The 112,788-nt window shown below is 67.0% G+C and carries 106 protein-coding genes, 1 tRNA gene, 3 pseudogenes and 1 CRISPR repeat array (2 of these 111 running past the window's edge); of the genes and pseudogenes, 48 read left to right on the top strand and 62 right to left on the bottom strand.

Annotated features, from left to right (window positions below; translation table 11 throughout):
• Together ACP2AD_RS15060 and glgX are read left to right on the top strand one after the other, a co-directional pair.
• On the top strand, positions 1–721 hold the 3' portion of the coding sequence (locus ACP2AD_RS15060; protein ID WP_425231186.1) for a glycogen/starch/alpha-glucan phosphorylase. 1,637 nt of this gene lie to the left of the window's left edge; 721 of the gene's 2,358 nt are visible here — the last part of the coding sequence; its start codon lies beyond the left edge, outside the window; its stop codon occupies positions 719–721.
• Positions 722–780: 59 nt separating this feature from the next.
• Complete coding sequence (glgX, locus tag ACP2AD_RS15055) at positions 781–2,586, top strand: glycogen debranching protein GlgX (RefSeq protein ID WP_425231185.1); 1,806 nt, start codon at positions 781–783, stop codon at positions 2,584–2,586.
• Here the strand turns inward: glgX and ACP2AD_RS15050 are convergent.
• From ACP2AD_RS15050 to ACP2AD_RS15015, 8 genes are read right to left on the bottom strand one after another with little or no spacing between them, the layout of a single operon-like run.
• On the bottom strand, positions 2,552–3,844 hold the full coding sequence (locus ACP2AD_RS15050) for an alpha-amylase family glycosyl hydrolase (RefSeq protein WP_425230855.1): 1,293 nt from the start codon (positions 3,842–3,844) through the stop codon (positions 2,552–2,554). The genes glgX and ACP2AD_RS15050 overlap by 35 nt on opposite strands.
• Complete coding sequence (locus tag ACP2AD_RS15045) at positions 3,841–5,331, bottom strand: MFS transporter (RefSeq protein ID WP_425230854.1); 1,491 nt, start codon at positions 5,329–5,331, stop codon at positions 3,841–3,843. The genes ACP2AD_RS15050 and ACP2AD_RS15045 overlap by 4 nt, the downstream gene beginning before the upstream one ends.
• A complete protein-coding gene (locus ACP2AD_RS15040) occupies positions 5,328–6,839 on the bottom strand; it encodes a tryptophan halogenase family protein (RefSeq protein WP_425230853.1) in 1,512 nt (503 codons plus the stop codon). The genes ACP2AD_RS15045 and ACP2AD_RS15040 overlap by 4 nt, the downstream gene beginning before the upstream one ends.
• Entirely contained in the window at positions 6,836–7,732 is an 897-nt protein-coding gene (locus tag ACP2AD_RS15035; protein WP_425230852.1) for an alpha/beta hydrolase, read from the bottom strand. The genes ACP2AD_RS15040 and ACP2AD_RS15035 overlap by 4 nt, the downstream gene beginning before the upstream one ends.
• Positions 7,729–9,771, bottom strand: coding sequence for a glycoside hydrolase family 97 protein (locus tag ACP2AD_RS15030; RefSeq protein WP_425230851.1), 2,043 nt, complete (start codon positions 9,769–9,771; stop codon positions 7,729–7,731). The genes ACP2AD_RS15035 and ACP2AD_RS15030 overlap by 4 nt, the downstream gene beginning before the upstream one ends.
• Positions 9,768–11,597, bottom strand: coding sequence for an alpha-amylase family glycosyl hydrolase (locus tag ACP2AD_RS15025; protein WP_425230850.1), 1,830 nt, complete (start codon positions 11,595–11,597; stop codon positions 9,768–9,770). Before ACP2AD_RS15025 ends, ACP2AD_RS15030 begins: the two co-directional genes overlap by 4 nt.
• Complete coding sequence (locus ACP2AD_RS15020; protein WP_425230849.1) at positions 11,594–13,114, bottom strand: tryptophan halogenase family protein; 1,521 nt, start codon at positions 13,112–13,114, stop codon at positions 11,594–11,596. The genes ACP2AD_RS15025 and ACP2AD_RS15020 overlap by 4 nt, the downstream gene beginning before the upstream one ends.
• Before the next feature lie 58 nt (positions 13,115–13,172).
• Positions 13,173–15,968 carry a TonB-dependent receptor gene (locus tag ACP2AD_RS15015; protein WP_425230848.1) on the bottom strand — a complete coding sequence of 932 codons (2,796 nt, stop codon included), beginning with the start codon at positions 15,966–15,968 and terminating at the stop codon, positions 13,173–13,175.
• A 181-nt stretch (positions 15,969–16,149) separates the two neighbouring features.
• Between ACP2AD_RS15015 and ACP2AD_RS15010 the strand changes: the two genes are divergently transcribed.
• From ACP2AD_RS15010 to ACP2AD_RS15000, 3 genes are all read left to right on the top strand, one after another.
• Positions 16,150–17,169, top strand: coding sequence for a substrate-binding domain-containing protein (locus tag ACP2AD_RS15010; RefSeq protein ID WP_425230847.1), 1,020 nt, complete (start codon positions 16,150–16,152; stop codon positions 17,167–17,169).
• A 30-nt stretch (positions 17,170–17,199) separates the two neighbouring features.
• Positions 17,200–18,195, top strand: a complete 996-nt coding sequence (locus ACP2AD_RS15005; protein ID WP_425230846.1) for a cupin-like domain-containing protein — start codon at positions 17,200–17,202, stop codon at positions 18,193–18,195.
• Positions 18,196–18,626: 431 nt separating this feature from the next.
• Positions 18,627–18,866: a hypothetical protein gene (locus ACP2AD_RS15000; RefSeq protein WP_425230845.1), complete on the top strand. Its 240-nt coding sequence runs from the start codon at positions 18,627–18,629 to the stop codon at positions 18,864–18,866.
• 294 nt (positions 18,867–19,160) lie between these two features.
• Here the strand turns inward: ACP2AD_RS15000 and ACP2AD_RS14995 are convergent, their stop codons facing one another.
• Together ACP2AD_RS14995 and ACP2AD_RS14990 are read right to left on the bottom strand one after the other, a co-directional pair.
• On the bottom strand, positions 19,161–19,493 hold the full coding sequence (locus ACP2AD_RS14995; protein ID WP_425230844.1) for a hypothetical protein: 333 nt from the start codon (positions 19,491–19,493) through the stop codon (positions 19,161–19,163).
• Between the two features lie 67 nt (positions 19,494–19,560).
• A protein-coding gene (locus ACP2AD_RS14990) for an IS3 family transposase (RefSeq protein ID WP_425230843.1) occupies positions 19,561–20,726 on the bottom strand; the annotation gives its coding sequence in 2 pieces (ribosomal slippage) (positions 19,561–20,474 and positions 20,474–20,726; 1,167 coding nt in all).
• Positions 20,727–20,808: 82 nt separating this feature from the next.
• Here ACP2AD_RS14990 and ACP2AD_RS14985 point away from each other — a divergent pair.
• The 9 genes and pseudogenes from ACP2AD_RS14985 to ACP2AD_RS14945 form a co-directional block, all read left to right on the top strand.
• Positions 20,809–20,988 (top strand): annotated as a pseudogene (locus tag ACP2AD_RS14985) (tyrosine-type recombinase/integrase); the annotation flags it as partial.
• Between the two features lie 363 nt (positions 20,989–21,351).
• Positions 21,352–22,857 carry an ATPase domain-containing protein gene (locus tag ACP2AD_RS14980; RefSeq protein ID WP_425230842.1) on the top strand — a complete coding sequence of 502 codons (1,506 nt, stop codon included), beginning with the start codon at positions 21,352–21,354 and terminating at the stop codon, positions 22,855–22,857.
• Complete coding sequence (locus ACP2AD_RS14975) at positions 22,844–24,907, top strand: ATP-binding protein (RefSeq protein ID WP_425230841.1); 2,064 nt, start codon at positions 22,844–22,846, stop codon at positions 24,905–24,907. The genes ACP2AD_RS14980 and ACP2AD_RS14975 overlap by 14 nt, the downstream gene beginning before the upstream one ends.
• A gap of 160 nt (positions 24,908–25,067) precedes the next feature.
• Positions 25,068–27,254 carry a catalase gene (locus ACP2AD_RS14970; RefSeq protein ID WP_425230840.1) on the top strand — a complete coding sequence of 729 codons (2,187 nt, stop codon included), beginning with the start codon at positions 25,068–25,070 and terminating at the stop codon, positions 27,252–27,254.
• Between the two features lie 12 nt (positions 27,255–27,266).
• A complete protein-coding gene (locus ACP2AD_RS14965; RefSeq protein WP_425230839.1) occupies positions 27,267–28,349 on the top strand; it encodes a glycosyltransferase in 1,083 nt (360 codons plus the stop codon).
• Positions 28,346–29,320: an acyl-CoA dehydrogenase gene (locus tag ACP2AD_RS14960; RefSeq protein WP_425230838.1), complete on the top strand. Its 975-nt coding sequence runs from the start codon at positions 28,346–28,348 to the stop codon at positions 29,318–29,320. Before ACP2AD_RS14965 ends, ACP2AD_RS14960 begins: the two co-directional genes overlap by 4 nt.
• A complete protein-coding gene (locus ACP2AD_RS14955; RefSeq protein WP_425230837.1) occupies positions 29,320–29,973 on the top strand; it encodes a PIG-L deacetylase family protein in 654 nt (217 codons plus the stop codon). The genes ACP2AD_RS14960 and ACP2AD_RS14955 overlap by 1 nt, the downstream gene beginning before the upstream one ends.
• A gap of 624 nt (positions 29,974–30,597) precedes the next feature.
• The gene (locus ACP2AD_RS14950) at positions 30,598–31,191 is read left to right on the top strand and encodes a Dps family protein (RefSeq protein ID WP_425230836.1); all 594 of its coding nucleotides are present in this window, start codon (positions 30,598–30,600) and stop codon (positions 31,189–31,191) included.
• Between the two features lie 320 nt (positions 31,192–31,511).
• Positions 31,512–32,263, top strand: a protein-coding gene (locus tag ACP2AD_RS14945) for an IS5 family transposase (protein ID WP_425230835.1) whose coding sequence is annotated in 2 segments (ribosomal slippage) — positions 31,512–31,829 and positions 31,832–32,263 — 750 coding nt in all. Because the reading frame shifts where the segments join, the coding sequence is not laid out codon by codon here.
• A 153-nt stretch (positions 32,264–32,416) separates the two neighbouring features.
• Here the strand turns inward: ACP2AD_RS14945 and ACP2AD_RS14940 are convergent.
• The 4 genes and pseudogenes from ACP2AD_RS14940 to ACP2AD_RS14925 form a co-directional block, all read right to left on the bottom strand.
• Positions 32,417–32,677, bottom strand: coding sequence for a hypothetical protein (locus ACP2AD_RS14940; protein WP_425230834.1), 261 nt, complete (start codon positions 32,675–32,677; stop codon positions 32,417–32,419).
• Positions 32,678–32,748: 71 nt separating this feature from the next.
• A complete protein-coding gene (locus ACP2AD_RS14935; protein WP_425230833.1) occupies positions 32,749–32,991 on the bottom strand; it encodes a DUF6582 domain-containing protein in 243 nt (80 codons plus the stop codon).
• A 289-nt stretch (positions 32,992–33,280) separates the two neighbouring features.
• A pseudogene (locus ACP2AD_RS14930) lies at positions 33,281–33,523 on the bottom strand (peptide chain release factor-like protein); the annotation flags it as partial.
• 308 nt (positions 33,524–33,831) lie between these two features.
• Positions 33,832–35,400 carry a hypothetical protein gene (locus tag ACP2AD_RS14925; RefSeq protein WP_425230832.1) on the bottom strand — a complete coding sequence of 523 codons (1,569 nt, stop codon included), beginning with the start codon at positions 35,398–35,400 and terminating at the stop codon, positions 33,832–33,834.
• A 487-nt stretch (positions 35,401–35,887) separates the two neighbouring features.
• On the opposite strand from ACP2AD_RS14925, the gene ACP2AD_RS14920 reads away from it, so the two are divergent.
• Positions 35,888–36,778, top strand: coding sequence for a helix-turn-helix domain-containing protein (locus ACP2AD_RS14920; RefSeq protein WP_425230831.1), 891 nt, complete (start codon positions 35,888–35,890; stop codon positions 36,776–36,778).
• A 3-nt stretch (positions 36,779–36,781) separates the two neighbouring features.
• Here ACP2AD_RS14920 and ACP2AD_RS14915 read toward each other — a convergent pair whose 3' ends face one another.
• Genes ACP2AD_RS14915 through ACP2AD_RS14895 form a run of 5 tightly spaced genes read right to left on the bottom strand, consistent with a single transcriptional unit; the run spans position 36,782 to position 41,830 of the window.
• On the bottom strand, positions 36,782–37,153 hold the full coding sequence (locus ACP2AD_RS14915) for a sensory rhodopsin transducer (RefSeq protein WP_425230830.1): 372 nt from the start codon (positions 37,151–37,153) through the stop codon (positions 36,782–36,784).
• Positions 37,150–38,937, bottom strand: a complete 1,788-nt coding sequence (locus ACP2AD_RS14910; protein ID WP_425230829.1) for a thiamine pyrophosphate-requiring protein — start codon at positions 38,935–38,937, stop codon at positions 37,150–37,152. Before ACP2AD_RS14910 ends, ACP2AD_RS14915 begins: the two co-directional genes overlap by 4 nt.
• Positions 38,934–40,160: an alpha-hydroxy acid oxidase gene (locus ACP2AD_RS14905; RefSeq protein ID WP_425230828.1), complete on the bottom strand. Its 1,227-nt coding sequence runs from the start codon at positions 40,158–40,160 to the stop codon at positions 38,934–38,936. Before ACP2AD_RS14905 ends, ACP2AD_RS14910 begins: the two co-directional genes overlap by 4 nt.
• Positions 40,160–41,053 (bottom strand): hypothetical protein, encoded by an 894-nt coding sequence (locus ACP2AD_RS14900; protein ID WP_425230827.1) that lies wholly within the window; start codon positions 41,051–41,053, stop codon positions 40,160–40,162. The genes ACP2AD_RS14905 and ACP2AD_RS14900 overlap by 1 nt, the downstream gene beginning before the upstream one ends.
• Before the next feature lie 3 nt (positions 41,054–41,056).
• Positions 41,057–41,830, bottom strand: a complete 774-nt coding sequence (locus tag ACP2AD_RS14895; RefSeq protein WP_425230826.1) for an SDR family NAD(P)-dependent oxidoreductase — start codon at positions 41,828–41,830, stop codon at positions 41,057–41,059.
• A 307-nt stretch (positions 41,831–42,137) separates the two neighbouring features.
• On the opposite strand from ACP2AD_RS14895, the gene ACP2AD_RS14890 reads away from it, so the two are divergent.
• The 3 genes from ACP2AD_RS14890 (at position 42,138) to egtD (ending at position 44,166) form a co-directional block, all read left to right on the top strand.
• Complete coding sequence (locus tag ACP2AD_RS14890) at positions 42,138–42,590, top strand: fasciclin domain-containing protein (RefSeq protein WP_425230825.1); 453 nt, start codon at positions 42,138–42,140, stop codon at positions 42,588–42,590.
• Positions 42,591–42,604: 14 nt separating this feature from the next.
• Positions 42,605–43,102, top strand: coding sequence for a YkgB family protein (locus ACP2AD_RS14885; RefSeq protein ID WP_425230824.1), 498 nt, complete (start codon positions 42,605–42,607; stop codon positions 43,100–43,102).
• 74 nt (positions 43,103–43,176) lie between these two features.
• Positions 43,177–44,166, top strand: a complete 990-nt coding sequence (gene egtD, locus ACP2AD_RS14880; protein ID WP_425230823.1) for an L-histidine N(alpha)-methyltransferase — start codon at positions 43,177–43,179, stop codon at positions 44,164–44,166.
• Between the two features lie 181 nt (positions 44,167–44,347).
• Here the strand turns inward: egtD and ACP2AD_RS14875 are convergent, their stop codons facing one another.
• From ACP2AD_RS14875 to ACP2AD_RS14865, 3 genes are read right to left on the bottom strand one after another with little or no spacing between them, the layout of a single operon-like run.
• Positions 44,348–45,007 (bottom strand): HAD-IA family hydrolase, encoded by a 660-nt coding sequence (locus tag ACP2AD_RS14875; protein WP_425230822.1) that lies wholly within the window; start codon positions 45,005–45,007, stop codon positions 44,348–44,350.
• Positions 45,001–45,642 (bottom strand): NrsF family protein, encoded by a 642-nt coding sequence (locus tag ACP2AD_RS14870; RefSeq protein ID WP_425230821.1) that lies wholly within the window; start codon positions 45,640–45,642, stop codon positions 45,001–45,003. Before ACP2AD_RS14870 ends, ACP2AD_RS14875 begins: the two co-directional genes overlap by 7 nt.
• A complete protein-coding gene (locus ACP2AD_RS14865) occupies positions 45,639–46,175 on the bottom strand; it encodes a sigma-70 family RNA polymerase sigma factor (protein ID WP_425230820.1) in 537 nt (178 codons plus the stop codon). Before ACP2AD_RS14865 ends, ACP2AD_RS14870 begins: the two co-directional genes overlap by 4 nt.
• Before the next feature lie 559 nt (positions 46,176–46,734).
• Here ACP2AD_RS14865 and ACP2AD_RS14860 point away from each other — a divergent pair.
• The 5 genes and pseudogenes from ACP2AD_RS14860 (at position 46,735) to ACP2AD_RS14840 (ending at position 50,340) form a co-directional block, all read left to right on the top strand.
• Positions 46,735–47,457, top strand: coding sequence for a DUF1223 domain-containing protein (locus ACP2AD_RS14860; protein WP_425231184.1), 723 nt, complete (start codon positions 46,735–46,737; stop codon positions 47,455–47,457).
• A 71-nt stretch (positions 47,458–47,528) separates the two neighbouring features.
• Positions 47,529–47,783, top strand: coding sequence for a hypothetical protein (locus ACP2AD_RS14855; protein WP_425230819.1), 255 nt, complete (start codon positions 47,529–47,531; stop codon positions 47,781–47,783).
• Between the two features lie 73 nt (positions 47,784–47,856).
• Positions 47,857–48,690: a cytochrome b/b6 domain-containing protein gene (locus tag ACP2AD_RS14850; protein WP_425230818.1), complete on the top strand. Its 834-nt coding sequence runs from the start codon at positions 47,857–47,859 to the stop codon at positions 48,688–48,690.
• Positions 48,687–49,448 (top strand): molybdopterin-binding protein, encoded by a 762-nt coding sequence (locus tag ACP2AD_RS14845; RefSeq protein ID WP_425230817.1) that lies wholly within the window; start codon positions 48,687–48,689, stop codon positions 49,446–49,448. The genes ACP2AD_RS14850 and ACP2AD_RS14845 overlap by 4 nt, the downstream gene beginning before the upstream one ends.
• Positions 49,449–49,717: 269 nt before the next feature.
• A pseudogene (locus ACP2AD_RS14840) lies at positions 49,718–50,340 on the top strand (tyrosine-type recombinase/integrase).
• Between the two features lie 268 nt (positions 50,341–50,608).
• Here the strand turns inward: ACP2AD_RS14840 and ACP2AD_RS14835 are convergent.
• From ACP2AD_RS14835 to ACP2AD_RS14815, 5 genes are all read right to left on the bottom strand, one after another.
• On the bottom strand, positions 50,609–51,841 hold the full coding sequence (locus tag ACP2AD_RS14835) for an NAD(P)/FAD-dependent oxidoreductase (RefSeq protein ID WP_425231183.1): 1,233 nt from the start codon (positions 51,839–51,841) through the stop codon (positions 50,609–50,611).
• Between the two features lie 83 nt (positions 51,842–51,924).
• The gene (locus ACP2AD_RS14830; RefSeq protein ID WP_425230816.1) at positions 51,925–52,368 is read right to left on the bottom strand and encodes a hotdog fold thioesterase; all 444 of its coding nucleotides are present in this window, start codon (positions 52,366–52,368) and stop codon (positions 51,925–51,927) included.
• Between the two features lie 21 nt (positions 52,369–52,389).
• A complete protein-coding gene (locus ACP2AD_RS14825) occupies positions 52,390–53,181 on the bottom strand; it encodes a 2-keto-4-pentenoate hydratase (protein WP_425230815.1) in 792 nt (263 codons plus the stop codon).
• Entirely contained in the window at positions 53,174–53,953 is a 780-nt protein-coding gene (locus ACP2AD_RS14820) for an HpcH/HpaI aldolase family protein (RefSeq protein ID WP_425230814.1), read from the bottom strand. Before ACP2AD_RS14820 ends, ACP2AD_RS14825 begins: the two co-directional genes overlap by 8 nt.
• A complete protein-coding gene (locus ACP2AD_RS14815; RefSeq protein ID WP_425230813.1) occupies positions 53,950–54,585 on the bottom strand; it encodes a TetR/AcrR family transcriptional regulator in 636 nt (211 codons plus the stop codon). Before ACP2AD_RS14815 ends, ACP2AD_RS14820 begins: the two co-directional genes overlap by 4 nt.
• A 143-nt stretch (positions 54,586–54,728) precedes the next feature.
• On the opposite strand from ACP2AD_RS14815, the gene ACP2AD_RS14810 reads away from it, so the two are divergent.
• The 5 genes from ACP2AD_RS14810 (at position 54,729) to ACP2AD_RS14790 (ending at position 59,660) form a co-directional block, all read left to right on the top strand.
• Positions 54,729–56,201: an aldehyde dehydrogenase gene (locus ACP2AD_RS14810; RefSeq protein WP_425230812.1), complete on the top strand. Its 1,473-nt coding sequence runs from the start codon at positions 54,729–54,731 to the stop codon at positions 56,199–56,201.
• A 2-nt stretch (positions 56,202–56,203) separates the two neighbouring features.
• Positions 56,204–57,106 (top strand): VOC family protein, encoded by a 903-nt coding sequence (locus ACP2AD_RS14805; RefSeq protein WP_425230811.1) that lies wholly within the window; start codon positions 56,204–56,206, stop codon positions 57,104–57,106.
• 34 nt (positions 57,107–57,140) lie between these two features.
• On the top strand, positions 57,141–57,995 hold the full coding sequence (locus ACP2AD_RS14800; RefSeq protein ID WP_425230810.1) for a fumarylacetoacetate hydrolase family protein: 855 nt from the start codon (positions 57,141–57,143) through the stop codon (positions 57,993–57,995).
• 26 nt (positions 57,996–58,021) lie between these two features.
• Positions 58,022–59,260, top strand: a complete 1,239-nt coding sequence (locus ACP2AD_RS14795) for a cytochrome P450 (RefSeq protein WP_425230809.1) — start codon at positions 58,022–58,024, stop codon at positions 59,258–59,260.
• Positions 59,261–59,342: 82 nt separating this feature from the next.
• Positions 59,343–59,660, top strand: a complete 318-nt coding sequence (locus ACP2AD_RS14790) for a 2Fe-2S iron-sulfur cluster-binding protein (RefSeq protein WP_425230808.1) — start codon at positions 59,343–59,345, stop codon at positions 59,658–59,660.
• Positions 59,661–59,923: 263 nt separating this feature from the next.
• Here ACP2AD_RS14790 and ACP2AD_RS14785 read toward each other — a convergent pair whose 3' ends face one another.
• Both ACP2AD_RS14785 and ACP2AD_RS14780 read right to left on the bottom strand, forming a co-directional pair.
• Positions 59,924–60,283 (bottom strand): DoxX family protein, encoded by a 360-nt coding sequence (locus ACP2AD_RS14785; RefSeq protein ID WP_425230807.1) that lies wholly within the window; start codon positions 60,281–60,283, stop codon positions 59,924–59,926.
• Positions 60,284–60,438: 155 nt separating this feature from the next.
• Positions 60,439–61,224 carry a DODA-type extradiol aromatic ring-opening family dioxygenase gene (locus ACP2AD_RS14780; RefSeq protein WP_425230806.1) on the bottom strand — a complete coding sequence of 262 codons (786 nt, stop codon included), beginning with the start codon at positions 61,222–61,224 and terminating at the stop codon, positions 60,439–60,441.
• An 89-nt stretch (positions 61,225–61,313) separates the two neighbouring features.
• Between ACP2AD_RS14780 and ACP2AD_RS14775 the strand changes: the two genes are divergently transcribed.
• Positions 61,314–62,222, top strand: a complete 909-nt coding sequence (locus tag ACP2AD_RS14775; RefSeq protein WP_425230805.1) for a LysR family transcriptional regulator — start codon at positions 61,314–61,316, stop codon at positions 62,220–62,222.
• 371 nt (positions 62,223–62,593) lie between these two features.
• On the opposite strand, the gene ACP2AD_RS14770 is transcribed toward ACP2AD_RS14775, so the two are convergent.
• On the bottom strand, positions 62,594–62,797 hold the full coding sequence (locus ACP2AD_RS14770) for a helix-turn-helix domain-containing protein (RefSeq protein ID WP_425230804.1): 204 nt from the start codon (positions 62,795–62,797) through the stop codon (positions 62,594–62,596).
• A 116-nt stretch (positions 62,798–62,913) separates the two neighbouring features.
• On the opposite strand from ACP2AD_RS14770, the gene ACP2AD_RS14765 reads away from it, so the two are divergent.
• Entirely contained in the window at positions 62,914–63,318 is a 405-nt protein-coding gene (locus ACP2AD_RS14765; RefSeq protein WP_425230803.1) for a hypothetical protein, read from the top strand.
• Here ACP2AD_RS14765 and terL read toward each other — a convergent pair.
• The 6 genes from terL to ACP2AD_RS14735 all read right to left on the bottom strand — a co-directional run bounded on the left by terL (position 63,315) and on the right by ACP2AD_RS14735 (position 67,450).
• Positions 63,315–64,757 carry a phage terminase large subunit gene (gene terL, locus ACP2AD_RS14760; protein WP_425230802.1) on the bottom strand — a complete coding sequence of 481 codons (1,443 nt, stop codon included), beginning with the start codon at positions 64,755–64,757 and terminating at the stop codon, positions 63,315–63,317. The genes ACP2AD_RS14765 and terL overlap by 4 nt on opposite strands.
• Positions 64,754–65,125, bottom strand: coding sequence for a DUF5681 domain-containing protein (locus ACP2AD_RS14755; protein WP_425230801.1), 372 nt, complete (start codon positions 65,123–65,125; stop codon positions 64,754–64,756). Before ACP2AD_RS14755 ends, terL begins: the two co-directional genes overlap by 4 nt.
• Positions 65,118–65,963 carry a DNA-methyltransferase gene (locus ACP2AD_RS14750; RefSeq protein WP_425230800.1) on the bottom strand — a complete coding sequence of 282 codons (846 nt, stop codon included), beginning with the start codon at positions 65,961–65,963 and terminating at the stop codon, positions 65,118–65,120. The genes ACP2AD_RS14755 and ACP2AD_RS14750 overlap by 8 nt, the downstream gene beginning before the upstream one ends.
• Positions 65,887–66,453, bottom strand: a complete 567-nt coding sequence (locus ACP2AD_RS14745; RefSeq protein WP_425230799.1) for a ParB/Srx family N-terminal domain-containing protein — start codon at positions 66,451–66,453, stop codon at positions 65,887–65,889. Before ACP2AD_RS14745 ends, ACP2AD_RS14750 begins: the two co-directional genes overlap by 77 nt.
• 270 nt (positions 66,454–66,723) lie before the next feature.
• Positions 66,724–66,927, bottom strand: a complete 204-nt coding sequence (locus ACP2AD_RS14740) for a hypothetical protein (RefSeq protein WP_425230798.1) — start codon at positions 66,925–66,927, stop codon at positions 66,724–66,726.
• Positions 66,928–67,359: 432 nt separating this feature from the next.
• Positions 67,360–67,450 (bottom strand) — tRNA-Ser (locus ACP2AD_RS14735).
• A gap of 87 nt (positions 67,451–67,537) precedes the next feature.
• On the opposite strand from ACP2AD_RS14735, the gene ACP2AD_RS14730 reads away from it, so the two are divergent.
• Positions 67,538–68,416 carry a peptidylprolyl isomerase gene (locus tag ACP2AD_RS14730; RefSeq protein WP_425230797.1) on the top strand — a complete coding sequence of 293 codons (879 nt, stop codon included), beginning with the start codon at positions 67,538–67,540 and terminating at the stop codon, positions 68,414–68,416.
• A 228-nt stretch (positions 68,417–68,644) separates the two neighbouring features.
• On the opposite strand, the gene ACP2AD_RS14725 is transcribed toward ACP2AD_RS14730, so the two are convergent.
• The 8 genes from ACP2AD_RS14725 to ACP2AD_RS14690 all read right to left on the bottom strand — a co-directional run bounded on the left by ACP2AD_RS14725 (position 68,645) and on the right by ACP2AD_RS14690 (position 78,451).
• On the bottom strand, positions 68,645–69,232 hold the full coding sequence (locus ACP2AD_RS14725) for an ABC-type transport auxiliary lipoprotein family protein (protein ID WP_425230796.1): 588 nt from the start codon (positions 69,230–69,232) through the stop codon (positions 68,645–68,647).
• 3 nt (positions 69,233–69,235) lie between these two features.
• Positions 69,236–70,198, bottom strand: coding sequence for an MlaD family protein (locus ACP2AD_RS14720; protein ID WP_425230795.1), 963 nt, complete (start codon positions 70,196–70,198; stop codon positions 69,236–69,238).
• The gene (locus tag ACP2AD_RS14715; RefSeq protein WP_425230794.1) at positions 70,199–71,104 is read right to left on the bottom strand and encodes an ABC transporter ATP-binding protein; all 906 of its coding nucleotides are present in this window, start codon (positions 71,102–71,104) and stop codon (positions 70,199–70,201) included. It lies immediately after the preceding gene.
• Complete coding sequence (locus ACP2AD_RS14710; RefSeq protein WP_425230793.1) at positions 71,104–72,201, bottom strand: ABC transporter permease; 1,098 nt, start codon at positions 72,199–72,201, stop codon at positions 71,104–71,106. Before ACP2AD_RS14710 ends, ACP2AD_RS14715 begins: the two co-directional genes overlap by 1 nt.
• A gap of 78 nt (positions 72,202–72,279) precedes the next feature.
• Complete coding sequence (locus ACP2AD_RS14705) at positions 72,280–72,684, bottom strand: glyoxalase (protein ID WP_425230792.1); 405 nt, start codon at positions 72,682–72,684, stop codon at positions 72,280–72,282.
• Positions 72,681–73,940, bottom strand: a complete 1,260-nt coding sequence (locus ACP2AD_RS14700) for a DUF445 domain-containing protein (RefSeq protein ID WP_425230791.1) — start codon at positions 73,938–73,940, stop codon at positions 72,681–72,683. The genes ACP2AD_RS14705 and ACP2AD_RS14700 overlap by 4 nt, the downstream gene beginning before the upstream one ends.
• Before the next feature lie 66 nt (positions 73,941–74,006).
• Complete coding sequence (locus ACP2AD_RS14695; protein WP_425230790.1) at positions 74,007–77,234, bottom strand: efflux RND transporter permease subunit; 3,228 nt, start codon at positions 77,232–77,234, stop codon at positions 74,007–74,009.
• A 23-nt stretch (positions 77,235–77,257) separates the two neighbouring features.
• Positions 77,258–78,451, bottom strand: coding sequence for an efflux RND transporter periplasmic adaptor subunit (locus ACP2AD_RS14690; protein WP_425230789.1), 1,194 nt, complete (start codon positions 78,449–78,451; stop codon positions 77,258–77,260).
• A 176-nt stretch (positions 78,452–78,627) separates the two neighbouring features.
• Between ACP2AD_RS14690 and ACP2AD_RS14685 the strand changes: the two genes are divergently transcribed.
• A complete protein-coding gene (locus ACP2AD_RS14685; RefSeq protein ID WP_425230788.1) occupies positions 78,628–79,338 on the top strand; it encodes an SIMPL domain-containing protein in 711 nt (236 codons plus the stop codon).
• An 85-nt stretch (positions 79,339–79,423) separates the two neighbouring features.
• Here the strand turns inward: ACP2AD_RS14685 and ACP2AD_RS14680 are convergent, their stop codons facing one another.
• The 3 genes from ACP2AD_RS14680 to ACP2AD_RS14670 form a co-directional block, all read right to left on the bottom strand.
• Positions 79,424–79,684 (bottom strand): GlsB/YeaQ/YmgE family stress response membrane protein, encoded by a 261-nt coding sequence (locus tag ACP2AD_RS14680; protein WP_425231182.1) that lies wholly within the window; start codon positions 79,682–79,684, stop codon positions 79,424–79,426.
• A gap of 108 nt (positions 79,685–79,792) precedes the next feature.
• Positions 79,793–80,092: a DUF1153 domain-containing protein gene (locus tag ACP2AD_RS14675; protein ID WP_425230787.1), complete on the bottom strand. Its 300-nt coding sequence runs from the start codon at positions 80,090–80,092 to the stop codon at positions 79,793–79,795.
• Between the two features lie 103 nt (positions 80,093–80,195).
• Positions 80,196–80,459 carry a hypothetical protein gene (locus tag ACP2AD_RS14670; protein ID WP_425230786.1) on the bottom strand — a complete coding sequence of 88 codons (264 nt, stop codon included), beginning with the start codon at positions 80,457–80,459 and terminating at the stop codon, positions 80,196–80,198.
• Between the two features lie 177 nt (positions 80,460–80,636).
• On the opposite strand from ACP2AD_RS14670, the gene mnmA reads away from it, so the two are divergent.
• Positions 80,637–81,740, top strand: coding sequence for a tRNA 2-thiouridine(34) synthase MnmA (gene mnmA / locus ACP2AD_RS14665; protein ID WP_425230785.1), 1,104 nt, complete (start codon positions 80,637–80,639; stop codon positions 81,738–81,740).
• Between the two features lie 29 nt (positions 81,741–81,769).
• Here the strand turns inward: mnmA and ACP2AD_RS14660 are convergent, their stop codons facing one another.
• Complete coding sequence (locus tag ACP2AD_RS14660; protein ID WP_425230784.1) at positions 81,770–81,994, bottom strand: pentapeptide repeat-containing protein; 225 nt, start codon at positions 81,992–81,994, stop codon at positions 81,770–81,772.
• Between the two features lie 11 nt (positions 81,995–82,005).
• Positions 82,006–82,317: a hypothetical protein gene (locus ACP2AD_RS14655; RefSeq protein ID WP_425230783.1), complete on the bottom strand. Its 312-nt coding sequence runs from the start codon at positions 82,315–82,317 to the stop codon at positions 82,006–82,008.
• Positions 82,318–82,369: 52 nt separating this feature from the next.
• Between ACP2AD_RS14655 and ACP2AD_RS14650 the strand changes: the two genes are divergently transcribed.
• Positions 82,370–83,407, top strand: a complete 1,038-nt coding sequence (locus tag ACP2AD_RS14650) for a serine hydrolase domain-containing protein (RefSeq protein ID WP_425230782.1) — start codon at positions 82,370–82,372, stop codon at positions 83,405–83,407.
• A gap of 7 nt (positions 83,408–83,414) precedes the next feature.
• Here ACP2AD_RS14650 and ACP2AD_RS14645 read toward each other — a convergent pair whose 3' ends face one another.
• The 5 genes from ACP2AD_RS14645 to pdxH all read right to left on the bottom strand — a co-directional run bounded on the left by ACP2AD_RS14645 (position 83,415) and on the right by pdxH (position 86,838).
• Positions 83,415–83,969, bottom strand: coding sequence for a hypothetical protein (locus ACP2AD_RS14645; RefSeq protein WP_425230781.1), 555 nt, complete (start codon positions 83,967–83,969; stop codon positions 83,415–83,417).
• A gap of 4 nt (positions 83,970–83,973) precedes the next feature.
• Positions 83,974–84,348, bottom strand: coding sequence for a DUF3592 domain-containing protein (locus ACP2AD_RS14640; RefSeq protein WP_425230780.1), 375 nt, complete (start codon positions 84,346–84,348; stop codon positions 83,974–83,976).
• Between the two features lie 97 nt (positions 84,349–84,445).
• Positions 84,446–85,279 carry a PhzF family phenazine biosynthesis protein gene (locus ACP2AD_RS14635; RefSeq protein WP_425230779.1) on the bottom strand — a complete coding sequence of 278 codons (834 nt, stop codon included), beginning with the start codon at positions 85,277–85,279 and terminating at the stop codon, positions 84,446–84,448.
• A 25-nt stretch (positions 85,280–85,304) separates the two neighbouring features.
• Positions 85,305–86,252, bottom strand: coding sequence for a cation diffusion facilitator family transporter (locus tag ACP2AD_RS14630; protein WP_425230778.1), 948 nt, complete (start codon positions 86,250–86,252; stop codon positions 85,305–85,307).
• A 10-nt stretch (positions 86,253–86,262) separates the two neighbouring features.
• Positions 86,263–86,838: a pyridoxamine 5'-phosphate oxidase gene (gene pdxH, locus ACP2AD_RS14625; RefSeq protein WP_425230777.1), complete on the bottom strand. Its 576-nt coding sequence runs from the start codon at positions 86,836–86,838 to the stop codon at positions 86,263–86,265.
• Positions 86,839–87,035: 197 nt separating this feature from the next.
• On the opposite strand from pdxH, the gene ACP2AD_RS14620 reads away from it, so the two are divergent.
• The 6 genes from ACP2AD_RS14620 (at position 87,036) to ACP2AD_RS14595 (ending at position 96,171) form a co-directional block, all read left to right on the top strand.
• The gene (locus ACP2AD_RS14620; protein ID WP_425230776.1) at positions 87,036–88,541 is read left to right on the top strand and encodes a prolyl oligopeptidase family serine peptidase; all 1,506 of its coding nucleotides are present in this window, start codon (positions 87,036–87,038) and stop codon (positions 88,539–88,541) included.
• Positions 88,505–88,858 carry an alpha/beta hydrolase family protein gene (locus ACP2AD_RS14615; protein ID WP_425231181.1) on the top strand — a complete coding sequence of 118 codons (354 nt, stop codon included), beginning with the start codon at positions 88,505–88,507 and terminating at the stop codon, positions 88,856–88,858. The genes ACP2AD_RS14620 and ACP2AD_RS14615 overlap by 37 nt, the downstream gene beginning before the upstream one ends.
• 65 nt (positions 88,859–88,923) lie before the next feature.
• Positions 88,924–89,847, top strand: coding sequence for a Ku protein (locus ACP2AD_RS14610; protein ID WP_425230775.1), 924 nt, complete (start codon positions 88,924–88,926; stop codon positions 89,845–89,847).
• Positions 89,848–89,852: 5 nt separating this feature from the next.
• Positions 89,853–92,402: a DNA ligase D gene (gene ligD, locus ACP2AD_RS14605; RefSeq protein WP_425230774.1), complete on the top strand. Its 2,550-nt coding sequence runs from the start codon at positions 89,853–89,855 to the stop codon at positions 92,400–92,402.
• A gap of 198 nt (positions 92,403–92,600) precedes the next feature.
• Positions 92,601–95,087 (top strand): circularly permuted type 2 ATP-grasp protein, encoded by a 2,487-nt coding sequence (locus ACP2AD_RS14600; RefSeq protein ID WP_425230773.1) that lies wholly within the window; start codon positions 92,601–92,603, stop codon positions 95,085–95,087.
• Positions 95,088–95,241: 154 nt separating this feature from the next.
• Positions 95,242–96,171, top strand: a complete 930-nt coding sequence (locus ACP2AD_RS14595) for a transglutaminase family protein (RefSeq protein ID WP_425230772.1) — start codon at positions 95,242–95,244, stop codon at positions 96,169–96,171.
• A gap of 89 nt (positions 96,172–96,260) precedes the next feature.
• Here the strand turns inward: ACP2AD_RS14595 and ACP2AD_RS14590 are convergent, their stop codons facing one another.
• Positions 96,261–96,473: a hypothetical protein gene (locus ACP2AD_RS14590; protein WP_425230771.1), complete on the bottom strand. Its 213-nt coding sequence runs from the start codon at positions 96,471–96,473 to the stop codon at positions 96,261–96,263.
• Between the two features lie 96 nt (positions 96,474–96,569).
• Here ACP2AD_RS14590 and ACP2AD_RS14585 point away from each other — a divergent pair, with 96 nt between their 5' ends.
• Genes ACP2AD_RS14585 through ACP2AD_RS14560 form a run of 6 tightly spaced genes read left to right on the top strand, consistent with a single transcriptional unit; the run spans position 96,570 to position 101,384 of the window.
• The gene (locus ACP2AD_RS14585) at positions 96,570–97,514 is read left to right on the top strand and encodes a DnaJ C-terminal domain-containing protein (RefSeq protein WP_425230770.1); all 945 of its coding nucleotides are present in this window, start codon (positions 96,570–96,572) and stop codon (positions 97,512–97,514) included.
• Between the two features lie 9 nt (positions 97,515–97,523).
• Positions 97,524–98,483, top strand: a complete 960-nt coding sequence (locus ACP2AD_RS14580; RefSeq protein ID WP_425230769.1) for a YihY/virulence factor BrkB family protein — start codon at positions 97,524–97,526, stop codon at positions 98,481–98,483.
• 1 nt (position 98,484) lies between these two features.
• Entirely contained in the window at positions 98,485–99,288 is an 804-nt protein-coding gene (gene fabI / locus ACP2AD_RS14575; RefSeq protein WP_425230768.1) for an enoyl-ACP reductase FabI, read from the top strand.
• A complete protein-coding gene (locus ACP2AD_RS14570; RefSeq protein WP_425230767.1) occupies positions 99,285–99,644 on the top strand; it encodes a hypothetical protein in 360 nt (119 codons plus the stop codon). Before fabI ends, ACP2AD_RS14570 begins: the two co-directional genes overlap by 4 nt.
• On the top strand, positions 99,641–100,741 hold the full coding sequence (gene aroC / locus ACP2AD_RS14565; protein WP_425230766.1) for a chorismate synthase: 1,101 nt from the start codon (positions 99,641–99,643) through the stop codon (positions 100,739–100,741). The genes ACP2AD_RS14570 and aroC overlap by 4 nt, the downstream gene beginning before the upstream one ends.
• A gap of 31 nt (positions 100,742–100,772) precedes the next feature.
• The gene (locus ACP2AD_RS14560; protein ID WP_425230765.1) at positions 100,773–101,384 is read left to right on the top strand and encodes a hypothetical protein; all 612 of its coding nucleotides are present in this window, start codon (positions 100,773–100,775) and stop codon (positions 101,382–101,384) included.
• A 53-nt stretch (positions 101,385–101,437) separates the two neighbouring features.
• On the opposite strand, the gene ACP2AD_RS14555 is transcribed toward ACP2AD_RS14560, so the two are convergent.
• The gene (locus tag ACP2AD_RS14555; RefSeq protein ID WP_425230764.1) at positions 101,438–102,727 is read right to left on the bottom strand and encodes an adenylosuccinate synthase; all 1,290 of its coding nucleotides are present in this window, start codon (positions 102,725–102,727) and stop codon (positions 101,438–101,440) included.
• 356 nt (positions 102,728–103,083) lie between these two features.
• Between ACP2AD_RS14555 and ACP2AD_RS14550 the strand changes: the two genes are divergently transcribed.
• On the top strand, positions 103,084–103,341 hold the full coding sequence (locus ACP2AD_RS14550) for a hypothetical protein (protein WP_425230763.1): 258 nt from the start codon (positions 103,084–103,086) through the stop codon (positions 103,339–103,341).
• Here ACP2AD_RS14550 and ACP2AD_RS14545 read toward each other — a convergent pair.
• From ACP2AD_RS14545 to ACP2AD_RS14535, 3 genes are all read right to left on the bottom strand, one after another.
• On the bottom strand, positions 103,320–104,435 hold the full coding sequence (locus ACP2AD_RS14545; RefSeq protein ID WP_425230762.1) for an ATP phosphoribosyltransferase regulatory subunit: 1,116 nt from the start codon (positions 104,433–104,435) through the stop codon (positions 103,320–103,322). The genes ACP2AD_RS14550 and ACP2AD_RS14545 overlap by 22 nt on opposite strands.
• Before the next feature lie 109 nt (positions 104,436–104,544).
• The gene (gene serA, locus ACP2AD_RS14540; RefSeq protein WP_425230761.1) at positions 104,545–106,122 is read right to left on the bottom strand and encodes a phosphoglycerate dehydrogenase; all 1,578 of its coding nucleotides are present in this window, start codon (positions 106,120–106,122) and stop codon (positions 104,545–104,547) included.
• 158 nt (positions 106,123–106,280) lie between these two features.
• Positions 106,281–107,432, bottom strand: a complete 1,152-nt coding sequence (locus ACP2AD_RS14535) for a phosphoserine transaminase (RefSeq protein WP_425230760.1) — start codon at positions 107,430–107,432, stop codon at positions 106,281–106,283.
• 135 nt (positions 107,433–107,567) lie between these two features.
• On the opposite strand from ACP2AD_RS14535, the gene ACP2AD_RS14530 reads away from it, so the two are divergent.
• Positions 107,568–108,455: a TIGR00730 family Rossman fold protein gene (locus ACP2AD_RS14530; RefSeq protein ID WP_425230759.1), complete on the top strand. Its 888-nt coding sequence runs from the start codon at positions 107,568–107,570 to the stop codon at positions 108,453–108,455.
• Positions 108,456–108,530: 75 nt separating this feature from the next.
• Here ACP2AD_RS14530 and ACP2AD_RS14525 read toward each other — a convergent pair whose 3' ends face one another.
• The 3 genes from ACP2AD_RS14525 to cas1 form a co-directional block, all read right to left on the bottom strand.
• Positions 108,531–109,049: a PEP-CTERM sorting domain-containing protein gene (locus ACP2AD_RS14525; RefSeq protein WP_425230758.1), complete on the bottom strand. Its 519-nt coding sequence runs from the start codon at positions 109,047–109,049 to the stop codon at positions 108,531–108,533.
• Between the two features lie 168 nt (positions 109,050–109,217).
• Positions 109,218–111,695: direct repeats of the CRISPR family, unit length 36 nt; unit sequence GTTGCTGTTGGACCGCGATCTCTGAGCGGTTATGAC.
• Positions 111,696–111,767: 72 nt separating this feature from the next.
• Complete coding sequence (gene cas2, locus ACP2AD_RS14520) at positions 111,768–112,106, bottom strand: CRISPR-associated endonuclease Cas2 (protein ID WP_425230757.1); 339 nt, start codon at positions 112,104–112,106, stop codon at positions 111,768–111,770.
• Positions 112,103–112,788: the 3' portion of a type II CRISPR-associated endonuclease Cas1 gene (cas1, locus tag ACP2AD_RS14515; RefSeq protein WP_425230756.1), read on the bottom strand. Its footprint extends 265 nt past the window's final position; the window shows 686 of its 951 coding nt (coding positions 266–951); its start codon lies beyond the right edge, outside the window; it ends in the stop codon at positions 112,103–112,105. The genes cas2 and cas1 overlap by 4 nt, the downstream gene beginning before the upstream one ends.

The raw sequence follows: 112,788 nt of genomic DNA, 5'->3' as shown, positions 1-112,788 counted from the left end.
CCGGATGCGCAGCCATCCCGAGCGCAACTGGACGCCGCGGGTCAAGCTTTTCGGCGGCAAGGCGGCGCCCAGCTATGTCGTCGCCAAGCAGGTGATCAAGCTCGCCAACGACGTCGCGCGCCGGATCAACGCCGATCCGGCGGTAAGCGGCCTGCTGCAGGTCGTGTTCGCGCCCAATTACAATGTCAGTCTGGCCGAGCGGATCATCCCCGCCGCCGACCTCAGCGAACAGATCAGCACCGCGGGGATGGAGGCATCGGGGACCGGCAACATGAAGTTCGCGCTGAACGGCGCGCTGACGATCGGGACGCTGGACGGCGCGAACGTCGAGATTCGCGATCGGGTGGGGGCGGACAACATCGTCATCTTCGGGCTGACCGCCGACGAGGTCGCTGCCCGCCGGGCGGACTATCGCCCGCGCGAGGAGATCGAGCGCTCGCCCGAACTGTCGCAGACGCTGATGGCGATCTGTTCCGGCGTGTTCTCGCCCGACGATCCGCACCGTTACCAGACGCTGATCGGCGAGCTGTACGAGGGCGACCGCTATATGCTCGCGGCCGATTTCGACGCCTATGTCGCGGCGCAGGCCGAGGTCGAGCGGCGCTGGGCGGACCAGGCGGCGTGGCGTGCGGCGGCGATCCGCAACGTCGCTCGCGTCGGCTGGTTCTCGTCCGACCGGACGATCCGCGATTATGCCCGCGACATCTGGCGGGTGATGTAGCCCTGCGGCTCGACGACCTGCGGCGCGAGGGGCTGGGCGGGGCGGCGGCGACGTTTCCGCTGGGCGCGACGCCGGCGCCGGGCGGGATGCGGTTCGCGGTGCGCGCGCCGGCGGCGGAGTCGGTCACGTTGTGCCTGTTCGACAGGGACGGCGGCGGCAGTGGCGGGGGCGGCGAACAGCGGCTGCGCTGCCGGCGCGAGGGCGACCTGCACGTCGTCGAAGCGCCCGGCGTCGGGCCCGGCCAGCGCTACGGCTTTCGCGCGGCGGGGCCGTGGGACCCGGCGGCGGGGCTGTGCTTCGATCCCGCCAAGCTGCTGATCGACCCGTATGCGGTCGAGATAGACCGGGCTTATGCCGCCGATCCGCGGCTCGGCGAGCGCGGCGTCGATACCGCGGCGCTGGTGCCGCGCGCGGTCGTGCCCGCTGCACTGCCGTCCGCCGCCGCGCCGCCGCTGTTCCGGCCGGGGGGGCTTATCTATGAGCTGAACGTCCGCGGCTTCACTATGCGTCACCCCGACGTTCCGCGGAACCAGCGCGGCACGCTGGCGGCGCTGACGCAGCCGACGGTGCTGGCGCACCTGCGGCGGCTGCACGTCGCGGCGGTCGAGCTGATGCCGGTCACCGCCTGGATCGATGAGCGCCATCTGCCGCCGCTCGGGCTGCGCAACGCCTGGGGGTACAATCCCGTGACGCCGATGGCGCTCGATCCGCGGCTGGCGCCGGGCGGCGTGGCGGAGTTGCGCGCGACGGTGGCGGCCCTGCAGGGGGCGGGAATCGGGGTGCTCCTGGACCTGGTTTTCAACCACACCGGCGAGAGCGACCGCGCCGGGCCGACGCTGAGCCTGCGCGGGCTCGATCCGGCGGCCTATGCGCATGCCCCCGATGGGACGCTGGTCAACCATACCGGCACGGGCAACATGCTCGACGCGGGGCAGCCGGCGGTGCGGGCGCTGATCTTAGATACGCTGCGGCACTTCGCGGCGTGCGGCGTGGACGGGTTCCGGTTCGACCTGGGAACGGTGATCGCGCGGGGGCCGGACTTCGACTCCCACGCACCGATCTTCGCGGCGATCGCCGCCGATCCGCTGCTCGCCGACCGGGTGCTGATCGCCGAACCCTGGGACACAGGCCCCGGCGGGTACCGCCTCGGCCAGTTTCCCGCGTCCTGGCTGGAATGGAACGACCGCTATCGCGACGACGTGCGCCGCTTCTGGCGCGGCGACGGCTCGGCGGGTGCGCTGGCGGAGCGGCTGACCGGCTCGCGCGACGTGTTCGGCGGCGGCCGCACGCGGTCGGTGAGCTATGTCGCGGCGCATGACGGGTTCACGCTCGCGGATGTGGTCGCCTACGACCAACGCCACAACGAGGCGAACGGCGAAGGCAATCGCGACGGCGACGCGCATGAGGTGAGCTGGAACGAGGGGGTCGAGGGTCCGAGCGACGATGCGGCGGTGATCGCGCGGCGGCAGGCGGACGTCCGCGCATTGCTGGCGACGCTGTTCGCGACTCGCGGCACGATCATGCTGACCGCGGGCGACGAGTTCGGGCGGACGCAGGGCGGCAACAACAACGCCTATGCGCAGGACAACGCGACGAGCTGGCTCGACTGGGAGGCGCGCGACGTCGCGCTCGAAGCGTTCGTCGCCGGACTCGCTGCGTTGCGCGCCGCGCATCCCGCGCTGGCCGACCCGGCCTATCTGTTGACCGCGGACTGGCGAGCGCTCGACGGCGCGGCGATGACGGCGGATCGATGGACGGGGGCGGACGGCTTCGAGGTGCGCTTCGCCGGCATCGCGATCCGTGTCGACCGGGCCGCGCGCGCGGTCACGCTCAGCGCTGTCGCAGCAGATAGCCCCACGGGCTGAGCGTCACCCGCCCGAGCCCGGGCAGCGTCAGCGTCCTTGCCGCATCCGACAGGTTCGCGACGACGATCACGCCATGGCCCTGCTTCACGCGCCGGAACGCGGCGACATGGTCGTCGCCCGTCTCGATCCACGCCACCGGCGCTCCTGCCGCGCCGTTTGCCAGCGCGGGCAGGCGCTTGAGCGCGAGCAGCCGGGTGTAGAATGGCTGCAGCGCATAGCCGCCCCAGCGGATCGGGTCGCGCTCGAAGAACTGCAGCCGGTTGTTCAGCCCCGCTTCCTGGCCGTCATAGACCAACGGCATCCCCGGCAACGTCGCCGCGAGCACCGCGAAGACGGGCAGGTGGTCCCGGTACAGCTCCGCATCCGATCCCTGCCAGCTGTTCTCGTCATGGTCGCTGGTGAACGCCATGCGATAGGCGTCGGCGGGATAGGCGGTCTGCTCCGCCGCCAGCCATTCGCGCAGGCCTTGCGCATCCGCACGGCCCGCCGCGATGTCGACCAGCCGGTGATAGAGCGACCAGTCATAGGTCATGTCGAACGCCCGGTGCAGGTCGGCGCGGTCCGCCTCCGCCAGCCAGAACTGGCCGGGCTTCACCCGCTCCAGCTCGGCGCGGGCGCGCAGCCAGAAGGCGAGCGGCACGCGCCCCGCCACGTCGCAGCGGAACCCGTCGATCCCCGTCTCGACCAACCAGAACCGCATCGCCGCGATTACCGCCGGCGCGACGCCGGGCGCACGGTAATCGAGCCCGATCACGTCCGACCAATGTTCGACATCATGGCCGTTGTCGTACTCGTAGCCATGGATGCTGCCGTCGGCGCCGCGCTGATACCAGTCGGGGTGCTGCGCCACCCAGGGATGATCCCACGCGGTGTGGTTGGCGACCCAGTCGAGGATCACCTTGAGCCCCAGCGCGTGCGCCTGAGCGACGAAGCCGCGGAAGTCGGCGACCGTGCCGAACGCCGGGTTGACTGCATCATAATCGCTGATGGAATAATAGCTGCCCAGCGTCCCCTTGCGCTCACGCACGCCGATCGGCTGGATCGGCATTACCCACACGATCGTCACGCCCATCCGCTTGAGCCGTGGCAACTGGCGCGCCGCGGCGGCGATCGTGCCCTGTGCGCTGAACTGACGGACATTGAGTTCATAGATCGTCGCGTCGCGCGTCCAGGGCTGGTGGACCACCTCCGCCACCGCCGGCACGGCGAGGAATGGGGCGAGCAGCAGGGCGATGAAGGCAAGGAAGCGCGCGATCACCGGCCCTCCTCCCGGACGCGGAGCATTGCCAGCGCGGCCAGGAGCATCACCCCGGCGGCGAACGCCATCGTCCAGATCGGTTCGTGCGGAAAGAAATGCCGGACGATCGTTCCCATCACTGTCGCCACCAGCAGCTGCGGCACGACGATGAAGATATTGAACAAGCCCATATAGATGCCGAGTTTCGCCTGCGGCAGCGCCGAAGCGAGGATCGCGTAGGGCATGGCCAGGATCGACGCCCAGGCGATGCCAATGCCGACCTCCGCCGCCAGCAGGGTCGTCGGCGTGCGCAGGAAGAAGAAGCTGAGATATCCCGCCGCGCCGAGCAGCAGCGCCAGCGTGTGCGTCCGCGCCTTGCCCAGCCGCGCTGACAGCGGGCGGAGCAGGAACGCGGCGGCGAGCGCGGCGACGGCATTGTACGCGGCGAACAGGATGCCGACCCAGTTGCCGCCCTGATTGTAGGCGTCGCTCGCGGGGTCGCTGGAGCCGTAGACGTACTGCGCGACGACCGGCGTCGTGTAGATCCACATGATGAACAGCGCCGACCAAGTAAAGAACTGGACCAGCGCCAGCCGCTTCATTACCGGCGGCATGCCCGAGAAATCGCCGACAATGTTGGTGAGAAGATTGTCCTTGTGGCCGCGGGCGTAGAGCGCGCCCGCGACCAGCCGTGCGATGCCGTAGGCGGCGACCAGCCCGGCGAGTAGGTACAGTTCCTTCTCACCGTCGAACCAGCTGACCAGCAGCGCGATCGCCAGCCCGCCGACGATCCAGGCGAGGCCGCCGATGGTGGAGGCGGGCGGGACCGGCGGCTCGTCATGCTCGCCGACTTCGCGGTCGTCGAACGCCGCAAGTTCCGCGGGCGAATATTCGCGCGTGGTCAGCACCGTCCACATCACCGCCGCGAACAAGACCGTGCCGCCGAGATAGAAGCTGTAGCGCACCGTATCGGGGATGCCGCCCCCCGGATGCGCGTTGGCGACGCCCCACCGATCGAGCAGGAACGGCGTCGCCGAGCCGACCACCGCGCCTGCGCCGATGAACGCGGTCTGGAGCGCATAGCCGGCGGTGTGCTGGTCCTTGCGCAGCATGTCGCCGACGAACGCGCGGAACGGCTCCATCGACACGTTGAGTGACGCGTCGAGCAGCCACAGCAGCATCGCCGCGGCGAGCCAGCCGGGCGCGTTGGGCATCGCCAGCAACGCCACCGTGGCGCACAGTGCGCCCGCGAAGAAATAGGGCCGCCGGCGCCCGAACCGGTTCCAGGTGCGGTCGGAATAATGGCCGATGATCGGCTGGATGACGAGGCCGGTGAGCGGCGCCGCGATCCACAGCACCGCCAGATCGTCCAGCGATTTGCCCAACGTCTGGAAGATCCGGCTCATGTTCGCGTTCTGCAGCGCGAAGCCGACCTGGATGCCGAAGAAGCCGAACGAGATGTTCCACAGCTGCGCGAAGCCCAGCGTCGGCCGGCGATTGCCCGTCATGCGTCCTCCAGCACCGCGGCGGCCCGCGGCTCCGCCATCGCGTCCAGCGCCGCGTCGTGCGCCGGGAAGTTGCTGCCGCACCGGCCAAGGAAGGCGGCGAGCCCGGTCATGTCCGCGGGCGTCGGTGCCAGCCGCTCCGGGAAGAGGCCATAGCCCGCGAACAGGCAGCCCCAAGACAGCGGCGCATAGATGTCGGCGATCCCCTGCTCATGCACCGCGGCGACCAGGTCGCCGCCGGTGAACCAGCAGGTCATCAGCGCCTTGAGCGAGTCCGACAGCTCGTCATGCCCGGCATTGTCGCGCCAATAGACGGTGTCGGTACGGCGGCTGAGCCGGTAGTGCGCGACGATATAATCGCGCACGCCTTCGTAACGGCGTGCGATGCCGGCGTTGAACGCATCGCGGTGCGTGGGGGCGAACCCCCCCGCTTCCCAGGCACGGATGAAGCCCTCCACCGTCGCCTGGACCAGGTGCAGCGCGGTCGCCTCCAGCGGCTCGATGAAGCCCTGGGCGAGCCCGACCGCGAGGCAGTTGCCGGTCCAGCTCGTCTCGACCCGGCCCACCCTCATGCTCAGGTGCCGCGCCGGGACATCGGCGTCGAGCAGCCCCAGCCGCGTGCGCAGCTCGGTCTCCGCCGCGTCGGGCGACAGATAGGCGGACGAAAAGACGTAGCCGTTGCCGGTGCGGTGGGTCAGCGGGATCGACCACGCCCAGCCGTTCGTCAGCGCGGTCGCGGTGGTGTGGACCGGCGTCGCGGCGGCGCGGGGCGTCGGGATCGTAACGGCACGGTCGTTGAACAGATTGGCGGCGAAGGGCAGAAAGCGGACGCCCAGCGCACCCTGCGCGATCGCGGCGCGGAAGCCGCTCGAGTCGACGAACAGGTCGCCCGCGATCCGCTCACCCGCCTCCGTGACGAGGTGCGCGACCTGACCGTCCGCTGCGACGGCGACCTCCTCGACGCGGCGCTGGAGGTGGGTGACGCCGTGGCTGACGGCGTGGTCGCGCAGGACCTGACCGACAAGGTGCGCGTCGAAGTGATAGCCATAGCCCTGTTCGAAGGGGAAGTTCTCGCCCGCCAGCGGCGCGCGGCCGTGGGTCGAGAGCCAGCTGTTGAGGAAGAACGCGTCGGGATGCGCGGGCACGTCGCGGCCCTGCCGCCGGGCGAGCGCATAGGCGTGGAAACCGGGCTCGGTATGGAGGTCGACCGGCCCGGCGAAGGGGTGGACGTAGCGATCGAAGCCCGGCCGGTCCGACCAGCCCTCGAACGCGATCCCCGCTTTGTAGGTCGCGTGCGCGGCGGGCATCCAGTCGGCGTCGGCGATCCCCAGCCGCGCGAAGAAGGCGCGGAGCTGCGGGGTCGAGCCCTCACCCACGCCGACGATGCCGATCTCCGGGCTCTCGACCAGGGTGATGCGGGCGGCGGGCCATGCCTGCGCCATCAGGCACGCCGTCATCCACCCGGCGGTGCCGCCGCCCAAGATGACCACGGCCGGGGCTGGTGTGCTCACCCGAACAGCCAGGCGAAGATGTCGTCCAGCCGCGCCGCCCAGGCGTTCTCCTCATGCGCCGCGCCCGGATAGACGCTGCTCTCGAAGTCGCGGCCCCGCCGCCAGCCGAGTGTGGTCAGGTCGGCGTCGATCGCCTCCTGCCACGGGCCATAATTGGCATCGAGCGTCAGCGTGCCGTGATCCATCCACAGCCGCCGCCCCGCGGGTGCGCCCAAGTGCGCCATCAGATACTGCCCCCATAATCCCAGCACATCGGCGTCGGCGGGCAGCTCGCTGGGCATCGCGAGCAGCCAGTGCGTCGACACGCAGGCGGCGCGGCCGAACACGCGCGGATATTCGACGAAGCCGTAGCAGGAGATCAGCCCGCCCATGCTCGATCCGACGATCGCGGTGTGCGCGGCGTCGGCGCGGGTGCGATAGCTGCGGTCGATCAGCGGCTTCAGGTCGTGGACCAAAAAGGCGAGGTAGGCGTCGCCGGTGATCGGCCCATGCACCTGCGCGTCGAACGCACGGCGCAGCGCGGGGCTGCCCATCTCGTACACCCGCTGCGGGAAATACTGGCGATAGCGCGCCGCGCCGGGATGGTCGATCGCGACGACGATGACCAGCGCGATGCGGTGCGCGGCGATGAGCCGAAGAACTGCCCTGTCCGCAGCCCAGACCTTGTTGAAGCCCGATCGCGCGGGGAAGAACACGTTCTGCCCGTCGTGCATGTACACGACGGGGTAGCGGCTGCGTCCCGCATCATAGCCGGGGGGCAGCCAGACGACGACATGCGGCGGCGCGATCCGCGTCGTCGGGACGGCGGCGATCTCGACGAAGCGGCCGGTGTCCTCGGCCCGCGCAGCGCCGCCCCACGCCAGCGCGAGCAGCAGGGCGAGGAGCCACCTCACCGCAGCCGGCCCGGCGCGACGAAGCGGATAGCTTCGCCACCGCCCGGCGCGAGGGGCAGGTCGAGCGTATCGCCGCGGCGGACGGTCCGCTCCTCGATCGTGATCGCGTGGCGCGCGTCGCTGCGATAGTCCGCGCCCGGTCCGTCGCGATAGATTTGCGCGCGGTACGTCCTGCCCGCATCGAGGAAGTCGAGCCTGACGGTCAGTGTCCGCGCATTCTCGTCGGTCACCGCGCCCAGGTACCAGTCGGCGCTGCGCCGGTCCTTGCGCACCACGGTGACGTAATCGCCCAGCTCACCGTTGAGCACGCGCGTGTCTGACCAGTCCGCCGGCACCGCGCGCAGGAACGGCATCAGCGCCGGATATTGGGCGTAGTGCTCGGGTGTGTCGGCCAGCATCTGCACCGGCGAATAGAGGACGACGTAGAGTGCCAGCTGCTTGGCGACGGTCGACAGAATGTTGCTGTCGTGGCTGCCTTTCAGGCTGACGACGCCGGGCGTGAAGTCCATCGGCCCTTCCAGCATGCGCGTGAAGAACAGGTTCGCCTCATGCTCTGGCGGGTTCTTCCCGTCCCAGCTGTTATATTCCATCCCGCGCGAGCCCTCGCGCGCCAGCCAGTTGGGCCAGGTGCGCCTCAGCCCGGTATCCTTGACCGGCTCGTGGCTGTCGATCCCGACGTGGTAGCGCGCCGCGGTCTGCACCACGCGGAGATAGTGGTTCACCATCCACTGGCCCTCGTGCCACTCGCGATGCTGCGCACCGTCGGGGTCGACGCGCTCGATCTGGCCGGCGTCGGTGACATAGCCGGTCTTCACCACCGGTTCGCCATGCGCGTGCGCAAAGGCAAAGGCGCGGTCGAGCCGGCTGTCGTAATGGCTCGCCGATCCGCCGGTTTCGTTGTGCCCGATCAGGTACACGCCCCGCGCACGGCCATAGGCGGCAAGCGCATCGGCGTCGAAGTCCGGCGTCGGCCGGTCGAACTCCATCGCGTTGCCGTTGCCGAACCAGTCGCCGTCCCACCCGACATTCCACCCCTCGACGAGGACGCCGGGGATGTGGTTGGCGGCGGCGAAGTCGATATAGCGTTCGACATTGGCGGTGGTCGCCCCATGGTTGGGCCCGGTAGCCCAGCTCCAGCGTCCGGTGATCATATTCCACCACACGCCCACGAACTTGCCGGGCTGAAGCCAGCTGGTGTCGGCGAGCCGCGACGGCTCGTTCAGGTTGAGCTCGATGTGCGACATGTACAGGCCGGGGGCGTCGTCGGCGATGATGATCGTTCGCCACGGCGTCGCGAACGGCGCGTCGCGCGTGACCGCCGGCGCGCCCGAGCCAGGGGTCAGCACCGCGCGCAGCCGGTTGCCGTCGGCGCGGCGCAGGTTCATCCCCGCATAGTCGACCAGCGCCGCCTCGTGGATCGCCAGATGCGTGCCGTCGGCGAGCCGCAGCGTGATCGGCGTCGCCGCCGTGCCGACCGCCGCGAACGGCGTCTTGTGGTAGAGATATTCCTCGCGATTCCATTCAAACGCGGGCTTCCACAGCGCCGTGGCATCCCCTTGAGCGGAAACCGGGATCGCGAACTCGGTCAGCTCGTCGGCGATGTGGACGGTGCCCATCGCCGCCTGACGCGGGAGGACATAACGGAAGCCGACGCCATCGTCGAACAGCCGGAACACCAAGTCGATCTCGCGCCGCGCATCGGTCTTCTCGCGCAACCGCACCGTCAGCTCGGTGTGCCGGTCGCGGATCGTCGTCCATTCGCCGAACGGCTGGGTCCAGCTGGCGTCGGCGCTGGCGTGCGCCGTGCCGATCGCCTCCAGCCCGCGGTCGAACTTGCGCGCGTCGGTGAACTGGAAGCCGAGCGCGCTGTCGGCGATCACCGGCGCGCCGCGGCGCGTGATAGCATAGCTCGGGCGGCCGTCATTGTTGAGCGACACGGTAACACGGATCGTGCCGTCGGGCGACGTCGCGGTGGCGACGGGTTCGGCCAGCGCCGGGGTCGCGACCAGCAGCATGAGGAAGGCGAGCAGCAGCCTCATCGCGCGGCGCACACGGCGTAACCGAGGGCGGGGAGCGAGACGGCCACGCTCCCCGGCGCCGCCGCATGGGGCGCGCAGCCGCCGACGAGCGCCTGCCAATCGGCCGAGCGGACCTCCACCGGCACCCGGCCGGTCACCGGCCCCGCCGCAGTGTTGTAGAGCACGAGCACCTCCTTGCCGCTGACGGGATCGAAGCGCGACAGCGCGATTAGCCCGGGCGCCTCGCCCTCCACCCGTATCACGGTGCGCCCGCGCGTCAGCGCCGGCGTGCTCCGGCGGATGCGGGCGAGTGCAGCGATCGCGCGGAACAGGGGATTGTCCTCGCCGAAATGCGCGGTGGCGGTGGTGGTGGCGGTGCCGAGCAGCGGCTGGTCGTTATAGGAAACGACCTGCGAGGCGAACATGTCCTGTCGCGCGTCCTGGTCGTTGCCATGGCCGACGAACCCCTGCTCGTCGCCCGAATAGATCGTCGGCACCCCGCGCAGCGTGAGCAGCATGGCATGGCCCAGCACCGTGCGCGCCAGCAGCTCGCGGTCGTCGATCGTCGGCCGCCGTCGGCGGATGAACAGCGCCAGCCGTCCGACATCGTGGTTGCTGACGAAGGTCGGCAGCCGCCGCGCCGCCGCGGCGCCGCCGTCGTAAAGGATATCGGCCGCGACCAGACGGGTCAGCGCCTCGCCGCCGCGGCCACTGACGGCACCGGTCACCGCGTTCTGGAGCGCATAGTCGAGTACCGCCGGCATCGCGTCGGTCCGCGTGTGTTCGGCGAGCAGCGCGGGATCGAAGTCTTCGGTATAGACCTCGCCGAAGACATGGAAGTTGGGAATGCCCCGCGCCCGCGCCCGCGCCTGCATGGCGGGGACGAACTCCTGCCAGAATTCGGGGTTGACGTGCTTGGCGGTGTCGATGCGGAAGCCGTCGACGCCGAACCGGTCGATCCACCCGCCGAACACCTCGATAAAGCCCGCCACCACGCGCGGGTTTTCGGTCGCGATGTCGTCCAGCCCGGCGAAGTCGCCATGGGTGATGCTCTCGCCATGCCAGTTCGAATCGCCGCGATTATGGTAGTAGCGGATGTCGTTGAGCCAATCGGGCGTCTTGGCGTGCTCCTGCCCGGCGGGGATGTAGGGCTGATAGGCGAAGTTCATGTCGGTTAGCCGTGCGAAGTTGGCGGCGGTGCGCACGCCTTCGCCCGCGAAGCCGGGGTTGATCGGCGCGCCGCCGACGCCGCCGCGCCGCTGGAACGGATAGTCCCCCGTACCGCGATAGGGGCAGTTGCCCGGGCAATCGCGATAGCGGATCACGTCCGCGGTGTGGTTCACGACGATGTCCATATAGACCTTCATGCCGCGCGCGTGCGCCGCATCGACCAGCGCCTTGAAATCGGCGTTGGTGCCCAGGTGCGGATCGATCTGCGTGAAGTCGGTGATCCAATAGCCGTGATAGCCCGCGCTCTCCTGCCCCGGCGGGCCCTGCACGGGATTGTTGCGAAAGATCGGCCCGACCCAGATCGCGGTCGCGCCCAAGTCCTGGATATAGGGCAGGCGGTTGAGCAGGCCCCGCAGGTCGCCGCCATGGTAGAAGCCCTTGGCGGTCGGGTCGAAGCCGGTCTGCAGCCGGTCGCCCGTGAGCCCGCCACGGTCGTTCGACGGGTCGCCATTCTCGAACCGGTCGGGGAGCAGGAAGTAGATGACCTCGTCTTCGGGCAGCCGCGCGCGATAGTCGGACGCCGCCGGGGGATTGGACACGGGCGTCGGCACGACGGGGGTCTGAGCGGGCAGGGCGGCGGCGAGCAGGACGGCGGCGAGCAGCGGCAGACGGATCATGCGGACTTCCTGACGGCGGGTGCGACCAGCGCGTCGACAAAGGCGCGGTGAGCGGGCAGCCCCTCTGCCTTGAGACGGCAGGCGCGCGCCAGCGTGGCGAGATAGGGACCGATCTCGGCGCCGGTGACGTCGTCGGCCAGCGGCGACCAGCCGCGAGGCGTAATGCCCTGGCCGAGCATCACCTGCGCCCAGCTGTCGTCGAGGAACAGCTCGTCGGCCTCGCGCATGAACGCGCCCGACTGGCGGAACAGTGCGATCTTTTCGGCCAGCACCGGAGGCAGGTCCATCGCCCGGCAATGGTCCCAGAACGGCTCACCGACGCGCTCGTTGGCGACGTAATGCAGCACCAGGAAGTCGCGCACCCGCGCCCACTCGATCGCGGACAGCCGGTTGAACGCATCGCGCGCGGTGCCGTTGTCGGCCAGGTCGCCGGACAGCACGTCGAGCAGCCGGCCGATACCCGACTGGACGAGGTGAATGCTGGTCGACTCCAGCGGCTCCATGAATCCCGCCGCGAGCCCGAGCGCGACGCAGTTGTGCGACCAGAACTGCGCGCGATGGCCGGTGGTGAAGCGGATCGGCCGCGGTTCGCCGAGCGCCGCGCCGTCCAGATTGGCAAGGAGCAGCGCCGCCGCCTCGTCGACGCTGGTGAAGGCCGAGCAGAAGACGTAACCGTTGCCCATGCGGTGTTGGAGCGGAATGCGCCACTGCCACCCCGCCGGCCGGGCGGTCGATCGCGTGTAGGGGGTCAGCTCCGGGACCGACGCGCACGGCACCGCCAGCGCGGCGTCGCACGGCAGGTAGCGAGTCCAGTCGGTGAAGGGCACGCCCAGCGCCTCGCCGAGCAGCAGGCTGCGGAAGCCGGTGCAGTCGATGAACAGCCCGCCCTCGACCCGCCGCTCGCCGTCGAGACGCAGCGCCGCGATATCGCCCGTCGCGCCGTTGCGCTCGACTGCGGCGATAATCCCCTCGACCCGTTTGACGCCGCGCGCCTCGGCATAGTCGCGGAGCAGGCCCGCGAACAGCAGCGCGTCAAAATGGTAGGCATAGGCAAGGTCGGGCAACGCGCCGCCCTTCTCGCCACCGCCGATCGCGAACCGCCGTCCCCGCGCCGCGGCGACGTTGACGCTATAGTCGCCGTAATCGCCCGCCACCCCCAGCGCGCGGCCGCGCAGCCAGAGCTGGCGGAAGGGAATTAGGCCGATGCCGCGGCCGACCTGGCCGAAGCTGTGGAGATAGGCGTGCCCCGCCTGCTGCCACCCGTCGAACTCTATTCCCAGCTTGAAGGTGGCGTTGGTGCGGCGGACGAACTCGGCCTGATCCAGTCCCAGACCGACCAGAAGATTGTGGATCTGCGGGATCGTCGCCTCGCCGACCCCGACTGTGCCGATCGCATCGGACTCGACCAGCGTGATCTGAGCATGGCGTCCAAGGAACCGGGCGAACACGGCCGCCGCCATCCACCCCGCGGTGCCGCCGCCGGCGATGACGATGGGGAGCGGGGCGCGATCGGTCATGGCAGTAGAATAGCACCTTGGGGCCCAGCCGGCGCAACCGACTGGGCCCCAAGAACCATCAGAATTTGAACGTGAAGCCGGCGACGACCCGGCGGCCGTAGGTCTGATATTTCAGGATCGCGAGCGGATCGACGTCGCGGTTGTTCGACTGCGCCACCGTCGCCGACCGCTCGTTGGTCAGGTTTTGGCCCTGCACATAGACCGACAGGCCGTGGAGCGCCGACCCGGTCTGGAAGTCGTAGCCGATCTGCGCGTCAAAAACCGTCTCGCCCAGTACCTTCTGCCGGTCGAGTCCGCCGCTGTAGAGCGAGAAGTCGCCCAGATAGTCCGAGCGGTAACGCATGCTGCCGCGCGCGTTAAAGCCGTCACGTTCGTAGAAGATCGTCGCGTTCGCCACCCATTTCGAATAGCCTGGGATCACGCTATTCTGACCATTGAAGTCGCGGACCTTGGTCTCGGTATAGCCGGCGCCGCCGGTGAAGCCAAAGCCGGTCAGTGCTGGGGTGAACACTTCAAACGGCAGCGTCCCGGCGACTTCCGCCCCCAGCAGATGTCCGCCATGCGTGTTGACGTTGCTGAACAGGATGCCGACCGGCGTCGCCGGCGTCTGCTGGTTCGGCGGCTTCGGGAAGCTGGAGTAGTCGAACGTCGTGGTGTAGCCGCTGGCGATGTAGTCGTTGATGTGCTTGTAGAAGAGCTGCAGCGCCAAATATCCACGCGTGCTGAAATACTGTTCGAAGTTGAGATCGACTGCATCGGCGCGGTACGGGCGCAGCGTCGGATTGCCGCCGCTGCCCGAGTAGACGATCGGGCTGCGCGTGGTGTCGACACCGAACGAGATCACGTTGTTGAGATCGGGCAGGCGCGGCCGCATGATCTCTTCCGACCCGGCGAGACGGATCACGAAGCCGCTGTCGAACCGCAGGTTGAGGTTCGCGCTGGGCAGTACCTGCCAATAGCGGTCGGTGACGGCGGGGAACGCCTGCCCGGTCGAGCGGACGCTGGTGTGAACGCCCTGGACGCCGATGTTCCCGGTCAGCGTCGCGCCGGCGAAGTGCCCGTCGAGCGTCGCCATCGCATAGGGCGTCCAGATATTCTCTTCGACGCCATAGCCCTTGGTCGCGCCATAGCTGTTGCCCACATAGGTCAGTACGCCGCTGCTCAGGATCGCGCGCGGATCGTAGGCCACGAGCAGCCCCAGCCCGCGATCGAGCGGCACGGGCGTCAGCCGCAGGTTGGCGGGGATCGCCGCGGTGGTGGCGCCATTGGGCGGGCTGAGGAAGCCCTCGACGGCGTTCAGCGTCTTGGTGTGGTTCACAAAGTCTGCGCCGACCTTCACCGAATGCAGAAAGCCGCCGATCTCGCGTTCCAGCTCTGCGCGTGCCTCGACCAGCTCGTCCTGCGTGTTGCGGACGTTGTCGTATCCGGCCTGGACTGGCGAGCCGCTCCAGCCCTCGACATCGGTCAGCACCAGGGCGGCGTTGTTGCCGTTGTAGTTGCTGGTGAACTGCGGCCCGTGCGAGGTCAGCGTGTACGACACCGTGCCCGTCGCGGTGGGCAGCGCGCGGCCGAGGCCGGCGGTGGTCTGCAGCGACGTGTCGGTGCGGTCGGTGCGCGAATAGCTGAGGTCGCCCAGCGCGCGCCAGCCGTCATGGTTGTTCCACGCCAGGTTGATGCCGCCCGAATACTGGTTCGCGGTGCGGTCGTTGGCGTAGTTCTCGATGATCGGCGTGCCGGTGATCGTTGCCGCCGTCACCAGCCCGTTCGAGTTGCGGGTGATGTTCGAGATCGAGTCGTGGCCGCAGCCGCCGCCGCAATTGAACGGCATCTCGAACCCGCGCTGGTCGATGCGGTCGATGAAATGCGAGTAGAAGCCGTCGAACGTGGCCACCGTGTTGTCGTCGAGCTGTGCCTGCAGCGTGGCGTTGCCGCCGAAGCGGCGCAGCTTGTCGGTCTCCGACCAGGTTTTGATGCCGCCCATGCCCTGGCCGCCGCCAGGATAGCCGCCAAAGCCCCAGGCGTTGAAGTCGCGGGTCTGGTAGGGCTCGTCGGTATAGGCCGCCGACAGTGCGACGCCGACGCGACCGTCCGCGAACCGGTCGACATAGGTGCCGTAGACGCGATAGCCCTTGTTGCTGGCGTTCGGGTCGATGCGCTGGTCGACGACCGTGCCGCGCGCGCCGACCGCCAGGATTCGTTGGCTGACATCCAGCGGGCGAATGGTGCGCAGGTCGATGCTGCCGACCAGACCCTCGGCGGCATGGTCCGCCTGCCCGGTTTTGTAGACGTCGACGCCGGCGAGGATTTCCGACGGATACTGGTCGAACTCCACCGCGCGGCTGTCGTTGGTGGTGGTCTGCTGACGGCCGTTCAGCGTGGTCGACGAGAAATCGGGGCCGAAGCCGCGGATCGAGATGATGTTGGCGCGGCCGTTGTTGCGCTGTGCCGAGATGCCCGGCAGACGCGCGATCGACTCGCCGATGCCGTTGTCGGGCAGCTTGCCGATGTCCTCGGCCGACACCGACTCGATCACCGCCTCCGCGTTGCGCTTCTTGGCGGTGGCGCTGCGCAGCGCGGCGCGAAAGCCGGTGACGACGACGTCACCGGTCGTCGCGTCGGAGGTGGGGGTCGCCGTGTCGCTGACCCCGGCCTGCGCGGGGTCGGTCGGCGTCTGGGGCGCCGCGCCGGCGTTGGCGCTGGGCCCGGGGGTCGTCGTGGTTGGCGTTCCCGGCGCTGGCGCGATCTGGGCCATCGCCGCCGGGGCGAGCAGCAACGAGGCACCAAGCGCGACGGCGCTGACGCTGTGCGTCAGATGCGAACGGCTAAGCGCGCTCTGGCGCGTGACGGTAAACATCAATCCCTCTCCTGACGGCTGCAGCCTTCTGACGGACCACAGGGCGTTTAGACAACCTACCTATCCGGCGGCGCTTCTGCGCGCAGCAATCGACATACGTATTCAACGGTGCGTTGACTGCGCAGACGGGCAGTGTAGCGTTTGTGTCACACGGTTTAGTACTGGCGGAGGTGAGCGTCGCATGACGCGCGGCGGCAAGGCGACCAGTTTCGATATTGCAGAGCTGGCGGGGGTCTCACAGCCGACGGTGAGCCGTGCGCTGCGCGGCGACAGCACGGTCAGCGAGGCGACACGACTGCGCGTGCGGGCGGTAGCGCAACAGCTCCACTACACCGTCGACAAGAACGCGTCGGCGCTCCGGCGCGGGCGATCGAACACGCTGGCGCTGCTGTTCTTCGAAGATCCGCTACCCAACCGCTCGCTCATCAACCCCTTCTTTCTCGCCATGCTGGGGTCGATGCTCCGGACCTGCGCGGAGCGGGGCTACGACCTCCTGACCTCGTTCCAGCGGATGGACAGTGACTGGCAGGCGGAGTGGGAGGACAGCCGCAAGGCCGACGGGCTGATCCTGCTCGGCCATGGTGATTTCGAGCAATATCGCGAGCGGCTGGACGGGCTGGTCCGGCGCGGCACACATTTCGTGCGCTGGGGGTCGCCGGACGCGGCTGCGGACGGCATCACGGTCGGCTGTGACAATCTGGCCGGGGGACGCGCCGCGGGCGAGCGCCTGCTGGCGCTCGGACGGCGACGGCTGGTCTTCCTGGGCGAGGCGTCGGACAGCTATCCCGAGTTCCGCGATCGCGACGCGGGGCTGCGGCAGGCGATCGCGGCCGCACCGGGCGGCGCGATCGTGGCGCGCGCCGACGCGATCTCGACCGAGGAGGCGGGCGAGACCGCGGCGCAGCGGCTGCTCGCCAGCGGCGTGGCGTTCGACGGGCTGTTCGCCGCGTCCGACCTGATTGCGCTCGGCGCGCTGCGAGCGCTCGCCGCCGCGGGGCTGCGCGTGCCCGACGATGTCGCGGTGATCGGCTTCGACGACATTCCCGCCGCCAGCAGCAGCAGCCCGCCGCTCACCACCGTTGCTCAGGATTATGCGCGCGCCGGCGAGGTGCTGGTGGAGACGCTGATCGCGCTGCTCGACGCGCAGCCGACGGCCGACGTGCTGTTGCCGCCGCGGCTGGTGCTGCGCGGCACCGCTTGACAGGCGGACGTCGAGGGCGAAGCGGGGGCCATGCACGCGCTGGATGAGTGCCGCTCGCTGGACGCCGCCGCGTTCGCGGCGATCAGGGAAGCGGGGGAGCCGGTCGTGCTGCGCGGGCTCGTCGCCGACTGGCCGGTAGTCACGGCCGCCGGGCGCGGCGAACTCGGCGGCTATCTGAGCGGGCTGGCGACCGGTGAGCCGGTGCCGATGGTGCGCGCAAAGGCCGACGAGCACGGGCGGCTCCATTATGCGGAGACGATGCAGGGGCCGAACTTCGTGCGCGAGCCCGGGTCGATCGCGGGGTTCTTCGCCGAGATCGCCCATCGCGACGGAGCGGTGGCGGCGGACACGCTGGCGATCCAGGGCCTGCCCGCCGCGCGGCACCTGCCCGGCTTCGCCGCCGCCAACACGATGCCGCTGCTGCCGGCGGCGGTGGAGCCGCGGCTATGGCTCGGCACCGCCGCAATCGTTGCCACACATCATGACACCAACGAGAACATCGCCTGCGTCGCTGCCGGCCGCCGCCGCTTCACGCTGTTCGCGCCCGAGCAGGTCGCGAATCTCTACATGGGCCCGTTCCACGTCACCCCGGCGGGGACGGCGGTCAGCATGGCGCACGTGACCGCGCCCGATCTAGACCGCTTCCCCCGGTTCGCTGCGGCGCTTGCTGAAGCACGCTACGCCGAGCTGGACCCGGGCGACGCACTCTACATCCCATATGGCTGGTATCACCATGTCGAGGCGCTCTCGGCGCTGAACCTGCTGGTCAATTATTGGTGGAACCCGGCGCGCCGCGATGTCGGATCGCCCTGGGACGCGCTGATGCACGGCATGATGGCCTTGCGCCAGCTTTCCCCCGACCAGCGGCGGGCGTGGCGGGCGATGTTCGACCATTATGTCTTCAAGGCGCAGGGCGACCCGGCTGCACACCTGCCCGCGGGAGTGCGCGGTATCTTGGGCGCGGAAACGCCCGCCGACCTGGCGACGCTCCGCCGTGCGATCGTCGCGGCACTGCAACGGCAATAGCGAAACCAAGACGACAGCGGAGCCACGGCTTGGCGGCGCGTTGATGGCGCAGCTGTCTGAGTAATGCGACCCGTGTCTGCACGATGGAGTTCGAGCCGATCCCAAACCGGTCCCGAACAGCGCGCGAGCCAAAGGTTGGAGGCCCCAGCGCCGCCCCGATCGTTTCGGATAGCAGGGCGGCGAGCTTCGCCTTGCCATCACAGAACACCTTCTCTTTATGCCCACGAAATCAGTAGCATCTCACTTCTTCATACTCGCTATCGTACACTCCTTTACTCTGGAGAACCTATAATCAATATGTCCCAACCCAAGGCAAGGCCAATTAGGCACGTCATCGGTTGCGTAGACCCATCCGTTTGTTAATAAATCACGGGGGGGGTGTAATGCATAATCGTTTAAGGACCGGAAGGGCGATCGCTCGCCGTCGCCTGATGGAGCGTATCCGGCTTCTATGTACCTGCGGCGCCGGGCTCGAAGCGATCGCATCGCCGCTTACCCATTCGGTTCGTGATTTGATCGGCGCCGACTCAGAATCGATATTCTGGGTCGATGCCCAGGGATTACCGGCCGGCTTCTATTGCGACACCGCGCCAGCGGATCTGAAAAACCTGTTCATTGTGGGCTTCGCCGAGCTGTTCGACCGCTCCGACGAAGTGAATATGCGGACCTGATAGAGTTCAAAGAAGAGAGCGTCGGCCGAACGGTCGATCCGACCTATCTCGATCACTTTCGGAATGGCAACGTATATCGCTATCTGTGTACTCCGCTCGGCCATCACCATATGCTCGATATGCGGATCAATGGCGACGGGATCGGCCGGTCGGTCGTGTGTTTGTGGAAATGCGGCGAAAGCAAAACCCTTGGCTTTCGCAGTTAGCAAGGTATCGGTAGACGCGGAGTTATATCTATCCGCCTCGGAATAGCCGCGCTTTAAATCGGTAATACCCTGATAGACGAGCTTACCCTTATATCCTGCCGCGCGAATGGCGGCTATTAAGTCGCGCCAATAGTGAATGTCGACCGAAGCCATATAACCAGCGTTCAGGCCAAGCGATATGTAGGTCGATACCTGGCTTGGTCGCAATCGTGGTCTGTTGAAGCACCAACGGCCGGTAGGCGGCGAACCAGGCGTCCCAATAGGCGGTATTTGTCGGAGCGACGGACCAGGGGAGTTCCGCGCTCGGAGCGTTGTAAACCCCGATCTGCATCATGAATTTCAACCCACGTGCCTTTGCTGCATTAGTAAGGATTGTGTATTGCGCCTCTGTCAGTATCGGGATGGCATAGGTGGCGGTCATGGTAAACGTGGTTAGTAGTGGGGTCTGAAGCAGTCAGCCACGCTGGATCTGACGTGACCCCCGCCTTTCATCCAGCGGCGACCAGAGACCGACCGGTGTTGTTGCGCAGTAGCGCAGGTGAAGCAACGGGCGGGGTTAACCCCGCCCGTTGCTGTTCGAGGTCAGCGGCGAACGCCGCCGGGGTGGCGTAGCCGAGCGAGGAGTGCGGGCGCTGGGTGTTGTAGTCGTCGACCCAGCGCGCGAGGATCGAGCGGGCCTGACCGATCGTGAAGAACAGCGTCTCGTTGAGCAGCTCGTCGCGCATGCGACCGTTGAAGCTCTCGACGAACCCGTTCTGGGTCGGCTTGCCCGGCGCGATGTAATGCCACTCGACGCCGGCATCACCGGACCAGGCGAGCACCGCGTTCGAGGTGAGCTCGGTGCCGTTGTCGCTGACGATCATAAGCGGCTTGCCACGCCTGGCGATCAGATCGGCCAGCTCACGCACCACCCGCCGGCCCGAGATCGAGGTGTCGACCACCGCCCCGATGCACTCGCGCGTCACGTCGTCGACGATGTTAAGCACGCGGAACCGCCGGCCGGCGACGAGCTGGTCGTGGACGAAGTCCAGGCTCCATCGCTGGTTGGGAAGCGCCACCACCGGTGCGGGTGCCCGCGCGCCAACGGCGCGCCTGCGCCCCTTCCGGCGGCGCACCGTCAAACCCTCTTCGCGGTAGAGCCGCTGGGTCTTCTTGCGGTTGATCGTGATGCCGTCCCGGCGGAGCAGGATGTGGAGCCGCCGATAGCCGAACCGCCGGCGCTGCTGCGCCAGCTCGCATAGCCGCGACCGCAGGTCGCCGTCATCTGCCCGGCATGAACGATACCGCATGCTCGTGCGATCCGCCCCGACGACCATGCACGCCCGCCGCTCGCTCATCCCCAACGTCGCCTGGAGATGCGCGACCGCTTGCCGCTTCGCGGCGGACGCTACCATTTTTTTGACAGCAGATCCTTCAGACCTGCGTTGTCGAGCATCGTGTCCGCGAGCAGCCGCTTGAGCTTGCCGTTCTCCTCCTCAAGCGCCCGCAGCCCCTTCGCGTCGGATACCTCCAGCCCACCGAACTTGGCCTTCCAGGCGTAGTAAGTCGCGCTCGACATCCCGTGCTTGCGACACAGCTCGGTCACCACCGCGCCCGCCTCGGCTTCCTTCAGGATACCGATGATCTGCTCTTCCGAAAACTGCATCCGCTTCATCTGTCCGTCCCATCAAGGGGCCGGTCTCTAGGTCCAGGTGGATGAAGAAACGGGGGTCACGTCAGTCGGCATCGGCCTTCCGGCTCAGGATTACGGGACGCACTCGCTTCGGCGCACGAAAGCGTCGATCATCTACAAGGCGACTGGCAACCTCCGCGCCGTTCAGATCCTTCTCGGCCATGCCAAGATCGACAGCACGGTGCGCTACTTGGGCGTTGACGTGGAGGACGCTTTGGAACTGGCCGAACGCACTGAGGTCTGAGCGGACCCAAAAGCGGCCATCCAGCGACCCCGCCATGTTCCCACTTTCGGACGCTCCTTCATCTGGACCGTAGCCCTCAGTAACGGAACCGGCATTGAGGCCGGGCGCACGGCTGACTAACCAGCGATGTCGAGCGACCATATTAGTGCCGGTCGCTTGCGACCACAGTGAGTGTGCGGAAGCGATCTCCGCGGGGCTCACGACGACATCCAGATCCAAACGACGCTAGCCAGGAGGAAGTGCTCACCAGGCGCCCGTCATGGCGAAGGGGCAAGCCGGATTTCCCTGCTCAGCAGATTGATCAAGTTGCCGTAAATTAAGGGCTATGCCAGACGGGCGCGGAACCTGGGGGAACGCCGACTTATGACGCGCGACATGCAGCAACCGAGCGCAATGACGGGCGTACCAGGCCTGGATGACATCTTGTGCGGGGGATTGGCGGCGGGACGGGTCTATCTTCTCGAGGGAAGCCCTGGGACAGGCAAGACGACGACCGCAGTGCGCTTTCTGCTCACCGGAGCCGGCGCAGGGGAGCGGGGCCTGTATATCACTCTGTCTGAGACCGAGGAGGAACTGCGGGAAAGTGTCGCGAGCCATGGTCACGAGATCGGCGACCAATTTGAGATCTTCGAACTGGTTCCCCCCGAGACGCTGCTGGATGCCGAGCAGCAGCAGAGCCTGCTCTATTCATCCGATCTCGAACTTGGCGAGACGACACGTAGCATCTTCGACGCGTTCGAGCGGGTGAAGCCGACGCGCGTCGTCATCGACAGCCTGTCCGAGATCCGGCTCCTGGCGCAGAGTTCGCTGCGCTACCGGCGCCAGATTCTCGCACTCAAGCACTATTTTTCGTGCGAGGGTGCCACCGTCCTGATGCTCGACGACCTCACGACCGAGATGCTCGACAAGACGGTGCACAGCGTTGCGCATGGAGTAATCCGCCTCGAGGAGATCGCCCCGTCCTATGGTCCAGAGCGTCGCCGCCTGCGTGTCATCAAGTTTCGCGGCCGGGCGTTTCGCGGCGGCTTTCACGACTTCATCATCGAGACCGGCGGCGTCCGCGCGTTCCCCCGCCTCGTCTCGAGTGAGCACAAGACGAAGTTCGCCCGAGACACGGTGCCGAGCGGGTCCGTTGAATTGAATACGCTGCTTGGTGGCGGCATTGAACGCGGCTCGAGCACGCTTATCCTCGGACCGGCGGGCACGGGAAAGTCGCTGCTCACGTTGACCTTCGCGGTCGCAGCTGCAGAGCGAGGCGAGAAGGCCGCCCTGTTCATATTCGATGAGGAGCGAGGCCTCCTGTTCCAGCGCGCGCGCGGCCTCGGTATCGATCTGCAGGACTTGGTCGACCGCGGCTGTCTGCTGATCCAGCAGGTCGATGCCGCGGAGCTCAGCCCCGGCCAGTTCTCGCATCTGGTGCGGACGCACGTGGAGGACCAGGGTGCCCGCGTCGTCATCATCGACAGCTTGAACGGCTACCAGGCGGCGATGCCCGAGGAGCAGGCCCTGATCCTGCACATGCACGAGTTGCTGCAGTACCTGAACCGGCAGGGCATCATGACCTTCCTGACCGTCGCGCAACATGGACTGGTGGGCGACATGCAGAGTCCCGTCGATGTCACCTATCTGGCCGACACCGTCATCCTCCTTCGCTACTTCGAGGCTTTCGGCCGGGTGCTGCGCGCGATGTCGATCATCAAGAAGCGCACGGGGGCGCACGAGAACACCATCCGCGAGTACAGGATCGGGTCGGACGGTATCAGCCTCGGCGAGCCGCTCGAGGACTTCCACGGCGTTCTCAAGGGCGTGCCCACCTACGTGGGCGGCGGCGGCAATCCCCTGCTGGATCGACCGATTGCCGCAAGCTGAGATCTCGGAACAAGGCCTCATCCTCGCGCCGCTCGGTCGCGACGCGGATGTCGCCGCGCGCATGCTTGCCGAGGCGGGGATGGTATCCCGGATCTGCGCGGACTTGCACACGCTTAGGGTTGAGCTCGACTTGGGCGCTGGGTTTGCCGTGGTCACCGAGGAGGCCTTGCGTCAGGGGGACATTAGCTCGTTGTCGGAGTGGCTCGCTGCGCAGCCCGAGTGGTCCGATTTCCCCTTCGTGCTGCTCACCCACCGCGGCGGCGGCATCGAGCGCAATCCGGCGGCGCTGAGTCACTTGCGCGCGCTGGGTAACGTGACGTTCGTCGAGCGGCCATTTCATCCCACCACCCTCGTGAGTCTGGCGGAGGCGGCGCTACGCGGTCGGCGGCGGCAGTATGAGGCGCGGCATCGACTGATGATGCTGAAGGAGAGCGAACAGCAGTTCCGCACACTGGCCGACTCGATACCAACCCTGTGCTGGAGCGCGGGACCGGATGGCGCGATCACCTGGTACAATCAGCAGTGGTACAGCTACACTGGCACCACGGCCGCCCAGATGGAGGGCTGGGGCTGGCAGTCGGTCCACGACCCCGACGAGCTGCCCAGGGTTCTCGAAGCATGGTCGACGTCGATCGCGACGGGCGAGCTGTTCGAGATGGTGTTCCCGCTTCTCGGACACGACGGCGCCTACCGCCCCTTCCTCACGCGGGTCCAACCGGTCCGCAACGCGCGTGGCGAGATCGTGAGTTGGTTCGGGACGAACACCGACATCTCGACCCAGCAGGAGGCGGAGGACGCGCTGCGGCAGCTGGCGGCGGAGCTTGAGACCCGCGTCGAGCAGCGCACCGCCGAGCGGGAAGAGGCGCAGGACGCGCTGCGGCAGGCCCAGAAGATGGAGGCGATCGGCCAGCTGACCGGCGGTGTCGCGCACGACTTCAACAATCTGCTGACCGTGATCCGCGGCTCGGTGGATCTCCTGCGCCGTCCGGGACTTTCGGAAGAAAAGCTCAATCGCTATATCGATGCGATCGGGACGACCGCGGACCGTGCCGCCAAGCTTACCGGGCAGCTGCTGGCGTTCGCGCGGAGGCAGACGCTGACCCCCGAGCTTTTCGACGTCGGCCAGAGCCTAAGCGACGTGACCGGGATCGTTCGCACGTTGATCGGTTCACGCATCTCGCTCGAGTTCGCCTCCCCCGCCGAACCGATCTTCATCCTCGCCGATCGTGGTCAGTTCGACACCGCCATCGTCAACATGGCGATCAACGCGCGCGACGCGATGAACGGTGCGGGTATCCTGGTCGTCACCACAATCGCAGTGGATGGCATCCCCGCAATACGTGGCCATGCGGCAGCCACCGGCGACTATGTGGCCGTGACGATCCGCGACACTGGATCCGGAATCCCCTCAGATGACATCCAGCGGATCTTCGAACCGTTTTTTACAACCAAGAAAGTGGGCGAAGGGACCGGTCTGGGTCTCAGTCAGGTGATCGGGTTCGCCAAGCAGTCGGGCGGCGACATCAGGGTTGAGAGCGACGTCGGTTCGGGCACCGCGTTCACCTTGTATCTTCCGCGCGCCCAATCCGAGCGCGACGGGCTAATTGCGGACGACAGTCAGACCGACCTCCCAACCGGCGAGGGGATCTGCGTGCTCGTCGTAGAGGATAATGAACAGGTCGGAGCTTTCGCGACGCAGGCGCTGCAGGAACTCGGCTACGATAGCGTCCTCGCGGTCGACGGGAAGAGCGCGCTGGCCGAGTTGAACAACTGCCGCAGCCGCTTCCACATCGTGTTCTCGGACGTCGTGATGCCGGGCATGAGCGGTATCGAATTGGCGGGAGAGGTGCGGCGCCGCTATCCCGACGTGCCGGTCGTGCTGACCAGCGGATACAGCCACGTCCTTTCGCAGGATGCCTCTCACGGGTTCGAGCTCCTGCACAAGCCCTACTCCGTCGAACAGCTGTCGCGCGCACTGATCAAGGCCAACCGCCTTCCACAACGCGAAACAGCGCGCATTGCGGCAGGTGCTGAGCAGACGACGAGCTAGGTAAAGCCAGAGCAGGCGACCGCTATCGGCGTTGGCGGTAGGCGTGGCGACCTACTTAACAACCGTCAGATTGAGGCTCATAGCCGTTGATGCGACGCTGTGTCGCTTGCTTAAGCGACCGCCGCGTCGACGGGCATCCTGAGTTCGATGGGGCAGGAACATGTCGCGCAAGGCCACCAAGGGCAATAACGGCAAGGTTAAGGGCGAGACGCCCATCAAGGCGGCGCCGCTGCCGGTGGGCGCCGATCTGCCGACCAGTTATGCCGAGCAACAGGGCGCGGGTGGCGAGACGCATCAGACGACCGCGGATCCGGCGCTGACGTTGACCAGTCAGCAGGGCATGCCGATCGCTGATGCGCAAAACAGCCTCAAGGTCGGCACTCGCGGGCCGACGCTGCTTGAAGATTTCCAGCTCCGCGAGAAGATCTTCCACTTCGATCATGAACGCATCCCTGAGCGCGTCGTCCACGCCCGTGGCTATGGTGCGCACGGCGTGTTCGAGCTGACCGACTCGCTGTCCGAGTTCACCCGCGCCGACGTTCTCGGCACGGTCGGCCAGCAGACTGAGGTGTTCGTCCGCTTCTCGACGGTCGCCGGCAACAAGGGATCGTCTGATCTCGCTCGCGACGTTCGCGGCTTCTCGGTCAAGATGTACACGAGAGAGGGCAATTGGGACATTGTCGGTAACAACATCCCGGTGTTCTTCATCCAGGACGCGATCAAGTTCCCCGACTTGATCCACGCCGCCAAGCAGGAGCCGGACCGCGCCTTCCCGCAGGCGCAGACTGCCCACGATAATTTTTGGGACTTCATCAGCCTGTCGCCCGAGGCGTGGCACATGATCATGTGGATCATGTCGGACCGCACGATCCCGCGCTCGTTCCGCACCATCGAAGGCTTCGGTGTACACAGCTTCCGACTCGTCAACGCAGCCGGCGAGAGCACGTTCGTCAAGTTCCACTGGAAGCCCAAGCAGGGCCTACAGTCTGTGTTGTGGAACGAGGCGGTCAAGATCAACGGCGCCGACCCCGATTTCCACCGCCGCGACCTGTGGGAAGCGATCGAGAGCGGCGACTTCCCGGTGTGGGAGCTTGGCGTCCAGCTGTTCGACCAGGCGACCGCCGACAGCCTGCCGTTCGACCATCTCGATTCCACCAAGCTGATCCCGGAAGAGACGGTTCCGGTCCGCATCGTCGGCACGCTGACGCTCAACCGGAATGTCGATAACTTCTTCGCTAACACCGAGCAGGTCGCGTTCTGTACGTCGAACATCGTGCCTGGGCTCGACTTTAGCGACGATCCGCTGCTGCACGGACGCAATTTCTCCTACCTCGATACACAGCTCAGGCGGCTCGGCGGTCCCAACTTCACCCACCTGCCGGTAAACGCGCCGCGCTGCCCGGTGATGAACTTCCAGCAGGATGGCCACATGGCGATGCGCAACCCGATCGGTCGCGCCAATTACGAGCCGAACAGCTGGGGCGCCGAGGGCGGTCCGCGCGAGAACCCGGCCAATGGCTTCACCAGCTTCTCGGCGCCGGTCGAAGGCACCAAGCAGCGCGTCCGCTCGGAAACGTTCGCCGACCACTACAGCCAGGCGCGCATGTTCTTCCGAAGCCAGCAGCCGATCGAGCAGAAGCACATCGGCGACGCGCTGGTGTTCGAGCTCAGCAAGGTGCAGCGCGTCGACATTCGTGCGCGGGCGGTCTCGCACCTCGTCAACATCGACGCCGATCTCGCGGCGACCGTCGCGGATGGTCTCGGCATGGATGTGCCCAAGGCCGCGGTCGCGGCAAAGCCGACGCTCGACCTGGCGACGTCCGAGAAGCTCAGCATTCTCGCGAATGGACCCGACAGCTTCAAGGGCCGCAAGATGGGTCTGCTGCTGACCGATGGCTCTCCAGCCGTGCTATTCACGGCACTGACCAAGGCGCTGGATGCCGAGGGCGCGGTGTGGGAGGTTATTGCGCCCAAGATCGGCGGCGTGACGCTGGACGACGGCACCAAGGTCGCTGCGAAACAGAAGATCGATGGCGGGCCGTCGATCCTGTTCGACGCGGTGGCGATCCTGCCTTCGGCGGACGGGGCGGCGATGCTTGCCAGGGATGCCGCGTCGAAGGACTTCGTCTCGGACGCGTTCGGGCATTGCAAGTTCATCGGCTTCAGCGCGGATGCCAAGCCGCTGTTCGACGAGGCGCGCATCCCACCCGAGCTGGATAATGGCTTCGTCGCGCTCGCCGAAGCGAAAGAAGCCAAGGTTTTCGTTGCCACCTGCCGCGCGCTGCGCTTCTGGCCTCGCGAACTGACCGTCGATCTCGATGCCGCGTCGAGCAAGGCGAAGGCATGAAGCCAGCGAGGCTTGGCAAACAGGTGGGACGACAGAAGCGAACAGGCTCGTTTTAAGGATCGAGACGATGGCATCGGGGGACGTCGACTGCGCGAGATAGCGATCTGCATTCCAGCTCGGAACGAGGCGGCCGAACTGCCGTCCTTGTTCGCGGCACTTGAGATGCTCGAGTCGTTCGGCGGCGCAACGGTGTCGGTATGCCTGCTCCTCGATGGCTGTACCGACAGCAGCGTGGCGTTGGTCGCCGCTTACCGCGAGCGATCGCGTCATCGCATAAAGTTCGCTCAGTCCGCGCCGGCGCAGCCAAATGCCGGGCGGGCCCGGCACCGGGCCATGCTCCTGGGACGCCATGCGTTGGCCGAAGCCGGGGGTCTACTGCTGACCACGGATGCCGACAGCGCGCCCGCGGTGGACTGGCTGACCACGATGGTCGCCGCGCTCGATCGCGCCGACGTCGTGACTGGGCGCATCATCCGGCAGGGTCATTCGCCCTGCCCGCTGCAGGAGCGGATCGAAGTCTATTACGACCGGCTGTTCGCCTTGCGGCGCAGGCTCGACCTTGTTCCATGGGAAGCGGATGCAACGCACCACCACACCGGCGGCGCCAATCTCGGGATGCGCGCCGCCGCGTATGAGATTGCCGGCGGCTTCCTGCCCCTCCTGACCGGTGAGGACGCGCGGTTCGTCGACGAAGCCGCGCGCGCCGGCCTGCGCGTCCGGCGCGACGCGGCGTGTGTGGTTCGCACGTCCGACCGCCGGCAGGGTCGCGTCGCGGGTGGCCTGGCGGCAACCTTGCAACGGCTCGACCATACCGCGACAAGTGCCGTTAGCGTCTCTCATCCCGAGGACGCCGCTTGGCAATATGCCATGCACGCCATAGCCCGCAGGGCGTTCATGGAGGATAGCCTCGAGCTGGCGGCAGATGCGCTGGGCCTGACCGGCGATCATGTCCTCGGCGTCGCCCGTGACGCCCCGAACGCCGCAGCATTCGCGATGCGGATCGTGCCGGTTCCGCCGGGAGGCATGCGCGAGGTTCCGCTGCCCGCAGCCGAAATGGCGCTCGACCGCCTGATCACGGCAAGGAGGGCAGCGTGACCGACTTGCGCACCGTTATCTCCGAGCGCAGCGCGGAACTCCCCACGCTGTCCGATCCACCCGATGCGGACACGCTGCTGCGCCTTCTGCGCCTGCTATACCAGACAGGCCGCGAGGATCTTCCGCTCGGCCGCCTGTTCGAGGGCCATGTCGACGCACTGCAGATCGTCTGCCGCTTCGGCACCGCGGACCAGCGTCGCCGGCTGACCGATGTCGTGGCGGGGGGCGGCGCGCTGGGCGTCTGGAACGCCTCTCTCGCTGGTGAGCCACTGCGACTGATGGACTCGCGCCTGCGCGGCGGCAAGAGTTTTGCCTCGGGGGCAGGCATCCTGTCGCATGCGCTGGTCACGGCGGATTGCGACGGAGACAGCCAGCTTGTACTGCTTGACCTCGAACGCACGCCACCGTCGATCGACCGCTCGTTCTGGCAGGTCGTCGGTATGCAGCGGTCGGAAACTCATGTGGTCAGATGGGATGACGCGTCTATCGAGGACGGCGACCTGATCGGCGAACCCGGCGTCTATGCGCGGGAACCTTGGTTCAGCGGCGGCGCGCTGCGTTTCGCCGCCGTCCAGGCGGGAGGCATCGCGGCACTGGTCGACGGCACGCGCGATCATCTCGTCTCGACAAGACGCGCGGCGGACCCGCATCAGGCAGGTCGGCTCGCCGCCCTCTATGGCCTGGCCGAGGCCGCAGCGGGCGCCGTCCGCACCGCGGCGACGGGATGGTTTGTCGATAAGGATGCCCGGCTGCCGTTGGTCGCGGCGGCTCGCGCCGCCGTCTATGATGCCGGCGGCCGGGCGCTGTCGCTCGCGCAGGAGGCGGTCGGCGTGCAGGCGCTGTTCGTCGGACATCCACTCGCGGCGACGATCACCGACCTGGCGGTCTATCTGCGTCAGCCCGGCCCCGACGCGCAGCGCATGATGGTCGGCGCGGCGGTCGCGGCCGGCGACCTGGATCCGTCGCTGTGATGCTGCGGACGGGCACGCCGCGCTGCCTGCTGGTGATCGCGCCGCATCCCGACGACGAGACGATCGGCGCGTTCGGGCTGATGCTGCGACTGCGGCGGCGCGGCATAGCGGTGCGGGTGCTGGTGGTGAGCGACGGCGCGGGCTCGCACGTTGGCAGCCCGACATGGCGGGGTCGCCGCCTAGTTCTCGAACGCCGGCGCGAAACGCGCAGGGCCGTCCGCCGCACGGGAGTGTCCGCAGGCCGGATCGCCTTCCTGAACCTTCCCGACGGCGGTCTCCAAGTCGAAACGGTGCGGACGCGCAGAGTCATCGCCGCCGCCCTGCGCCGCACGCCGAAGCCGGCGCTGGTGGTCGCGCCCGCGGCGGGCGATGACCATCCCGATCACCGGATCGTCGCGGCTGCCGTCGCGGCGGCGCGCATGGCCGGGGTCCGCATGTTGAGCTACCCGGTCTGGCCGGCCGGTGGTCGCTTGCGCGGTGCCCGCCGCCTGCCGCTGTCCGCGCAGCAGCGGCTGGCCAAGCGTCACGCGCTTTGCAGCTACCGGACTCAGACCGGACGGATCACTGACGACCCGGGCGGGTTCACGATGACGCGGAAGCAGATCGCAGCGTTCAGCCGACCGGTTGAAACCTTCGTCGAAGCGCACCTGTGAAGCCGATCGACCTCGCTGGCTTCGACGCTAAGTTCGCGAAGAATGCCGACCCCTGGCGGACGTTCGACAACCGCGACGAGGTGCTGAAGCGACGCGCGATCCTCCATGCAATGGGACCGGGGCCGTGGGGCCGGCTGCTCGAACTGGCTGCCGGTAACGGATCCAACAGTGCGGCCATCGCCCCCAGGGCGTTGCGACTGGACGCGACCGAGGCGACCACGAGCGGCACGGCCTTGGTTGCCAAGGCGATACGAGCACGTCCGGGGCGTGCGCGCGCGATCCGTCTGGCCGTCCCCGCCAGATTGCCCCGCTCCCGCTACGATATCGCGGTCGTGGCAGAGCTGATCTACTATCTGACGCCGTTGGCGATGGCCCGCACCGCCCGCGATGTCGCCGATACTCTGGGGCCCGGCGGCATTCTGGTGTTGGCGCATCACCGGATCGATTTCCCCGACTTCGCCCAGCACGCCGAGCATCTCCAGCGTCGGTTCCTAGCGGCGACCGGACGGTTCTGGCGCGTGCGCGTCGTCCGGCGGACTAGCCACTGGGCAGTGTTGGCGTGCATACATCGCCGAAGTCACCTGTCGATAGCATCATCACTCCCGAACCAGGAAGGAAGACGACATGGCGAAGCGACCAGCATCCAAGCGAGCGAGCACCGAGGCGCAGCCGCAGTACAAGGTCGAGTACCGCGAGATACAGCCCTACGGCACGCTCAAGGACCTGCCGATCGCGCTCGAGGATAATGCCCGCAAGCAAAGCGTGGAAACGCTGAACCAGGTGTTGGTCGACACGATGACGCTGCGTGACATGTACAAGAAGCACCATTGGCAGATGTCCGGCGCCACGTTCTACCAGCTGCACCTCCTGCTCGATAAGCATTACGAAGAGCAGGCGGACTTGGTCGACATGATCGCGGAGCGCATCATGGCGCTCGGCGGCATCAGCATCGCCATGGCCCCCGACGTTGCGGAAATGACCAAGATACCTCGCCCGCCAAAGGGCCGCGAGGACGTTCCGACGCAATTGGCGAGGCTGCTCGAGGCGCATGAGATCATCTTGCGTCAGGCGCATGATGGCGCGGAGGCGGCAGACGAGACCGGCGACGACGGCACCAACGACCTGCTGGTCAGCAACGTCATCCGCACCCACGAGCCCCAGGTGTGGTTCCTCGCCGAGCACCTTGCCGCAACCGATCTCGTCAGGGCGGATCGGTAAGCGGTCACTATCTGTGGCACTTCTAAAAAAATATAGGAACACAGCGGAAATCGATTGCTTCTAATCTGGCACGTTGGTGATCCATCTGTAAATCGAACGGATTGGCGTAGCACAATGGTGCTGCTCGTCGGACATCGCTCGCCGGAATGCTCCAATCAATTGGCTCTCAGGGCGCGAACCATGTTTTTGCACGGCCGCCTTACAATGCGGCAACTATGCCGAATTTCTAATATGGCTCCGCTAGGGACCAAACCCAATCAGAAGGTTGAGGCGGGTGCGGTTTTCTGATTCACCACGGACGCGGGGCGACGGAGGTGAGCATGGCGCTATTCTGGTTGTCGGACGAGGCCTGGACGGCGATCGAGCCCCACCTGCCCAAGAACCAGCCGGGCGCGCGGCGGGTGGACGACCGTCGCGTGATCTGGGGCATCTTCCACATGCTCAAGACTGGCGGTCGCTGGTGCGACTGCCCGGCCGACTACGGGCCGTCCACGACCGTGTACAACCGGTTCGACCGCTGGTCGGCGCGCGGCTTTTGGCTCGGGCTCCTGGAGGCGTTGGTTGATGCGGGCGCGGTTACGAAGAGCACCGCGATCGACAGCACGTACGTGAAGGCGCAGCGTGCCGCATTCGGGGGTAAAAGGGGGCTAAAGCGCAGGCGATCGGCCGCTCGCGCGGTGGCTGGACGACCAAGATCCACGCCCTCACCGACGTCGTGGGCCGTCCCTTTGCGCTGATGCTCACGCCCGGCAACGTCGCCGACGTGACCGTTGCGCCCGAGCTGCTCGCCCGCATGGGTCGCGCCAAATACGTGCTGGGGGATAAGGGCTACGACGCCGACCCGCTCCGGCGCTTGCTCCGCCAGGCGGGCACCGTGCCGGTCATCCCCGGCCGGTCCAACCGCAAGCGCCAAGTCCGCTACGACCGGGAACGCTACCGTGGCCGCCACCTTATCGAGAACGCCTTCTGCCGCCTCAAGGACTTCCGCCGCGTCGCCACCCGCTACGACAAGCTCGCCGCCAACTTCCTGTCAGGCGTGGCTCGCGCAACAGCTCTCGCCTTCTGGCTGTGAATGAGTCCGGAGCCTAGCTTGGGACGTCCATCCATCACCGCGATTACCGCGCTTCGGCAACGTCGTCGACTCTTAGACTAGCGGCCGCTGCTTACGGGCATATTAGCGCGAAGCCAGGGCGGCGCGGCGGCCACTGTCCCAGCGCTGACAGCCTCAGGGTTCGGACATCGTTTCATCTTCAATCGCGGCGAGGATCATGCGTTCCCAGACGGCGGCGTCGCCGACCGCGGCCATATGCGCGCTCGGCTCGCGCAGCGTTTTGAGCACCGCCAGCGCCGCGCCGACATGATCGGGCCAGAGCCCGTCGACCGCTTCGCCGGCTGAGGTCATGTCGCCTTCGCCATTCCGACTCATCTCGTGTCCGGCGAGCACGCGGGCAATGCGCTCGATTAGTGATGTCGTCGCCGTGTCCATGATCAATTCCTCAGATAATTGTCGGCGCGCGCCCAACCCTTCGGCAGCGGGCGGCGGTACGGGATTGAGCCTCAGTCCTTGCCGATCTCGCGCCAGCTCTTCTCAGACAGTTCGACATCGAACTTTTTCGCAGCCGCCTCGATCCGTTTCCAGGCGGCATCCCGTTCGTCGTCGGAGACGTCCATTACCTGGTTAAAGCGCGAAATGGCGTTGCGAACATGACTGGCATTTTCGAGCGGCTCCTTGCGCTGCGTTGGGAAAGCGAAGTCCCTCTTGTCGAGGTCGTTGCGATCGTCAGTGCTGAACTTGGTCATAATCCTCTCCTTACGGCCTAGACTCATGCCGGATTGACTCGTTCCGGCAGACCCGTCGCGGTCGCGGCCTGGCGGGGCGGTAGCGAATGACCGGTTTCCGGCAGCAAGGACCCAGACTCGGACGTTCCTGCCGTGCTTTCGCCTTCCCAAAACCTGACGCTCGTTCATGGACAATCGAATGCCGCGAGAGCTGCCGTCAGCTGACAGACGACTATGGTATCAACTAGCGACGCTTGAACCTCTCGCCCTCGTACGTCCTGACCGGATTGCCACGCTCCAGTTCGTGGTTTCAATCCCACTGCGCTCGTTTGCCTCCGGCTTCGTCCGCCCGGCGCTGATCGTCGAGCAGCATCGCCAATTTCAGGCGAGCGATCTTCTTGTTGGCGAATTGGGAGCGTTGATCCTGCGACAAGTTTGTGAAACCGGTTGGCAGATAGATGGCGCGAACCGCGCTATCGGTCTTGTTAACATGCTGCCCGCCCGGCCCCGAAGCGCGAGGCGTCTGGTAGCGGATGTCCTCATCGCGCAGGTCGGGCGTCTCTGCTCCCGACGGAACCCGCTGCACACCGACTGACGTGACCTCCGCCTCTCATCCAGCGACGACCAGAGAACGGCCGGTGTCATCGCGCATGAGCGCGGGTGAGGCAGTGGGCGGGGTTACCCTGCTCGATTTCCAGCGGGTGGATTTAGTCTGACAGAGCGCGTTGGCGCGCCTGATTGTGATCGCCGTCACGTCTCCGTGATTATTACACAAGCTATCTCGCAGGGCGGTGAAGTAGCGTGCGTCCCAGATTGTCCTGCACGGTCGTCTCGCGGCACGGCGACGAACCGAGGTTGCGATCAATGCGCCCGCGTATCGCTTGCTTTCAGAAAGGCGATGAGATCGGCGCGCTGGCGTGAGTCGCCGACGAAGAAGGGATGTGGGGCGCCGCCGCCGCGCCTGGCATCGAACAGGTCTGCGAAGCTCCGCACGCTGTCGTCGTGGAGGAAGGTCGGCTTGCGCGCCAGGTCGAGCAGCAGCGGCATGGCTATCCCCCGCTTTTCCCCGCGCAGGCTGGCGTTCACCACCGCCATCTTGTCATCGAAAAAACTGCTCGGCGTATCAAGAACCGGGTTAAGCGGCGGCATCCGCAGGGCAAGCGTGACCGGGCGGTCGCCCGGAAAGATTTGCGCCATCGGATGGATCGTCGTCGGCACCGCCCGGCGCTGGTCGGCATTGTGGCAGGTCGTGCAGCCCGAAGTCGCGAAAACCGCCCGGCCGCGGGCCACCGCCTGTGGATCGCCGACCTGGCCGGCGGGCGCCTGCAACCGCGAGAGATAGGCGTTCATTGCGAGCAGCCGTGCGTCGTTCACGCGCAAGCCGATGGGCGTGGCCAGCGCGCCGGGGCGCCCGCCGCCGCGCGCGCGCACATAGGGGTAGCCGGTGACACCGGTGTCGCGCAGCACCTTGACATAGTCGTCGATCATCTCGTCGCCGGCTGCGCCCGCGAGCATGTGGATGAACTGGCGGCCGCCCGGAGTCGTCAGCGCGGTCTGATCGAATAGCGTCGTATAGACGAGGTTGCTAAAGTCCTCCAGCCGGGTGAAGGTGCCCTCGCTTCCGTAAGGCACCGCGAGGTCCTGCCGAAACAGCGGCGTGTTGTGCATCGGGTTGCCATTGCCGTCGAACGAGTCGTCGAACATGCCAACCGGATAATTGCGATGGTCGCGGAAATAGGCGTCGACCTCGTCCTCGGTCGAATTTTCGTCGAGCCCGTGTGCGGCACGGCCGAGCGTCTTGCCGTGGTTCGCCGTCAGCTGCAGCTGCGCGACAGTGTAGAGCGCGCGGGTATTAGCGGCGGTCGCGAAAATTTCGCCGAGATGGAGCGAGTGGTTGGCGAGCCCGTCCACCCGATGCCCGATCGAGCCGCCTGCCGGGGAGGTAAAGATCGAGCCGTCGCTCATCGAATGGCACAGTGCGCAGGTCGCGCCGACCTTGCCGGCCTTAGGGGTCATGCCCATCACCGCGTTTGCCATGATGAGCTTGCCGGTCATCGCCGGATCGTTGAGGATGGCCGAACTGCGGCCGGTCGGGTCGGCCGCGAGTTCGGCTGCCAGCCTGGTCTTGGTTTGGGCATCGACCGCGTCGACGTCAACCTGGAGGCCGAGCTCGAGCGCCTGCATAGGGGTGACGCGCGCCGCCATGATCCCCGCGGGCAGGCGCACCGCGTCGGTCCAGAAGCCCTCGTTGCCGAAGGTCTCGTTGCGGAACACGTCGCGGCCCGTCGCCGCGCTGCCCATCCGCTGCGGCAGGCGCGGCCCCTGGTCCGCCGGGCCGTCGCCACTTCGTGCCAGCTGGGCCCCGACGCTGGTGGCGAGGGCCAGAGTGCTGAGGCCCAAGGCGAGCAGGGGACGTGACAGGCGCTTCATGGGCGGGCTCCTCGCGGGCACTTTTGAACTCGGTCGATGAACCCTTCTAATCGCCTTGGCGCGGCCAAGTTGCGGCCGGCGGCGGATTTTCGCAGCATTGCGCACCTGACAGCAGGATTGGACAATCACGTCGTCGCCAAAGCCACGGCCTTCCCAACATCGCTTGCCTTTGCGCCCGGTGGCGTCCGGCGCTCGGGGAGGTACCTTCCAGCACAGCGACGGATGCTGCAGTCACAAGCGAACTCGTCACACCAGGATGGAGTTCGCTTTCTGATAGCGACGCCTAGCTGACTAGCGCCTTCCACTCGGCGCTCGCGGCCGAGTGGCGCTCCCAAAATGTCGGGCCATCAGCTCCATCGCGTGATACGTTGATCTGAGTGAGTTACCACTCTACGCTGTGCATAAGACTTTTCCCCAACTTGTAACAATCGAACCGCAACCTTCGTATCGAGGCCATACGGTTAGCATCCACAAGCTAAGGGGCGAAATGGCACCTGCGATCATTCGATCAACCCCCGCTAAATGGGGAGAAACGCTGAGCGGGTTGCCGATGCTCGATCTGCGGATCGGCGGCGCGATTCCAGTTTACATCCGGCGCTGGCAGGGCATTGCGCCGGATATCGATCAATCTTCGCTCGACGAGCATTATCTGTCGATCCATCTCGGCGGCGCTAAGCGGCTGCATCGGGACGGTGAGGGTCGGAAGCTGACTTGTGACGCGCGTTCGGGCGCGCACAGTTTCGTGCCAGCGGGATCAGCTTATAAATGGATGACTGAAGGTCCGATCGACTTCGCGCATTTTTACTTCCAGCCGAAGATGATCGATAGATTCATCGCCTCCAGTTTTGACCGCGATCCTCGCGGCGCAGTCATGCATGAGTGCCTTGGCGAGAGCGAGCGATTGATTGACTCGCTGGCGGCGACTGTCCTGTTCGAGGTGGCGAGGGGGGACGGCGTACAGCAGGCCTATCTCGACGATGTCATGCATCTGCTGCTGTTCCAGCTTCTTCGCTGCTATTCCGATGCTGCGTCGATCACGATGCCGAGCCAGCTCGCGCTGGCACCCCATCGCCTGCGCGCGGCCCTAGAGTTCATCGAGAGCCATCTCGCCGAGCCGATCGGTGTCTCGGAGATTGCAGGCGCGGCGGGCATGAGCCCCTTCCACTTCAGTCGCGCCTTTCGCGTATCGACCGGCGCACCGCCCTATGCGTATTTGCTGAGAAGGCGCATCGCGGTCGCCAAGGCACGCCTGACAAAACCGGGCGGATCCTTGGCGGCAATCGCAGGCGAATGCGGCTTCACGAGCGCAAGCCAATTCTCACGCATGTTCAAGAACGCGACCGGACTCAATCCAAGCAGCTTTCGCAAACGCCAGTGAGCGTCAGCCGGAGAATGCCATCGTCGACATCAAGGCGAATTGTGCCTGCCGCGAGTCCAGGCGAGTGTGCTGGACCACGATGGGAACGGTCGACGTGATTATCGACGCATAATCGGTATCGCGCGGCACCGGCGCGGGGTCGGTCAGCTCATTAAACCGCTGGTGGAAGGTCCGCCGCGCGGGGACGGTCAAACGATACGGTCCGACAGGCTCGCGATCGACGAAATAGAGCATGATCTCGATCTGGGCGTCAAGTTCGCCGGCGTTGAGGATGCAGGCCGCCTCGTGGCTCAGCAGCGGCCGGTGCGCGCCGGGCACACTTTCGCTCGGAATGAAGCCCTCGGGGATCGCCCATTCGGTCCGACCGATCGTCATTTCTGCACCGGCAGAAGATTGGCGAGCACTTGGCGTGCCGCGCCGACGATCGCACCCGCCCCACAGGAATCGCCCTTCGCCGCGAAGCCGACGAAGCCTCGCGCCTGGTCGAAACCGATGTGCGGCGGCAGTGGCGGCACCTCCGGATCGGCTTTGACCTCGAGCACCACCGGTCGGTCGGCGGCGAGCGCGCGATCCCACGCGCTACCCAGTCCCTCGGGATCATCGACAAAGATGCCGATCAGCCCGATCAGCTCGGCGAACTTGTGGTACGGCACGTCGGGCAGCGACTGGCTGGCATCGTATTTCGGATTGCCCTCCATGATCCGCTGTTCCCAGGTGACCTGGTTCAAATCCTCGTTGTTGAGCACCATCACGATCAAGCGCGGGTCGGCCCAGCCTTGCCAGTATTTAGCTATAGTGACCAGCTCGGCCATGTTGTTCATCTGCATCGCGCCATCGCCCACCACCGCGATGACCGGCCGGGTGGGATGCGCGAACTTGGCGGCAATCGCGTATGGGACGGCGGCGCCCATCGAGGCGAGCCCGCCCGACAGCGACGCCATCATGCCGCGCCTGATCTCTAGGTCGCGCGCATACCAGTTGGCGCAGCTGCCGGAGTCGCTGGTCAGGATGACGTCGTCGGGCAGCCTGGGAGACAATTCGGTAAAGGCGCGCTGCGGGTTGACCGGCGTGGCCTTGGCCATGGCGCGATTCTTCAGCGTCTCGGTCCAGTCGTCCTTCCAGCTCGCGATCCCGTCGCGCCAGGCGGTATCGGCCTTCTGCTTCAGCAACGGCAGCAGCGCGCTGAGCGTCAGTGCCGCATCGCCCTCCAGATTCACTTCGGCCGGATAGCGGATCGAGAGCATTGCCGGATCGATATCTATCTGCACGCCCCGCGCCTGACCCTCCTCGGGGAGGAACTCGGCATAGGGAAAGCCCGAACCGACCATGAGCAAAGTGTCGCACGCCATCATCATCTCATAGCTCGGCCTGGTGCCGAGCATCCCGATCGAGCCGGTCACCCACGGCAGGGCGTCGGGCAGCACCTGCTTGCCGAGCAGCGCCTTGGCGCAGCCGGCGCCGAGCCGGTCGGCAACCGCGATCACCTCATCGACTGCCGCGCGCGCGCCGGCACCGACCAGGATCGCGACCTTCTTGCCTTCGTTGAGGACGGCAGCAGCACGGGCGAGATCGGCCGCGGTCGGGATCGTCTCGGGCGCGGTCCAGCCGACGCCGGAAAATACCGCGCCGTGGGTGCGCGGCGGCGCCTCCATCGGCAGGTCCTGCAGGTCGTTGGGAAAGATCAGCGCGGTCACCCGTTTGCGCGACATCGCGATCCTGACGGCCCGGTCGGTCAGGTGGCGGACCTGCGCGGGGACCATGGCGGTCTGCACGAAGTCGCTTGCGACGTCCTTGAACAGAGCGGCGAGATCGACCTCCTGCTGGTAATGCGCGCCCATCGCGGTGCGCGCCGCCTGCCCGACAACCGCGAGCACCGGCATATGATCGGCCTTCGCGTCGTACAGCCCGGTGACCAGATGCGCCGCGCCCGGCCCCGAGGTCGCCAGGCAGACGCCGAGCTCGCCGGTGAACTTGGAATGCGCCGAGGCCATGAACGCGGCCATTTCCTCGTGGCGGACCTGGATGAATTCAAATCGGTCGCCGGCGCGCTGGAGCGAGCCGAGCAGGCCGTTGATGCCGTCCCCGGGGTAGCCGAAGATGCGGCGGACACCCCATTGGTGAAGTCGGTCCCAGAAGAAGTCGGCGACAGTCTGGCTCATAGCGCCCTCATCGGTTCGAGCAGGTGCGGCCCCAGTTGATCGAGGCGCGAAATGCCCAGCAGGCCCATCGCGTCGCACAGTTCCTTGTGCAGTATCGCCAGCGCGCGCTCGACACCGTCCGCGCCGCCGGCGCACAGCCCGTAGAGCGGGGCGCGACCCGCCATCACCGCGTCGGCGCCGAGCGCAATCGCCTTCAAGACATCGGTGCCGCGGCGAATGCCGCCTGACAGCATCAGCGTCATCCGGTCGCCGACGATGTCACGCGCGCGGGGCAGGATGTCGAGCGGCGCGACCGCCCAGTCCATCTGCCTTCCGCCGTGGCTGCTGAGCACCAGGCCATCGACGCCCGCGGCGAGCGCCAGCTTCACGTCCTCGGGGTTGAGGATGCCCTTCAGCAGGAACTTGCCCGGCCAGCGCGCGCGGACCTTGGCGACGGTGTCCCACGACAGCGACTTTGGCATCTGCTCGCGGATCCAGAACGCGCTCTGGAAGAAACCGTGATGATCCTTCGGCACGAAACCGATGACGTTGACGAAGCTCGGCAGGCCGTGACCGAGCGTCGTGACCAGCCAGCGCGGATGCCCCGCCGCATTCGCGATTGTCGCCAGCGACGGCCGGGTCTCGCTCGCCCGCGTGCGCGCGTCCCATTCGCGATTGCCGAACACCTGCGAATTGCTGGTCAGGACCAGTGCCTCGCACCCCGCGGCCGCAGCGCGATCAACCAGCGCCTGCCAGATATGGTCGGGGCCGAAAACGTAAAGCTGGAACCAGTGACGCAGGCCCGCGACCGCGGCAACCTGCTCGATTGTGTCATTCGACATCGTGCTCTGGACGAACGGCACCCCCGCCCTCGCCGCGCCGATCGCGAGCGCGGTATCGGCCTTTTCCTGGAACACGCCGTTCAGGCCCGTCGGCGCGATGATCACCGGCATCGGCGCGGGTCGGTCGAGGATCGGCCGCGCGGGGGTGCGCTCACTCACGTCGACCAACGTCCGTGGCAGGAAGCGCCATTCGCCGAACGCTTCGCGCTCGCGCGCCAGCGTCGCCTCATCCTCCGACCCGGCTTCCAGATATTCCAGCGCGAAGCGCGGCATTCGCCGATGCGTCCGCGCGCGCAGGTCGTCGATGCCGAGCGCTCGATCGAGTTTGCCGCCCGTGTAGAACCGCCGCGTCGGGCTGCCGGCGAATTGGGCGAGCGGCGGCGGCGGAACAGGACCGGCCATCAGGTCCGCCGGATCAACGCACAGCGAAGATCCTGGTCCGACTGCGAGAAGTACAGCAAAATGCCTTCGTCGGTCTCGACCGCGGAGGCGGCGAAGGCGATGTCGGTGGCGCCATCGCCGACCGTGTCGGGGACGATGAGCGGGTCATCGCTGCGCGCTATCACCTTGGTATAATGCCGGTCGAACGCCGCCCACCCGACCCGCCACTGCGCATCCTGCGTCGCGCCGTTGTAGAACATGACGGGGCGATCGCCGCCGTCGCCAACGACCGGGCCGGCGCTCAGATGCCAGCAGTCCCAGCGGTCGGGCCGCGGAGCGAGCGGCGCATCGGCGGCGTCTTCCCAGTCGCCGTCGAGATCGCCGCTGTCCGACTGGCCGATCAGCGAGGCACCGTCGCGTGCATATTCGAAGTATAGCCGCCAACGATCCTTGCCGAGCGTCACTAGCGTTGCTTCCTTCGGATTGGCATAGCGCGGTGGTCGGGAGTCGATCATCACCCCCGCCTTGGCGAGCCTCGCGACGCCAGGGCCGCGGGCCAGCATCAGCCTGCCGGTCTCCTGCTTCTGGTTGAAACCGGTGTACCAGACGCGGACCAGGCCGTCGCGAACGTCGACGGTCGGATCCTCACATCCGTCGAGATCGGCAAGATCGGGGCCGGGGAAAATCACCGGTGCTTCGGCCATATCGAAGTGCCGACCGTCCCCCGACGTGCCGTACCAGATCTCCGCCATCTTGAGCCGCGGTTCGTCATCGCGGCGAGGAACCGCGCGGATCAGCAGGTGGAAGCCAGCGTCGTCACGCCAGACATAAGGGCTGAGCACATACATGTTGGCGAGCCGGTTGTGGCGCGTCATCGTCATCGGCGCGATCGACTCAACTTCGAACCCGTTCACCCGTCAGGCGCCCTGGCCGAGGTTCATCGACAGCGCGCCGTCGAGCGTGAACGTCGCCCCCGAGGCGTAGCTGCCGGCCGATGCGAGATACAGCGCAAGTTCGGCCACCTCCGTGGGCTCGGCGGCGCGCTTCATCGGAATGCTGGCGACTTGCTCCTTCAGCTTTTCGGGGTCGTCGATCGCCTCTTGGTTCATCGGGGTCAGCACCATGCCGGGCGCGAGATTGTTGACCGTGATGCCCTGCTCGGCGAGCTCGAGAGCGAGGCAGCGGGTCAGGTTCCGCAAGCCGCCCTTCGATGCGCAGTAATCGGCGGCGCCGGCACGCGGGATATCCTCGTGCACCGAGGTAACGTTGATGATCCTGCCCGGCTGATTGGCCGCGGCCAGTCCGCGGACGAACTCGCGGCACAGCAGGAACGGCCCGACGAGGTTGGTCCGCAGGACGTTCTCGAACTGCGAGAGTTCCATGTCTCCGACCGGGATCCCCGCCGCGTCAACGCCGGCCGCATTAACGAGGATCGTCGGTTCGCCAAGCTCACGGCGCGCCGTAGCGAAGGCCTGCTTCACCTCGTCCTCGTTGCGGACGTCTGCGCCGAGCGGCCTGGCGTGTCCGCCGCCGGCGGTGATCTCGTCGACGATCTGCTGCGCATGCTCCACATCGTCGTGGTGGATGATCATCACTGCGGCACCCTCGGCCGCGAACATCCTGGCGATCGCCTCCCCGATGCCGGAGCTAGCCCCGGTTACGAGAGCCACCGTGCCGTCGAGCTTTGCCATTGTTTCAAATCCTTATCAATATTCTTGACGGTCAAGGCCCTATGTAAGGCCCACCAACGATATGGCAGCAACGACCATCGTGTCGTGATTGTGCCACGCTGAACTTGCTCTGACTTGCGCAAAATTGAGCATTCTTGCGATTAAGCAGCAAACAACGCTCACGGCGACTGAAAGTCTGGACCGGATGCTGACCTGTATTGTTTCCGAGGTCACCAACTAGAGCCCGACAAGGAGAAGCATCTTGAGATCGACGACGAGAACGGTGCTGTGGAGTGTTTTGGCACTTGCGACGGTACCAGCGGCCGTCATGGCGGCCGACATCGTGGGAACCGCGAAAGCGGACGGACATTTCACCATGCTGCTGAAAGCCGGAACGGCGGCGGGCGTCGCGCCCTGGCTGCAATCGCCAGGCCCGATCACCGTGTTTGCACCGAACGACGATGCGTTCGCCAAGGTGCCGAAAGCGATGCTCGACGAGCTGATGAGGCCCGCCAACGTGAACAAGCTCAGGCTGACGATGGGCAATCACGCCGTCGCCGGGCTGGTTACCGTAGCCGACATCGATCATGGCCTTGCAATGGCGCCCGCCGTCGCGGTGCCGGCGATGAACGGCAACGCGCTGGTCATCAAGCGCGAGGGCGGCGTGCTGACTGTCAACGGGGCCCGCGTCGTCAAGGGTCCGATGCGGGTGGACAACGGTATGGTGTACGTCATCGATACCGTGCTCGTGCCGCCGATGCCCATCCAGCCGCGTCTTTAAACGGGAGCGCCATCATGACCACCGAAACCCGCACCTTGCGCGCGGAGCGCGCCTATGACCGCTACACCACCCCCTCCGCCGGCGCCCTGCTCGTCACCTATGCGCTCGCGTTGATCTTCGTCTGGTTCGGATGCCTGAAGTTCACGCAATACGAGGCCGGCGGCATCGCCCCGCTGGTGATGAACAGCCCGCTCGTCGCGTGGTGGCACGACCTGTTCGGGATCGCGGGCACGTCACGTATGCTGGGCATCTACGAGATCTTGACCGGCCTGCTGATCGCGACACGCCCCTTCCAGCCCCGCCTCGCGGCGATCGGCGGCGCGATGGCGACGATCTGCTTCCTCGTCACCGTTACCTTTCTGTTCAGCACGCCGACCACGGTGCAGCCGGGCTTCGACACGCCGTTCGCGTTGTCGGCCTTTCCGGGCCAATTCCTGCTCAAGGACGTGGTCTTGTTGGCCGTGTCGATCTGGATCCTATTCGCGGCGCGCGCCGAAGCGCGCGACCGCTAAGAACCCATTGCAATCTGCCGGCCGGCCTCCCTCCCTCTAGCTGGTCGGCAGACCCGCGCTGAAAGTCTCGAGTCATGCCTGTATCCGTCGCTGCATGCCGAACGATCGACACTGACATCCGGGCTGACATTTCCGCCTTCAGCGACGATTGTATCGCTGGGCTGTCGCGCACGCCGAAGTCGTTGCCCTGCATATGGCTGTACGACGACGCCGGTTCACAGTTGTTCGACCGTATCACGGCTCTTGCAGAATATTATCCGAGCCGAACCGAGGAGACGCTGCTCCGCGAAGCATCGCTTCCGGTCGCTCGGGCGCTGGGCGGCCTCAGGTCGCTGGTCGAGTTCGGTAGTGGTGCGAGCCGGAAAACCAGGCTGCTGCTTGCCGCCGCTACTACAATCGAAACCTACGTGCCGATCGATATCAGCGCGACCGAGCTCGACAGAGCGCAGACCTCGCTACGCGCGGACTTTCCTAGGCTCGCCATCGTTCCGATCTGCGCCGACTTCACCGCCCCGGACTCGCTCGATCTGCGCAGCTTGCGCGGGCCGGTGCTGGCCTTCTTTCCCGGCTCGACGCTCGCGAACATGGCGCCGCCGCAGGCGATCGCCTTTCTCGGCGCGCTTCGCCGGAACATCGACCTCGAGACCAGGCTGCTCGTGGGCGTTGACGTGGTCAAGGACGAGAGCGTGTTGTGCGCGGCTTATGACGATGCCGAGGGCGTGACTGCCGCCTTCAACCTCAATCTGCTGACAAGGATGACGCGCGAATTGGGTGCCAGCATCGACGTGACCGCGTTCCGGCATCGCGCGATCTGGAATGCCGAAGAGCACCGCATCGAAATGCATCTGGAAGCGACGTCGCGACAGGAAATCTCGGTCGGCGACGAGCGCTTCGTGATCGAGGCCGGCGAGACCATCCACACGGAGAGTTCCTACAAGTTCTCGGTGGAACGCTGGCAAGGCATATTCGCCGCGGCAGGTTGGCAGATCGAGGCCAAATGGCTCAGTCCGGCTCCGCAGTTCCTGCTGGCGCTGCTGGCTACCGGTGCTGATGAGATCGCGTGAACCGGGAGCAGTGGCCACGCCCAATCGCCTTCACGCAGTGACGGGTAAATCCGGGCGACTGGTTCGTGGACGGTCCGGCACCGAGATCATGCACCACTGCTTTGATGCGTCGTACCGGCATTCGGAGGCGATCGGGGCAGCGGCGCTCGACAAGTGACGGTCGTCTCCAGGCAACACCGGCTTAGGTGTTGAGCAGCGCAAGCAGCTCCGGTAAGGCCCGGATCGTGGTAACGCCATCGGCTGCCGCGGATCGCCCGATCGGATCGTAGCGCACGACGCTCATGCCTGCGGCCAGCGCGGCTGAGATGCCAACGTCGCTGTCCTCGACTACCAAACAAGCGTCGGGCGCGAACCCCATCCGGTCCGCCGCGTGCAGGAACAGACCAGGATCGGGCTTCCAGGAATTGATGTCGTACGAGCTGTAAAGTCGGCCGCCAAAGAACCCGCTAAGGCCGGTCAGCGACAGTGACCGACGAATCTTGGCCATCGGCCCACTGGATGCGATACCTTGCGGCAGCCGCAGCGCCGACAGCATGTCCGCCGCACCGGGCATCTGCTTCAGCTGGGTCGCGAACAGGTCATCGACCCGGCCACGGTAGAGCTCCTCGAAATTCGCGGGCAACGATCGCTTTAGGCGCTGCTCGATATCGGCGAGTACGAAAGCCATCTGGCGGCCGCGATAGCGAGCGACCAATGCGTCCTCATCGTCGTGGAGATCGGGCAGAAGGTCGAGCAATGCGCGGCTGGTCACCGGTTCACTGTCGACGAGCGTGCCGTCGAGGTCGAAGATGACGCAGCGAACTCCCTTCAGATCAATAGCCTCCCGCGGCGCCTTCACCACCGCAGCAGTCGTGGCCCCAGGATCGCGCCTGCGCCGGCCGCGAAACCAATGCCGAGCGTGTACCAGGTGAGCACGAAGATCGCCGACACTTCGGGGCAATGCAGGCAGTAGAGGGTCGCTGCCCAGGCACCCGACGTCAGGCCTGCCGCCGCACCTGCGGCACGTAGCCGGGTTGGTGCCATTCGGCGAAACGACCAGAGCAGGCCGACGAATATCGGGCCCGACAGCGCCAGTACCAACCAAGGACACTTCTTCCACGTCTTGCCGAGCCACATCGCCAGCCAGTCGCCGGCTGGCGTGGACGCCATCTCGACCGCGCCCAGCATCGCGAGCAGTACGAACGGGATCGCCACGGGCCAGAAGCGCCGCAGGCTCACCGGTTCGGGACGCGCAAGACGGGTCACCATCGCGCTGGCGCCGACACCGAGCGAGATCGTGTAGGTCCACTTCATCCAGAACGAGAAGCCGTGCATCGCCTTGCTCAGGTCTGGCCGCAGCCCGAGCGAGAAGGCAACCAACAGCAGCGTGACAACCGCGCCCCCGCCAGCGCCGACGAGCAGCCGGCGTCCTACCGCATTGCGCGGCACAGGCTCCACGCTGGCAGCGAGTGCTTCGATGAGGGTTTCGGTCTTCACCGCCGTTCACCTCGGACCCGTGCCGCCAGCGCCTTCAGCCCGCGATGAACCGATACCTTAAGGTTCGATTCGCCCACCCCTGCGTCCCGCGCCGCTTCCGACGTACTCAACCCGTCGATCTTGGTGCGGCGGATGGCCCGCGCCTGCAGCGGCGGCAATGTGTCCAGCAAGTGCCCAACGTCCATCCGCGCATTACTCGAGTCTTCGAAGCCCTCGACGGCGAGGATCTGGTCCAGTCCCTCCATCGTAACGAAGTGCCGCCCCTTGCGGAAATGATCGATCATCTTGTGCCGCGCGATCGCGAACAGCCAAGCCGTGAAGTGGCGATCCCGATCATATGTAGCTCTGCGGGTGTGAACGGCGATAAGCGTTTCCTGCACGAGGTCCTCGATATCGCTCCCGTCGCCCATGCGACGACCGTAGAAGGCCCGCAGGATAGGCGCGAGCGTGCCCAGCAACGTCGCATGCGCGTCCGCGTCCCCGTCGAGGCCGCCGACCATCCATGCCTTGAGCTGGTCTTCACTCGCCCGCATCATGCTCCACTAGTCATTCGCGCCAGGTGCTGGATCGGTTACGCGACGCTGGTGTAACGACTCCACGGCCGGCGTCGAATGATCGTTCATGGCTTGCGCTCTTCTCCGCCTTTGCCGCCGCAATGTTGGTCTTTGATGACCGTCCCCCGCGCGACGCGGCGAACCCCCCGCACCATCGAGCATGGAAGGCCGGCGCCATGATCGCGCGGGGCGATTGATCCTCCCGCGGGTCTAGCGAGGACCGGATCTTCCTCAGCCGGCCTCAACATGCACCAACGCGACGCCCGCGCGATGCGACCGGGCGTGTCGTTCTCGCGTTTTTGGCAGGAATGCACCCGCTTCAGCAGGATAGGTAGGCGTCGAGATTGGCGGGACCAGGCACGCCGGCGTAGCTAATGTGGGACGGCGGTCCGCAGGCGCGATTTCGTACATCCTCCGTCAGATGTAACCAGATGGCGTTCCGAGCCGAAGAAACTCTGACCTGACCGATAGCGATCGACCCAGCGTCTGCCGAAGGAACCAGTCGATGCCAGACAGACATTTCTTATTAAAATCAGCGTTGATCGGCTGCGCGGTTTCGCTCGCCGGCTGCGGCGCTTCGCAGGCGGCGGAAACCGCGGGCTCGCCTGCACCAGCACCATCTGCTGCGCCGGCGACCAGCGCACATCCGGTCGTCGTGGAGCTGTTTCAAAGTCAGGGCTGCTCGTCATGCCCGCCGGCGAACACTAATGTGAACGCCATCGCCGATCGTCCGGATGTGCTCGCCCTGTCGTTTGCCGTGACGTATTGGGACCAGCTCGGCTGGAAGGACACTTTCGGATCGCCGCGTTGGACCGCGCGACAATGGGACTATGCGCATCATGGCGGGCGTGCGCAGGTATCGACTCCGCAGGTAATCGTGAACGGCAGCACGGCGATCGTCGGCAGCAATCGCCAGCAACTTGATGCCACCATCGCCAGAGCTGGACCGGCGCGCGGTGGACCCGCGCTTGCAAGGGTCGGCACGACCTTGCGGGTCGGTGCAGGAGCCGCCGGTGCCCAGTCCGCGGTGTGGCTGGTTCGGTACGATCCGCGCGTTCGCCAAGTGCCCATCCGCGCCGGCGAGAACGGCGGCCGCACCCTGCCGCACCGCGATATCGTACGGGAGATCGTCAACCTCGGCGCTTGGACCGGGCCTGCCGCGACCTTCGCGATTCCGATCGGCGGGGAGACGGGGCTGGCGTCTGCGGTCCTGGTCCAGCGCGGTATTGGCGGCCCGATCACCGCCGCCCTCAAGCTCTAGCAGATCCAACGCGCCGGTGACGTCACGGCGTGTTGCTTACCCCGATTGACGCCGCACGAAGGAGACGAACCATGCGAATGTTGACCCTGATCGCGATGTCGGCCATGCCGCTCGCCGGCGCCGCACCTGCCTTTGCGCAGGATGCGATGATGAACCATTCGACGCCCGCTGGCTCGATGATGCGCATGTCGGCCGCTGACCAGCGCCGGATGCGGGCGTGCAACGCCATGCCTCATGCCAGGATGATGCGGAACGCGCGCTGCGCGAAGATGATGAAGATGCATCCCGATATGATGCGCCATGGCGCGATGAACTCGGGCGGCTGAGCCGCTGGACGGATGCGGAGCCGTCGCGTTTCGCATCCGCTCTTCCGATCGGTTCGGGCAAGGAGATATGACCATGTCGGTGCTACCCGATCCGCAGGACGATAACGATCTCGTATATCGGCAACGTCGCCCCGTGCGTCTCTGGCACTGGCTGAATGCTTTTGCGGTGGTCGTGATGCTGATGAGCGGGTTGATGATCTTCAACGCGCATCCGCGCCTCTACTGGGGCCAATATGGCGCCAACCGGGAAGCGCCGTGGCTGGAGATTGGCAGTACCGATACCGCCGGCTTCCTCCGCCTCGGGCCGGTGACGATCCCGACAACAGGCGTGCTCGGTCTGTCTGGCGGCGAGGCCCGTGCCTTTCCGGCGCTGGTGACGATCCCGTCGGGCTACGATCTCGCTGCGGCACGGCAATGGCATTTCGCCTTCGCGTGGCTGCTCGTCGTGCCGGGCATCGCATTCTGGCTGTGGGGCTTCGCCGTCCGCCACGTCCAGCGCGACCTCGCGCCGACACGCGCCGAGCTGGCTCCACGCAACCTGTGGCAGGACATCAAAGACCATGCGCGGCTGCGCTTCCACACCGGTGAAGCCGCGCGCCGCTATAATATCCTCCAGAAGCTCAGCTATGTCGGGGTGATCTTCGGCCTGCTTCCGGCGATGGTGCTGACCGGCCTGACGATGTCGCCCGGAATCGACGCCGCGTGGCCGTGGCTGCTCGACCTGTTCGGAGGCCGCCAGTCGGCGCGCTCGATCCATTTTATCTGCGCGAGTGCGCTCGTCGGCTTCATCGTGGTCCACCTCGCCATGGTGCTGCTGGCCGGGCCGCTGAACGAAGTCCGCTCGATCATCACCGGTTGGTACCGCCTGCCGAGAGACGAGGCACCGCGGGTGGAAGAAGCGGCGTGACGATCTTGACCCGCCGCAGACTCATCGCCTCGCTCGGCGCGGGTGCCGGCGGCCTGCTGTTGTCAGGCTGCGACCGTATCGTGGCCTCGCCGAGCGTGAAGCGCGTGCTTGGTGCCGGCGAAGGGCTGACGCGGCGCGCTCAGCGCGTCGTGCTCGACCGCACAGCCTTGGCGCGCGAGTTCGCGGCATCGGACATGTCGCCTCTCTTCCGGACTAACGGGAACACGATGCCGGCGGACGAAGGCTACCAGGCCCATGCGGCGGCGCGCTTCCGGGACTGGCGGCTGACGATCGGAGGGCTGGTCCGGCGACCCCAATCGCTGTCTATGGCGCAGATCCGGGCGATGCCGGCGCGCACGCAGATCACCCGGCACGACTGCGTTGAGGGATGGAGCGCGATTGGCAGGTGGACCGGCCTGCCGCTTAAGCTGGCGCTCGACGCGGCCGGCGTCCTGCCCAGTGCGCGGTACGTGGTGTTCCATTGCGCCGACGATTTTGATGGCGATGCGTATTACGAGAGCATCGACCTGATCGACGCCTATCATCCGCAGACGATCCTCGCCTGGGGCATGAACGATCAACTGCTCAGCATAGGGCATGGCGCTCCGCTACGGCTTCGGGTCGAACGGCAGCTCGGTTATAAGCAGGCGAAATACATCATGCGGATCGAGGTGATCGATGACTTGGCGCGAGTTGGTGGTGGGAGGGGTGGCTATTGGGAAGACACAGCCGATTACCAGTGGTATGCTGGCATTTAGCTTCTCGAAAATAGCTCAGAGCGACCTACCGCTGCGGCGAGCGACATCTTGACCGGCCGCGTGATTCAGTAAAGCTCCCGGCGCGTGAATAGATGGCAGCGACGGGATAGACTTCGACCAATCTGGACGCCACGAGATGACCCTTAGATGCCAAGGACAAGAACCTTCAGTCGTCTTGCTGAAGTCACTGCAAACCACAGAGTGGAACCGCTGTTTTTACCGTCCACAGCTAAACCCAGAAGGCCGAACCTGCTTCAAGGAGGTGAGCTATGGGGCACTCCTCGCTCGATCCAGCTTTCGAAGAATGTCGGCCATGGAACGAGGGGCGTCTACTCGGAGCCAAGCGCGCGCTCAAGCAGCGGCAGGTCTGGGCTATTCGCTTCTGGCTCGACCAGCATAGGCGCCTGCGCGACAGGGCCCTCTTCGACTTTGCAATTGACAGTAAGCTGCGCGGTTGTGACGTGGTTAAGGTGCGGATCGGCGGTGTCGGGTCAGGCGGACGTGTCCGCGATCGCGCCATTGCCGTTCGACAAAGACCAAACGGCCGGTCCAGTTCGAGCTGATGGACACCGGCCCGAAAGACCATGCGTGCATGGCTGGAGCGCAGAGGCGGCACAGTTGGCGACTACGTCTTTCGAGCAGAACGATTACATGGGCCATATGAGTAGCGGCAGTGCGCTCGATTGGTTCACGAGTGGGTGGTCGGCATGGTCTTCAGGGGCAGTAGTACGGAACGCACTCGCTTCGGCGCACCAAAGCGTCCATCATCTACGAGACAACCGGCAACTTGCGCGCCGTCCAGATCCTGCTCGGGCACGTCGAGAGCACCGTTCGGTATTTTGGGCTCTATGTAGAAGATGCCTTGGAGCTGTCGGAGCGCACTGGTGTCTGAGCTGACCCACATCCAGACACTCTGGGCTCGGTTCGCCTACCCCACAACCGGACATCGGTTCATGTATTCTTTCAGCACCTGATTGACTGTCAGCTGCGTACGGAGATGAGGATCGCGCAAATTCCGATCGGGCGTTATCGACGAAGTGGCCCAACGATCGCCTTCCGGCCTAGAAGAAGTAGTTGGCGCACGATTTGAGCTGTTTGGAACGTTTTCTGCGGCCTTGGTTCTGCTTAGGGAGTGGCACCCTCCCGAATGCGCGATGGTTTCACATTAGCTCGCTGAGCTGCACCTTAGCATCGGCCAGCCGCGACCTGGCGACTATCGCGCCAGCCTCTACCAGCTTGCGACCCTGCACGTAGTCCCTAACCGCATTTACGCAGTCGATCGCGATCACGTGGCCGTTGTTCAGGTAGACGATCGAGAAGCTCCGGGTCGCCGGGTCGTGACGAACCACGCTGTCGTCAAACCCAGTCGACAGTCCGACGGTCTGCAGCTTGAGATCGTACTGGTTGCTCCAAAACCATGGCACCGCCTCGTAGCTGGCGGGCAGGCCGGCAATGGTCTTGGCGACAACGGTGGCTTGGTCGTTGGCGTTCTGCACAGACTCGATTCGGACTGCGGCACCAGACGCGAAGCGGTTCGGGTGTAGCGCGCAGTCTCCGATCGCGAAGATGTCGGGCAGGCTGGTGCGTCCCTGCGCGTCGACGGCCACCCCGCCGGGTGGCCCATCCGGACCCTCAGCGCCCGCGGCGCGCAGCGGCGCGACCGCCGGGACGATGCCGATCCCGACCACGACGATGTCTCCCGGCACCACTTCACCATCGTGCAGCCGCACCCCGGTGACGCGGTCTTGGCCCAAGATGCAGTCTACGCTGGTGCCCAGGCGCACATCGACGCCGCGCGCACGGTGCTCGGCTTCGAAGAAGCGCGACAATGGCTCACCGGCTACGCGGGCCAGCACGCGGTCCAGCGCCTCAATCAGCACTACACGCTTCCCGAACTTCGTCAGCACCGCGGCGGCCTCGAGCCCGATGTAGCCGCCGCCGATCACCACCGCCCTTTCGGTGCGGTCCAGCTCGCTCCTCATCCGGTCTACATCAGCACGCGTCCGCACGGTATGCACGCCAACCAGATCGTGCCCCGCGCACGATAATCGTCGTGGCGAGCCGCCGGTCGCCCACACCAGCCGCCCGTAACCCACCGTCGCGCCGCTGTGGGTCTTCACCTCATGCGCAACTGGATCGACCGCATTAACGCGTTCCCCCAGTCGCATCGTTACGTCGCGATCGCGCCAGAACCTCTCGGGTCGGATAAGTATGCGTTCAAACGCCTTGTCGCCCGCCAGGTATTCCTTCGACAGCGGGGGGCGTTCATATGGCAGCTCGGGCTCGTCGCCGATGAGCGCCACGCTTCCCGGGAAGCCAGCCTGGCGCAGTGCGATTGCAACCTGCGCGCCGCCATGTCCGGCGCCCGCGATCACCACGTCATAGCTGCTCATGGCAGGAGTCTCCCCAGAGGCCCGGTCGCGCCGCGCCTGAAGCTTCGGCAGCCCGAGGATGGCTGACGGATCGGCGGTCGCGCTCATCCGCGCTCCACCGGGATAATCGCCATAGTAAGTCGCGAGATGCAGACGAGCTTCTGGAACTCGTCCACAATGCGGATGCTCCAGATCTGGGTAGTGCGCCCTAGCGCCTCCGGAGTTGCCGTGGCGGTAACGAGGCCCTTCCTGACGGGACGCGCATGGTTGGCGTTGATTTCAAGGCCGACGGCGACCTGCCGTGACGGGTCGAGCGTCAGATTGGCTGCCATCGACCCGACCGTCTCCGCCAGTGCGACCGAGGCACCGCCGTGTAGGCGCCCGTGGGGCTGAAGCGTGCGGGAGTCGACCGGCATGGTGGCTCGCAGGAACTCCGGCCCGACTTCCGTCACGGTGATCCCAAGGTGCCCTCCGAGCGACCCTTCCTGCAGAAGGGTCAGGCTCGCCGGATCCAGGTCCGGCCGCCGCCAGATGCTCCCGTCGGACACGCCGTGCCGCTCCACGACGGATCAGACGAACGATGTGAGCACGTCGCCCAACCCGGAGTCGAAACGCGCGATGACCTCGTCGCCGGCCTTCACAGGCATGGCTCGCACGAACGATCCGGTGAGGATGGTATGGCCCGGCTCGAACGTGATCCCAAACTCGCCGAGCTTGTTGGCCAGCCAGGCGACCGACGTGACCGGATTGCCCAGGACCGCCGAGGCGAGCCCCTCCTGTTCGACCTTGCCGTTCACGATCATCTGTCCACGAACCCGGCGCAGGTCGAAATCGGCGAGGCGGCAAGGGTTCGCGCCCAGCACCGCAGCACCACAGGCGGCCAAGTCGGCGACCGTGTCAATGACGGTCATGCCCGGCGCCGGTCCCACCCGGAAGTCGACCACCTCAATGGCCGGCAGCACGAAGTCGGTCGCGCGCAGGACGTCCACCGGCAAGACACCAGGGCCCTTGAGCGTGCTCTTCATCACAAAGGCGATCTCGATCTCGATCAGCGGGCGGAAGAAGCGCTGATGCTCGATCGGCATATCCTCCGGAAGGAAGAGATCGTCGGTCATGGCACTGAAGTCAGGTTCTGTGGAACCCGACATCTCCTGCATGGCCTTCGAGGTCAGCCCGACCTTGTAACCCCGGACGGTCCGACCGTTGGCGACCATGTGGGCCACGAAGGCCTCTTGGATCGCGTAGGCGTCGTCCAACCCAATGCTCGGGTAGGTCTGGGTCAGCAGCGGGAGCGCCTTGCGCGTATTGTAGACGTTGATGAGATCGGCGACCACCTTGTTACGGGTATCCTGGTCAAGCATGGTGGACTCCTTCTGCGATCGCGCTTCTGGCAGACGACAAGCTCGCACCGGCGGCAGCGCCAAGTGCCTGGCTGTCGGTCAGCACAGAGATCATCTGAAAGCCCTGCCGCGCTCGCAACGGGGCCAGCTTGGCGGTCGATAGGACCGCTGTGGCTAAGCCGTTAGCGCGGGCGGCGGCGTTGACCTTCGCTAGCGCTGCGTCGAACTCCGGTTTGCCGTCGTTGTCCCCCGGAGATAGGCCCAGCGAGAAGGACAGGTCGAACGGACCCACGAATAGCGCGTCCACGCCGGGAACGGCGGCGATGTCGTCCACAGCCTCGAGCGCATCAACCGTCTCAATCATCGGGATCACGCTGACGCGGTCGTTGGCACCCGCCACGTATCCCATCCCATCGCGCGCGCCGACCCGGACGGGACCAAGGCTGCGACGCCCCGACGGCGGATACCGGCAAGCCTCGACGAGCCGGCGAGCTTCATCCAGGCCCTGGATCATCGGCGCCACTATCCCCATCGCTCCGGCATCGAGCATCCGGCCGACGATACCGGGCTCGTTCCACGGCACCCGCACGATGGGCGTTATGGCGGCAAGATCGATCGCTCGGATCATCTCGACCGCGGTTTGATAGTCCATGCAGCCGTGCTGCATGTCCACCAGCACCCAGTCGAAACCGCCTTTAGCGAGGATCTCTGCCGTCAGGCTGCTGGGAATCATGCACCAAGCGCCCAGCGTCACCTCACCGCGTTTCCAGCGCAGTTTCAGTGACTCGATCATTTGCCGGCTCCTTCTCTAAGCAGCAGCGACAGCTGTTCGCGGAGCATGCGCATGCACCAGTTGCGGTCGAAGCCGCTGCCCAGCCAGCTGATCAGTGCGAAGTAGTAGAGCGCGAACGCGGATCGCGCGGTCAGGGCGGCATCGCGCTGACTGATCAACGGATCATCTCCGAGGACCGCTGTAAGGCCATCCAGGATCGCGTCCATCAGCTCGGCGATGTCGCTGGTCCGCTCGGGCGAACTCGGGATAACGAGCTCCTTCAGCAGGATGCGCGAAAGGTCGGCATCGGTCGCATGATAGTCGGCCATCCGATCGAACACGGACATCAGTCGTTCGACCGTCGTCGCATGAGGGGAAAGCCCTGCGTATATCGCGCGGACGGTCGCCAACATCTCGTCCTTGAAGACCATGATCAACAGGTCTTCCTTGGAGTGCGCGTAGAGGAACAGCGTCCCCGTGCCGATATCGGCGGTCGCGGCGATCTGCTGGGTCGTCGTCTCCGCGAATCCGTGACGTTGGAACAGATCGCGCGCGGCCATGACAATGCGGGCCCGCTTCTGCAGCTTGTTGCGTTCGCGCCGACCGGGCTCGCCAGCCAGCGACTGTTCTCGGTTCGCTACATCCGGCTCCATAGCCGATCCTCTCCCGTGCGGGGGTCTCCCGCGATTCATAAAAGCATGCTTGACGAGGCTGCGATAGCCATTAAAGTGAGTGCAATCAAGAATGATTGTGGTCGGTTTGACTCGTATTGCGGGCGGCGATTGGGAGAGGATGCATGGCCAGCACCAGTGCTTCGGTTGCCGGAGTAGAAGTGTCGCTCGATCACTGGATCGGCGGTAAACGGGTTTCCTCCTCCGACCGCTTCGACAACGCTTCCCCTGTCGACGGCAGCGATCTCGGTGCTGTCGCCGCTGGCGGAAAGCGCGAGGCCGACATGGCGGTTGAGGCTGCGCGTGAGGCCTTTCCTGCATGGGCAGCGCTCGGTGCCGAAGGACGACTGCCTGTCCTGCGCAAGTTCGCGGAAGGCCTTCTCGCTCGCGGCAAGGACATTGCCGCGGTCGAGACGCTGGACAACGGGTCGCTGCTGACGGGCAACATGCACCGGATGGTGCCGCGCGCGGCGCAGAACATCTCGTTCTTCGCCGAATGGGCTTTGGGCCTTCAGGACCATGCGATCGACCACGCCGAGGTCGTCAACAACGTCCGCTACGATCCCGCGGGGGTGGCGGCGTTGATTACGCCGTGGAACGCGCCGATGATGCTGACGACCTGGAAGGTCGGTCCGGCGCTCGCCGCGGGCAACACGATCGTCATCAAGCCGCCGGAATGGGCGCCGCTGACCTGTTCGCTACTCGCCGACATCGCCCACGAGGCGGGGCTGCCGGCTGGGGTCCTCAATGTCGTTCAAGGCATCGGCGAAGACGCTGGCGACGCACTGGTGAACAATCCCGGTCTGGCGCGGATCAGCTTCACCGGGTCGACCGACACCGCAAAGATCATCGGGCAGGCCGCGGCGCGGTCGATCACCGGCATGAGCTCGGAGCTCGGCGGGAAGTCGCCTTTCATCGTCTGCGCCGACGCCGACCTCGATGCCGCCGCGCAGACCGTGGCGGGGCAGTACATCAATGCCGGCCAGGTGTGCCTCGCGGGGACGCGCATCCTGGTCGAAGCGTCGATCGAGGCCGCGTTTCTCGAGAAGGTACGCGCCGCCGCCGCTCGCATGACGGTCGGCGATCCGCGCGAGGCGGCAACCCGCGTCGGTCCCCTCATCCATCCCGAGCACTTCGCGCGTGTGTCCGGGTTCGTCGAGCGTGCGAAGGCGGCGGGCGCGGAAGTCCTTTGGGGTGGCGCCAGATCCGACGTCGGCGCGCTTTACTTCCAGCCGACGATGTTCGCCGGGGTCCGCGCTCAGGACGAGATCGCGCAGAAGGAGGTCTTCGGGCCGGTCCTCACCTGGCAGACCTTCACCGACGATGGCGAAGCGATCGCGATCGCGAACGGCACCGAATACGGCCTTGCCGGTACACTGTTCTGCGGGAACGAGGAGCGCGCCATGCGGATCGCGTCGGCCGTGGTTGCCGGCACGCTGTGGGTCAACTGCTTCTTCGTGCGCGATCTTGCGGCCCCGTTCGGCGGCAGCCGCACGTCTGGCGTCGGCCGAGAGGGCGGCACGCACAGCTTCGACTTCTACTGCGACATCAAAAACATCGCGGTCCGTAAGGGCTCGTTCGCCTCGAAGGGAAACTGACCATGACCGAAGTCACCGAGCTCGGCTACATCACCGTCGGTGTCAGCGACCTCGCCGCGTGGGACGAGTTCGCCGCGCAGATCCTCGGCCTGGAGGTCGTGCAGGGCGACGACGCGAACGTCCGCTATCTCCGGATGGACTACTGGCACCACCGCATCAAGCTCGTCGAGGACGCGTCCGACGACCTGCTCGCGATCGGGCTGAGGATAGCGGGCACGCTAGAATTCCGCGCGATGGCCAAGCAACTCCAAGACGCCGGCGTCGAGGTCCGCATCGGCTCGAGAGCCGAAGCGGAAGCTCGACAGGTGCTCGAGGTCATGTTCCTGAAGGACCCGAACCACTATCCCATCGAGCTGTTCCACGGACCGCTCGTCCAGTACGACCTGCCGTTCCACCCCGGACGACGGATGCACGGCGTATTCAGCACGCATGCCGGCGGGTTCGGCCACATGATGCTCAACCGGGCGGCAGGGCTCGAGGAGATCCACGCCTTCTACACGCTTCTCGGGCTGCGGGGCGGTGTCGAATACAAGATCCCGATGCCGCACCTGCCCGAGCCGGTGGAGCTGATGTTCCTCCACTGCAACACGCGGCAGCACACGCTGGCGTTCGGCACGCCGGGCGAGAAGCGGATCAACCACGTGATGCTCGAGGTCACCAAGATGCAGGACGTCGGCCTGTCCTATGATCTGGTCAGGCGGGCCAAGATACCGGTCATCATCGAACCCGGCAGCCACGCAAACGACCAGGCCTACTCCTTCTATCTGAAGAACCCGTCGGGCTCGATGATCGAGATCGGCTGGGGTGGGCGGGAGCCAACCGGCCAGTCCGAATACTACCACGGAGACGCCTTCGGCCACACGCCGGTGATGAGCAACATGAAGGGCTTCATGGTCCCCGCTTGACCGGAGACCAGTCGAAACGTTCGGGAGAGAGACAATGTCAGTGCTTGATGGACCGCGCGAGGAATGGCGCCGCATCCTGTTCGAGGGCACCCCGCAATGGGTGCGGCCCGAGGGTGAGCAGCTCAGGTTGGGCGACGGGCGCACCGTCGCCGAGGCTGACGCGCTCTACCTCGCGCCTTGCGATCCGACGAAAATCATCTGCATCCACCTCAACTACGACTCCCGGCGGGTTGAGTTCCGGGCGCCGAACCTCGTCACACCGACCTACTTCCAGAAGCCACTTACGACGCTCAACGCCCATCGCGGCAAACTGTCCCGCCCGGCCGACTGCCAGTATCTGAACTATGAAGGCGAGGTGGGCGTCGTCATCGGCAAGCCGATGCGCAACGTCGGGCGGGACGAGGCGTGGGACTACATCGCCGGGTTCGCGCCGGTGAACGACGTCGGGGCGCAGGATTTCCGCGACACGGACGCCGGTTCCATGCTGCGCGTCAAGGGTCAGGACGGCTTCTGCCCGATCGGTCCCGGCATCGTGCGCGGCGTCGACATCCGCGAATCCGCGCTGCGGACCTACATCAACGGCGAAGTCGTGCAGGACGGCGCGATCGGGGAGATGACCTTCGACATCCCGTACATCCTGGCCGACCTCTGCAGGCACATCACCCTGCTGCCCGGCGACCTGATCCTATCCGGCACGCCGGCCAACAGCCGTCCGATGAACGTCGGCGACGTCGTCGAGGTCGAGGTGACCGGCGTCGGCCGCCTCACGAACACCGTCCAGGAGGTGCCGGCGCCTCGCTACCAGGTCGGTCACGGCCCGACCGCCAGCGACGCCGTGCGAAGGGTCGCGCTCGGTGGGGACTGGTGGAAGGAACAGGAGCGGGCGTGAGCTCGACAGAACAAGAGGAGATCGCCATGCCCGTCGCCCACGCCTCCGAGAACCTGCTGGATGCAAGCCTGTTTCCTTCCGAGCAGGGTCCGCCACATCGTCTCTTCGACAAGTGGCGCCAGACCGACCCGGTACACTGGAACCCTTCGAACCCCGACTATGTGAACCCGATGCCGGGGTCGTCCGGGGTCAGGGGCTTCTGGGTGCTCACCCGCTACAAGGACGTCCTGGACGTCTCGATGGATCAGAACCGCTTCAGCTCGTTCGAAAACAGCATCGTGGTCTGGGACTTCGAAGGCGGGGCGCTGGAGCGTCAGCGGGCGAACTTCATGTCGATGCGGCCGGCCGATCACGCGGCTGTGAAGAAGGTGATCCTGCCGCCGTTCATGCCCAGGGCGCTGGCCGGGATCTCGCCCCAGATCGACCGCCTGGCTGCCGAGATCGTCGACTCCGTCGCGCGCAGGGGCGAATGTGAGTTCGTGTTCGACGTCGCCTCGCGCCTACCCGTCTACACCTTCTGCGAACTGATGGGCATCCCCGAGCACCATCGCGAGCAGGTGGCCGACTACGGCAACGCGCTCGCCGACGTCGAAAGCCGCTCCAGCCATTCCAGCGATCCTACGGTCGGCCTGTTCGTGATAGCGCAGGAGCTCGCCGAAGAGAAGCGCCGCAATCCTGACAGCCACCTCATGAGCGCGATGGTCAACGACCGGACGCTGAACCTGGACGACGACGCCATCAACCAATTCTTCCTCGTCTTTGCGATGGCGGGACACGAGACGACGCGGTCGACTGCGGCGCACTTCGTCAATCTGATGAACCTTTACCCCGACCAGTATGCGATCCTGCGCGAGGACTTCGACAAGCACATCGACAACGCCATCGACGAGGTCCTGCGGTTCACGTCCACCACCACCAACTTTACGCGGACCGCGATGGCCGACACCGAGATTGGCGGATGCGCAGTGAAGAAGGGCGACAAGATCTACCTCTCCTACGCTGCCGCAAACCGGGATCCGACCGTCTTCCCAGATCCGGATCAGTTCGACATCACCAGGGTGAACGCGAAGAGGCATCTGGCGTTCGGCGCAGGCCCGCACATCTGCGTCGGTGCACGCCTGGCAAAGATGCAGCTGCGGGCACTGCTGAAGCAGATCGTTACTCGTATACCCGACATCCACCCCGTGGGAGAGCCGGAATGGCTTCGGTCGATCTGGTTCAATGCCATTATTAAGATGCCGGTCGCGTTCAGCGCAGAACAGTGATGGGTCTGGTCAGTCAAGACAATACGACGCATTCGGTCCGCGCAGTGACGCTGGTTGCACTGAGCAACCTCGGGAGTTTCTGATGGGCAAGCTGATCGTCGTCACGCGCGAAGGCGAAGAACTGACGATCAACGGCGAGTTCGGTCTTTCCGTGATGGAGGTGATCCGCGCCGCCGGGATCGATGAGATCCTCGCGCTCTGTGGTGGCTGCTGCAGCTGCGCGACCTGCCACGTTCATGTCGATCCCACGTTCGCTCCGGCATTGCCGACGATGAGCGAGGACGAAGACGATTTGCTTGACGCCACGAGTGATCGCGACGCTGATTCACGTTTGTCCTGTCAGCTTCCGTTCGAACCGGCGCTGGACGGGATGCGGGTGAGGATCGCCGCAGAGAGCTGATTCGAAACGGCGTTCGCACCATTTTTTCCCCGACGGCGTTTACGCGCGCCTTGGGCGGCGAGACCCAAATCGGTCGGTCAGTGTATCGCGAGTTCATTCCGACTTCGGCCGCCTACCAGATCGGCGGCTTCGCGCCGATCTGGTAGGTACACTCCGCCGTAGGCTGAACCGGGCCGACGGGTTCGACACCCTGTCGCCGCGCCGGGACCAGGCAATCCCGCACTTCCCACGATCGGCCGCTATCACCGCAGCCCGTGCCGGCATCAGGCCGCTGCTGAGCCGGCTCGCAGCGCGTCGACGCTCCAGGCGCCGCCACCGGAGAAGGCAAGATAGAGGAATATGAAGCAGTAAAGGATTGCCTCGCTGCCGCCGTTCACGCCGGGCCAGAAGCCGGACGGCAGGTGCCCTATGAGATAGGCAGCCGCCATCTCGCCCGAGGCTACGAACGCCGCGAGGCGGGTGAACAGCTCAAGCGCGAGCAACGCCCCCAGAACAAGCTCGATCATCGCCGCGACGACAAGCAACGTCGGGAGCGGGTCGGGTACTCCGGGCTGGGCGACCGGGAGATGGAACAGTTTCATCAGCCCATGCTCCATGAACAACAGCGCGGCGACGATGCGCATGAGGCTGAGGATGCGTGGAGACCAGGCGGACATGAGATGCTCCTTGAATGGCGGGAGTTGGAATGCGGCAAACGGGGTCTGGTGGGTGGTATTTGGTGACAGCCGCGTCCGCCGCCGCGCCAGCCGTGCGCGAGACAGGCGTGAACGGCATGCCGTCAGTCGAAGCGGAAGCCGGAAATGGCCGTTTCCATCACCTTCTCGGCATAGACGCGCTCCCCCCTGCCCTCGGCTGCGCCGGCCGCCACCATCAGCGGCAGCAGATGCTCCGCCTGCGGGTGCGACAGTCGGGCGGCAGGGGCCGCTTCCCAGCGAGCGAGCGCCTCGGCCCGCGCCGCGCCAGGCTGTTCGGCGGTCAGGGTCAGCCAGGCGTCGAACGCTTCGCTGGGTTTGGTGAAGCGCGGATCGCCATAACCGCGCATGTTGTGGAAGCTCATGCCAGAGGCGAGGATCAGCACGCCTTCGTCGCGCAACGCCGCCAGGGCGCGCCCGGCCGCGATGTGCAGCGCAGGGTCGAGCGTGCGGTCGACCGACATCTCCACCACCGGGATGTCGGCGTCGGGAAACGCCACTTTGAGCGGCACGAACACGCCGTGGTCGAGCCCTCGCGTCGGATCGACCGCCGCCGCGATGCCCGCCCCCGCGAGGAGCGCCGCCGCTCGCGCCGCGAGCGCGGGGCATCCCGGCGCGTCATAGCGCAACGCATAGGTGTGCGCTGGAAAGCCGTGGTAGTCGTAGATCAGCGAAGGCTCCTCGGCGCCGGTGAAAGCAAAGCCATCGGTCTCCCAATGCCCGGAGACGACCAGCACCGCGCGCGGCCGCTGCGGCAGCATCGCGGGCAGGTCGCGTAGGAAAGCCGCCATGCCGCTCCAGACACCGCACGGATCGGCCATGAAGAAGCAGGGTCCACCGCCGTGGGGTATGAAAAAGCTGGGTTGCCGCATGCCACATCCTCTCTGATGTGGATATGGACCATGTCGTCAGCTGTGATAATCGGCCGTTTTGTGCAATAACCTTATACTAAGGGTATTAAGTGGCGGACCGATTGACCGGGATGGAGGTGTTCGTTCGGGCGATCCAGTTCGGCGGGCTCTCGGCGGCGGGGCGCGCAATGGGCCTGTCGCCGACGATGGCGGCGCGGCACCTCGATGCGCTCGAGGTTCGACTGGGGACCACCCTAGTAAATCGCACCACGCGCCGCCTGGCACTCACCGACGCTGGCATCGCCTATCTCGACCGCGTGGAGCGTGTGCTTGCGGAGATCGCGGAGGCGGACGCGGAGGCATCGGCGCATTCGCGGGCGATCGAGGGACTGATGCGCGTCAGTGTGCCCGCGACGTTTGGCGTGATGCACGTCGTGCCGCTCGCGACCGAGTTCCACCGCCGTCATCCAGCCGTCACGATCGAGTTGGGACTGGACGATCGGCAGGTCGACTTGCTCGAGGAACGTTGGGACCTTGCCATCCGCATCGGCCGGCTGGGCGACAGCAGCCTCGTCGCGCGCCGCCTCGCGGCCGTGCGGCTCGCGATCTGCGCGTCGCCAGCCTATCTGGCCGAACGCGGCACGCCGGCTACGCTCGCCGATCTTAGCGACCATGACTGCCTCGGGTACACGCTGGCGCCCCTCACGGGGACCGCAGTGTGGGGTTTCGGGCGCGACGGCACGCGGAAGGTGCCGGTACGCGGGTCGCTCCATGCGAACAACGGCGAGGCGCTGGTGCTGGCGGCGGCGGCGGGACAGGGGCTGATTTATGGTCCGCGCTTCATCGCGGCGGAGGCGATCCGGCGCGGCGAACTGGTCGAGGTTGCCCTGGACGCGGACTATATGGATCCTGGCGCGGTCCACGTGGTCTTGCACGCGGATCGCCGACCATCGGCACGGGTCAGGGCGTGGATCGACTTTCTTGCAGAGCGCATCCCTCGTCTGGCCGGGGACTGGTGATCAATCTCGACCAGTCGAGCTGCAAGACATCTGTTCCCTATTGCGTTGTTGCGTCGGCTCGGTTGAGCTGCCGCCGCCCTGCGGCAATCGTTTTGGAATAAACAGACGGCAGCTTTAAGAACGCGAACTGAACAGGTGAACGACCAGCAGCAGGCGCGTGCCGACCCTTTGTGAGCTGTATAAACAAATTTCCGTCAATGCCGCCTTAGCGCCTTTAGCGGAATGACCGCTTTCCCCCCAGGCGTTCGAGGTCTCTGCGCCGCTACCTGAACAATCGTCTGTTTGCCGCAGTTGGCATCGAATAACGGACGGGCCGCTCTCCCCCATTTTCGGGCAGGGTTCCAACGCCCTGATCGTTGGCGGCGAGGCTCCTACTCGAGCAGGGAACCCGCACTGATACCTAACGGCGCAGCCAGCTTCTCGATCACCGTGATGGTCGGGTTGCGAGCGCCGCGTTCGATGTCGCTGACGTAGGTGCGGTGGATGCCCGCCTCGTCGGCGTACGCCTCCTGGCTCCAGCCCTTCTCGAGCCGCAGGCGGCGAACGTTGGCGGCAAGGCGGAAGCGGATATCCACGCCACCGCAGTGACGCTGGTGTCGACGAAGCTTCTACAGACGAAGAGTGACATCCCCGTTGACTGACCGGTGCGGTCGAGCAACACGGCTGTCACTGATCGTCGACAGGAATGAGCATGAGTCGGTATCGTTCACAGGTGCGCGAAGTCGTCAACCGCAACGCGCTCGTGACGCTCGCGCTGGAGCACGGATTCAATGCCTTCCTGCCAGTCTATGACGGCGGCGTCGACTTCATCCTCTACCACGAGGGCGACGGCATCGTGCGCAAGGTCCAGCTGAAGGGCCGCTGGTACATCGATCGCAAGTACGAGGGGCGGGACATCTGGATCGCCTTCCATGTGGAGGGCGACTGGTATCTCGCGCCGCACGACGAGCTGGTGACAATGGGGGAGCGCTACGGTTTCACCGCGACCAGCTCGTGGCGAGAGGGAGGGGCCTATAGCTGCCCCAAGCCGTCGCGCGCGATGGCGACGGACCTGGAGCGCTATCGGTTTGGTCAAGTCGAGGCGAAAGCCGCCTAGCGCTGCCGCCGCGCTTTCTGCGGGAACATCGGCAGGATCACGATCATGGGGCCGCGCAGGCGCCGCTTTTCCGCATAGTTCAAGAATTGCGAGATGCTGTCGACCTGATCGTCGTGCTTGCCGGTCGGGAACTGAATCAGCTCGCGTTTCAGTTCGTCGAGCCAGGGCGCTCCCAGCGGCAGGAAGACACGCCCCTGCTCGACGATTGGCGATGCCGCGTGCAGCCGCGTCTGCTTGTCCCTCTCGGGCTTGATCGCGAGTGGTTTGGGCATACGGTTTGGCCGGTATAGCGCGAGCTGTTGGATGATCTGTTGCCCAGCGGCGGCGTCTTCGACCAAAATCGTCTCTACCGGCCAGCGGCTTGCCTGCTCGATCGTGGCCCGGTGCAGCTCGGGAAATGTCAGCTTCTTGCGGAAGATGTCGAGCAGGTAATAGTCACCGCCCCTCACTGCCCAGGTCGTGCAGACGCTGTAGTCGCTATATTCCGTGTTCTTGGAGGCCATGTCCCAGCTTTGAAAATACTCGGTGCCCTCACGATCCGGCGGCTGGTCAAAGGTCTGAAACCAGCGCCAGTCGATGATGCCGCCATTGGCGGGTAGCGGATCCTGCTGGTACTGAGACTGGAAGTCGCGTGACCCCATCTGCAGCTTCTGCTGATCCAACACCTCGATCGGTTCTCGCGAGGGGTCGAGCACCTCGCCTTCTCGACGATCGTGCCAGCTATTGGATCCAATCTGGATCCGCTCATCCTGTACGGCGATTGCGGGGATGGTCAGGACGTTCCACTCGTCCAGTGTCTTCACGTGACCCGAGAGATCGTCCGGGTGCAGGCGCTGCATGACGAGGATGATCCCATCGGTACGCTTGTTGTTGAGGCGCGAGCTGAGGGTGCGGTCGAACCACTCATTGACCGCGGTGCGCTGCGCTTCGGACATCATCTCGTCGGGCTTGCCCGGATCGTCGACGATGATGAGGTCAGCACCTTTACCGGTAATGGTACCGCCAACCGACGTCGCGTCCCTGAAGCCACCAGCCGTCGTCATGAAGTAGCGCTCGGTGTCCTTTTCCGGGTTGATCCGCGTGTGCGGGAAGAGCTTGCGGTACCAGGCGCTTTTCAGCACCTGACGCGTCATGTTGGAGAACCTGACCGCCAGCTCCTGCGAATAGCTCACGCACATGATCTGACGACGGGGATCATGGCCAAGCAGCCACGCCACCAGCGCGACGGACGCACAGATCGACTTGAGCGATCGCGGTGGCACCTCGATGATTTGTCGCCGCCGGCGTCTGTTGCCGGTTTCGGCAAGCGCGAAGCAGAGCGCCTGGATATGCCAGGTGTCGGAGAAAGCCTGACCTGGCTGAACCTCGAGAAACACACGGTGTACAAACGTCACGAAGTCTGTGCGCATCAGGGCCTCGGCTGTACGAACGTCGGTCATGCTTCACCTCCCAGTCGCTGAAGAAAGGCGGCGACCACCTCATGATCATTGTCGTCCATCAGCTCCGCCCGTCTTGGGCGATCACTTTCCACCTGTTGCGCCAGCACCAGCACGCGCTCGATCGCGCGCTGATCGCCATCGACCACCGCCTTGTGGACCAGCCGCTTGAGCGTCGCCGCCGCCACGGATACCTTGCGGTTCTTGCCACCTTCCTTCAGCGTCACCTTGGCCTCGAGCGCTTCCTCCACCAGGCTTTTGAACCCACGCGCGCCCCTGGGACGACCGCGCGCATTGCCGGAGTGGCCTGGCTTGAAACGATGCTGCATCGGCGGCTTGCCGTAGCCGATCTCATAATCGCGATTAGACATCGGCGTTCTCCCGCGCCGATGCGACGTCGGCGAAGCTCTCGCCTGTAGCGGCCAGCGTTGCGGTGAGGCCGAGCGCCTGCTCGGCCCGGCGCACGATCACGTCACAGTAGAGCGGGTCAAACTCGATCAACCGCGAGCGCCTCCGCACGGCATCGGCCGCGAGCAGCGTGGTGCCCGAGCCGCCGAAAGGGTCCAGCACGAGGTCGTCGCGATTGCTTGCATCAAGGATAGCATCGCGTACAAGAGCGATCGGCTTGACCGTGGGGTGCATGGCGAGCGTTTCGTCGCGGTGGGCACCGAAGCTGTTCATGCCCGCATACGACCAGATGTTTGATCGGTAGCGACCGTGCTTGCCGAGTTCTACATTGTTGATGTGCGGACTTTTGCCGTGCTTGTAGACCGCGATCAGCTCGTGCTGCGACCTATAAAGGCTGCCCATGCCTCCGTTTGTCTTTGCCCAGACGCAGAGGTTCTTGTATTCGTCATAGGCAATCTGGCCGGCCGCGAGCAGGGTGGGCAGACTCCGCCAGTCCATAAAGATGTAGTGAAGCGCACCGGTCCGACAGTAGCGGGCACATTGGACCATGAACGCGAGCAGGAATTTACGGAATTCCGCCTCGCTCATCTCCCCCGAAGCGGCGACGAACTCGCGATGCTTCTGCTTGCCAAGGCCACTCACATGACCACTGATCGGGACGTTGAACGGGGGGTCTCCAATCATCATCGCCGGGCGCTCACGACCGAGCAGCGCCGCGTAAGTCTCAGCGAGCGTCGCATCGCCGCAGATCACCCGGTGCTCGCCCAACTGCCAGATGTCGCCGAGGCGCGTGACCGCCAACGGCTGAACCGCGGGAACCGGCGGTTCGGCGGCTTCTTGCTTGCTGTCGCGGGTATCGAAAGCTGAGCGCTAGTTCCGGTGCCTCGAACCCGGTCAGGCTAATGTCACTGCTCGCATCCAGCTCCAGGATTGCATCTACCTCGACCCGCAGCAGGTCCATCGACCAGCTTGTGCCCACCTCGGCCAGCCGATTGTCAGCGATACGGTAGGCCCGCTTCTGCGCCTCTGAGAGGTGGCCAAGTTCGATTACCGGCACCTCGGTCAATCCTAGGCTCTTCGCCGCCTCGTAGCGTGCGTGCCCGGCGATGATCTCGCCCGCCTTGTCGGCGAGGATCGGATTGATGAAGCCATGCGCCGCGATCCCCTTTGCTAGCGCGCGAATTTGTTCAGGTTTGTGAAGCTTGGCATTGTTTGCGTAGGGATGGAGCTCATCGAGCTTGCGGCTACGGACCGTCAATGCAAGACTCCGTTCCACGTGACGCTTGTACATAGGTGTTTTCATAACCACGGCCTTCCGGTCGACATCTACTGATGTGCTCGCCGGTCACGACCAAGCCGAAGAACACAGGCTCGCAGTAAGCAAGCAATGGTTTTCTTCAGCAGGGCTCTTGTATAAATGCTGTCGTGAATAGTGTCAAGCACCACTCAAGATCGGTTCGTTAGAGCGATATACGTGCCATTCTTATGCAATTGCGCAGGTCAGCAGGCGATCGTGCTGACCTGAGTTAGGCCAGCGACAGCAATACGGACGGGTGATTCGCTAGGCCTGTGCATCAAGCCAGCGGCGGTGCAGCAGCTCAGCCACCTCGGTCAGGCGCGTGACGTCCTGGGCAGCTTGGCCAACCTGATGCAATCGTGCTTCTATAGGCTGCTCGCTTCGGACGAGCGCCACGGCGGCTGCATCCTCCATGATCATTCCCGCCGCGGTCAGCAGCCGCTCGATCAGATCCGTCGCCTCGTGCATCGACCGCGACCCAGGCTTCGTGAACCCTACAAGTCCAGACCAAGCTTTTCCGCGCGAGGCCTAACCTCAAAAAGCGACACCTCGCACACCCTGATCAGCCGTATTCATTGGAATAGGATAGCCGGCAATTCCCTGTTCCGGTGCTTAGGGAATTCAGGATCAAAAACGGCCGAGATGCGCGGCTTGGGGGGGGCGAAGGGCAGCCCGCACTTGCGTGGACTTGGCCCATTTCCCTATAAATACGCTGATAGACGGGAAAACCCGTTCCGTACTGCATTGGGCTGCGACGGAGAAAGTCGGCGATCAGATCTACGTTAAGCACGCGGCGTTGGCGCTCTGCAGTACGGAGGCAAACCGAAAAGCCGCAATTTCGCGCCATTTCAGGCTGCTTCTAGCGGCTAAGTCACTGTTGCGGCAGGAGAAAAGACTGGTTGGCGGAGCGGGAGGGATTCGAACCCTCGATACGCTTTTGGCGTATACTCACTTTCCAGGCGAGCGCCTTCGACCACTCGGCCACCGCTCCGCATACCGGGAAGGCTGCGGCGCTAGCGGGTCGGGGCGACGCCCGCAAGCGATTGCGCCGCGGCGCGGAGCGGGGCAGCATGCGGCCATGCGCCATTCCCTGCTGAGCCTCGCCCTCCTTGCCGCCTCCACCGCGGCGCAGACCCCGCCACCGCCGACGCCTTCACCCGCCGATCCGATCGAGGCGGACTGGCGGGCGATCCCGGATGACGAGCTGCTGGTGATCGCGCTTGGCGGCGCGGGACATGCGGGCAGGCGCGTCGTGATCCGGCTCGCGCCCGCCGATGCGCCGCAGCATGTCGCCAACATCCGCACGCTGGCGCGGCTGCACTGGTGGGACGCCACCAGTGTCTATCGCGTCCAGGAGAATTGGGTCGCGCAATGGGGCGATCCGACCGAGCACAAGCCGCTGCCGCCGGGAATGACCGAGCAGCCTGCGGCGGAGTTCGAAATCGCCGCTTTCGCGCCCGCGGTGCGGATGGCGAAGGCGGACAGCTATTCCACCGCATCGGGGATCACCGCCGACGGCTGGCCGGTCGCGACCAACGGGGCGCAGGCGTGGCTGACGCATTGCTACGGCATGGTCGGGGTGGCGCGCGATGCGCTGCCGCAGACCGGGTCGGGATCGACGCTGTTCACCCCGATCGGTCAGTCGGCGCGGCGGCTCGATCGCAATTACACGGTGGCCGGGCGGATCGTCGATGGGATGCAGTATTTCTCGGCGCTGCCGAGGAGCGAGGCGGCGATGGGGGTCTATGCCGACCGGGCGCAGGACCTGCCGATCGTCTCGGTGCGCCTCGCCAGCGATCTGCCCACGGCGGAGCGGCCGCATTTCCAGTACCGCGCGGCGGACAATCCGCGCTTCGAGGCGGCGGTGCGGCTGCGCGAGAACCCCCGGGCGCCGACGGTGGGGCTGGGCGGGGCGGCGGTGTGCGATGTGCTGCCCGCGGTACGGCGGGCGCCCTGAGCGTTAAGTGACGATCGAGGGACACTGCGTTGAACCGTCCCCCGCCGCGTGGCGCTGGACGTTGTCCAAGTTGACGCTGAAACGCTCCTTGTCGCTTACGCCGCCACCGCGAAAGTAGAGGCTAAGTAGAGGCTCCAACGCGTCGCTCCACCCTAGCTTCCGCTTCGGCCGGCAGCTCTCCGCCAGTTGTCCGATGCTAAGCGCCACGCGCGCCTGTAGGACAGGAAATTATCGCCCGACCCAGGTCGCGACCTCGGCCGCGACCCGGTTCGCCGCGTCGTTCAGCGCCGTTCCCGCGCTCGCCGCGTCGATCGTGGCGACTGGCACCCGCGCTTCGAAGCGGCGCTTCTCGACCGCGGTCTGGCCGCCGCGGGTCAGCGCCGCCTCATAGGTCACCACCGCTTCACGCGTCGATGCGTCGAAGCCGAACGTCCGCAACTCGCCCGCCAGATTGCCGACCGGGCTGTCGACCGACTGCACCCCGGACAGCACCACTACACCCTGCGCCGTCAGGGTGTCTGCGACCAGCCGCGCGAACAGCCGCGACGGCGGCTCCGACCAGGCGGCGTCCTTGACATAAGCGAGCGTCGTCGGGGTCGCCTGCACGGGGATGCGCACCGTCGCCAGCGCGGCGGGGGTGACGGGGACCTGCACCACCACCGACCGGGCATGGGCGGAGTTCTGTACCGTACCAGGGGCGATCTGCGCCGTGGCGCTGAGCGTCAGCAGCTGTTTGGGCGGCTTCGCGCCGAAGCTGATGCACCCGGCCAGCGGCAGCGCGAGGACGAGCAGGGCAGGGGAAAGGAAGCGCGTCATGGATCAATGTCCCTGATAATCGGGAAGCCGCGACGATCCGACCAGCGCACCGGCGCCGCCGCGGTCGACCTTCTCCGCGACCGACTGCAGCGCGGCCGCGGTCTGACGCAGGTCGTGGACGAGCTGATTGGCCTCGGGCACCGTCTGGCGGGAGAAGGTCTGCAGGCCGGGCCGCGCGTCGCCGATCGTCTGGTTCAGCGTCGCCGCGCTCTGCCGCGCCTGTTCGATGGTGCGGTTGAGGTTGGCGAGCGTCGGGCGAACGTCCTGCGACAGGAGGCCGTTGGTGGTCGCCGCCAGATCGCCGATCTTCTGGCTGGCGTCGCCCGCCTGCTGGATGGCGACGCGGGTCTGGGCCAGCGTCGCCGCAATTTCCGGCCCGCGATCGGCGAGCGCCCCCGACAGCCGGTTGGTGTTGGCGAGGATGCCCTGGATCGAGGTCTGGTTGTTGTCGCCGAGCAGCTTGGTCAGCCGGTCGGTCAGGTTGGAGACGTTCTCCAACAACCGCGGCGCCGATGCGAGCAGCGCGCCGATGCCGCCCGGCTTGGGCGGTATCTCGGCGACGCCGTAGCGGCAGCGCGGACCGGGCGATCCCTGCGCGCAGACGATCGGCGCGGCGTTGCGCCGGGCCCCGTCTAGCGACACCGTGCAGGTGCCGGTGAAGCTGCACGAGGCGGAAGCGGTGGTGCCCTCCAGCACCGGGGTCTCGGGATCGACCGCGATGCGGACGCGGACCAGCCGGGGATCCGGCTTCCACAGCGCGATCTGCTTCACGGTGCCCGACAGCACGCCCGAATAGGTGACCTGGCTGCCCTTGGTCAGCCCGTCGACCGACTGTTCGAAGAAGATGTCGTACTCGTGCTCGGCCTTGCCGCCCAGCCGGGCCAGCCAGACGGTGAACAGCGCCAGCACGGCGAGCAGGATCAGCACCACAGCGCCGACCAGGACGTGGTTGGAGCGGGTTTCCATCTAGCGAGCCCTCATTGTCGCCGACTGTGCGCCGACGTCCTTGTCCTGTTGATCACGTATTTCGGTCGGGTGCGCCGCCGCCCGCTCGGCCGCAGGGGCGGCGTGCGCATGCGTCCCGCGCTGCGCCTCCTGCGTCGCCACCGCCGCGCGGCCGCGGGGCCCACGGAAATATTCCTGGATCCACGGGTGGTCCGTCGCCAGCAACTCGTCGATGGTGCCCACCGCGATCACCTTCTTGTCCGCCAGCACCGCGACGCGGTCGCAGATCGCATAGAGCGTGTCGAGGTCGTGGGTGATGAGGAAGACGGTCAGCCCCAGCGTGCTCTGGAGCGAGGCGATCAGCTGGTCGAAGGCGGCGGCGCCGATCGGGTCGAGGCCAGCGGTCGGCTCGTCGAGGAACAGCAATTCCGGGTCGAGCGCCAGCGCGCGGGCGAGCCCGGCGCGCTTCTTCATGCCGCCCGACAGCTCGGCCGGGAACTTGGGGCCGGCATCAGCCGGCAGCCCGGTCATCACCACCTTATAAGCGGCGATCTCGTCCAACAGCGACTGTTTCAGTTCCGGGTAGAACTCGCGCAACGGCACCTCGACATTTTCGGCTACCGTCAGCGTCGAGAACAGCGCCCCGCCCTGGAACAGCACGCCCCAGCGCTTGCGGATGTCGATCGTCTCCTCGTCCTCGCGGTCGGTCGTCTCCTCACCGAACACGGTGACGTCGCCGGCCAGCGGCAACTGCAGCCCGATGATCGAGCGCATCAGCACGGACTTGCCGGTGCCCGACCCACCGACCACGCCCAGGATCTCGCCGCGCCGGACGTCGAGGTCCAGCCCGTCATGCACGATCTGGTCCCCGAAGCCGCTGCGCAGGCCGCGCACCTGGATGACGACATCATTGCGACGCCCGGCCATCAGACCCATCCGACCCAGGTGAAGAACACCGCGAAGAAGGCATCGATCACGATGACCATGAAGATCGCCTGCACCACCGCGGCGGTGGTGCGGTTGCCGACCTGCTCCGCGTCCGATTCGACGAGCATCCCCTGAAAACAGCCGGCGACGGCAATGATCGCGCCGAACACGGGCGCCTTGATCAACGGGATGTAGAGATCGGTGATCGGCACCACCTCGCGGATACGCTGGATATAGGTCGCGGGCGGAATCCCCTGATCCAGCCACACCAGCACCCCGCCGCCGATCAGCGCGATCATGCACGAGTAAAAGGCGAGCAGCGGCATCATCAGCACCGCCGCCAGCACCCGAGGCAGCACCAGCGCCTCCACCGGCGAGACGCCGATGGTCCGCATCGCGTCGATTTCCTCGGTCAGCTTCATGGTGCCGAGCTGCGCGGCGAAAGCCGATCCCGAGCGGCCCGCGATCATGATCGCGGTCATCAGCACGCCCATCTCGCGGAAGGTGAGGCGGCCGACCAGGTTGATCGTGAACACCTCCGCGCCGAATTGCGCCAGCTGCACCGCGCCCTGCTGCGCGATCACCATGCCGATCAGAAAGCTCATCAGACCGACGATGCCGAGTGCGGAGACGCCGACCACCTCGAAGCGCTGGACGGTGGCGTTGAAGCGGAAGCGGCTGGGGTGGCGGATGACGTTGAGGAAGGCGATCGTGGTCGCGCCGAGGAACCCGAGCAGCCCGTACATGGTCCGCCCCGCCTGGACCGCCGCGGCGCCGACCTCGGCCACGAAGCGGATCAGGCCGTTGGGCCTGGCCGGCGCCTGCGCCACGGGCTGTTCGGCGCCGACGACATGGTCGAACAGCATCTGGCTGTCCTCGTCGAGCCCCTCGACCTGTGCGTTGTGGCGGGCGGCGAAGCGGTGGACGACCCAGGCGCCAACGGTATCGATGCGGCTGACCGCGGACAGGTCGACCCGCGACACCCGCCCGTCGAAGCGATCGAGCTGGTCCGGCAACGACCCCAACCGCGCCAGCGACAGGTCGCCGCGGAAGTGGAGCGTGTCGCGGTCCTGCGCGAAATCGGCGGCGGCGCTCATCGGCTTTCCCCATCGCCTATCCGGCGAACCGGGGCAAGGGCGCGGTGAGGCGCGACGAACGGCGCGGCCCGCTTGCGGTCAGCGGATCGCCGCGCTGCCGCCGGCGCCGGTTGGCATCAGCCGCGAGGGCCAGCCGATCCGGACCAGGAGATTGTCGGGGCCGCCCAGCCCGACCTCGTACATTCCCCATTCGCGGTGACGCAGCACGCCGCCGGGGCGGATGACGAGATCGTCGACCCGGCCGGCAATGGCGTGCACTTCGGGTGTGCGGATGAAGATGCCGAACGGGTTGTGATCCGGCACCCGCCAGGGCCCGTCGCCTGCCTGTGTCAGGTGCACCTCGCAGCCATGACCGGTCATGATGACGTAGCTGTCCTCGCCGCCGGTGCGCGCGAAACCCAGCCGCATCCAGAACGCGGTGGCGGCGGCCAGGTCGTTGCTCGGAGTGATGGCGAACGCGCCGACGGCCACATTCTGCGTCATCCAAGCACCACGTCCACGGTGTGGATGACCAGCCCGACCAGCCCGCCAACCAGCGTGCCGTTGACGCGGATATATTGCAGATCCTTGCCGACCGCGTTCTCCAGCCGCCGGGTGATGGTCGGCGTGTCCCAGCCGCGCACCGTTTCCGACACCAGCCGGACGATGCCGTCGCCATAGTCTGCGGCCAGTCCGACCGCGGCGCGGCGCACGAAGCGGTTGATCGTGGTCGCCAGCCGCCGGTCGGTCGACAGCGTCTCACCAAGCTGGCGGAGCAGCTCGCCCAGCCGCCCGCGCATCGCCCGCTCCGGATCGCGCGCAACCGCGAGCAGACCGCTGCGCGCCTGTTCCCACAGCCCGTCCAGCCAGCGCTGCATCGCCGGGTTGGCGACCAGTTCCGTCTTCAACCGCTCCACCTTGGCGCCCATTTCGGGATCGAAGCGGAGATCCCAGGCGAGGATGTCCAGGGTGTTCTCCGCGCGGATGCGGAGCGGGTGTTCGGGGTTAGTCGCCATCTCCTCCAGCAGGCCGCCGAGGCCGTCGATGAGCTTGTTCGAGATCGTCTCGTCCAGCCCGGTCCAGCGCAGGATCGACCCCGCCTTGTCGTGAACGATCTGGCGGATCAGATGGTCGTTGTCGGTCAGCGCCTTGCCCGCCCAGCGGATCGCGGCGTCGAGCAGCGGCTTGTGCCGGTTCTCCGCCATCGCGGCCTTGAGCAGCTGGCCGGCGACGGGCGCGACCTCGGTCTCCGCCAGCCGGTGCGCGACCGCGGCCTTGACCATCCCGCCCAGCCGCTGCGGATCGAGCGCCTCCAGCATCTGCGCGACCAGCTTCGACGCGCCGGCGCGGAAGCGGCCGCCCGCCGCCTCGGGCGGGTCGGTCAGCCAGCGCGCGACCGCGCCGGCGACGTCCAGCCGCCGCATTCGCCGCGCGATGACGGGGGTGACGAGGAAGTTTTCGCGCAGGAACTGGGCGAGCTGGTCGCCGATCCGGTCCTTGTTCTTGGGCACGATTGCGGTGTGGGGGATGGGCAGGCCGAGCGGGTGGCGAAACAGGGCGGTGACCGCGAACCAGTCGGCCATGCCGCCGACCATGCCAGCCTCCGCAAAGGCGCGGACAAAGCTCCATGCCGGATGGAACGGGACGAGTTGGCGGCTCAGGAAGAACAACCCCGCCATCGCCACCAGCAGCCCGGTCGCGACCGTCCGCATCCGCGTCAGCCCCGGCGGGGGCGCGTCGAAGCCGGGCGCGGTCCTCATCGCGGGGTAATGGCTGAGCGGCCGGGTTGGTTCACCGTCCGTTCGTCTGCCCGGCAGAGGAGCCGTTCACTCCGCCGCCTGCGGCCCGTCCGGGTCGTACCCCAGCCGCCCCGCCGTCCCGCCCAGCGCCGGGCGAGGCGGGCCGCCTTCGATCAGCGGGCCGCCATTCTCGTCACCGGGGCGATAGGTCAGCAGCCGCCGCCCGAGCCGCGCTCCGATCGTGGTTTCAAGACCAAGCGCCAGGCTGAAGCTCGACGGCACGATCAGCAGCGTCAGCACCGTCGACAGGATCAGCCCGCCGATCACCGTCACGCTCATCGGCGCGCGGAAGCTGCCGTCGCCCGTCACCGACAAGGCGGTCGGGATCATGCCCGCGACCATCGCGACGGTCGTCATCACGATCGGCTGCGCGCGCTTGTGGCCGGCGTCGAGGATCGCGTCGAGGCGGCGGACGCCCTTGCTCATCTCCTCCAGCGCGAAATCGACCAGCAGGATCGAGTTCTTGGCGACGATGCCCAATAGCATCAGCAGCCCGATATAGACCGGCATCGACACGGACATCCCGCAGATCGCCAGCGCCACGAACGCGCCCAACGGGGCGAGGAACAGCGAACCCATGTTGACGAAGGGTGGCAGGAAGCGGCGGTAGAGCAGCACCAGCACCGCAAAGAGCAGGAAGAAGCCCGACAACACCGCCACCAGCATGTTGGTGATGAGCTCGTTCTGCGCCTTCGACTGGCCGGTGTTCACGCGCGAGACGCCGATCGGGAGATTGGTGACGGCGGGAAGCGCGTTGATCTCCTTGAGCGCATTGCCCTCGATCACGCCGGGCGCGAGATCGGCGCTGATCGTCAGCTGGCGCTGCTGGCTCAGCCGGTCGATCTGGGTCGGTCCCGCGCCGAAGCGGATGTCCGCCACCGCATGCAGCGGCACGGAGCCGCCGGTCTGCGTCGGCACTGCCAGGTTGCGGATATTGTCGAGCCGCTCGCGCGCGCTCTTCGCAAAGGCGACGCGGATCGGAATCTGCCGGTCGGAGAGCGAGAAGCGCGCGGAGCCCTGGTCGATCTCGCCCAGGGTCGCGACGCGAATCGCATTGGACAGCGTCGACGTCGTGATGCCCAGGTCGGCGGCGAGATCAAGGCGCGGGCGGATGATGATCTCCGGCCGCTGCAGCCCGCCCTCGACCCGCGGCGCCCTGATCGAGTGGAGCCGCGACATCTGGTCGACGATGCGGTCGCCGGTCGCCTGCAGCTGCACCGGATCGTCGCCGCCGAAGGTGATCGACAGGTCGCGGCTGTTGCCGCCCCAGCCGTTCTGGTTCTGGAAATTGACGCGCGCGTCGGGGATCGCGGTCAGCTGCGGCGTCAGCATCCGTTCGAACTGGGTCGAGGACATCGTGCGGTCGTCGGCCAGCGTCACGTTGAGCCTGCCGTTGCCGACGAACGAGCGCTGATAGACCTGGGTGACGGTCGGCGTCTGGGCGCGCATCAGCGTGGCGACACGGCTGACCACCGCCTCCGTCGCTTCCAGCGTCGCTCCCGGCGGCAGCTGCACCGTGATCGAGCTGTGGTCGTGGTCGATCGGCGGCTGGAAGGATTTGGGCAGCAGCGCAAAGGTGATGACGGTCAGCACCAGCGCCATCGTCGCGATCCCCATGACCCAGACGCGATGGTCCAGAATGCGCGCGATGCGACGCCCGATCCAGCTTGCCGCACCCGCCTTCGCCGCGCGGAAGCGGCTGATGTCCACCGTCCAGCGCAGCGTGCGCATATAGGCGCGCATGACGACGCCGTCCGCCTGCGGATCGTGGCCATGGCTTTTCAGAAAATAGGCGGCGACCATCGGCGTGATCAGCCGTGCGACGCCAAGGCTCATCAGCACCGCGGCCACGACGGTGAGGCCGAAATTCTTGAAAAACTGGCCCGAGATGCCGGGCATCACGCTGACCGGCAGGAACACCGCGACGATCGCCATGGTCGTCGCGAGCACCGCCAGCCCGATCTCGTCGGCGGCGTCGATCGACGCCTGATAGGCGGTCTTGCCCATCCGCATGTGCCTGACGATGTTCTCGATCTCGACGATCGCATCGTCGACCAGCACGCCCGCGACCAGGCTGAGCGCCAAGAGCGTCATCTGATTGAGGCTGAAGCCCAGCAGGTCCATGAAGAAGAAGGTCGGGATCGCCGACAGGGGGATGGCCAGCGCCGAGATCGCGGTAGCGCGCCAGTCGCGCAGGAACAGGAACACGACGATGACGGCGAGCACCGCGCCCTCGATCATCGCCTCGATCGCGCCCTTGAACATTGTCTCGGTGTCGGTGACGTTGGTGTCGAGCAGCTGGAAATGAACGCGCGGGTTGCGCGCCTCCAGCGCCTTCAGCCTCGCCTCGGCGGCGCGATAGACGGTGACGTCGGACGAACCCTTCGACCGCTTGAAACTGAACGAGACGACCTGCTGGCCGTTGACCGCCGACAGCGAGACCTGCTCCGCGTTGGAGTCGCGCACATCCGCGATGTCGGCGAGGCGGACGGTGCGGCCCTGGCCGACGCTGATGAGCGTCTGCCCCAGCGCATAGGCGTCCTGTGCGTTGGCAAGGACACGCACCGACTGTTCGGAGCCGGCAATCTGCGCTTTGCCGCCGGTCGCGTTGACGTTGACCTGGCGTAGCTGCGCGTTGACCGCCGGTGCGGTCAGCCCGAACGCCTGAAGCTTGAGCGGGTCGAGCGTCACGCGGATCTCGCGGGTGACGCCGCCGTGGCGCTCGACCCCCGACATGCCGGGGATCGACAGCAGTTCCTTGGTGACGGTGTCGTCGATGTACCAGCTCAGCTGCTCGACGGTCATGTCGCTGGTGGTGGCGGTAAAGTCCGCGATGTCGTTGTCGGTGGTGTCGACGCGGCCGATCTGCGGCTCCAGGATGCCGTCGGGCAGATTGGAGCGGATTTGCGTGATCTTGTCGCGCAGGTCGTTGACCGCGCGGTCGATGTTGGCGCCGATCTTGAGCTGGAGGATGGTGGTCGATTCGCCCTCCTCGACGGTCGAGCGGAGCTCGTCGACGCCTTGGATGCCGCGCGCAGCGGCCTCCACGCGCTTCGTCACCTGTGTCTCCAGCTCGCTGGGCGCGGCCCCCGGCTGGCTGATCGAGACATAGGCGACCGGGAAGTCGATGTCCGGATCGTGGTTTACGTCGAGCCGCATGAAGCTGACGATCCCGGCGATCGTCAGCGCCAGGAACAGCACGATCGGCGGCACCGGATTGCGGATCGCCCAGGCGGAGATGTTGCGAAAGCTCATGGCCAGATACTCCGGGGCGCGGCTCAGCTGGGGGACGACGCGGCGGCGGTCTGCGGCGTCTGCAGCACCGGCTTGACCTTCTGCCCCGGCGACAGGAACGCGCCGGCGGCAACCACGATGTGCTCGGTGCCGTCAAGTCCGGCGACGATCGACACGCCCTGATCGGTGACCTCGCCGACCGTCACGACGCGCTTGGCGGCACGGCTGTCGGGGCCGACAATGTAGACATAATTGCCCGATCGATCGCTCTGCACCGCTGATTCCGGGAGCAGCGGGACGGTGCTCGCGCCGCTGACGATCGCCGCGCTGGCAAAGCCGCCGGGCCGCAGCGCCTGGTCATAGCGGAGCTGGATGCGCGCCGTGCCCTGCCGTGTCGCGGGATCGATCACCGGCGAGATCTGCCACACGACCCCGTCGAACTTCACGGTCGATCCGACCGGGGTCACCTGCGCGCGCGCGCCGACATGCAGGCCCGCCAGATCGCTTTCGGCCAGCGTTGCCCGCATCTCCATCTCGCCGCCTTGCGCGAGGCGGAAGAGCACGCCGCTGCCGGCGCTCACCACCTGCCCCGGCTCGACCTGGCGCGTCAGCACCAGTCCTGCGGCCGGCGCGCGGATGTCGAGGCGGCCATTGGCGGCGCGCTGCTGGCCCAGGGTCGCCTGCGCGACCCGCACGCGCGCCGCAGCGGCGTCACGCGCCGCCGTTTTCGATTCGATGTCGGCGCGGCTGACGAAGCCGTTGGCGACCAACTGCCTGGCGCGATCGAGATTGGCCTGCATCAGCGTTGCATCAGCCTGCGCGACGCGGATCTGCGCTGCGAGGCTGTCGGCGGTCTGCGCCTGCACCGACCGGTCGATGGTGGCGAGCACCTGACCGGCGGCGACCCACTGGCCAGGCTCGACCAGCACCCGCGTCACGCGGCCGCCCTCGCCCGCGACGCCGACCGGCATCTCGCGCTTGGCGGCCAGCGAGCCGTTGGCGGTGAGCACGCGGTCGACCGTCTGCCGTCCCGGTGCGATCACCGACACCGGTGGCGCCTGTTCGGCGGCCGGACCCTTGGGCGGCGCCTTGTGGCCGCGGCCGAAAATCAGGAACAGCGCCAGCAGGATCACCGCGATCCCGGTGACCACCGCGATGCGGCGGCCGCGCCGCCGCGGCGGCGTGTCATCGCCCAGCAGCAGGGGCTGTCCCTCATGCGAAACCGACTCGTAGCTCATGCGACTTCCGTGACCTCTTGCGCGTCCCGTTGTCCGGGCGGCACTGTATTAGAAGAATATAGCACCGCGCTCAACCCCGGCCGACAAGCAAGGACCGGTGCGGCCGTTCAGCCCCCGTTGCGCCCCGACGCGCCAGGGGCGATACCCGAAACCGGGCCTCACGTGAAGGAGTAGCGATGCGACCGACCCTGACCCTAACCGCGCTGGCGCTGATGGCCGCGCCCGCCGCGGCGCAGACCGCCGCGCCGGCCGACGTCGCGGCGGGCACGACGCTGGACATCAGCGCGACCGGCAAGGTCTCGCGCGTGCCCGACGTGGCGACCATCCGTGCGGGCGTGGTCGCGCAGGCGCCGGCCGCGGCGGCGGCGCTGGCCGATCAGGCGGGGCGGATGGCGCGGGTGCTGGCGGCGCTGCGCCGGGCGGGAATCGCGCCGCGCGACATCGCCACCGCGCAGGTCGGGCTGCAGCCGCAATATCGCTATGCCGACAACCAGCCGCCGGCGGTGACCGGCTATCAGGCGACCAACAGCGTCGCGATACGCTTCCACGACATCGCCAGAGCGGGACCGATCCTGGACGCGCTGGTCGCGGCGGGGGCGAACCAGATCGACGGCCCCGACCTGTCGGTCGACCAGCCCGACGCGGCGCTGGACGAAGCGCGGACACAGGCGATGGCGACGGCGCGGGGGCGCGCGGACCTGTATGCGCGCGCGGCGGGCCTGCACGTGCGGCGGATCGTGTCGATCGGCGAGGGCGCGGTCGAGGCCGGTTCGCCAAGGCCGCCGATGATGTTCGCCCGGGCGGCGGCGGCGCAGGACGCGACGCAGGTCGCGGCGGGCGAGAAGGAACTGAGCGTCACCGTCAACGTGCGGTTCCTGCTCGACTAATCACCTCCCGGAGAGCGGGGAAGGCAACACGAAACGGCCCGCGCCGTAGCCGGCGCGGGCCCCTTATCGGTCAGGGAAAAGGCCGCTACCTGACGCTGCCGCGGCGGATCAGGTTCACCACCGCGAGCAGGATGCACGCGCCGACGAACGCGGCGATCAGCGCGGAGATCGAGAAGTCATTGTTGTTGATCTTGCCGAAGCTGCGCAGGACGATGCCGCCGATGAACGAACCGACGATCCCGACGACGATGTTGAGGAACGCGCCCTGCTGCGCATCGGTGCGCATGACGATGCTGGCGAGCCAGCCGATGACGCCGCCGATAATCAGCCAGATGATGAAGTTGATCATGTTCGCCCTCCATTGACCGGCAGAACGCGCCGGCGTTGATACGGGGGCTAGACTCTCGACGGGCGGTCCTTGTTCCGCTTGGGCAACGACCTTGATTTCGCGCAATCAATAACGATGCTGACGGTCGTAAAGGGTGCGGTAATGCTGGATGCGGGTGACGCGCAGCCCCGGCATACCGGAACGATCGATCGCGCGCTGCCAGCCGGCGAACTCCTCCACCGTCAGGTTGTAGCGTTCGCACACCTCGTCGACCGACAGCAGCCCGCCATTGACGGCCGCGACCACCTCCGCCTTGCGGCGCACCACCCAGCGCGTCGTTTCCGGCGGCGGCAGCGACTCGATCGTCAGCGGCTCGCCGAGCGGCCCGATCACCTTGGCGGGGCGGATTTTCTGGTGTTCCATCATACAAGCGACCTTTGCGGCAAAACCTTGCCGGGGGTGTGCGGTAGGGACGGCCGATAGCTGCCGCCGTTGAAGATCGGCTGAAACGGGTAGGTAAATGCGGCCTTCACCTTTGCCCCCCGATCTGTCGCCGCGGCTGGCGCCACTGCGAGACAAGTGCCGCCATCGGCGCGTTGAAGGCGCCGTGGAGCGGGCGGAACAGCAGCGGGTCCGCGCCGAGTCCGTCCGCCGCCGACCACAGCCGCGCCTGCGTCGCCGCCGTCGCGCTTGCCGCCTGCCGCTCCGCGATGCCGACCATCAGCGCGGCGAGGTCGCCGGGCAACTGGGTGACCTCATGCGCGCGGTCGAAGGTGGTGAAGGACAGGTCCAAGGACTTGAGGGCTCGCAGCGGGTGACGGGATCGCCGCGGTAGCCGCATGGCGATGAAGGGCGGGTAAAACCGCGGGCAAGGCTTCGTTGACGATGATTACCGGCGGCGGGTGCAAGGCGTCCGGCTGTGCGTGATGCGCTTTTGTCCGGAGCGAAGGCGGCTTATGTGCCGCTACCCATGACCATCGATTTCCAGCTCGGCCCCGATCCTGCGGGCAGGCGCATCGTCGTCGCGATGTCGGGCGGGGTCGACTCGTCGGTGGTCGCCGCGCTGGCAGTGGAAACGGGCGCGGAGGTGATCGGAATGACGCTCCAGCTCTACGATCATGGCGAGGCGACCGGGCGCGCGGGCGCGTGCTGTGCGGGGCGCGACATCCGCGACGCGCGCGCGGTGTGCGACCGGCTGGGCATCGCGCATTATGTCGTCGATCACGAGACGCAGTTCCGCGAGACGGTGATCGACCGCTTCGCCGACGAATATCTCGCCGGGCGGACCCCGATCCCGTGCGTCCAGTGCAACATGGGGCCGAAGTTCACCGATTTGCTGGGCATGGCGCAGCAGCTTGGGGCGGATTGCCTCGCGACCGGGCATTACGTCCGCCGGGTCGAAGGACCGGACGGCCCCGAACTGCACCGCGGCGCCGATCCGGCGCGCGATCAAAGCTATTTCCTGTTCGCGACCACGCGCGAACAGCTCGGATTTCTGCGCTTTCCGCTGGGCGCGCTGCCCAAGGCGCAGGTGCGGACGCTGGCGGCCGAGCAGAGGCTGCTGGTTGCGGCCAAGCCCGACAGCCAGGACATCTGCTTCGTTCCCGACGGCGATTATGCGCGGCTGGTCCGCCGGCTGCGGCCGGAGGCCGATGAAGGCGGTGCGATCGTCGATCTGGCCGGGCGGCGGCTGGGGGAGCATCGCGGGCTGATCCACTACACGGTCGGCCAGCGCCGCGGCCTCGATCTGGGCGGGGGCGGAGGCGAGCCGCTCTACGTCGTGCGGCTCGATACGGCGGCGCGCGCGGTCGTCGTCGGCCCGCGCGCGGCGCTGGCGGTCGACGCGGCGCGGTTGAGCGGAATCAACCGGCTAGGCGGGTGGGACGGCGAGATCACCGCCAAGGTCCGCTCGCTGGCGAAGCCCGTGCCCGCGCGCTGGGACGACGAAATGCTGGTGTTCGATCGCCCCGAATATGGCGTTGCCCCGGGGCAGGCGGCGGTGCTGTACGCCGGCGACCGCGTGCTCGGCGGCGGCTGGATCGCGGCGACGGTTGCGGCAAGGGTGGCGGCCTGACCATCGCTGTCCGGTCGAGTCCCGGGCGTTCAATCCAGGTGGCAGCCGTCCTTCGCCAGCTGCTCCTTGATCCAGGCCTCCACGTCATAGCCGAATATCTTCAGGCCCTTGATGTTGGCGTTCTCGATCGTCAGCCCCGACAGATTGAAGTTCGTCAGCCTTGCCCCGGCAAGGTTCACGTCATCGAAGACCGCATTGGCGAGCGAGCAGTTCCGGAACTCGATGCCGTCCATCCGCTTGTCCGAGAATTCCATCGAGCCCTCCGTCAATGCACCCGCACGCCCGCGCCGCGATACCGCTCGGGCTGGCATCCGAGCACTGGGTCGAATCGCGCGGTCCGGTGCGCGATCAGTGGCACATAGGCGGTGACGGTGCGCGCGGCGGGATCTTCCTTCAGCCGGATCTGCTCCATCCCGGGCTCGAAATCATGATAGCAGCTCGCCAGCGGCCGATTGCCGAAATAGCGGCAGCCGCACGCGACACGCGCCGCATAGCCGACGCCGAGCTGCAGCTTGGGCGTCAGCGACCGCACGTACAGCCATCCGCCCAGCAGCACCGCCGCCGCGACGACAGCCAAGCCGATTCCGATCCGTCTTGCCCTCATGGTCAGGCAGCCTAAGCTGCGGACCATGCGTCTGCCAAGCCTCCTCCTGCTCGCCGCGCTCGCCGCCACCGGCAGCGCCCAACCGGCGCCGCCTACCGATCCGCTCGCGCCGCTGTTCGCGCCGGCGCTGGGCGACACCCGCGCGGCGCTGCTGCTGCGCGACGGGCGGGTGATCGAGAAGCGGTACGCGCCCGGCTATTCGGATGCGACGCGCTTCATCAGCTGGTCGATGAACAAGACGGCGACGGGGTTGCTCGTGGGCGCGCTGGTCGCCGACGGCCGGCTGGAACTCGACGCCCCCGCGCCGCTCGACGAATGGCGTGGGGCCGACGATCCGCGATCCAAGATCACGCTGCGCCAGCTCCTCAACATGTCCTCGGGCCTGCGCCATGTGGAGGTCGGCGATCCGATCGAGGCGTCCGACACCAACCAGGTGCTGTTCGTCACGGGGACGCAGGCGATGGCCGCCGCCGCGATGGCGCAGCCGCTGGCGACGCCACCGGGGTCGCGGTGGGAATACAGCTCGCTCACCTCCTTGCTGCTCGCCGAGATCGTGACGCGGACGCTGACCCCCAGCCGCGACCCGCATGTCCGCGCCGCCGCTTACACGCAGTTCGCAGAGGAGCGGCTGTTCGGCCCGGCGGGGATCGGGGCGGCGCGGTTCGAGTTCGACGGCGCGGGCACGCAGATCGGCGGCTCGCTGCTCTACATGACGCTCGACGACTGGGGGCGGCTGGGGCAGCTGCTGATCGACGGCAGGGGGCCGGACGGGCGACAGGCCGTCGCGCCCGCCTGGCTGGACTTCATGCGCCGCCCGGCCGCGACGGCGGGGAATTACGGCGGGCAGCTGTGGCTCAACCGTTCCGCACAGCGCGGCCGCCCCGTCATGTTCGCGGGCGCGCCGGAGACCACCATCTCGGCGGAAGGCCATCTCGGCCAGCATGTGACGGTGGTGCCGGAGGCGCGGCTGGTCGTCGTCCGCCTCGGCAACACGCCGGAGGCCGATATCGACGGCAACCATGCTGCGATCGGCCGCATCATCGCCGGCCAGCTGCACCCGTAAGCGCGGGTTACCGCATCCCCCCGATCAGCCCGCCGATCCCCGCCCCCGCCTGCGGCCCGATATTGACACCGCCCCAGGCGAGGATGCCGTTGGAGCTTGCCACGAGGGCGGCGCCGACACCCAGGCCCGCGGTCGCCCCGGCCACCGCCGCAGCAATCGCGGTGCTGGCGCCGAAGAACATGATGTCGACGCTGATCCCGCCGATCAGGCCCGCGCCGCCCTCACAATAGATGCACGCGCCGCGGAAATCGTCGGCGACTAGTTCCTTGGTGCCGAACATGCTCTTGCGATAGACCACGCCATAGCTCTTGAAGTCTGGGGTCGACCCGGCCGCGGCGGCCGACGGCGCCTTCCACCCGGGGAACTTGATCTTGGGAATCTTCGGGATGCGCAGCGACGGGGTGGAGATCGCCGCGCCGATGCCGCCGAAATAGAAGCTGATCGGCGTGCCGCCGGGGTCCTTCAGCCGGACCATGCCGCCCGATGCGACAACGACGCCCAACCCCGCGCCCGCACCTGCAGACGTGTCGAACGTCCATGCTGAATCATGTATCAGGAACATCGTCTTACCCCCACTTCCAAGTCGCCAAACCCGCCAGCAGCATCGCCACGCCCATCGCGCCGAGGAACAGTGCGGGTGTCCAGATCGCGAGGAAGCGGTCCATCACCGCGCTACGCGGACGATCGGCCAGGTAGCGAACCATGACGCGATCGCCTTGCCGCCAGCCCGACACCATCCCGCCCTGCGGGTAGGAGATGCGCTCGCCGCGCGCGGTGGTGAACGCCACCTGCGGGTGGCTGCCGCCGGCGTTGAGATACTCGACGACGCCGGGCGCGACGATGGAACCGCGCAGGAAGGCGCGCGTGTTCAGCGCCACGACGACGGCCGCAATCAGCAGCAGCGCCCCCGCGCCAAAGAACACCACCGCCTTTGCCGTCACTACCGACCCCCGCCCATTTGCCTAGTGCGAGCGCGGAACCACCGGATTGTACGAATGCGCCATCTGCGACGAAGAGTCGTTCAACCGCCGCGGTCCCTCACGGCAGCAGGAACGTCCCTTCGACCACCGTCACGCATCCGCCGCCGAGGATGACGCGGTCGCCGTCGAGCGCGCAGGTCAGCCGGCCGCCACGCGCCGAAGCCTGCAACGCGGTCAGGCGGTCGCGTCCCAGCCGCGCGGCCCAATAGGGTATGCTGACCGCGTGCGCGGAGCCGGTCACCGGGTCTTCGTCGATCCCCGCGCCGGGCGCGAAGACGCGGCTGACGATGTCCGCCGTATCGCCCGGCGCGGTGACGATGGTCAGCACATCGGGCTCGGCGGCGCGATCCGCCTGGGGATCGGCCCCAGACAGCTTGCCGAGGGCACGGAAGTCGGGGTCCAGCGCGCGCACGGCAGCTTCGTTTTCCAGCACGATCAGCGCATAGCGGCGGGGCTGCCACAGCGTCTCTACCGCGGTATCGAGGCCGAGCGCGTTGAGGATGTCGGGAAGGGGCGTCGCGGCCGGTGCCCAGGCCGGCAGCGCCAGCGCATAGCCGCCGTCCTGGCGCGCGACGCTCAGCACCCCCGCCTGCCGGGTGCTGAAGGTGACGCGGTTGCGCGTGTCCTCCGACGACAGCACGAAATGCCCGCTCGCCAGCGTCGCATGGCCGCACAGCGCGACCTCTGCGGTGGGGGTGAACCAGCGCAGCTCGAAATCGGCTTCGCCGGTCTCGTCGGGAATGAGGAACGCCGTCTCCGACAGGTTGTTCTCCGCCGCGATCGCCTGCAGCGTCGCGTCGTCCAGCCACGCCGGCAGCGGCATCACCGCCGCCGGATTGCCCGCGAACGGCCGGTCCGCGAAGGCGTCGATCTGTGCGAAGGGTATTCTCACGTCCGCCATCCTGTCGCGAGCCTGGTCAGAGGCGTTTGCCGAACCAGTGCGGGGTCACGTCGGCTTCGACCAGCTCGTTGTCGGTGTCGACATGCCCCTCCGGATCGAGATGGATCAACACCTCCACCTTGGGGAACGTCCGTTTCAGCGCCGCCTCGACCGTTTCGACGATCTCGTGCGCCCCCGCGACGGTGAGCGACGCATCGACCTCCATATGGAACTGGACAAAGTCGTGCGCCCCGGCGCGGCGGGTGCGGAAATCATGAATGCCCTTGAGCCCGGGCTGGCGGGCCGCGACGTCGAGGAATGCGGCGCGCTGCGCCTCCGGCCATTCCTTGTCCATCAGCTGGTCGATCGCGTTGGTCGACGCGCGGAAGGCATTCCAGGCGAGCCACAAGGCGATTGCGATGCCGAACGCCGGGTCGGCCCAGCGCCAGCCGAAATACTGGTCGAGCGCCAGCGCGACGATCACCGAACCGTTCAGCAGCACGTCGGACTGATAATGGACGTTGTCCGCCAGGATCGCGACCGACCCTGTGCGGCGTATAACGCGGCGTTGATACCAGAGCAGCACGCCCGTCGCCGCCATCGCGACAAGCGACACGCCGATGCCGAATGCTGCATCCCGGGTCGGCGCGTCGGTGCCGAACGAACCGATTGCGCGCCAGCCGATACCAACCGCCGATGCGGTGATCAGCCCGACCTGGAACAGCGCCGCCAGCGCCTCTGCCTTGCCATGTCCGAAGCGATGATCGTGGTCGGCGGGCTCCGCGGCGAGCTTGACGCCGTACAGCGTGACCAGACTGGCGAGCAGGTCCAGCCCGGTGTCCGCGAGCGATCCCAGCATCGCGACGGAGCCGGTATGCCACGCCGCGAACCCCTTGAGCGCAAGCAGCCCCAGCGCCATCGCGACGCTGGCCAGCGCCGCCCGGATCGCGAGCGGAATGACGCGGCGGCGTTCGTCGGTGGTCACGGCCGGATCGTCACGGGTACAGCATGCCCTCGGTCCACGCCTCGCCATCACGGGTGAAGACGCGCCGCTCATGTAGGCGGAAAGCGCGATCCTGCCAAAACTCGATCGTGTCGGGGGTGACGCGATAGCCGCCCCACTGCGGCGGCCGGGGCACCGCCCCGCCCTCGAACCGCGCCTGCATTTGCGCAAACCGCGCCTCGAACGTCGCACGCGCGTCGAGGGGACGCGACTGTTCGCTTGCCCAGGCGCCGAGCTGCGAGTCGCGCGATCGCGACGCGAAATAGGCGTCCGACTCGGCATCGGTCGCGAAGCTTGCCGCGCCCTCGATCCGCACCTGCCGCCGCAGCGACTTCCAGTGGAAGAGCAGCGCTGCCTGCGGATTGACCGACAGTTCCGCCGCCTTGCGCCCCTCGCGATTGGTGTAGAACACGAAGCCGTCCGGTCCATGCCCCTTCAGCAGCACCATCCGCACCGACGACCGCCCGCGCGCGTCCGCGGTCGCCAGCGCCATCGCGTTGGGGTCGTTAGGCTCCGACGCCCGCGCTTCGGCGTACCACGCGTCGAACAGGGCGAAGGGGTCGGTCATCGGCGGCGCGCATAGCACCGCTGGCCGCCGGGCTGAACCCTCGCCCGCTTGCCGGTGGCGCACGGCCGTGACAGGCTCGTACCGAATGGGGACGGGCAATGCGGCGGACGAGTCGGGCTGGTGCACTGGTACTGGCGGCCCTGCTGCTGACGGCGCAAACCGCGTACCGGCCGGAGGACGTTCCGCACCCAGCGCCTGTGGCAGTCGGGCTTGCGGGCGCCGCGGAGCCCGACGCCACCCGCTACCTGCTCGCCCAGGGTGCCCGCGACGCGCAGCTGTCGCCCGATGGAACCCAGCTCCTCTACACTTCCACGATCACGGGCAAGCCGCAGCTGTGGATCGTCGACGCGGCGGGCGGCGCGCCGCGCCAGCTGACCTTTGGATTGGGCGTGGCGGGCGCCGATTGGAGTCCCGATGGCGCCCGCATCGTCTATGGTGCGGATCGCGGCGGGAACGAGCGCTTCGGCTTCTACGCGATCACGCCCGACGGGCGGAACGAGACGGAGCTGGTGCCGCAATCGTCCGCGTTTACGGCGTCGGGCGACTTCGTGAGCGGCGGACGCGCCTTTGCCTACGCCACGGCCGCGCGCGACGGCCGCAGCTTCGACACCTGGGTGGCACCGCTCGCCGGCGGGCTGCCGCGCGAGCTGTTGCGCGGCAGGATGGGGCTGTACCCTGCGCTTGCGAACCCCGGCGGCACCGCGATCGCCATGGTCGAGGCGCGCGGCGAGGACGGACGCGATCTGTCGCTGCTCGACGTCGCGACGGGGCGCGAGCGGGTGCTGCGAAAGCCGGCCGAAGCGGCGCTGAATGCGCCCGTCGCCTGGGCGCCGGACGGGCGTCACCTGTATGTGGACAGCAACGAAGGGCGCGAGTTTTCCCGCCTGGAGCTGCTCGATACCGCCACCGGCCACAGCACGGTCGTCGAGGCGCCGCCCCACGATGTCGTGGGCGCGACGCTGAGCGGCGACGGGCGCTTTCTCGCTTGGAAGGTGGACGAGGGCGGTTTCGAGCGAGTCTATGTCCGCGACCTGCAGACGGGGCGGCCGCTGCGGCTGCCTTCCTTGCCGCCGGGCTTGACGACGATCGCCTTTGCGCGACGCGCGCCGGTGCTCGCGGCGACAGTGGTCGGCCCCGCCACGCCGGGCGAGGTCTGGACGATCGACTGCCGTACGGGGCAGGCGCGCCGCGTCGTCGCGGCCAACCTGGCCGGGGTAGCGCCCGCTGAGCTCAGCCAGCCTCACCTGGTACAGTTCGCCGCGCGGAACGGCGTGCCGCTGTCGGGCCTGCTCTACCTTCCCAGCGCCCGCCGTGACCGGGTGCCGGTGTTCCTGCGCCTGCATGGCGGCCCGTCGAGCCATGCCCGCGCCGACTGGAAGCCCAACGTCCAGTATCTGGTCGCGCGCGGGATTGCCGTCCTCGACTTCAACTATCGTGGCTCGACCGGCGCGGGCAAGGCGCTGGCGCACCTCAACGACCGGCGGCTGCGACCGAACGAAATCGGCGACCTGATCGACGCGGTGGCGTGGATCAGGCGGCAGCCCGCGCTGGACGGCGCCAGGATCGCGGTCGGCGACGCGTCCTACGGCGGCTATCTGACCAACGCCGTGGTCGGCCGCCATCCTGGCGTGTTCGTCGCTGCCGTCAGCGAGGTCGGGGTCGCCGACTGGCCGCGCAACCTGCGCAACGTGTCCCGCGGCTGAAGGCGTCCGACCGGCTGGAATATGGCGACAATCGACGATCCCGCCGATCTGGCCTTCTTCGCCAGCTCTCGCCCATGAACGACGCCGCCCGCGTACGGACGCCGATGCTGGTCCAGTCGGGCGCCAACGATCCGCGCAATGGCGCCGACGAACTCGACGCCTATGTTGCCGCGATCCGCGCGGGCGGCGGGCAGGTGACGTACCGCCGGTACGAGAACGAGGGCCATGTCGTGCACGACCTGGCCGACATCGTCGACTTCAACCGCGCCAAGGCGGCGTTCCTGGAGCAGCATTTCGGGATGCTCCACTGGCGATAGAGCTTCGCGGGAACGACTCCGCCGCCTAAGGATTGAATCGCCCTCGCAACGAAGGGTTCGGGTTAATGGCGGCGCGCGCTTACTGGCAGGGGCAGATACGCCTGGCGCTGGTGTCGATTCCGGTGGAAATCTATTCCGCCACCAAATCCGGCGCGCAGATCAGCTTCAAGCAGATCCACGAGCCTACCGGCAAACCGATCCATTACGAGAAGGTCGTGACCGGGGTCGGTCCGGTCGACGTCGGCGAGATCGTCAAGGGCTATGAGGTGTCGAAGGGCGAGTATGTCCTGCTCGACCAGGACGAGATCGACGCGGTCAAGCTGGAATCCAAGAAGACGCTGGAGCTGACCCAGTTCGTCGACCAGTCCGAGATCGACGTGCTGTATTACGAGAAGCCCTATTTTGTCGTCCCGGCCGACGACCTGGCGGAGGAGGCGTTCATCGTGCTGCGCGAGGCGTTGCGGCGATCGAAGAAGGTCGGCCTGGGCCAGCTGGCGCTGCGCGGCCGCGAATATGTCGTCAGCCTGAAGCCGTGCGGGCGCGGCATGGTGCTGGAGACGCTGCGCTATGCCGACGAGGTCAACAAGGCGCAGAACTACTTTCGCGAAATCCCCGATGACAAGCCCGATCCGGAGCTTCTCGACCTGGCCAGCGCGCTGATCGACCGCAAGACCGCGCCGTTCGACCCGCAGGAGTTTCACGACCGCTATGTCGACGCGCTGAAAGATCTGGTCGAGCGCAAGCGCAAGGCGCATGGCGAGAAGATCATCGAGGACAAGGATAGCGGCGGCGGCCGGTCGGGGAGCAACGTCGTCGATCTGATGGCGGCGCTGAAGAAATCGATGGAGAAGGGCGGTGCGGCCGCGCCGGCCAACGACGACAAGCCCGCGCCCAAAAAGGCGTCGGCGCGTAAACCGGCAGCGAAGAAGGCGGCGCCAGAACCCGCGCCCGTACCCGCGAAAAAGCCCGCCACCCGCAAGCGTGCTTGATCGCCGTGGCCGACGATCCCCTCGCCAGGTACAACGCCAAGCGCGACTTCGCGCAGACCGCCGAGCCGAAGGGCGACTTCGCGCCCGGCAACGGTCACAGCTTCATGGTCCAGAAGCATGACGCGACGCGGCTGCACTGGGACTTTCGCCTCGAACTGGACGGGGTGCTCAAGAGCTGGGCGGTGACGCGCGGACCAAGTCTCGATCCCGGCGAGAAGCGGCTGGCGGTGCGGACCGAGGATCATCCGCTGAGCTACGCCACGTTCGAGGGGACGATTCCCAAGGGGCAATATGGTGGCGGCACGGTGATGCTGTGGGACCGCGGCACCTGGACGCCGCACCCGGGCAAGGACCCGCGCAAGACGCTGGCGGAGGGCCACCTCCACTTCACGCTCGACGGCGAGCGGATGAAGGGCGGGTGGCTGATGATCCGGCTCAAGCCGCGCGGGAAGGAGCGGGGCGAGAATTGGCTGTTGCGCAAGCTCGACGACGGAGAAGCGGGCGGCACCGACGTGCTGACCGAGACGGCGCTGACCAGCGTCGCGACGGGGCGGACGATGGAGGAGATCGCCGCGGGCAAGGTGGCGCAGGCGATGAAGTCATCCCCGGGACGGGGAGGGGGACTGCGCACGAAGCGCGTGGTGGAGGCGGCTAGCCGCGAACGGACCGCCGGTGGAAAGCCCCTTCCGTCAGCCCGCAAGCGCGCAGCCACCTCCCGATCCGGGGGAGGATTGAAACCGCCCCCCTTCACCGACCCCCAGCTCTGCACGCTGGTCGATACCGTCCCCACCGGCGGCGGCTGGCTGCACGAGGTGAAATATGACGGCTACCGCGCGCTCCTCGCGGTCGGCGGGGGAACGGCAAGAGTCTATACCCGCAACGGGATCGACTGGACCGAGAAGTTCGCGGGCGTCGCCGCGGCCGCAGCGGCGTTGCCGGTCCGGTCGGCACTGATCGACGGCGAGATCGTCGCGTTCAAGGACGGTCGCCCCGATTTCTCGACGCTCAAGAACGCGATCTCGTCGGGCGGTGCGATGACCTGTTTCGCCTTCGATCTGCTCAGCCTCGACGGCGAGGACCTGACGGGCCTGCCGACCGTCGAGCGCAAGGAGCGGCTGCGCCCGCTGATCGGCCCAGGTGTCAACGGGGACGAGCGCCTGCAATTCGCTGAGCACATCCTTGGCCCCGGCGAGCCGCTCCTCCGGCGGATGTGCGCGGAGGGGCTGGAGGGGGTCGTCTCCAAGCTCGCGGACGCGCCTTATCGCGGCGGCCGGACCAAGGCGTGGCTCAAGGCGAAATGCACGCGGCGGCAGGAGTTCGTCGTGGTCGGCTGGACCCCGTCGGACAAGAAGCGCGGATTCCGCGCGCTGCTGCTCGGCGTCAACGGTCCCCCAGAGAACGGGGGCGGGCTGGTCTATGCAGGCAAGGTCGGCACCGGCTTCGACCAGGCGCTGATGGACGAGCTGTCGGCGCGGATGAAGACGCTGGAACAGCCGGGGCCGACCGTGCAGGCGCCACGCGCCGCCGTCCGGGGCGCGCGTTGGATCAGGCCCGAGCTGGTGGCGGAGATCGCCTTCACCGAGGTCACGCCCGAAGGCGCGCTGCGCCACCCGAGCTTCCTCGGGCTGCGCGGCGACAAGCCGGCGGCAGAGGTCGTCGCCGAAACGCCCGAACCCGCCCCCGCGGCACCCGCCTCGGCGATCAACGTGTCGAGCCGCGACCGGCTGATCTTCCCCGACAGTGACGTCACCAAGGGCGAACTGGCCGACTATTATGCGCTGGTCGCGCCTGCCATGCTGCCCTGGGCCGGGCACCGCCCGGTCAGCCTGGTCCGCTGCCCGCAGGGTCGCGGCAAGAAATGCTTCTTCCAGAAGCACGACGCGGGCACCTTCGGCGAATGGGTCCACCATGTGCCCGTCCGCGAAAAGGACGGGCATGACGAGGACTATCTCTACGTCGACAGCGCGAATGGTCTGGTCGCATGCGTCCAGATGGGAACGATCGAGTTCCACGGCTGGGGTAGCCGTGTCGACGCACTGGAGCGGCCCGACCGGCTGGTGTTTGATCTGGACCCCGATGAGGAGCTGGGCTTTGACGAGACGAAGAAGGCAGCCGAGCACCTCAAGAACCAGCTCGCCGAGCTGGGGCTGACCAGCTTTCCGCTACTGTCGGGCGGCAAGGGCGTCCACGTCGTCGTGCCCCTGAAGCCACAGGCCGAATGGCCGGCGGTGCGCGACTTTGCCGAGCGGTTCGCGCGTGCGCTTGCGCAAGCGGAGCCCGACCGCTTCGTCGCGGTGATGACCAAGGCGAAGCGGACGGGGAAGATCTTCATCGACTATCTCCGCAACGGCCGCGGCGCGACCGCGATCATGCCCTATGCGGCGCGGGCCAGGGCGGGCGCGCCGGTGGCGGCGCCGGTAAGCTGGACCGAGCTGCGCGACCTCGACACGGCGGCGCGCTGGGGCGTGCGCGACGGCGCGGCGCTGCTGGCGCGCGCGAACGGCCGCGGGCTGCAGGGATGGGGCGAGGCGGATCAGGTGTTGCCGGACCTCTGACCCCTCACCCAGGGAGAGAGATTGCGTTGCAAGAAGTAGGGCGAGGCCGGAGTGAGCGTCCGAGGCAGCCATGGATGAACGCTCGCCGTGGCGGCCGGGCGTCAATCTGCCCACTCTCGCTGATCTCCCGCAAGCGGGCAGGGAAGGCCGCTGATCTTCGCTTGCCCTCCCGCGCTCTATCGTGTCCCTACGCCCGCAATGGCCACCGCCCCCATCCCGCTATTCGATGCGCAGGACCATGCGCGGCGCTGGCTGGCGGACTATGCGACGCGAGCAGGGCCGGGGGACGTGCTGGGGGCCACCCCCGACACCGCCTGGACCGCGATGCTGGCGGAGCTGGCGGCGGTGGCGTCCGACGACCTCGGCCATGCGCGCGAGCGGGTGCGGCGGCATGCCGCGGATATCGGGATGGGGTTCCGGATTTCGGGCGAGGCGGAGGAACGGCTATGGCCGGTGTCGCCCGTACCGCTCCTGCTCCACGCGCGCGACTGGGCGCCGCTGGCGGCGGGCATCGCGCAGCGTGCCGAGCTGCTAGAGGCCGTCCTTGCCGATCTCTACGGCGCGCAAACGCTGGTCGCCGACGGCCGGCTGCCGGCGGCGCTCGTCGCGGGCAGCCCGCAATTCCTGCGCGCTGCGGTCGGCCTGCCGCCGCCGGGCGGGCGGCACCTCCATTTCGTCGCCTTTGACCTGGCGCGCGGACCCGACGGCGAGTGGCGGGTCCTCGCTGACCACCTCCGCGCGCCCGCGGGCGCCGGGTACGCGCTGGAGAACCGCCTGGCGGTGAGCCGCACACTGGGCGGTTTGCAGGAGCGGCTCAACATCCAGCGCCACGCGCCGTTCTTCGCCGCGCTGCGCGCCGGGCTGGCGGCGCTATGCCGCCGCGCCGATCCCCGGATCGGGCTGCTGACACCCGGGCGCTTCAGCCCCAGCTATGCCGAGCAGGCGCATCTGGCGCGCTATCTCGGGCTGTTGCTGGTCGAGGGCGACGACCTGGCGGCGCTCGACGGCAAGCTCTACGTCCGCACCGTCGCCGGGCTGAAGCGCATCGACGCGCTGTGGCGGCGGATCGACTCGCGGCTGCTCGATCCGCTTGCGTTCGATAGCCATTCGCAGATCGGCGTACCCGGGCTGATCGACGCCTGGGCTGCGGGAAACCTCGTCCTGTCGAATGCGCCGGGGGCGGGGGTGCTGGAGGCGCGCGCGTTCAGCGCCTTTCTCCCGGGGCTGGCGACGGAGCTGATCGGCGCGCCGCTGTCGCTGCCCAATATCGCGACCTGGTGGTGTGGGCAGGACGGCGAACGCGCGGCGGTCCAGCGCGACCTCGACCGGTTGCTGATCGCGCCCGCCTTCGCCGCCGCGCCGCTGGGGCTGCCCGCGGGCCAGCCGGTAGCGGGGGCGGAGCTGAACGGGGCGGCGCGCGACGCGCTGCTCGCCGACCTAGCGCGGCGGCCGCAGGATTATGTCGGACAGGAGCTGGTGCGGCTGTCGACCATGCCAGCGGTTGATGGCGAGGGTCTGGTCCCGCGCCCCTTCACGCTGCGTGTGTTCGCGACGCGCGGGCCCGACGATCGCTGGACGGTGCTGCCGGGCGGCTTTGCCCGCATCGGCGCCGGAGAAGATGGGCGCGCGGACGCGCGCGCGATCGCGGTGGGGGAGGGGATCTGGTCGGCCGACGTCGCGGTCTATGGCCCCGAGCCGCAGGCGCCCGTATCGCTGCTCCCACCGCTCGATTCACTCCATATCCGCCGCAATCCCGGCACGCTGCCGAGCCGGGTGGCGGACAATTTCTTCTGGCTCGGCCGTTATCTGGAGCGGGGCGAGGCGCTGCTCGGCGCAATCCGGCTGTTGCTCGGTCATTCGATCGACGCAGATGGCGGTGCCGCGCTCGCCCCCGCCACCGTCGGACGACTGGTCGGGCTGATCGTCGGCGCGGGCGCGGCGGCGCATCCGCCCAGCCTTGCCCGCGCGCAGCTCACCGCTTTCGCTCGCGCGGCGCTGGAGGACGAAGCGTGGCAGTCGGTGGCCGCGATCAACGGCCATGCCCGCACCATCGGTGCGGGCGCGCGCGACCGGCTCTCGGCCGACATGGTGCGGCTGCTTGAAGCGCCCTTTCCGCAACAGCGCGGGATGCTCGACCGCGCCGGGTCGGTGCAGCGGCGGTACGCCGCACTGTCGGGGCTCGCGGCCGAACATATGGTCCGCACCGATTCATGGCGCTTCCTCGACCTCGGCCGCCGCATCGAGCGCGGCATGGCGATGGCGCGCGCGGCGCGGCTGTTCGGGCTGGGCGGCGCGTCGGGGGACGATCTGTCGACGCTGCTCGACCTCGCCGACAGCCAGATCACCTATCGCCAGCGGTATCCGACCGGGCTCGCGCGGGTGCCAGCGATCGACCTGGTCGCGCTGGACGGCAACAACCCGCGCAGCCTCGCCTATCAGGTCCGCTGCGCCACCGAGCGGCTGCGCGAGCTGCCGGTGCTGAGCGACGACGGCATGGCGGAGCCGCAGCAGACACTGGGCATCGCGCTCGCCGCGACGCTGGCGACCGCAACCGCGGCGACGCTCGACGCGGACGTGCTCGGCGATGTCGAGCGACGGCTGGGGATGCTGTCGGACGCGGTGGCGCGGCGGTATTTCCTGCAGGGGGCGGAGCCGCTGCGGGCGGGCGGGTTGACGTTGGCATGACAAGGCGCCCGCCGATCCTCCCCGGGACGGGGAGGGGGACCGCCGGCCGCAGGCTGGGGGAGGAGGGGGCCCGCCGCGAGCGATGCGCGTGCGGCCGACCCCCTCCGTCACGCGCCGGCGCGCGCGCCACCTCCCCGTTCCGGAGAGGATTTGCATGATCTACGACATCCGCCACGTCACCCGCTTCGACTATGGCGCGCCCGTCAAGTTCGCACGCTGCAACCTCCGGCTGAAGCCGGTCGAATGGCCCGGCCAGCGGCTGCTCGACTATCGGCTGGCGGTGGCGCCCACCGGCCACACCGCACCCGCCCATGCCGAGGCGGGGCTGGCGAACGTCACCCGGCTGGTCGTCGACCAACCGGTGCAGCGCCTGGAGATCGACAGCCGGGCCGCGGTCGCGGTCGACCGGCTTGTGCCGATGCCCGCCGCCGATGATCCGACGCTGGCCGACATCGCCCGGCTGGCGCGCGAGACCCGCGACCTGTCGCCCGTGTCGCCGGCGCAGTATCTCTATCCGTCCCCACGCATCCCGCTGGACGCCGCGATCGCCGCCTGGTGTGCGCCCGACCTCGACCCGGCGCGTGGCGCGCTCGATGCGGGGATCGCGCTGGCGCAGCGCATCCAGCGCGAGTTCGCGTTCGATTCGGCGGCGACGCTGGTCGATACCAGCCCGGCCGAGGCGTTCGCGCAGCGGCGCGGGGTGTGCCAGGACTTCGCGCAGATCATGATCACCGGGTTGCGCGCCGCCGGGCTGCCCGCCGCCTATGCCTCGGGCTATATCCGCACGCTGCCGCCGCCGGGCGAGGCGCGGCTGGTCGGGGCGGATGCGACCCATGCCTGGGTGCTGTTGTGGAGCGGGCCGGCGCAGGGCTGGGTCGGCCTCGATCCCACCAACGGCATCTGGATGGCGGGCGACCACATCGTCGTCGCGGTCGGCCGCGACTATGGCGAGATCGCGCCGGTCGACGGGGTGGTGCTGGGATCGGGGGCGCAGAAGATGGAAGTGAGCGTGGACGTGGCGCCGGTCGATCACCCTCCCGCGCTCGCCGGAGAGGAGAAGGCTCGCAACAACGGGTCAGGGTGAGCGCCGGCGCGATGAGGCTGGCGTCCCGGCTTGGCCTCACCCCGCCGCCTGCGACGGCTGTCCCTCTGCCGCAGGCGGGAGGGGGCGGGTCAGGATTTTCCGGTCACCGCATTGACGTTGCCCACGGCGGCATCGTCTTCGCCCGTGCCCGAATAGTCGATCTGGCTCTGCCCGCCATGGCCCATGAACCCGCCCTGATCCTTGCCATGGCCGGTGTGCGGGTTGGGATAGGCGCCGCCCTCGCTCTCGCCGCCCGCCGTTTTGCCCGGCGCGTTCTCGACGCCGTCCTGCTGTTCCGCCATGATGCTTCTCCTCGGCTCCCGAACGCGCGCGCGGCCGATTGCGTTGCGCCCGTGCGGACCTACATAGCCGGGTAACACACCTGAACGGGGATAGCAGTGGCGGATCCATATCAGACGCTGGGCGTCGCCAAGGGGGCAGCCGAGGCGGAAATCAAAAAGGCTTACCGCAAGCTTGCAAAAGAGCTGCACCCCGACCGCAACAAGGACAACCCCAAGGCTTCCGAACGCTTCAGCCAGGTCACCAATGCCTATGACCTGCTGAGCGACAAGGACAAACGCGCACGATTTGACCGCGGCGAGATCGACGGCGACGGTAACCCCGCCGCGCCATTCGGCTTCGGCGGCGGGTCGCGTCCGGGCGGCCCGGGGGGCGGCTTCCGCAGCCAAGGCTTCGAGTTCGGCGGCGGCCCCAACGGCGAGGCGCCCGACATGAACGACATCTTCGAAGGGCTGTTCGGCGGCGGCCGCGGCGGCGCGCCGGGCGGTGGCTTCGCGTCCGGGTTCAGCCGTCGCTCCGCGGCAAAGGGCGCTAACATCAGCTACAGTCTGCGCGTTCCCTTCGCCGACGCCGCGTCGCTGGCGCCGCAGCGGGTGCAGCTGCCCGACGGCGCGCTCGACCTGAAGCTGCCTGCAGGGGTGGAGACGGGCACGCAGATGCGCCTTGCGGGCAAGGGCGAGGCCGGGCCGGGCGGCGCGGGCGATGCGATCGTCACGATCGAGGTGCAGCCCCACCGCTTCTTTCTGCGCGAGGGCGATGACATCCGCCTCGACCTGCCGATCAGCCTGACCGAGGCGGTGGCGGGCGGGCAGGTCAAGGTGCCGACCGTGGACAAGCCGGTGATGCTGACGCTTGCCAAGGGCTCTTCGTCGGGCAAGGTGCTGCGTCTGAAGGGCAAGGGTTTTCACAAGAAGGGCGGCGGCAGGGGCGATCAGCTCGTCACCGTAATGGTGCAGGTGCCGGCGGGCGACGCCGCGCTGGAGCAATTCGTGGCGGATTGGCCGGGCGGCGCGGGGAACCCGCGTGCGAGCCTGGGCGTCTAGCGCGGCAAGGTGGATGACGCGCTTGCCCTGACGCCGGAGGACCGGGCCAAGCACCCGGGACGGGTTAAGGCGGTGCTGACGCGCAGGCTGGCGAAGGTTCGCCCCGGCAGCTTTGCGTTCGAGGTGGTCAAGCGCGCCGGTCTGGGCGTCTATAACGATGGCTTCATTCACGCGGGCAACCTTGCCTATCTCGCGTTGATGACGCTGTTCCCGTTCTTCATCGTCGCCGCCGCCGTGCTATCACTGGTCGGGCAGAGCGCGGAGACGCAGCGCGCCGTGGCGTCCTTTCTCCACGTGCTGCCGCCCAACGTGTCGGACCTGCTGAAGAAGCCGATTGCCGACGTGCTGGCGGCTCGGACCGGATCGTTGCTGTGGTTCGGCGGGTTGGTCGGATTGTGGACGGTCGGCAGCTTCGTGGAGACGATCCGTGAGATCTTCCGCCGCGCCTATGGCACGCGCAGTACCTCGCCCCTGTGGCGCGCGCGGCTGGGCCTGAGCTTCGCGATCGTGTGTTCGGTCATCCTCGCGCTGATCTCGTTCGTGGTGCAGGGCGTGCTGCTCGCGGCCGAGCAGTTCATCTACAAGCTGCTGCCCTGGGCGCAGGACCTGGCGGGCTGGATCGGCCTGTCGCGGGCGATCCCCGGGCTGGTCATGTTCGGCGCGCTCTACATCCTGTTCTACTCGGTCACCCCGTCCAAATATCGTCATTCCACAAGCCGCAAATGGCCGGGCGCGCTGTTTACCGCGCTGTGGTGGGTGAGCATGACCGCGCTGCTGCCGGTCGCACTGGCGCAGCTCGGCGGGTACGACCTGACCTATGGCAGCCTGGCGGGTGTGGTCGTGATGCTGCTGTTCTTCTACCTGATCGGCCTTGGCCTCGTATTCGGCGCGCATCTGAACGCGGCACTGGCGGAACCGCCCGAACCGGCGCTACAGCAAACGCCCGAGAACGGTCGGGCGGAGGGGTAGCGTGACGGGATTGATGGCAGGCAAGCGCGGCCTCATCATGGGGCTCGCCAATGACAAGAGCCTCGCCTGGGGGATCGCGCAGAAGCTGGGCGGCGCGGGCGCGGAGCTGGCCTTTTCCTACCAGGGTGAGGTGATGGAAAAGCGGGTGCGCCCGCTTGCCGAACAGCTTGGCACCGCGCGCCTGTTCGACTGCGACGTGTCCGACATGGCGGCGCTCGATCGCACCTTCGCGGCGCTGGGCGAGCAATGGCCGCAGATCGACTTTCTCGTCCACGCCATCGGCTTTTCCGACAAGAACGAGCTCCGCGGGCGCTATGTCGACACCAGCCTCGACAATTTCCTGCTGACGATGAACATCAGCGTCTATTCGTTCGTCGCGGTGGCGCAGCGCGCGGCAAAGATGATGAAGCCCGGCGGTGCGTTGCTGACGCTCAGCTATTACGGCGCCGAAAAGGTCATCCCGCACTACAACGTGATGGGCGTCGCCAAGGCGGCGCTGGAGACCAGCGTGCAGTATCTCGCGGTCGATCTCGGCCGCGACGGCGTGAGGGTCAACGCGATCTCGGCCGGCCCGATCAAGACGCTGGCGGCGAGCGGAATCGGCGATTTCCGCCTGATCCTGAAGTGGAACGAACTGAATTCGCCGCTCAAGCGCAACGTGACGATCGAGGATGTCGGCGGCGCGGGGCTGTACCTGCTCAGCGACCTGGCGAGCGGGGTGACGGGCGAAACGCACCATGTCGACGCCGGCTACAACGTCATCGGCATGAAGGCGGAGGACGCCCCGGACATCGCGCTGGCATGATCGGGTTGCTGATCATCGCCGCAGCACAAGCAGCGGCCTCGCCGATGAGGTATCAGCTCTGCGAAGCTCAAGGGCAGACTGTGTCCGAGCTCCGCAACGCCGTGCTCAGGTCTCGGCAGTTCAAAGACGTTTCCAATTCCGGCGAGTGGCATGGCCGCAGGAACGAACGAGATGTCGTGTGGCTGTTTCCGGCAGCCCAGGGTGGTGCGGACATCGCAATCTGCCGTCAAATCTTTACCGACGAACGAGGTACCGTGATGGAGACGAGGCTGATCTGCGATGGGCCGGATGCAGCGTGTGAAGCGGGCCGCGACCGGCTTCTCGACCCCGGCGCCGCAGCCATACCGCGGCAATGAGCTTCAACACCTTCGGCCGCGTCTTTCGCTTCACGACCTGGGGTGAGTCGCATGGGCCGGCGATCGGGGCGGTGGTGGACGGGTGTCCGCCGGGGATCGCACTGAGCGAGACGGACATCCAGCCGTGGCTCGACCGGCGGCGGCCCGGGACGTCGCGCTTCACGACCCAGCGGCGTGAGCCCGACCAGGTCCGCATCTTGTCCGGCACCTTCGAGGGGCGGACGACGGGCACCCCGATCAGCCTGATGATCGACAATGTCGACCAGCGCTCGAAAGATTACAGCGACCTCGCGCAGGCCTATCGGCCCGGCCATGCCGACTATGCCTATGACGCCAAATACGGGTTCCGCGACCATCGCGGCGGCGGGCGCTCGTCGGCGCGCGAGACCGCTAGCCGGGTCGCGGCGGGGGCGGTGGCGCGGCTGGTGATCTCCGGCGTACGCATCCGCGCCTGGGTAGAGGCGATCGGGGGCGACGCGATCGATCCGGCGGCGTTCGACGACGCGCAGATCGACGCGACCCCCTTCTTCTGCCCCGATCCCGCCGCGGCGGCGCGATGGGAGGCGCTGGTCGACGCCGCGCGGAAGGCAGGGTCGTCGCTGGGCGCGGTGGTCGCGTGCGAGGCGATCGGCGTCCCTGCGGGATGGGGCGCGCCGCTTTATGCCAAGCTGGATGCGGAGCTCGCCGCCGCGTGCATGGGGATCAACGCGGTGAAGGGCGTCGAGATCGGCGATGGCTTCGCCGCGGCGGCCAACAGCGGTGAGGGCAACGCCGACGCGATGCGGCCCGGCAACGACGGACCGATCTTCACAACCAACCATGCCGGCGGGATCGCCGGCGGCATCGCCACGGGGCAGCCGATCCGGCTGCGTGTCGCGTTCAAGCCGACCAGTTCGATCCTGACGCCGGTCGAGACGGTGTCGCCCACCGGTGACGCCGCCACGATCGCGACCAAGGGACGGCATGACCCATGCGTCGGCATCCGCGGCGTGCCGGTGGTGGAGGCGATGGTGGCGCTGGTTCTGGCGGACCAGGCGTTGCTCCACCGCGCCCAATGCGGAACGGGCGGCGGAACGGGCGTTGCCCACGGGCGTTGACGCGGCACTACATTTTTCAAGGAGTTACGTGATGAAGAGCATGATCCTGGGCGCAGCCGCCTGCGCCCTGCTGACCGCGGGCGCCGCATCGGCGCAGCTTGGCACCTCGGTCGGGGGCGGCGCGACCGGCACGGTCGGCGGGACCGTCGGCGGCACGACGGGCGCAATGTCGGGCGCGACCGGTCAGGTCGGAGCGACCACCGACACGATGACGAACTCCACCACCACGGCCACACCGCGCACGACGGCGCGTACGACGACGCGCACCCGGGCGGCGACGACGCGCAGTACGGGGCGGTCGATGCATCGCGCCAACACGCGCGCCGGCGCCGGCGTCAGTACCCAGGGCGGCACCGCGACCGACAGCGGCAGCACCACCACCGGTGTCGACGCAAGCGGCTCGATGAGCACCGGCTCGACGGGCACCACCACCGGCAGCACGTCGGGGTCGATGAGCGGAACCACGGGCACGATGGGCGGTGCGACCGGCGCCACCGGCACGATGGGCGGCACGACCGGCACGATGGGCGGCACGACCGGCACGATGGGCGGCGCCACGGGTGGCGTCACGACCGGTACCGGAGCGACCGGCACCGGCGGCGGCACGACGGCCACGGGCACGACGACCACCACGCCGCATTGACCTGCGACGGTACGCGGGTGGCTACGCCGCCCGCGTACCGCTCCGGCCGCCTTCTAGGGCGCGAAGGGGTCCCTGACGAGGATCGTGTCCTCCCGCTCCGGGCTGGTCGACACCAGCGCCACCGGGCAGCGGATCAGCTCCTCGATCCGGCGGATGTATTTGATCGCCTGCGCCGGCAGTTCCGCCCAGCTCCGCGCGCCCGCCGTGGTTTCATGCCAGCCGGGCATCGCCTCGAACACTGGCTCGACCGCCGCCTGGTCAGCGGCATGCGCAGGAAAATAGTCGAGCGTCTCGCCGCGCAGCCGGTAGCCGGTGCAGATCCGCACCTCCGCAAACCCGTCGAGCACGTCGAGCTTGGTCAGCGCGATGCCGGTAATGCCGCTCACCGTCGCCGACTGGCGCACCAGCACCGCGTCGAACCAGCCGCAGCGCCGCTTGCGCCCCGTCACCGTTCCGAACTCGCGCCCGCGCCGGCCTAGCCGCTCGCCCGTCTCGTCGGCGAGTTCGGTCGGGAACGGCCCGGAGCCGACCCGGGTCGTATAGGCCTTGGCGATACCGAGCACGAAGCCGACGCCCGATGGCCCCAGCCCGGACCCCGCCGCCGCCTGTCCCGCCACGGTATTCGACGAGGTGACGTATGGGTAGGTGCCGTGGTCGACGTCGAGCAGCACCCCCTGCGCGCCCTCGAACAGGATGCGTTTGCCCGCCGCATGCGCCGCGGCGAGATCGCGCCACACCGGTTTGGCATAGGGCAGGACGAAGGCGGCGATCTCGCGCAGCCCGGCAATCAGCGCCGCGCGGTCGATCGGCGGCGCGCCGAAACCGGCCCGCAGCGCGTCGTGATGCGCGAGCAGCCGGTCGAGCTGCGGGTCCAGATCGTCCAGATGCGCGAGGTCGCACACCCTGATCGCCCGGCGCCCGACCTTGTCCTCATAGGCTGGGCCGATACCGCGCCGCGTCGTCCCGATCTTGCCCGCGCCCGATGCGTCCTCGCGCAGCCCGTCGAGGTCGGAATGGAGCGGCAGGATCAGCGCGCAATTATCGGCGACGCGCAGCGTGTCGGGCGACACCGCCACCCCCTGTTCGCCCAGCCGCGCCACCTCATCGCGCAGGTGCCAGGGGTCGAGCACGACGCCGTTGCCGATCACCGATGGCGTGCCACGGACGATGCCGGAAGGCAGCAGCGACAGCTTGTAGACCTGATCGCCAACGACCAGCGTGTGGCCGGCGTTGTGGCCGCCCTGAAACCGCACCACCATGTCGGCGCGTTCGGCCAGCCAGTCGACGATCTTGCCCTTGCCCTCGTCGCCCCACTGGGCGCCGATCACTGCGACGTTGGCCATGGGTTATGCAGCTCCCCCTGCCGAAAATGACCCGCGCTTCCTTCGACAGGACTCGATGCGCGGGCAGTGCCGGGGATGTCGGGGCGGCGGGTAGCCGTGTGCAATATGCGCGTCAACGACGGGCTTATGTTGTCCGTGTTGACCCCATTGAATGTGGCGCACCCTGCTTGTGACCCATATATGTTGAGGCTGGAGTTCGACCGTCGCACAAGAAGGTAAGTGAGCCAAAGCGGCGCTTGCGCGTAGAGAGGTAGAGGCAGTGGAGCAGGACAGTCCCGGCATGATGTCGCTCTGACAGGGCATCATTCGTGTAGGACAGGCTTTTCTGCGCCGCGGGACGGAAGGAGTCGGTGGACGTGAGAATCATGTGGACGCCGACCGTCGTCCTCCTGGTCGGCGTCGTGCTGGCCGTGCCGCTCTGGCGCGAGTTTACTGAGCCGGGGCAACCTGCCTGGAGCGTGTTCTTGGCGAGCTTCCTGATCGGAGTCGTCGCCGCCTGGTTGGGCCTGCGCTGCCTGAAGCGGCACCGTATCGAGGTGGGGGAGGCGCGTCTTACGTCGGCTGCCACCGAGCACGACCGCCTCCGATCGTCTCAGCCGAGCGCCTGCGCCTGACCGTTCTCCCAGCAATGCGTGCAGAGCTGCGCCTCGGGCGTATCCGTTGCCTCCAGCGCCGCGACCGTGACCCAGCCCTCCGCCCGCAACCGCGCCCCGTCCCCCGCTGGCGTTCCAAGCGGCAGGAACAGGCGGCGCCGCTCTGGCGTCGCCGCAGTTGCAGCCAGCGCGTCGGCGAATAGCGAGAAGCCGGTCGCGGCTTCTTCCGCGCCGTTCTCGTGCATCACCGTATAGGTGCCGCCGCGGCCGACCTCGGCGCCCCATCGACCTTCGGCGCCCGCGACGAACAGCGAGAAGCCGAGCCAGGATTGATATTCGAACCCGTGCCGCTCGGTCGGGTCGAGCGTCAACTGCGCGCGGTCGCCGACCGCCGCCGCCAGCTTCTCCAGTCCGGCCAGCCGCGACGCCAGCACCCCGCCGCCGTCAAACGCGCGCAGCCGCGCCAGCGCTGCCGCGAACGGCCCGGCCGCCTCGATCAGCGGCAGATAGGCTGGCGCGATCGCGGCGACCGCGCCCGCGTCCTTGGCGTCGAGCCGGTCGGTCAGCGCCGCGACCTGTTCCGGCGCGACCGGCAGCGGCCCCGCGGCCAGCGTATCGACCAGATCGGGCAGCGTCAGGTCGATCGAGAGCCCCGCCGCGCCCGCCGCCACCAGCGCTTCCGTCGCAACGCTCAATACCTCGGCCGCGGCGGCGACCGTATCGAGCCCCACCAGCTCGCAACCGAGCTGACGACGCTCCCGTGCCGGCGCTAGCGCCGGTGCACGCAGCTTAAGCGTGGAGCCGGCATAGGACAACCGCACCGGGCGCGGGTGATGCCCCATGCGCGTCGCCGCGATGCGGGCGATCTGCGCGGTCAGGTCGGGCCGGATCGCCAGCGTCGCGCCCGACCCCGGATCGACGAAGCGCACCGCATCGCGCAAACCTCCGGCCTTGAGCCGCGCGCCCAGCGCGTCGGCGAACTCGACCAGCGGCGGGTCGGCGCGCTCATAGCCATAGGCCGCCGCCACCGCGAGCACCCGCGCCTCCGCCGCCGCCGCTGCGTCCGCGTGGGGGGGCAAGCGGTCGCCGAAGCCAGAAGGGAGGAGGGGGGTCATGGCAACTCCGTCACGCCGGGCTCGACCCGGCATCCAGCGCGCCGCGTGTCCACCGTCGGCCGCACTTGCGGCACGATGGAGCCAGGGACAAGCCCGGGATGCGGGCGGCCTAGAACGACAACCCCATTGCCGTCCTTACCGCAGGCAGCGCCTTGATCCTGGCGAGCAGCGCCGCGTCGACCTGCTCGTCGACGCTCAGCAGCAGCACCGCTTCGCCCCCCGCCGCACGGCGGCCGAGGTGGAACGTGCCGATATTGACGCATGCCTCGCCCAGCAGCGTCCCCAGCCGGCCGATGAAGCCGGGCGCGTCCTCATTGACGACGTACAGCATCGGCCCCGCCAGATCGGCCTCGACAGAGATGCCAAACAGCTCGACCAGCCGCGGATTGGCCGCCCCTACCAGCGTACCCGCCACCGAGCGCTCGCCATCGGCGGTCCTGACCGTGACGCGGAGCAGCGTGTGATAGTCGCCTTCGCGCTCCGTCCTGATCTCGCGCACTTCGAGCCCGCGTTCGCGCGCGATGACGGGGGCGTTGACCATGTTCACCGTCGCGGTCTGCGTGCCGAGGAACCCCGCCAGCACGGCGCTGGTGATCGGCTTGACGTTGAGCTGCGCGGCAGCGCCCTCCGCCTCGACGCTGATGCCGCCGATCGCGCCGGTCGCAAGCTGGCCGACCAGCGCGCCAAGCTTCTCGGCCAGCGCCATGTAGGGCTTCAGCTTGGGCGCCTCCTCCGCCGACAGCGACGGCATGTTGAGTGCGTTCGTGACCCCGCCCGAGACCAGGAAGTCGGCCATCTGCTCGGCGACCTGGATCGCGACGTTGACCTGCGCCTCGGTCGTCGACGCGCCCAGATGCGGCGTCGAGACGAAGCCCGGCGTGCCGAACAGCGGTGAGGCGCTGGCCGGTTCCTCGACGAACACGTCTAGCGCGGCGCCCGCGATATGGCCGCTGTCGAGCCCCGCCTTCAACGCCGCCTCGTCGATCAGCCCGCCGCGCGCGCAGTTGATGATCCGCACGCCCGGCTTGGTCCGGGCGAGGTTCTCCGCCGACAGGATGTTGCGCGTCTGGTCGGTCAGCGGCGTGTGCAGCGTGATGAAGTCGGCGCGCGCCAGCAGCGCGTCCAGGTCGACCTTCTCGACGCCGATTTCGATCGCGCGTTCGGGCGTGAGGAACGGATCGAACGCGATCACCTTCATCTTGAGGCCACGGGCGCGGTCGGCGACGATCGAGCCGATATTGCCCGCGCCGATCAGCCCCAGCGTCTTGGCGGTCAGCTCGACCCCCATGAAGCGGTTCTTCTCCCACTTTCCGGCCTGCGTCGAGGCGTCGGCCTCGGGCAGCTGGCGGGCGAGCGCGAACATCAGCGCGATGGCGTGCTCTGCCGTGGTGATCGAGTTGCCGAAGGGCGTGTTCATCACCACCACGCCGCGCGCCGAGGCGGCTGGGATGTCGACATTGTCGACGCCGATGCCGGCGCGGCCGACAACCTTCAGGTTCGTCGCGGCGTCGAGGATCGCGGCGGTGACCTTGGTCGAGGAGCGGATCGCGAGCCCGTCATAGCCGGCGATGATCGCTTTCAGTTCGTCGGGCGTCTTGCCGGTGATCTCGTCCACCTCGACGCCGCGCTCCCGGAAGATCTGCGCGGCTTTGGGGTCCATCTTGTCGCTGATGAGGACTTTGGGCATCTGAACTCTCCTTGCCCTCTCCCGCGGGCGGGAGAGGGTGGCCGAACGAAATGAGATCGAGTGAGGGCCGGTGCGACTGACAAGCCGTATCGCGCCGACCCTCACCCTGGCGCGTTCCGCGCCTGTCCCTCTCCCGCGAGCGGGAGAGGGCGAAGCGATCAGGCCTTTGCCTCGGCATAGGCCCAGTCGAGCCACGGCCCGAGCGCCTCGATGTCGGCCGTGTCGACCGTCGCACCGCACCAGATGCGCAGGCCCGGCGGGGCGTCCCGATAGCCCGCCACGTCATAGGCGGCGTCCTCCGCCTCCAGCAGCGCGGCCATCTTCTTGATGAGCGCCTCGTCCGCGCCCGCGACGGTCAGGCAGACGCTGGTCTTCGAGCGCGTCGCCGGGTCTTGCGCGAGGTGGCCGAGCCAGTCGCGCGCCGCGACGATCTGGTCGAGCGCGGCGGCGTTGGCGTCGGAGCGTGCTATCAGCCCACCCTCACCCAGTCCCCGCGCCCATTCGAGCGCGAAGATCGCGTCCTCGACCGCCAGCATCGACGGGGTGTTGATCGTCTCGCCCTTGAACACGCCCTCGGCCAGTTTGCCCTTGGCGGTCAGACGGAAGACCTTGGGGAGCGGCCAGGCGGGGGTGTAACTCTCCAGCCGCTCGACCGCGCGGGGCCCCAGGATCAGCACGCCATGCGCGCCCTCGCCGCCCAGCACCTTCTGCCAGGAAAACGTCGCGACGTCGATCTTGTCCCAGGGCAGGTCGTAGGCGAACACGCCGCTGGTCGCGTCGGCGAAGCTCAGCCCTTCGCGATCGGCAGCGATCCAGTCGCCGTCGGGTACGCGTACGCCGCTGGTGGTGCCGTTCCAGGTGAACAGGACGTCGTGCGACCAGTCGACCTGGTCGAGGTCGGGCAACTGGCCGTAGTCGGCGCGGATCACGGCCGGTTCGATCCGGAGCTGCTTGACCGCGTCGGTCACCCAGCCCTCGCCGAAGCTTTCCCAGGCGAGCGCCGTCACCGGGCGGGCGCCCAGCATCGTCCACATCGCCATCTCGAACGCGCCGGTGTCGGAACCGGGGACGATCCCGATGCGGTGGGTGTCGGGCAGCCGCAGCACGTCGCGCATCAGCTGGATGCAATGGGCCAGCCGCACCTTGCCGATCTTGCCGCGATGCGAGCGGCCGAGGCTGTCGGTGGCGAGCTTTGCCGCGGACCAGCCGGGCGGCTTGGCGCATGGACCGGAGGAGAAGAACGGCCGCGCCGGCTTGTGTACAGGCTTGGCAAGAGCGCCCCCAACGGGCGCGAGCAACGTGTCAGTCATCTAACTCTCCTTGCAGAGAGCACGCGCGGCGTTGGGACCGCGTGGCCCATCGGCGGCCCTAATGACGGCGGCCGGCGATGGCAAGCGCCGCGCCGCTGACTTGCGCCGGCAACATCGAATGCGTACCCGGCTGGGATGACAGACACCCGTGTACCGAGCCGCGTCTTTCCGCGCGCGAAGCAGGACGCCGAGAGCGCCGCCGCCGCGATTTCGACGCCGCAGACCGAGCATCCCGCCTATCGCCTCGCCTTCCAGGACCTCGACTTCCTGCTGCGCGAGGATCTGCGCCCCGTGCGCTTCCAACTGGAACTGCTCAAGGCGCAGCTGGTGATGGAGGAGGCGAAGATCGCCTCGACCTTTGTTTTCTACGGCTCAGCGCGCATTCCCGAGCCGGCCAAGGCGCAGGCGATGCTCGACCTCGCCGCCGACGACCATCATCGCAAGATCGCCGAGAGCCTGGTCGCGAAGAGCCGGTATTACGAGGTTGCGCGCGAGCTGGCGCGGATCACCAGCCGGCTGCCGCGCGACGAGCAGGGGCGGCGGCATTTCGTCGTCTGTTCGGGCGGCGGCCCGTCGATCATGGAGGCCGCGAACCGCGGCGCGGCGGACGTCGGTGCGGAGTCGGTCGGGCTCAACATCGTCCTGCCACACGAACAGGCGCCCAACCCCTATGTCACCCCGTCACTGTCGCTCCAGTTCCACTATTTTGCACTCCGGAAGATGCACTTTCTCCTCCACGCGCGCGCGCTGGCGGCGTTTCCGGGCGGGTTCGGGACCTTCGACGAGCTGTTCGAGCTGCTGACGCTGATCCAGACCGGCAAGATCCAGCCGATCCCGGTGCTGCTGTTCGGCCGCGCCTTTTGGGACAAGGTCGTCAACTTCCCGGCGCTGGTCGAGGAAGGCGTGATCTCCGAACGCGACTTGGACATCTTCACCTATGTCGAGACGGCGGAAGAGGCATGGGAAGTGGTGCGGGCGTTTTACGAGGAGCGCGCAAGGGCTGAGCCGTCGCCCCCCGCCTGACCAGGATCATTGCACATGCCGGGGTGACGCGGCGGCCGCGACCGCGGTGTGTAACCTCAGTTCTGACGGTGAAGCTCAGATGGCGTCGCCAGCGCCGCGTGCGAAAACGACCGTGTTTTGACGCCGTAGGGCGTAGCCGAGCGCACCGAACCCCGCTATAAACAACAGCCAGATATTCGGCTCTGGCACGGCTCCAACGATGACACCAGTTCTGATATTGGTGATGTAGTTCGGAATACCGCCAAAAAAGTCGATCCTGCTGATATTCGGCGCCCTGAACTCACCAAATTGTTTATCATAAATGTAACCGACACCTCTGCCTGCGCTGTCGTACGCTTGCGCCGCTTGGGGATAATAGGCCCCTTTTCCTGCAAGAGGAGCATTATAGGCGAAATAGTCAGTATAGCCTCCGCTAAAGGTCAGCGTGAGGACGCCTAAGCCGTCATTGTCGGTGGTAAGGACGGGGCCGCCACCGATCCCCGACAAAAAGCATCGGGTATTCAGACTGAACGAGAAAACCGGATCGTATCCGAAGTTCGGTTGGGTGCAGATCACGCTTTGCGCAGCGGTGGGTGCGGCGGCCAGCATGAACATGCCCGCGGCGGCAGCGGGAAACTACCTCGTCATATAAGCCTCCCTGGGTCGCTAGCGACTACGACAGGGACGATGACACCGTCAGTTACATCGCTGCAACGCAGCAATTTCGCCTAAGATCTTCCACATTGACGTGAAGGGGGGGCGGGTCCATTCCGACCCGGGTGCGTTGCTGTTGGACCGCGATCTCTGAGCGGTTATGACGGTAAGGCATCGGGTGGTGTGGCATTAGCCGTTGCTGTTGGACCGCGATCTCTGAGCGGTTATGACGAGGCAGGCGCGCTGGCGCAGCTGCTCGCAGTTGCTGTTGGACCGCGATCTCTGAGCGGTTACGACGACGGGCGCGAGCGGCATGGGCGCACTTTGTTGCTGTTGGACCGCGATCTCTGAGCGGTTATGACGTCGGTGGGCAGCTTCGCTTGAAGTCGCGGGTTGCTGTTGGACCGCGATCTCTGAGCGGTTATGACGTTCTTCGCGAGCGGCGTATCGTCCTCGCGGTTGCTGTTGGACCGCGATCTCTGAGCGGTTATGACGTTTGGACAAGTCGAGAGCGAGCACACGCAGTTGCTGTTGGACCGCGATCTCTGAGCGGTTATGACACGATGACCGCGCTCTGCACGACCATCCTTGTTGCTGTTGGACCGCGATCTCTGAGCGGTTATGACGTTGAGTATCAAGCCTTGGTCCGGAAGTCAGTTGCTGTTGGACCGCGATCTCTGAGCGGTTATGACGCGGCGTGGGCTGCGGCGGGGGCTCCGGCGGTTGCTGTTGGACCGCGATCTCTGAGCGGTTATGACGTCTCCTCGCTGCGCTGGAGCTTGCGCGCCGTTGCTGTTGGACCGCGATCTCTGAGCGGTTATGACGACGGCCGGGGCGGGCAAGGCCGCTGTTACGTTGCTGTTGGACCGCGATCTCTGAGCGGTTATGACCCGACACGCGGTATCACGCGCCCCGCGCTAAGTTGCTGTTGGACCGCGATCTCTGAGCGGTTATGACGCCGCGCGTGATCTCGGCTACAGGCGCGCTGTTGCTGTTGGACCGCGATCTCTGAGCGGTTATGACATCCATACGAGATCGTTCGGCACCAGCGTCGTTGCTGTTGGACCGCGATCTCTGAGCGGTTATGACCGGCCATTACAACCACCTCTTCTTGGTCTCGTTGCTGTTGGACCGCGATCTCTGAGCGGTTATGACTCATGCGTCTGCCACCTCATTGCGGGCTGCGTTGCTGTTGGACCGCGATCTCTGAGCGGTTATGACCGCGGGTGCGGGCGCTGCGATCACGGCAAAGTTGCTGTTGGACCGCGATCTCTGAGCGGTTATGACCGCGATCACCGCGTTCTTGCGAAGCCCGTGGTTGCTGTTGGACCGCGATCTCTGAGCGGTTATGACTGGACGAGACGCCCACAGCACGCCCGGCCAGTTGCTGTTGGACCGCGATCTCTGAGCGGTTATGACGGGTGCTGGTTCCGGCGAGGGTGATCGCTTGTTGCTGTTGGACCGCGATCTCTGAGCGGTTATGACCGATCGGAACGGCGGTCGGGCGGCACGAAGGTTGCTGTTGGACCGCGATCTCTGAGCGGTTATGACGTCGATCGCCTTCGACACGTCATGCGACTTGTTGCTGTTGGACCGCGATCTCTGAGCGGTTATGACGCGCTCGCTGCTGCACTTCACCGACAGTCAGTTGCTGTTGGACCGCGATCTCTGAGCGGTTATGACTGGTGATCCCGTCGAACGTGGCGGGCGATCGTTGCTGTTGGACCGCGATCTCTGAGCGGTTATGACAACTCCGGAAAACACCACCTGCAAAGGCGCGTTGCTGTTGGACCGCGATCTCTGAGCGGTTATGACCGGACGGAAAGAGCGGTGGGGACGCGGTCAGTTGCTGTTGGACCGCGATCTCTGAGCGGTTATGACGATCAAGCGCGACATGGAGGCCCGGTTCACGTTGCTGTTGGACCGCGATCTCTGAGCGGTTATGACCGGACGGAAAGAGCGGTGGGGACGCGATCAGTTGCTGTTGGACCGCGATCTCTGAGCGGTTATGACCACGCTCTACATTTTCTACGGCGCGGGCAAGTTGCTGTTGGACCGCGATCTCTGAGCGGTTATGACTCGTCCAGCCAGCCCTCGACGTCCGACGTCGTTGCTGTTGGACCGCGATCTCTGAGCGGTTATGACCGAGCGCACACGAGATCCCGACAGCGGCCCGTTGCTGTTGGACCGCGATCTCTGAGCGGTTATGACCGATCAAGCCGTCGGTGATTTCGAGGCGGAGTTGCTGTTGGACCGCGATCTCTGAGCGGTTATGACTGGCGCGCCACGCGGCGAGCCGTTCCTGACGTTGCTGTTGGACCGCGATCTCTGAGCGGTTATGACGGGTGCTGGTTCCGGCGAGGGTGATCGCTTGTTGCTGTTGGACCGCGATCTCTGAGCGGTTATGACCTCCTTCAGCTGCACCGCCTTCATCGCGCGGTTGCTGTTGGACCGCGATCTCTGAGCGGTTATGACCGTAGCCTTGTCGCGATCCCGCGACGGTGAGTTGCTGTTGGACCGCGATCTCTGAGCGGTTATGACGGTCAACTCGCCCGGTGGCGATATGTTCGAGTTGCTGTTGGACCGCGATCTCTGAGCGGTTATGACCGATCGGTCGCTATGTTGCTGAAATGCGGCGACATAGCGGCCGGTCGGCCATCCCGGAACCGGCGGCGACTTCTAGAACAGCGCCAGCTGGTCGGGATTTTTGCGCGGCCTGCGGCGTCGCTGGCCCGCGAATCGGACGATGTTCTCGTACTGCCGGTCGGTGAAGCCGAGGACGTGGATGTCGCCCTTGTCCGGCAGGTTGGCCTCGATGCGCCGGAGATATGCCTCATATTGTTCCTTGCCGCTGCAGAAGCGGGCGTAGATCGAGAACTGGCTCTTCTCAAAGCCTTCGTCGAGCAGATATTCGCGGAACTTGGTCGCCGCGCGCATCTCCGCCTTGGAGCCGACGGGCAGGTCGAACATGACGAAGATCCACATCAGCCGATAGCCCGAGAGCTGTGTCGCGCTCACGCCGGCCCAGGTACCGGATGAGCGCAGGCGAGCGCGTCGAGCGCGGCGAGCGCCAGCGCAGGTGGCGGCTCGGGAAGGATCAGGTCGGCGGCGCGGCCGCTCTGGAAGCTGCGCGCCAGCGTTGCGGCGGCGCGTTCGGCGGCGAGCCAGGCGGTGGTGGTCGCGCCGTCCTCACCCGGCAGGTCGAGCGCGATCAGGCCGGCATAGGCGCGCTTGACGGCAGGCGTCACGTCCGCGTGCCCGGCGGCGCGCAGGCGCACCGTCAGCGTGTCGACCAGCGGGCGGAACGGCTCGATCAGGTCGTCGGCGAGCGCCAGCGGATTGCCGCGATTGGCGTGGTGGATGCCGATCGACGGATGCAGCCCCGCGGCCACCACCGCGCGGGCGCAGGTCGCGCGCATCACGGCATAGCCGTAGTTGAGCATGGCGTTGGCGCCGTCGCCGTCCTTGTCGCGACGGAAGCCCGCACCCATCAGCTCGCCCCAGTAGCGCCGCGCCGCCTGCGCCTCCAGATTGTCGGGGTCGCCCGAGCGGACGCGCCGCGCGAGAAAGAGCAGCGGCTCGGGTTTGCCACCGGCGGCGTCGAGCGCGGCGGCCTGCCACCGGATCTTGGCGATCACCACCTGCCGCCAGAGCTGCTTGGCGAGCGGCCGCCCCGCCTCCCACTGCGCGCGCATCCGGC

This window comes from Sphingomonas sp. (genome assembly GCF_965248875.1).
GTDB lineage: Bacteria > Pseudomonadota > Alphaproteobacteria > Sphingomonadales > Sphingomonadaceae > Sphingomonas.
The sequence above is the reverse complement of the archived record's forward strand: the minus strand, read 5'-3'. Positions and strand labels throughout refer to the sequence as shown.

What these genes read in the sequence shown, in the direction of transcription:
- ACP2AD_RS14820 (WP_425230814.1), bottom strand. Translation starts at nt 53,953, where the DNA reads ATGATCGAGTCACTGAAACTGCGCTGGAAACGCGGTGAGGTGACGCTG.
- ACP2AD_RS14695 (WP_425230790.1), bottom strand. Translation starts at nt 77,234, where the DNA reads ATGAGCTTTCGCAACATCTCCGCCTGGGCGATCCGCAATCCGGTGCCG.
- ACP2AD_RS14835 (WP_425231183.1), bottom strand. Translation starts at nt 51,841, where the DNA reads ATGAGCAGCTATGACGTGGTGATCGCGGGCGCCGGACATGGCGGCGCG.
- ACP2AD_RS14700 (WP_425230791.1), bottom strand. Translation starts at nt 73,940, where the DNA reads ATGAGGACCGCGCCCGGCTTCGACGCGCCCCCGCCGGGGCTGACGCGG.
- ACP2AD_RS14795 (WP_425230809.1), top strand. Translation starts at nt 58,022, where the DNA reads ATGCCCGTCGCCCACGCCTCCGAGAACCTGCTGGATGCAAGCCTGTTT.
- serA (WP_425230761.1), bottom strand. Translation starts at nt 106,122, where the DNA reads ATGCCCAAAGTCCTCATCAGCGACAAGATGGACCCCAAAGCCGCGCAG.
- ACP2AD_RS14530 (WP_425230759.1), top strand. Translation starts at nt 107,568, where the DNA reads ATGACAGACACCCGTGTACCGAGCCGCGTCTTTCCGCGCGCGAAGCAG.
- ACP2AD_RS14925 (WP_425230832.1), bottom strand. Translation starts at nt 35,400, where the DNA reads ATGAAGCGCCTGTCACGTCCCCTGCTCGCCTTGGGCCTCAGCACTCTG.
- ACP2AD_RS14690 (WP_425230789.1), bottom strand. Translation starts at nt 78,451, where the DNA reads ATGAGCTACGAGTCGGTTTCGCATGAGGGACAGCCCCTGCTGCTGGGC.
- ACP2AD_RS14595 (WP_425230772.1), top strand. Translation starts at nt 95,242, where the DNA reads ATGATCTACGACATCCGCCACGTCACCCGCTTCGACTATGGCGCGCCC.
- ACP2AD_RS14660 (WP_425230784.1), bottom strand. Translation starts at nt 81,994, where the DNA reads ATGGAATTCTCGGACAAGCGGATGGACGGCATCGAGTTCCGGAACTGC.
- ACP2AD_RS14970 (WP_425230840.1), top strand. Translation starts at nt 25,068, where the DNA reads ATGTCGCGCAAGGCCACCAAGGGCAATAACGGCAAGGTTAAGGGCGAG.
- ACP2AD_RS14645 (WP_425230781.1), bottom strand. Translation starts at nt 83,969, where the DNA reads ATGTTCCTGATACATGATTCAGCATGGACGTTCGACACGTCTGCAGGT.
- ACP2AD_RS14590 (WP_425230771.1), bottom strand. Translation starts at nt 96,473, where the DNA reads ATGGCGGAACAGCAGGACGGCGTCGAGAACGCGCCGGGCAAAACGGCG.
- mnmA (WP_425230785.1), top strand. Translation starts at nt 80,637, where the DNA reads ATGACCATCGATTTCCAGCTCGGCCCCGATCCTGCGGGCAGGCGCATC.
- ACP2AD_RS14765 (WP_425230803.1), top strand. Translation starts at nt 62,914, where the DNA reads ATGAGTCGGTATCGTTCACAGGTGCGCGAAGTCGTCAACCGCAACGCG.
- ACP2AD_RS14790 (WP_425230808.1), top strand. Translation starts at nt 59,343, where the DNA reads ATGGGCAAGCTGATCGTCGTCACGCGCGAAGGCGAAGAACTGACGATC.
- ACP2AD_RS15015 (WP_425230848.1), bottom strand. Translation starts at nt 15,968, where the DNA reads ATGTTTACCGTCACGCGCCAGAGCGCGCTTAGCCGTTCGCATCTGACG.
- ACP2AD_RS15030 (WP_425230851.1), bottom strand. Translation starts at nt 9,771, where the DNA reads ATGAGGCTGCTGCTCGCCTTCCTCATGCTGCTGGTCGCGACCCCGGCG.
- ACP2AD_RS14920 (WP_425230831.1), top strand. Translation starts at nt 35,888, where the DNA reads ATGGCACCTGCGATCATTCGATCAACCCCCGCTAAATGGGGAGAAACG.
- ACP2AD_RS14705 (WP_425230792.1), bottom strand. Translation starts at nt 72,684, where the DNA reads ATGACGCAGAATGTGGCCGTCGGCGCGTTCGCCATCACTCCGAGCAAC.
- ACP2AD_RS14570 (WP_425230767.1), top strand. Translation starts at nt 99,285, where the DNA reads ATGATCGGGTTGCTGATCATCGCCGCAGCACAAGCAGCGGCCTCGCCG.
- ACP2AD_RS14885 (WP_425230824.1), top strand. Translation starts at nt 42,605, where the DNA reads ATGACCACCGAAACCCGCACCTTGCGCGCGGAGCGCGCCTATGACCGC.
- ACP2AD_RS14710 (WP_425230793.1), bottom strand. Translation starts at nt 72,201, where the DNA reads ATGAGCGCCGCCGCCGATTTCGCGCAGGACCGCGACACGCTCCACTTC.
- ACP2AD_RS15010 (WP_425230847.1), top strand. Translation starts at nt 16,150, where the DNA reads ATGACGCGCGGCGGCAAGGCGACCAGTTTCGATATTGCAGAGCTGGCG.
- ACP2AD_RS14555 (WP_425230764.1), bottom strand. Translation starts at nt 102,727, where the DNA reads ATGGCCAACGTCGCAGTGATCGGCGCCCAGTGGGGCGACGAGGGCAAG.
- ACP2AD_RS14785 (WP_425230807.1), bottom strand. Translation starts at nt 60,283, where the DNA reads ATGCGCATCGTCGCCGCGCTGTTGTTCATGGAGCATGGGCTGATGAAA.
- ACP2AD_RS14715 (WP_425230794.1), bottom strand. Translation starts at nt 71,104, where the DNA reads ATGGCCGGGCGTCGCAATGATGTCGTCATCCAGGTGCGCGGCCTGCGC.
- ACP2AD_RS14610 (WP_425230775.1), top strand. Translation starts at nt 88,924, where the DNA reads ATGGCGGCGCGCGCTTACTGGCAGGGGCAGATACGCCTGGCGCTGGTG.
- ACP2AD_RS14815 (WP_425230813.1), bottom strand. Translation starts at nt 54,585, where the DNA reads ATGGAGCCGGATGTAGCGAACCGAGAACAGTCGCTGGCTGGCGAGCCC.
- ACP2AD_RS15045 (WP_425230854.1), bottom strand. Translation starts at nt 5,331, where the DNA reads ATGACGGGCAATCGCCGGCCGACGCTGGGCTTCGCGCAGCTGTGGAAC.
- ACP2AD_RS14730 (WP_425230797.1), top strand. Translation starts at nt 67,538, where the DNA reads ATGCGCCATTCCCTGCTGAGCCTCGCCCTCCTTGCCGCCTCCACCGCG.
- ACP2AD_RS14560 (WP_425230765.1), top strand. Translation starts at nt 100,773, where the DNA reads ATGAAGAGCATGATCCTGGGCGCAGCCGCCTGCGCCCTGCTGACCGCG.
- ACP2AD_RS14905 (WP_425230828.1), bottom strand. Translation starts at nt 40,160, where the DNA reads ATGGCCGGTCCTGTTCCGCCGCCGCCGCTCGCCCAATTCGCCGGCAGC.
- ACP2AD_RS14915 (WP_425230830.1), bottom strand. Translation starts at nt 37,153, where the DNA reads ATGACGATCGGTCGGACCGAATGGGCGATCCCCGAGGGCTTCATTCCG.
- ACP2AD_RS14780 (WP_425230806.1), bottom strand. Translation starts at nt 61,224, where the DNA reads ATGCGGCAACCCAGCTTTTTCATACCCCACGGCGGTGGACCCTGCTTC.
- ACP2AD_RS14600 (WP_425230773.1), top strand. Translation starts at nt 92,601, where the DNA reads ATGGCCACCGCCCCCATCCCGCTATTCGATGCGCAGGACCATGCGCGG.
- ACP2AD_RS14810 (WP_425230812.1), top strand. Translation starts at nt 54,729, where the DNA reads ATGGCCAGCACCAGTGCTTCGGTTGCCGGAGTAGAAGTGTCGCTCGAT.
- ACP2AD_RS14675 (WP_425230787.1), bottom strand. Translation starts at nt 80,092, where the DNA reads ATGATGGAACACCAGAAAATCCGCCCCGCCAAGGTGATCGGGCCGCTC.
- ACP2AD_RS14825 (WP_425230815.1), bottom strand. Translation starts at nt 53,181, where the DNA reads ATGCTTGACCAGGATACCCGTAACAAGGTGGTCGCCGATCTCATCAAC.
- ACP2AD_RS14525 (WP_425230758.1), bottom strand. Translation starts at nt 109,049, where the DNA reads ATGTTCATGCTGGCCGCCGCACCCACCGCTGCGCAAAGCGTGATCTGC.
- ACP2AD_RS15000 (WP_425230845.1), top strand. Translation starts at nt 18,627, where the DNA reads ATGGAGCGTATCCGGCTTCTATGTACCTGCGGCGCCGGGCTCGAAGCG.
- ACP2AD_RS14800 (WP_425230810.1), top strand. Translation starts at nt 57,141, where the DNA reads ATGTCAGTGCTTGATGGACCGCGCGAGGAATGGCGCCGCATCCTGTTC.
- ACP2AD_RS14955 (WP_425230837.1), top strand. Translation starts at nt 29,320, where the DNA reads ATGCTGCGGACGGGCACGCCGCGCTGCCTGCTGGTGATCGCGCCGCAT.
- ACP2AD_RS14725 (WP_425230796.1), bottom strand. Translation starts at nt 69,232, where the DNA reads ATGACGCGCTTCCTTTCCCCTGCCCTGCTCGTCCTCGCGCTGCCGCTG.
- ACP2AD_RS14855 (WP_425230819.1), top strand. Translation starts at nt 47,529, where the DNA reads ATGCGAATGTTGACCCTGATCGCGATGTCGGCCATGCCGCTCGCCGGC.
- pdxH (WP_425230777.1), bottom strand. Translation starts at nt 86,838, where the DNA reads ATGACCGACCCCTTCGCCCTGTTCGACGCGTGGTACGCCGAAGCGCGG.
- ACP2AD_RS15005 (WP_425230846.1), top strand. Translation starts at nt 17,200, where the DNA reads ATGCACGCGCTGGATGAGTGCCGCTCGCTGGACGCCGCCGCGTTCGCG.
- ACP2AD_RS14545 (WP_425230762.1), bottom strand. Translation starts at nt 104,435, where the DNA reads ATGACCCCCCTCCTCCCTTCTGGCTTCGGCGACCGCTTGCCCCCCCAC.
- ACP2AD_RS14745 (WP_425230799.1), bottom strand. Translation starts at nt 66,453, where the DNA reads ATGTACAAGCGTCACGTGGAACGGAGTCTTGCATTGACGGTCCGTAGC.
- ACP2AD_RS14865 (WP_425230820.1), bottom strand. Translation starts at nt 46,175, where the DNA reads ATGCGGGCGAGTGAAGACCAGCTCAAGGCATGGATGGTCGGCGGCCTC.
- ACP2AD_RS14995 (WP_425230844.1), bottom strand. Translation starts at nt 19,493, where the DNA reads ATGACCGCCACCTATGCCATCCCGATACTGACAGAGGCGCAATACACA.
- ACP2AD_RS14895 (WP_425230826.1), bottom strand. Translation starts at nt 41,830, where the DNA reads ATGGCAAAGCTCGACGGCACGGTGGCTCTCGTAACCGGGGCTAGCTCC.
- ACP2AD_RS14740 (WP_425230798.1), bottom strand. Translation starts at nt 66,927, where the DNA reads ATGCACGAGGCGACGGATCTGATCGAGCGGCTGCTGACCGCGGCGGGA.
- ACP2AD_RS14535 (WP_425230760.1), bottom strand. Translation starts at nt 107,432, where the DNA reads ATGACTGACACGTTGCTCGCGCCCGTTGGGGGCGCTCTTGCCAAGCCT.
- ACP2AD_RS14935 (WP_425230833.1), bottom strand. Translation starts at nt 32,991, where the DNA reads ATGACCAAGTTCAGCACTGACGATCGCAACGACCTCGACAAGAGGGAC.
- ACP2AD_RS14950 (WP_425230836.1), top strand. Translation starts at nt 30,598, where the DNA reads ATGGCGAAGCGACCAGCATCCAAGCGAGCGAGCACCGAGGCGCAGCCG.
- terL (WP_425230802.1), bottom strand. Translation starts at nt 64,757, where the DNA reads ATGACCGACGTTCGTACAGCCGAGGCCCTGATGCGCACAGACTTCGTG.
- ACP2AD_RS14685 (WP_425230788.1), top strand. Translation starts at nt 78,628, where the DNA reads ATGCGACCGACCCTGACCCTAACCGCGCTGGCGCTGATGGCCGCGCCC.
- egtD (WP_425230823.1), top strand. Translation starts at nt 43,177, where the DNA reads ATGCCTGTATCCGTCGCTGCATGCCGAACGATCGACACTGACATCCGG.
- ACP2AD_RS14720 (WP_425230795.1), bottom strand. Translation starts at nt 70,198, where the DNA reads ATGGAAACCCGCTCCAACCACGTCCTGGTCGGCGCTGTGGTGCTGATC.
- ACP2AD_RS15025 (WP_425230850.1), bottom strand. Translation starts at nt 11,597, where the DNA reads ATGATCCGTCTGCCGCTGCTCGCCGCCGTCCTGCTCGCCGCCGCCCTG.
- ACP2AD_RS14650 (WP_425230782.1), top strand. Translation starts at nt 82,370, where the DNA reads ATGCGTCTGCCAAGCCTCCTCCTGCTCGCCGCGCTCGCCGCCACCGGC.
- ACP2AD_RS14910 (WP_425230829.1), bottom strand. Translation starts at nt 38,937, where the DNA reads ATGAGCCAGACTGTCGCCGACTTCTTCTGGGACCGACTTCACCAATGG.
- ACP2AD_RS15020 (WP_425230849.1), bottom strand. Translation starts at nt 13,114, where the DNA reads ATGACCGATCGCGCCCCGCTCCCCATCGTCATCGCCGGCGGCGGCACC.
- aroC (WP_425230766.1), top strand. Translation starts at nt 99,641, where the DNA reads ATGAGCTTCAACACCTTCGGCCGCGTCTTTCGCTTCACGACCTGGGGT.
- ACP2AD_RS14980 (WP_425230842.1), top strand. Translation starts at nt 21,352, where the DNA reads ATGACGCGCGACATGCAGCAACCGAGCGCAATGACGGGCGTACCAGGC.
- ACP2AD_RS14890 (WP_425230825.1), top strand. Translation starts at nt 42,138, where the DNA reads ATGGCGGCCGACATCGTGGGAACCGCGAAAGCGGACGGACATTTCACC.
- ACP2AD_RS14850 (WP_425230818.1), top strand. Translation starts at nt 47,857, where the DNA reads ATGTCGGTGCTACCCGATCCGCAGGACGATAACGATCTCGTATATCGG.
- ACP2AD_RS14755 (WP_425230801.1), bottom strand. Translation starts at nt 65,125, where the DNA reads ATGTCTAATCGCGATTATGAGATCGGCTACGGCAAGCCGCCGATGCAG.
- ACP2AD_RS14940 (WP_425230834.1), bottom strand. Translation starts at nt 32,677, where the DNA reads ATGGACACGGCGACGACATCACTAATCGAGCGCATTGCCCGCGTGCTC.
- ACP2AD_RS14805 (WP_425230811.1), top strand. Translation starts at nt 56,204, where the DNA reads ATGACCGAAGTCACCGAGCTCGGCTACATCACCGTCGGTGTCAGCGAC.